Origin of the sequence: Erwinia sp. 9145 (assembly GCF_000745075.1) — a bacterium.
GTDB lineage: Bacteria > Pseudomonadota > Gammaproteobacteria > Enterobacterales > Enterobacteriaceae > Erwinia > Erwinia oleae.
Window position 1 is genome coordinate 3,217,148 of record NZ_JQNE01000001.1, and the last position, 115,343, is coordinate 3,332,490.

Annotated in this window: 103 protein-coding genes, 3 pseudogenes and 1 riboswitch (2 of these 107 running past the window's edge); of the genes and pseudogenes, 53 read left to right on the forward strand and 53 right to left on the reverse strand. The window is 53.6% G+C overall.

From position 1 onward, the window contains the following. The 5 genes in view from mdcE to mdcA are tightly spaced (at most 9 nt apart) and all read right to left on the reverse strand, a layout consistent with a single transcriptional unit that may run on beyond the window. Positions 1-446 carry the 5' portion of a biotin-independent malonate decarboxylase subunit gamma gene (gene mdcE, locus FA91_RS15225; protein ID WP_034916970.1) on the reverse strand. Its footprint begins 355 nt before the window's first position, so 446 of the gene's 801 nt are visible here — the first part of the coding sequence; the start codon lies at positions 444-446; its stop codon lies beyond the left edge, outside the window. After that, positions 446-1,279, reverse strand: coding sequence for a biotin-independent malonate decarboxylase subunit beta (locus FA91_RS15230; protein ID WP_034916971.1), 834 nt, complete (start codon positions 1,277-1,279; stop codon positions 446-448). The genes mdcE and FA91_RS15230 overlap by 1 nt, the downstream gene beginning before the upstream one ends. Beyond that, positions 1,269-1,571, reverse strand: coding sequence for a malonate decarboxylase acyl carrier protein (gene mdcC / locus FA91_RS15235; protein WP_034916973.1), 303 nt, complete (start codon positions 1,569-1,571; stop codon positions 1,269-1,271). The genes FA91_RS15230 and mdcC overlap by 11 nt, the downstream gene beginning before the upstream one ends. Before the next feature lie 9 nt (positions 1,572-1,580). Beyond that, the gene (locus tag FA91_RS15240) at positions 1,581-2,432 is read right to left on the reverse strand and encodes a triphosphoribosyl-dephospho-CoA synthase (RefSeq protein ID WP_034916975.1); all 852 of its coding nucleotides are present in this window, start codon (positions 2,430-2,432) and stop codon (positions 1,581-1,583) included. After that, entirely contained in the window at positions 2,432-4,087 is a 1,656-nt protein-coding gene (gene mdcA / locus FA91_RS15245) for a malonate decarboxylase subunit alpha (RefSeq protein WP_034916977.1), read from the reverse strand. Before mdcA ends, FA91_RS15240 begins: the two co-directional genes overlap by 1 nt. Before the next feature lie 279 nt (positions 4,088-4,366). Here mdcA and FA91_RS15255 point away from each other — a divergent pair, with 279 nt between their 5' ends. The 3 genes from FA91_RS15255 (at position 4,367) to FA91_RS15265 (ending at position 7,453) form a co-directional block, all read left to right on the forward strand. After that, on the forward strand, positions 4,367-5,581 hold the full coding sequence (locus tag FA91_RS15255; RefSeq protein ID WP_072032311.1) for a fatty acid desaturase: 1,215 nt from the start codon (positions 4,367-4,369) through the stop codon (positions 5,579-5,581). Further along, positions 5,502-6,053: a PhnD/SsuA/transferrin family substrate-binding protein gene (locus FA91_RS15260; RefSeq protein WP_082212597.1), complete on the forward strand. Its 552-nt coding sequence runs from the start codon at positions 5,502-5,504 to the stop codon at positions 6,051-6,053. Before FA91_RS15255 ends, FA91_RS15260 begins: the two co-directional genes overlap by 80 nt. Positions 6,054-6,238: 185 nt before the next feature. Next, the gene (locus FA91_RS15265; protein ID WP_034916980.1) at positions 6,239-7,453 is read left to right on the forward strand and encodes a serine hydrolase domain-containing protein; all 1,215 of its coding nucleotides are present in this window, start codon (positions 6,239-6,241) and stop codon (positions 7,451-7,453) included. Here the strand turns inward: FA91_RS15265 and FA91_RS15270 are convergent. Next, a complete protein-coding gene (locus FA91_RS15270; RefSeq protein WP_034916982.1) occupies positions 7,450-8,037 on the reverse strand; it encodes a cupin domain-containing protein in 588 nt (195 codons plus the stop codon). The two genes, FA91_RS15265 and FA91_RS15270, sit on opposite strands and share 4 nt — an antisense overlap. A gap of 256 nt (positions 8,038-8,293) precedes the next feature. Further along, positions 8,294-9,043: an OmpA family protein gene (locus tag FA91_RS15275; RefSeq protein ID WP_051937450.1), complete on the reverse strand. Its 750-nt coding sequence runs from the start codon at positions 9,041-9,043 to the stop codon at positions 8,294-8,296. On the opposite strand from FA91_RS15275, the gene FA91_RS15280 reads away from it, so the two are divergent. Beyond that, the gene (locus tag FA91_RS15280) at positions 9,006-10,715 is read left to right on the forward strand and encodes an FHIPEP family type III secretion protein (RefSeq protein ID WP_231566811.1); all 1,710 of its coding nucleotides are present in this window, start codon (positions 9,006-9,008) and stop codon (positions 10,713-10,715) included. The genes FA91_RS15275 and FA91_RS15280 overlap by 38 nt on opposite strands. Before the next feature lie 37 nt (positions 10,716-10,752). Here FA91_RS15280 and FA91_RS15285 read toward each other — a convergent pair whose 3' ends face one another. Next, entirely contained in the window at positions 10,753-10,965 is a 213-nt protein-coding gene (locus FA91_RS15285; RefSeq protein ID WP_034916987.1) for a 4-oxalocrotonate tautomerase family protein, read from the reverse strand. 56 nt (positions 10,966-11,021) lie between these two features. Next, positions 11,022-11,762 (reverse strand): SDR family oxidoreductase, encoded by a 741-nt coding sequence (locus FA91_RS15290; RefSeq protein WP_034916989.1) that lies wholly within the window; start codon positions 11,760-11,762, stop codon positions 11,022-11,024. A gap of 97 nt (positions 11,763-11,859) precedes the next feature. Here FA91_RS15290 and FA91_RS15295 point away from each other — a divergent pair, with 97 nt between their 5' ends. Continuing rightward, positions 11,860-12,747: a LysR family transcriptional regulator gene (locus FA91_RS15295; protein WP_034916992.1), complete on the forward strand. Its 888-nt coding sequence runs from the start codon at positions 11,860-11,862 to the stop codon at positions 12,745-12,747. A gap of 1 nt (position 12,748) precedes the next feature. On the opposite strand, the gene FA91_RS15300 is transcribed toward FA91_RS15295, so the two are convergent. Next, on the reverse strand, positions 12,749-13,780 hold the full coding sequence (locus FA91_RS15300; protein WP_051937222.1) for a hypothetical protein: 1,032 nt from the start codon (positions 13,778-13,780) through the stop codon (positions 12,749-12,751). A 152-nt stretch (positions 13,781-13,932) separates the two neighbouring features. Here FA91_RS15300 and FA91_RS15305 point away from each other — a divergent pair. Beyond that, positions 13,933-14,412: pseudogene (locus FA91_RS15305) on the forward strand (YlaC family protein); the annotation flags it as partial. Here FA91_RS15305 and FA91_RS15310 read toward each other — a convergent pair. From FA91_RS15310 to exbB, 5 genes are all read right to left on the reverse strand, one after another. Beyond that, positions 14,412-15,824, reverse strand: coding sequence for a PLP-dependent aminotransferase family protein (locus tag FA91_RS15310; protein WP_034916994.1), 1,413 nt, complete (start codon positions 15,822-15,824; stop codon positions 14,412-14,414). The pseudogene FA91_RS15305 and the gene FA91_RS15310 overlap by 1 nt on opposite strands. A 56-nt stretch (positions 15,825-15,880) precedes the next feature. After that, complete coding sequence (locus FA91_RS15315) at positions 15,881-18,004, reverse strand: bifunctional diguanylate cyclase/phosphodiesterase (RefSeq protein ID WP_034916997.1); 2,124 nt, start codon at positions 18,002-18,004, stop codon at positions 15,881-15,883. 195 nt (positions 18,005-18,199) lie between these two features. Further along, complete coding sequence (locus FA91_RS15320) at positions 18,200-18,841, reverse strand: ZinT/AdcA family metal-binding protein (protein WP_034916998.1); 642 nt, start codon at positions 18,839-18,841, stop codon at positions 18,200-18,202. 147 nt (positions 18,842-18,988) lie between these two features. Further along, on the reverse strand, positions 18,989-19,411 hold the full coding sequence (gene exbD, locus FA91_RS15325) for a TonB system transport protein ExbD (RefSeq protein WP_034916999.1): 423 nt from the start codon (positions 19,409-19,411) through the stop codon (positions 18,989-18,991). 5 nt (positions 19,412-19,416) lie between these two features. Then, positions 19,417-20,142 carry a tol-pal system-associated acyl-CoA thioesterase gene (exbB, locus tag FA91_RS15330; protein ID WP_072016820.1) on the reverse strand — a complete coding sequence of 242 codons (726 nt, stop codon included), beginning with the start codon at positions 20,140-20,142 and terminating at the stop codon, positions 19,417-19,419. Between the two features lie 254 nt (positions 20,143-20,396). Between exbB and metC the strand changes: the two genes are divergently transcribed. Together metC and FA91_RS15345 are read left to right on the forward strand one after the other, a co-directional pair. Beyond that, positions 20,397-21,596: a cystathionine beta-lyase gene (gene metC / locus FA91_RS15340; protein WP_034917004.1), complete on the forward strand. Its 1,200-nt coding sequence runs from the start codon at positions 20,397-20,399 to the stop codon at positions 21,594-21,596. 94 nt (positions 21,597-21,690) lie between these two features. Beyond that, positions 21,691-22,356, forward strand: coding sequence for a DedA family protein (locus FA91_RS15345; protein ID WP_034917006.1), 666 nt, complete (start codon positions 21,691-21,693; stop codon positions 22,354-22,356). A 5-nt stretch (positions 22,357-22,361) separates the two neighbouring features. Here the strand turns inward: FA91_RS15345 and FA91_RS15350 are convergent, their stop codons facing one another. Further along, positions 22,362-23,249 carry an AraC family transcriptional regulator gene (locus FA91_RS15350; RefSeq protein ID WP_034917008.1) on the reverse strand — a complete coding sequence of 296 codons (888 nt, stop codon included), beginning with the start codon at positions 23,247-23,249 and terminating at the stop codon, positions 22,362-22,364. Positions 23,250-23,477: 228 nt separating this feature from the next. Here FA91_RS15350 and dkgA point away from each other — a divergent pair, with 228 nt between their 5' ends. After that, positions 23,478-24,302 carry a 2,5-didehydrogluconate reductase DkgA gene (gene dkgA, locus FA91_RS15355; protein WP_034917010.1) on the forward strand — a complete coding sequence of 275 codons (825 nt, stop codon included), beginning with the start codon at positions 23,478-23,480 and terminating at the stop codon, positions 24,300-24,302. A gap of 13 nt (positions 24,303-24,315) precedes the next feature. Here the strand turns inward: dkgA and ftsP are convergent, their stop codons facing one another. From ftsP to FA91_RS15375, 4 genes are all read right to left on the reverse strand, one after another. After that, positions 24,316-25,731, reverse strand: coding sequence for a cell division protein FtsP (gene ftsP / locus FA91_RS15360; protein ID WP_034917011.1), 1,416 nt, complete (start codon positions 25,729-25,731; stop codon positions 24,316-24,318). Positions 25,732-25,808: 77 nt separating this feature from the next. Further along, positions 25,809-26,552, reverse strand: coding sequence for a 1-acylglycerol-3-phosphate O-acyltransferase (locus FA91_RS15365; RefSeq protein ID WP_034917013.1), 744 nt, complete (start codon positions 26,550-26,552; stop codon positions 25,809-25,811). A 112-nt stretch (positions 26,553-26,664) separates the two neighbouring features. Continuing rightward, a complete protein-coding gene (gene parC, locus FA91_RS15370; protein ID WP_034917014.1) occupies positions 26,665-28,938 on the reverse strand; it encodes a DNA topoisomerase IV subunit A in 2,274 nt (757 codons plus the stop codon). 207 nt (positions 28,939-29,145) lie between these two features. Beyond that, positions 29,146-29,922 carry a transporter substrate-binding domain-containing protein gene (locus FA91_RS15375; RefSeq protein WP_051937224.1) on the reverse strand — a complete coding sequence of 259 codons (777 nt, stop codon included), beginning with the start codon at positions 29,920-29,922 and terminating at the stop codon, positions 29,146-29,148. 156 nt (positions 29,923-30,078) lie between these two features. On the opposite strand from FA91_RS15375, the gene FA91_RS15380 reads away from it, so the two are divergent. Both FA91_RS15380 and FA91_RS15385 read left to right on the forward strand, forming a co-directional pair. Then, entirely contained in the window at positions 30,079-30,660 is a 582-nt protein-coding gene (locus FA91_RS15380) for an NAD(P)H-dependent oxidoreductase (RefSeq protein ID WP_034917019.1), read from the forward strand. 35 nt (positions 30,661-30,695) lie between these two features. Beyond that, positions 30,696-31,004, forward strand: a complete 309-nt coding sequence (locus FA91_RS15385) for a putative quinol monooxygenase (protein WP_034917020.1) — start codon at positions 30,696-30,698, stop codon at positions 31,002-31,004. A gap of 36 nt (positions 31,005-31,040) precedes the next feature. Here the strand turns inward: FA91_RS15385 and FA91_RS15390 are convergent, their stop codons facing one another. Genes FA91_RS15390 through nudF form a run of 6 tightly spaced genes read right to left on the reverse strand, consistent with a single transcriptional unit; the run spans position 31,041 to position 36,441 of the window. Beyond that, complete coding sequence (locus tag FA91_RS15390) at positions 31,041-31,934, reverse strand: LysR family transcriptional regulator (protein ID WP_034917023.1); 894 nt, start codon at positions 31,932-31,934, stop codon at positions 31,041-31,043. A 53-nt stretch (positions 31,935-31,987) separates the two neighbouring features. Next, positions 31,988-33,883, reverse strand: a complete 1,896-nt coding sequence (gene parE, locus FA91_RS15395) for a DNA topoisomerase IV subunit B (protein ID WP_034917024.1) — start codon at positions 33,881-33,883, stop codon at positions 31,988-31,990. Between the two features lie 45 nt (positions 33,884-33,928). Then, positions 33,929-34,510: an esterase YqiA gene (yqiA, locus tag FA91_RS15400; RefSeq protein WP_034917026.1), complete on the reverse strand. Its 582-nt coding sequence runs from the start codon at positions 34,508-34,510 to the stop codon at positions 33,929-33,931. Position 34,511: 1 nt separating this feature from the next. After that, positions 34,512-35,339 carry a 3',5'-cyclic-AMP phosphodiesterase gene (gene cpdA, locus FA91_RS15405; RefSeq protein WP_034917029.1) on the reverse strand — a complete coding sequence of 276 codons (828 nt, stop codon included), beginning with the start codon at positions 35,337-35,339 and terminating at the stop codon, positions 34,512-34,514. Between the two features lie 38 nt (positions 35,340-35,377). Then, positions 35,378-35,809: a DUF1249 family protein gene (locus tag FA91_RS15410; RefSeq protein ID WP_034917031.1), complete on the reverse strand. Its 432-nt coding sequence runs from the start codon at positions 35,807-35,809 to the stop codon at positions 35,378-35,380. Beyond that, complete coding sequence (gene nudF / locus FA91_RS15415) at positions 35,806-36,441, reverse strand: ADP-ribose diphosphatase (protein WP_034917033.1); 636 nt, start codon at positions 36,439-36,441, stop codon at positions 35,806-35,808. Before nudF ends, FA91_RS15410 begins: the two co-directional genes overlap by 4 nt. A 212-nt stretch (positions 36,442-36,653) precedes the next feature. Here nudF and tolC point away from each other — a divergent pair, with 212 nt between their 5' ends. The 17 genes from tolC (at position 36,654) to FA91_RS15500 (ending at position 54,726) form a co-directional block, all read left to right on the forward strand. After that, entirely contained in the window at positions 36,654-38,150 is a 1,497-nt protein-coding gene (gene tolC, locus FA91_RS15420) for an outer membrane channel protein TolC (RefSeq protein ID WP_034917036.1), read from the forward strand. A gap of 655 nt (positions 38,151-38,805) precedes the next feature. Next, a complete protein-coding gene (acpS, locus tag FA91_RS15425; RefSeq protein ID WP_231566812.1) occupies positions 38,806-39,168 on the forward strand; it encodes a holo-ACP synthase in 363 nt (120 codons plus the stop codon). Positions 39,169-39,182: 14 nt separating this feature from the next. Beyond that, positions 39,183-39,938, forward strand: a complete 756-nt coding sequence (locus FA91_RS15430) for an SDR family NAD(P)-dependent oxidoreductase (RefSeq protein ID WP_034917039.1) — start codon at positions 39,183-39,185, stop codon at positions 39,936-39,938. A gap of 19 nt (positions 39,939-39,957) precedes the next feature. Further along, positions 39,958-40,545, forward strand: a complete 588-nt coding sequence (locus FA91_RS15435) for a beta-hydroxyacyl-ACP dehydratase (RefSeq protein ID WP_034917041.1) — start codon at positions 39,958-39,960, stop codon at positions 40,543-40,545. A gap of 20 nt (positions 40,546-40,565) precedes the next feature. Then, positions 40,566-40,910: a phosphopantetheine-binding protein gene (locus tag FA91_RS15440; RefSeq protein WP_034917043.1), complete on the forward strand. Its 345-nt coding sequence runs from the start codon at positions 40,566-40,568 to the stop codon at positions 40,908-40,910. A 1-nt stretch (position 40,911) separates the two neighbouring features. Continuing rightward, a complete protein-coding gene (locus FA91_RS15445) occupies positions 40,912-42,138 on the forward strand; it encodes an aminomethyltransferase family protein (protein WP_051937229.1) in 1,227 nt (408 codons plus the stop codon). 38 nt (positions 42,139-42,176) lie between these two features. Next, entirely contained in the window at positions 42,177-44,738 is a 2,562-nt protein-coding gene (locus FA91_RS15450; RefSeq protein WP_034917046.1) for a beta-ketoacyl-[acyl-carrier-protein] synthase family protein, read from the forward strand. Next, complete coding sequence (locus FA91_RS15455; protein ID WP_034917048.1) at positions 44,735-45,985, forward strand: beta-ketoacyl synthase N-terminal-like domain-containing protein; 1,251 nt, start codon at positions 44,735-44,737, stop codon at positions 45,983-45,985. Before FA91_RS15450 ends, FA91_RS15455 begins: the two co-directional genes overlap by 4 nt. Then, positions 45,982-47,034: a hypothetical protein gene (locus FA91_RS15460; RefSeq protein ID WP_156103092.1), complete on the forward strand. Its 1,053-nt coding sequence runs from the start codon at positions 45,982-45,984 to the stop codon at positions 47,032-47,034. The genes FA91_RS15455 and FA91_RS15460 overlap by 4 nt, the downstream gene beginning before the upstream one ends. Continuing rightward, positions 47,031-47,741, forward strand: a complete 711-nt coding sequence (locus FA91_RS15465; protein ID WP_034917052.1) for an ABC transporter ATP-binding protein — start codon at positions 47,031-47,033, stop codon at positions 47,739-47,741. The genes FA91_RS15460 and FA91_RS15465 overlap by 4 nt, the downstream gene beginning before the upstream one ends. After that, the gene (locus tag FA91_RS20140) at positions 47,734-48,432 is read left to right on the forward strand and encodes a hypothetical protein (RefSeq protein WP_051937231.1); all 699 of its coding nucleotides are present in this window, start codon (positions 47,734-47,736) and stop codon (positions 48,430-48,432) included. The genes FA91_RS15465 and FA91_RS20140 overlap by 8 nt, the downstream gene beginning before the upstream one ends. Continuing rightward, the gene (locus tag FA91_RS15475; RefSeq protein WP_034917055.1) at positions 48,429-49,754 is read left to right on the forward strand and encodes an FtsX-like permease family protein; all 1,326 of its coding nucleotides are present in this window, start codon (positions 48,429-48,431) and stop codon (positions 49,752-49,754) included. Before FA91_RS20140 ends, FA91_RS15475 begins: the two co-directional genes overlap by 4 nt. Before the next feature lie 36 nt (positions 49,755-49,790). Continuing rightward, entirely contained in the window at positions 49,791-50,552 is a 762-nt protein-coding gene (locus tag FA91_RS15480; protein WP_034917056.1) for an SDR family oxidoreductase, read from the forward strand. A 9-nt stretch (positions 50,553-50,561) separates the two neighbouring features. After that, positions 50,562-51,383, forward strand: coding sequence for an outer membrane lipoprotein-sorting protein (locus FA91_RS15485; protein ID WP_082212599.1), 822 nt, complete (start codon positions 50,562-50,564; stop codon positions 51,381-51,383). Positions 51,384-51,475: 92 nt separating this feature from the next. Beyond that, complete coding sequence (locus tag FA91_RS15490; RefSeq protein ID WP_156103094.1) at positions 51,476-52,768, forward strand: hypothetical protein; 1,293 nt, start codon at positions 51,476-51,478, stop codon at positions 52,766-52,768. Beyond that, positions 52,743-53,693 carry an ACP S-malonyltransferase gene (locus FA91_RS15495; RefSeq protein ID WP_051937233.1) on the forward strand — a complete coding sequence of 317 codons (951 nt, stop codon included), beginning with the start codon at positions 52,743-52,745 and terminating at the stop codon, positions 53,691-53,693. Before FA91_RS15490 ends, FA91_RS15495 begins: the two co-directional genes overlap by 26 nt. 13 nt (positions 53,694-53,706) lie before the next feature. Continuing rightward, entirely contained in the window at positions 53,707-54,726 is a 1,020-nt protein-coding gene (locus FA91_RS15500; RefSeq protein WP_034917061.1) for a hypothetical protein, read from the forward strand. Positions 54,727-54,776: 50 nt separating this feature from the next. Here FA91_RS15500 and FA91_RS15505 read toward each other — a convergent pair whose 3' ends face one another. Together FA91_RS15505 and FA91_RS15510 are read right to left on the reverse strand one after the other, a co-directional pair. Then, positions 54,777-55,085, reverse strand: coding sequence for a hypothetical protein (locus tag FA91_RS15505; RefSeq protein WP_034917063.1), 309 nt, complete (start codon positions 55,083-55,085; stop codon positions 54,777-54,779). Between the two features lie 100 nt (positions 55,086-55,185). After that, positions 55,186-55,401 (reverse strand): hypothetical protein, encoded by a 216-nt coding sequence (locus tag FA91_RS15510; RefSeq protein ID WP_034917064.1) that lies wholly within the window; start codon positions 55,399-55,401, stop codon positions 55,186-55,188. A gap of 322 nt (positions 55,402-55,723) precedes the next feature. Between FA91_RS15510 and FA91_RS15515 the strand changes: the two genes are divergently transcribed. The 3 genes from FA91_RS15515 to FA91_RS15525 all read left to right on the forward strand — a co-directional run bounded on the left by FA91_RS15515 (position 55,724) and on the right by FA91_RS15525 (position 59,925). After that, positions 55,724-57,922 (forward strand): filamentous hemagglutinin N-terminal domain-containing protein, encoded by a 2,199-nt coding sequence (locus FA91_RS15515; RefSeq protein WP_034917065.1) that lies wholly within the window; start codon positions 55,724-55,726, stop codon positions 57,920-57,922. A 173-nt stretch (positions 57,923-58,095) separates the two neighbouring features. Next, positions 58,096-58,761 carry a DUF1190 family protein gene (locus FA91_RS15520; RefSeq protein WP_034917068.1) on the forward strand — a complete coding sequence of 222 codons (666 nt, stop codon included), beginning with the start codon at positions 58,096-58,098 and terminating at the stop codon, positions 58,759-58,761. A gap of 3 nt (positions 58,762-58,764) precedes the next feature. Further along, positions 58,765-59,925: a glutathionylspermidine synthase family protein gene (locus FA91_RS15525; RefSeq protein WP_034917070.1), complete on the forward strand. Its 1,161-nt coding sequence runs from the start codon at positions 58,765-58,767 to the stop codon at positions 59,923-59,925. 32 nt (positions 59,926-59,957) lie between these two features. On the opposite strand, the gene ygiD is transcribed toward FA91_RS15525, so the two are convergent. Next, positions 59,958-60,743, reverse strand: a complete 786-nt coding sequence (gene ygiD, locus FA91_RS15530; protein WP_034917072.1) for a 4,5-DOPA dioxygenase extradiol — start codon at positions 60,741-60,743, stop codon at positions 59,958-59,960. A gap of 193 nt (positions 60,744-60,936) precedes the next feature. Between ygiD and zupT the strand changes: the two genes are divergently transcribed. Continuing rightward, the gene (gene zupT, locus FA91_RS15535) at positions 60,937-61,704 is read left to right on the forward strand and encodes a zinc transporter ZupT (protein ID WP_034917075.1); all 768 of its coding nucleotides are present in this window, start codon (positions 60,937-60,939) and stop codon (positions 61,702-61,704) included. Between the two features lie 47 nt (positions 61,705-61,751). Here the strand turns inward: zupT and ribB are convergent, their stop codons facing one another. Next, positions 61,752-62,408, reverse strand: a complete 657-nt coding sequence (gene ribB / locus FA91_RS15540; protein WP_034917076.1) for a 3,4-dihydroxy-2-butanone-4-phosphate synthase — start codon at positions 62,406-62,408, stop codon at positions 61,752-61,754. Positions 62,409-62,515: 107 nt separating this feature from the next. Then, positions 62,516-62,667: riboswitch (FMN riboswitch) on the reverse strand. Between the two features lie 146 nt (positions 62,668-62,813). Between ribB and FA91_RS15550 the strand changes: the two genes are divergently transcribed. Continuing rightward, positions 62,814-63,110: an accessory factor UbiK family protein gene (locus tag FA91_RS15550; protein ID WP_034917079.1), complete on the forward strand. Its 297-nt coding sequence runs from the start codon at positions 62,814-62,816 to the stop codon at positions 63,108-63,110. A gap of 43 nt (positions 63,111-63,153) precedes the next feature. Here the strand turns inward: FA91_RS15550 and hldE are convergent, their stop codons facing one another. The 3 genes from hldE to FA91_RS15565 form a co-directional block, all read right to left on the reverse strand. Further along, a complete protein-coding gene (gene hldE, locus FA91_RS15555; protein ID WP_034917082.1) occupies positions 63,154-64,581 on the reverse strand; it encodes a bifunctional D-glycero-beta-D-manno-heptose-7-phosphate kinase/D-glycero-beta-D-manno-heptose 1-phosphate adenylyltransferase HldE in 1,428 nt (475 codons plus the stop codon). Between the two features lie 115 nt (positions 64,582-64,696). Next, on the reverse strand, positions 64,697-67,531 hold the full coding sequence (gene glnE, locus FA91_RS15560) for a bifunctional [glutamate--ammonia ligase]-adenylyl-L-tyrosine phosphorylase/[glutamate--ammonia-ligase] adenylyltransferase (protein WP_034917085.1): 2,835 nt from the start codon (positions 67,529-67,531) through the stop codon (positions 64,697-64,699). 40 nt (positions 67,532-67,571) lie between these two features. After that, a complete protein-coding gene (locus FA91_RS15565) occupies positions 67,572-68,876 on the reverse strand; it encodes an inorganic triphosphatase (RefSeq protein WP_034917087.1) in 1,305 nt (434 codons plus the stop codon). Between the two features lie 300 nt (positions 68,877-69,176). On the opposite strand from FA91_RS15565, the gene FA91_RS15570 reads away from it, so the two are divergent. Next, positions 69,177-69,797, forward strand: a complete 621-nt coding sequence (locus tag FA91_RS15570) for a TIGR04211 family SH3 domain-containing protein (RefSeq protein WP_034917089.1) — start codon at positions 69,177-69,179, stop codon at positions 69,795-69,797. A gap of 135 nt (positions 69,798-69,932) precedes the next feature. After that, entirely contained in the window at positions 69,933-71,156 is a 1,224-nt protein-coding gene (locus FA91_RS15575) for a multifunctional CCA addition/repair protein (protein WP_034917090.1), read from the forward strand. 30 nt (positions 71,157-71,186) lie between these two features. Here FA91_RS15575 and bacA read toward each other — a convergent pair whose 3' ends face one another. Beyond that, the gene (bacA, locus tag FA91_RS15580) at positions 71,187-72,005 is read right to left on the reverse strand and encodes an undecaprenyl-diphosphate phosphatase (protein WP_034917092.1); all 819 of its coding nucleotides are present in this window, start codon (positions 72,003-72,005) and stop codon (positions 71,187-71,189) included. Positions 72,006-72,145: 140 nt separating this feature from the next. After that, a complete protein-coding gene (folB, locus tag FA91_RS15585; RefSeq protein ID WP_034917094.1) occupies positions 72,146-72,505 on the reverse strand; it encodes a bifunctional dihydroneopterin aldolase/7,8-dihydroneopterin epimerase in 360 nt (119 codons plus the stop codon). Positions 72,506-72,612: 107 nt separating this feature from the next. Between folB and plsY the strand changes: the two genes are divergently transcribed. Further along, positions 72,613-73,224, forward strand: a complete 612-nt coding sequence (plsY, locus tag FA91_RS15590; protein WP_034917096.1) for a glycerol-3-phosphate 1-O-acyltransferase PlsY — start codon at positions 72,613-72,615, stop codon at positions 73,222-73,224. A 120-nt stretch (positions 73,225-73,344) separates the two neighbouring features. Then, complete coding sequence (locus tag FA91_RS15595) at positions 73,345-73,644, forward strand: hypothetical protein (protein WP_034917098.1); 300 nt, start codon at positions 73,345-73,347, stop codon at positions 73,642-73,644. A gap of 54 nt (positions 73,645-73,698) precedes the next feature. On the opposite strand, the gene tsaD is transcribed toward FA91_RS15595, so the two are convergent. Continuing rightward, positions 73,699-74,715: a tRNA (adenosine(37)-N6)-threonylcarbamoyltransferase complex transferase subunit TsaD gene (gene tsaD / locus FA91_RS15600; protein WP_034917101.1), complete on the reverse strand. Its 1,017-nt coding sequence runs from the start codon at positions 74,713-74,715 to the stop codon at positions 73,699-73,701. Between the two features lie 297 nt (positions 74,716-75,012). On the opposite strand from tsaD, the gene rpsU reads away from it, so the two are divergent. From rpsU to rpoD, 3 genes are all read left to right on the forward strand, one after another. After that, positions 75,013-75,228: a 30S ribosomal protein S21 gene (rpsU, locus tag FA91_RS15610; protein ID WP_001144069.1), complete on the forward strand. Its 216-nt coding sequence runs from the start codon at positions 75,013-75,015 to the stop codon at positions 75,226-75,228. Between the two features lie 466 nt (positions 75,229-75,694). Further along, positions 75,695-77,440: a DNA primase gene (gene dnaG / locus FA91_RS15615; protein WP_034917105.1), complete on the forward strand. Its 1,746-nt coding sequence runs from the start codon at positions 75,695-75,697 to the stop codon at positions 77,438-77,440. A 282-nt stretch (positions 77,441-77,722) separates the two neighbouring features. Further along, entirely contained in the window at positions 77,723-79,561 is a 1,839-nt protein-coding gene (rpoD, locus tag FA91_RS15620; RefSeq protein ID WP_034917108.1) for an RNA polymerase sigma factor RpoD, read from the forward strand. Between the two features lie 50 nt (positions 79,562-79,611). Here the strand turns inward: rpoD and mug are convergent, their stop codons facing one another. Next, positions 79,612-80,130 (reverse strand): G/U mismatch-specific DNA glycosylase, encoded by a 519-nt coding sequence (gene mug, locus FA91_RS15625; protein WP_034917110.1) that lies wholly within the window; start codon positions 80,128-80,130, stop codon positions 79,612-79,614. 373 nt (positions 80,131-80,503) lie between these two features. Here mug and opgB point away from each other — a divergent pair, with 373 nt between their 5' ends. Both opgB and ampH read left to right on the forward strand, forming a co-directional pair. Next, on the forward strand, positions 80,504-82,801 hold the full coding sequence (gene opgB, locus FA91_RS15630; protein WP_034917113.1) for a phosphatidylglycerol--membrane-oligosaccharide glycerophosphotransferase: 2,298 nt from the start codon (positions 80,504-80,506) through the stop codon (positions 82,799-82,801). Positions 82,802-82,943: 142 nt separating this feature from the next. Then, positions 82,944-84,122, forward strand: coding sequence for a D-alanyl-D-alanine-carboxypeptidase/endopeptidase AmpH (gene ampH / locus FA91_RS15635; protein ID WP_082212601.1), 1,179 nt, complete (start codon positions 82,944-82,946; stop codon positions 84,120-84,122). A gap of 157 nt (positions 84,123-84,279) precedes the next feature. Here ampH and FA91_RS15640 read toward each other — a convergent pair whose 3' ends face one another. Continuing rightward, the gene (locus FA91_RS15640; protein ID WP_034917115.1) at positions 84,280-85,212 is read right to left on the reverse strand and encodes a LysR family transcriptional regulator; all 933 of its coding nucleotides are present in this window, start codon (positions 85,210-85,212) and stop codon (positions 84,280-84,282) included. A 75-nt stretch (positions 85,213-85,287) separates the two neighbouring features. On the opposite strand from FA91_RS15640, the gene FA91_RS15645 reads away from it, so the two are divergent. The 3 genes from FA91_RS15645 to FA91_RS15655 all read left to right on the forward strand — a co-directional run bounded on the left by FA91_RS15645 (position 85,288) and on the right by FA91_RS15655 (position 89,393). Beyond that, positions 85,288-86,211: an alpha/beta hydrolase gene (locus FA91_RS15645; protein ID WP_034917117.1), complete on the forward strand. Its 924-nt coding sequence runs from the start codon at positions 85,288-85,290 to the stop codon at positions 86,209-86,211. 437 nt (positions 86,212-86,648) lie between these two features. Further along, complete coding sequence (locus tag FA91_RS15650) at positions 86,649-88,505, forward strand: sensor domain-containing phosphodiesterase (RefSeq protein WP_072032315.1); 1,857 nt, start codon at positions 86,649-86,651, stop codon at positions 88,503-88,505. A 147-nt stretch (positions 88,506-88,652) separates the two neighbouring features. Then, positions 88,653-89,393 (forward strand): nitroreductase family protein, encoded by a 741-nt coding sequence (locus tag FA91_RS15655; protein WP_034917119.1) that lies wholly within the window; start codon positions 88,653-88,655, stop codon positions 89,391-89,393. A 289-nt stretch (positions 89,394-89,682) separates the two neighbouring features. Here FA91_RS15655 and FA91_RS20810 read toward each other — a convergent pair whose 3' ends face one another. Beyond that, positions 89,683-89,889: a DUF1493 family protein gene (locus tag FA91_RS20810; protein WP_231566813.1), complete on the reverse strand. Its 207-nt coding sequence runs from the start codon at positions 89,887-89,889 to the stop codon at positions 89,683-89,685. A gap of 393 nt (positions 89,890-90,282) precedes the next feature. Between FA91_RS20810 and FA91_RS15665 the strand changes: the two genes are divergently transcribed. After that, the gene (locus FA91_RS15665) at positions 90,283-93,639 is read left to right on the forward strand and encodes an ATP-binding protein (RefSeq protein ID WP_034917121.1); all 3,357 of its coding nucleotides are present in this window, start codon (positions 90,283-90,285) and stop codon (positions 93,637-93,639) included. On the opposite strand, the pseudogene FA91_RS20605 reads toward FA91_RS15665, so the two are convergent. From FA91_RS20605 to FA91_RS15720, 12 genes and pseudogenes are all read right to left on the reverse strand, one after another. Then, positions 93,629-93,769, reverse strand: a pseudogene (locus tag FA91_RS20605) (Arm DNA-binding domain-containing protein); the annotation flags it as partial. The gene FA91_RS15665 and the pseudogene FA91_RS20605 overlap by 11 nt on opposite strands. A 378-nt stretch (positions 93,770-94,147) precedes the next feature. Further along, positions 94,148-95,155, reverse strand: a complete 1,008-nt coding sequence (locus tag FA91_RS15670; RefSeq protein ID WP_034917125.1) for a restriction endonuclease — start codon at positions 95,153-95,155, stop codon at positions 94,148-94,150. 76 nt (positions 95,156-95,231) lie between these two features. Beyond that, positions 95,232-96,062 carry a DUF4942 domain-containing protein gene (locus FA91_RS15675; RefSeq protein WP_034917127.1) on the reverse strand — a complete coding sequence of 277 codons (831 nt, stop codon included), beginning with the start codon at positions 96,060-96,062 and terminating at the stop codon, positions 95,232-95,234. Between the two features lie 113 nt (positions 96,063-96,175). Continuing rightward, on the reverse strand, positions 96,176-96,496 hold the full coding sequence (locus FA91_RS15680; protein WP_034917128.1) for a TA system toxin CbtA family protein: 321 nt from the start codon (positions 96,494-96,496) through the stop codon (positions 96,176-96,178). Positions 96,497-96,532: 36 nt separating this feature from the next. Next, complete coding sequence (locus tag FA91_RS15685; protein ID WP_034917130.1) at positions 96,533-96,856, reverse strand: type IV toxin-antitoxin system YeeU family antitoxin; 324 nt, start codon at positions 96,854-96,856, stop codon at positions 96,533-96,535. Positions 96,857-96,868: 12 nt separating this feature from the next. Next, positions 96,869-97,339: a DNA repair protein RadC gene (radC, locus tag FA91_RS15690; RefSeq protein ID WP_034917132.1), complete on the reverse strand. Its 471-nt coding sequence runs from the start codon at positions 97,337-97,339 to the stop codon at positions 96,869-96,871. A 70-nt stretch (positions 97,340-97,409) separates the two neighbouring features. After that, complete coding sequence (locus FA91_RS15695; RefSeq protein WP_034917133.1) at positions 97,410-98,231, reverse strand: DUF932 domain-containing protein; 822 nt, start codon at positions 98,229-98,231, stop codon at positions 97,410-97,412. 96 nt (positions 98,232-98,327) lie between these two features. Continuing rightward, a pseudogene (locus FA91_RS15700) lies at positions 98,328-98,794 on the reverse strand (hypothetical protein). A 44-nt stretch (positions 98,795-98,838) separates the two neighbouring features. Then, positions 98,839-99,339 carry a hypothetical protein gene (locus FA91_RS15705; protein WP_231566778.1) on the reverse strand — a complete coding sequence of 167 codons (501 nt, stop codon included), beginning with the start codon at positions 99,337-99,339 and terminating at the stop codon, positions 98,839-98,841. A gap of 23 nt (positions 99,340-99,362) precedes the next feature. Further along, a complete protein-coding gene (locus FA91_RS15710; protein WP_034917134.1) occupies positions 99,363-100,052 on the reverse strand; it encodes a WYL domain-containing protein in 690 nt (229 codons plus the stop codon). A 212-nt stretch (positions 100,053-100,264) separates the two neighbouring features. Continuing rightward, a complete protein-coding gene (locus FA91_RS20610; RefSeq protein WP_072032316.1) occupies positions 100,265-101,140 on the reverse strand; it encodes a GTPase family protein in 876 nt (291 codons plus the stop codon). A gap of 94 nt (positions 101,141-101,234) precedes the next feature. Then, entirely contained in the window at positions 101,235-102,083 is an 849-nt protein-coding gene (locus tag FA91_RS15720; protein ID WP_156103095.1) for a hypothetical protein, read from the reverse strand. A gap of 600 nt (positions 102,084-102,683) precedes the next feature. Here FA91_RS15720 and FA91_RS15725 point away from each other — a divergent pair. From FA91_RS15725 to FA91_RS15755, 7 genes are all read left to right on the forward strand, one after another. Continuing rightward, entirely contained in the window at positions 102,684-103,262 is a 579-nt protein-coding gene (locus tag FA91_RS15725; protein WP_051937241.1) for an inovirus-type Gp2 protein, read from the forward strand. A gap of 109 nt (positions 103,263-103,371) precedes the next feature. Next, positions 103,372-103,578 (forward strand): AlpA family transcriptional regulator, encoded by a 207-nt coding sequence (locus tag FA91_RS15730; RefSeq protein WP_021807839.1) that lies wholly within the window; start codon positions 103,372-103,374, stop codon positions 103,576-103,578. An 85-nt stretch (positions 103,579-103,663) separates the two neighbouring features. Beyond that, positions 103,664-104,239 (forward strand): hypothetical protein, encoded by a 576-nt coding sequence (locus tag FA91_RS15735; protein WP_034917139.1) that lies wholly within the window; start codon positions 103,664-103,666, stop codon positions 104,237-104,239. Positions 104,240-104,606: 367 nt separating this feature from the next. Beyond that, positions 104,607-106,163, forward strand: coding sequence for a class I SAM-dependent DNA methyltransferase (locus tag FA91_RS15740; RefSeq protein WP_034917141.1), 1,557 nt, complete (start codon positions 104,607-104,609; stop codon positions 106,161-106,163). After that, on the forward strand, positions 106,153-107,493 hold the full coding sequence (locus tag FA91_RS15745) for a restriction endonuclease subunit S (RefSeq protein WP_034917143.1): 1,341 nt from the start codon (positions 106,153-106,155) through the stop codon (positions 107,491-107,493). Before FA91_RS15740 ends, FA91_RS15745 begins: the two co-directional genes overlap by 11 nt. 4 nt (positions 107,494-107,497) lie before the next feature. Next, positions 107,498-108,544: a hypothetical protein gene (locus FA91_RS15750; RefSeq protein WP_034917146.1), complete on the forward strand. Its 1,047-nt coding sequence runs from the start codon at positions 107,498-107,500 to the stop codon at positions 108,542-108,544. 34 nt (positions 108,545-108,578) lie between these two features. After that, on the forward strand, positions 108,579-111,734 hold the full coding sequence (locus FA91_RS15755; protein WP_034917148.1) for a type I restriction endonuclease subunit R: 3,156 nt from the start codon (positions 108,579-108,581) through the stop codon (positions 111,732-111,734). Between the two features lie 103 nt (positions 111,735-111,837). Here FA91_RS15755 and FA91_RS15760 read toward each other — a convergent pair whose 3' ends face one another. Together FA91_RS15760 and FA91_RS15765 are read right to left on the reverse strand one after the other, a co-directional pair. Continuing rightward, positions 111,838-114,441: a S8 family peptidase gene (locus tag FA91_RS15760; RefSeq protein ID WP_034917151.1), complete on the reverse strand. Its 2,604-nt coding sequence runs from the start codon at positions 114,439-114,441 to the stop codon at positions 111,838-111,840. Positions 114,442-114,462: 21 nt separating this feature from the next. After that, a protein-coding gene (locus tag FA91_RS15765) for an ATP-binding protein (RefSeq protein ID WP_034917152.1) crosses the window boundary here: on the reverse strand, positions 114,463-115,343 show its 3' portion. The gene runs 91 nt beyond the window's last position; the window shows 881 of its 972 coding nt (coding positions 92-972); its start codon lies off the right edge, out of view; the stop codon is at positions 114,463-114,465.

The following is a 115,343-nucleotide window of genomic DNA, read 5'->3' on the forward strand; positions in this document are numbered from 1 at the left end:
TAGCCATGCGCCAGAAACGCGCCGGACATGGCTTTGCCGACAATCAGACCAATCACCGGATGACCGGCCAGCCGCGCGTTGGCGTAAGCGCCCGCCGCCCCCGCCAGCGCCTGGTGGATGCCGAATGCTTCTTCACGGCGACCATAGGCCTGGCTGGCAACGTCAATCACCGCGACAATGGGACGTTTGGTTTCGTTGTTCGCATCGGCGGCGATAACCTCGCTGACCACCTTCGCCAGCGTCCAGCCTTCAAGCAGCCCCACTTCCCCTTTGACCGCACGCGGGTAGTGGTTGTTGGCATCCGGGATCACCGCTACAAAGCGCGCCGGTTCATTGCCGAGCGTGGCGTCGGCCACCTGTACGGAGGGGCAAAGCCCGCTCATGCGCGGCGCGTTATCGGTAAGACGGGCAAGCCACGTCTCGCCACGGCTGATAGCGTTACTCATTATTCTTCTCCCCTGGCAAACAGCTGGTTAATTTGCTCAGCGTCGGCCTGTTTCGCGGTATCGAAGCGGCTCAGACGCGGCAGGAAATAGTCATAGTTATCGGAGCGATGTTGCGCGGGCACGCCTTTGGCGATGGCGTCGAGCATGGCTTTTTTCACCGTCTCTTCGCCGTCTTCCACCAGCGCGTCCACCAGGCCGCTGCGGAAACGGGTTTCGCCGCCGGTCATGCTCCAGATAAACGGACGATCGCGCGAATCGTATTCATCAATGCCTGCTTCCTGCTCGATAACCTGTGGGCCGTTCAGCCCCAGACGCGCTTCGCGGGTGACGATCAGATAACTACAGAGCGCGGCGGCAATCGACATACCGCCGAAGCAGCCTACCGTGCCGGCGATGATGCCGATGACCGGCGTGTAGCGACGCAGATCGACAATTGCCGCGTGAATATCGGCAATCGCCGCCAGGCCCAGGTTGGCTTCCTGAAGCCGCACGCCGCCGGTTTCCAGACAGAGTACCGCCTGGGTTGGGATGCCGTTGCGATTGTCTTCTGCCGCCAGCTCCAGCGCGGCCGCCATTTTTGCGCCGGACACTTCGCCCATGCTGCCGCCCTGGAAGGCGCCTTCAATGGCCACCACCACGGCGGACTGGCCGTTGATAGTGCCTTTTGCTACCACCATGCCGTCGTCGGCCTGGGTGACAATGCCCTGCGGCCCAAGCCAGGGCGACATGATGCCCTCGAACGGATCCAGCAGCTCGCGGTAGCTGCCCTCATCCAGCAGAAGATGTGCACGCTGGCGTGCCTTCAGCTCGATAAAGCTGCGTTCATTGCGCATCGCTCACCTCCTCAAAAACCTGCTCAATGCGGATACGCGCCACGCCCGGCGTGGCGCCAAAATCGTGAATTGTCATCTGACCCGACGGCAGGATGCCAAACGCGCTGAGGCGGTCGAACAGCGCCTGCCAGCGTTTGTTGCTGTTGTCCACCGAGGTGGTCAGGTTGACGGTAAGCTGTTGGCCGTTGTCGGCCACAAACAGCACTTCCATATCGCCGGAACCCACCACGCCTGACAGCGCTTTACCGCTGAGCTGGCGCGTGGCCGGAAGGGAAAAAGTGATCTGTTCCATAACGTCCTCTTAAAAAGGGAGATCGACCAGGCGATCTAAAAACAGCGTGGCGGCCAGCAGATCGGCGGCGCCACCCGGCGAGGCATTAAGCGCGAGCATCTGCGCATCAAGCGCGGCGAGCTTCTGTCGGCCCTGCGGCTGCATGACGCCACCGGCCTCCAGCACCGCCCGCGCGCCCTGCTGCATTGACGCCAGCCCGGCTGAACCGGCGCGGGAAAGCACGCAGGTATCGCTCAGCGACGACATAATCGCCATCAGCGCGTCGAGCTGCGCCTGTGCTTCGGAAGCCCCGGCAAGGCGGCTGCGCGCAAGCTGCGGCAGCGCCAGCGTGATAATGTGCGGAAAACCCTGCTGCGCCTCTTCGCGCGCGCCCGGCACCCGGTAACGTTGCGTGGCGCGCAGCCCTTTACTGAACAGCTTCGGCGCGGCGTCATCGCGGATGGCGGCCAGCGCGGCGGCGGTTTCCGCCAGCGCTTCAGGGCGGGTTTCGCCCTGCCGCATGGCGCAGGCGCTGACCAGCAGCCCTAGCGCCCAGATGGCTCCGCGATGGGTGTTAACGCCGCCCGTCGCCTGCATCATCTGCCGTTCGCCTTCGCGGCCCAGACGCCCTACTTCCTGACGCAGCGCCACGTCGGCCGGACGATGCCAGCTGTGCAGCGCCAGCGCACGGAAGGTTGGCATCAGGCTGTGTGCCGAACGCTCCATCAGCGCCAGCGTCAGATCCTGATGTGCGCCGCTGCCGCGGCTGTCCACCAGGCCCGGTTTCGGGCTGAGGCGCGCTTCGTCGATCAGGCAGCGGGTTGCCAGTTCCGCCATCTGCGTTGCGGGCAGCTCAATCTGTTGCAGTAAGGGCTGTTTCATTACCAGCTCCGGAATTTGGCCGGTGGGTTATAGAGACCGCCTGACCATTCAACCAGTTCGGCCACGCTGCCCGCCGCCAGCAGAGAGCGGCTGGCTTCCGTACGTTTGATCCCCAGATCTTCCGGGAAGGCCACTTTGCCTTCGCGGCGAAGATCGGCAACGCGTTTGGCGTCCACGCCGAGGCCGATATCGGTGATCCCGGCTACCGCCGCCACCATCGCGCGACGTTCCTCCAGCGTTTTTGCACGATAGAGGTAGGCAATCCCCTCTTCGGTCAGCACGTGGGTGACGTCATCGCCGTAAATCATTACCGGCGCCAGCGGCATTTTCGCGGCTTTCGCCACGTCCACCGCCTCAAGGCTTTCAACAAAGGTCGGCTTGCCGCCCGCCTGGAAGGTTTCCACCATCTGCACCACCAGCTTGCGGCCGCGCGCCAGCGGGTCCGGCTCGTTGATCATCGCCAGCCACGCCGGTGTTGCATGGCGTCGACCGTGCGGATCGTGACCCATATTCGGCGCGCCGCCGAAGCCGGAGAGGCGGCTGCGGGTGACCGTTGAGGAGTTGGCCAGGCCGTCAACCTGAAGGGTGGAGCCGATAAACATATCCACCGCGTACTGTCCGGCCATCTGGCAGAAGGCGCGGTTGGAACGCATGGAACCGTCGGCGCCGGTGAAGAAGACGTCCGGACGCGCCGCCACGTAGTTCTCCATGCCCATTTCGCCGCCGAAGCAGTGCACGCTGTCAACCCAGCCGCTTTCAATGGCCGGGATCAGCGTCGGATGCGGGTTCAGGGTCCAGTGCTTACAGATTTTGCCCTTCAGGCCGAGGCTTTCACCGTATGTCGGCAGCAACAGTTCAATGGCGGCGGTATTAAAACCGATGCCATGATTGAGCGACTGCACCTGATGTTCTGCGTAGATGCCTTTGATCGCCAGCATCGCCATCAGGATGTGTTCCTGCTTGATCAGGCGCGGATCGCGGGTAAACAGCGGCTCGATAAAGAACGGCTTGTCCGCCACCACCACGAAATCGATCCACGAACCGGGGATATCAACGCGCGGCAGATCGCACTCGTCATCCACCAGTTCATTCACCTGCGCGATCACGATGCCGTCATGAAAAGCGGCGGCTTCAACCAGCGCAGGCGTGTCTTCGGTGCTTGGGCCGGTGTAGAGATTGCCTTTACGGTCGGCCTTGTAACCAGCAATCAGCGCCACGTTTGGCGCAAGGTCAACGTAGAGACGAGAATAGAGTTCGATGTAGGTATGAATGGCGCCGATTTCGAGCTGTCCATCTTCCAGTAATTGAGAGATGCGCAGGCTCTGCGGGCCGGAAAATGAGAAATCGAGTTTACGGGCAATGCCCTTTTCGAATATATCAAGGTGTTCACTGCGTCCCACGCTCGGCATAATCATATGCAGATCGTGGACAATGGCAGGGTTCACCTCAGCCAGTGAGCGAGAAAGGAAATCAGCCTGTTTTTGGTTGTTTCCTTCAAGTACCACGCGATCGCCGGGCGCGATCAGTTTTTGCAGCATGCCAACCAGATCATCGGTTGGCAGCACTTTGCCGCTGACGCCAAGTGCCTCAATACGCCGTTTTTTTTCGGTACGGCGTGTATCCCAGGCGCGAGCGGACGTTTGTCCAGGCAACATATCACCTCCAGTAGATCTTACACGGGATTAGTAACTGGCTTAGAGTGTGTGCCTGTCGAATCGATTCATCAATTAAGCCCGTCGTGTAATCATTAGCCTGAAAGTAATGAATAGTAATAACTGTCTTATAACAGTTGTTTAAACGGGCACTTACTTTAAATGGCTCACAAAAAGCGGCTGCGGCTATTGCCATAAAACGCATGACCTCATCTGCTTTTGCTATTTCAGGCGCTTTGAACAGCGCGGCATACTGCATGCTCTGGTTACAGGAGTGTCGCAATGGCCTATTACCTTCATCAACAGCAGCGGATGGCAATTAAACAGCGCGCAGCAGGCTGGCTGGGACGCAGCGAGTTGCCCACCTGGGGCATTATTTTCTGCGTTTACGGCGGCTGGTTTAGCGTCACGGCCTGCTGGCAAACGCTGGGCCCGCTGCTGGCGACGCCGCTGCTGATCCTCCTCACCACCTGGTATATGTCGCTTCAGCACGAGCTGATCCACGGTCATCCCACGCGTCGGGATGGGTTTAATCAGCTTTTTGGCCTGCTGCCGCTGGCGGTATGGTTTCCCTGGCGGCTTTATCGTGATTCGCATCTTCAACACCATCGCGATGAAGAGCTCACCCTGCCCGGCTTCGATCCCGAAACCTACTACTACAGTCAGGAACAGTGGCGGCGCTGGCCGCGCCTTTTTCCCCTGCTTGCCGCCGTAAGGAATACGCTGGCCGGACGCGTGGCGTTGGGGCCGCTCATCGATATCGTCGGCACGCTGAAAAACGGGCTGCATAAAATAGCAGCAGGCGACGGGGCCGAACTGCGCATGTGGATCGGGCATCTGTTAATGCTGGCGGGCGTGTTCTGGTGGCTGGATCTGCACGGCATTGCCACGTTCTGGTATCTTGCCGCGGTGAGCTACCCGGCGCTGGGCTTGACCAAAATCCGCTCCTTTTACGAACATCGCGCGGAAGAAAATCCCGCTGCGCGCTCGGTGCTGAACGAGGCGGGGCCGCTGTGGCGCCTGCTTTTTCTCAATCTGAACTATCATTTGGTGCATCACGATCTGCCCGGTCTGCCGTGGTATGAACTGCGCCGCGTCTGGCTGGCGGACAGGGAGGCTTACCGCCAGCGCAGCGAAAACTTTGTGGTGAACGGTTACAGCGCCTGGTTTGAGGCGCATCTGTTGTCGCCGGTTGCCGTTAACGTTCACCCTTTTTCCTCTTCCGACAGGCGCGCCAATGATTGCTTCACTGCCGATGTATCCCTTCAAGCCGCAGCAGGTGGAATCGCTGTGGCAGGCGTTGAAGACCGCCATGCCCGGACACATGCTGCCCGCCAGCCTGAGCTGGCCCGATCCCCTGCTGCCGCACTGGCGGCAGCGCGATCTGCTACTGAGCCAGACCTGCGGCTATCCGCTGATGACCGCGCTGCCGACGGTGCAGGTGGTGGGCGCTTTTCATTACGACGCGCCGGGCTGCGACGGCGCGCACTATCGTAGCTGGATTGTGGCGCGCGAGACGGAAAGCGGCGATTCGCTGGCGGCTTTTCGCCAGCGTCGACTCGCCTGTAACAGTGAGGACTCGCAGTCCGGTTACCGTGCGCTGATGAAACTGACCGACGGGCCGGGTTTTTTCGCCGCCACAGAAATGTCCGGCAGCCACCGCCGTTCGCTGGCGCTGCTGCGCGAGAACCGGGCGGACGTTGCCGCCATCGACTGCGTAAGTTGGGCGCTGATCGGCATGCATTTTCCACAGGAGACGCGCGGGCTGAAGATCATCGGCCAGACCGCCAGCGTGCCGGGTCTGCCGCTGATCACCTCGGCCGATACGCCGCCCACGACCCTGGCGGCGCTGCGCAGCGGCTTACGAGACGTGGTCAGCGCGCCGCAGAATAAAACGCTGCTGGCAGCGCTGTTGATTAAGGATTTTTCCGTTTTGCCGCGCGAGGCATGGCGCGTGGTGCTTCCCTGACGCCTTGCGGTTAAAGCGTGTCCAGGCTACACTACCTTCGTAACATAACCTGTTATTTTTAATAACTTTTATCGCCTATTTTAATTGTTGGCATTAAGCGAAACCCGCAGCATAACATCACGCCGGTAGCCTGTTGATGACGTTAAAAGAATGCGGCAGTCCAACTCATCAACACAGCCTTTTGTATGAACAAACTGACTTCACTGCTGCTCCCCATTTGCCTGCTGGCAGGCGGCTGCGCGTCGCTCTCCCGCAACAGCGTTGATATTACGCCGCAGGCCAGCCTGCTGGCGAGCTGCCATATCCCGATCGGACAACAGATCGACGCGCTGGCGCAACCGCTGGTCGACCGTGGCCGCACGCCGGGCATGGTGGTCGCGCTGCTTCAGGCCGACGGCCAGCGGCAAATCTTCAGCTATGGCTTTACGGACAGCGATCGGCGTATTCCCGTTACCGGCGATACGCTCTTTGCTGTTGGTTCCATTACCAAAGGGTTTACCGCCGAGAGCGCGGCGCTGCTGGTGGATGAGGGGAAACTACGCTGGAACACCACGCTCGGCGAGCTGGCCGATAATCCACAGGCGCTGAGCGCCGATGCCAGACAGATAACGCTGGAGCAACTGGCGACCCACACCGCGGGCCTGCCGCGTCAGATAACCAGCCTGCATATGCTGCGCGGTCTGACGACTTATCTGTTTACCGGCGCCCCTTTTTACGACGAGCTGGATCGCGGCGACTTTCGTGACTACCTCCGTGACTTCCAACGCCCGACGCCACGCCGCGTGGTTTATTCCAATCTCGGCTACTCAATCCTTGATTACGCCATTGCCACAGGCGCGCAGGCCTCACCGCAGCAGATCGCCACGCAGCGGATCATTGCGCCCCTTGGCATGCACCACACCGGCTATCAGCCTTCGGCCCTGCCGGGTTATATGTTGCGAGCCAGAGGCCATGCGGGCGATCAGCCCACGTTCGTTCGTCGCGGCGAAACGGTGCCGGACTGGCAGTTTTCGGGTTATATGGTGGGCGCCGCTTCGCTATGGTCAAGCGCCAGCGATCTGTTGCGCTATCTGGATGCACACCTGAACGGCAGCGGACGTAACGATCTTGACCGCGCCTTTGCCGGGGCAATCATTCCACGCTTTCGTGCGCCTGAACGCGACTCAGCCGGGCTGGCGTGGTTAGTCAATGAGGTTAACGGGCAGAAAATCGTTTATCAGTCCGGGTTTATCGGCGGCTATGCCAGCTATATCGGCATGGATGTGAAGCACAAAACAGCGATTGTGGTGCTGCAAAACAGTTTCAACTGGGATAACGCTGTCGGTCACCGGATGCTGCTGAGGCTGGCGGCGGCGTCAGAGCATCGCTGTGAAAGCACGACGCCGCCTGCCACCCGCTAACGATGCACCAGCGGATGCCAGATCTCCGTCACCGCGCCCTCTCCGCCCGTGATCGGATCATGCTGCGGCATCGGCACGCGGTCGATGGCCTCAAGTGACTGCGTCATCAGCGACGGCTCGTCGCGGCATGTTTCAGGCTGCATCCCACGCGGGTAGGCTCCTACTGCAAAGAAGTCATCGCTGGCCGCCAGTTGCTGATGGCCAACGCCCGCCGGGATCAGCACCGCATCGCCCGTGTGCACCGTCACCGCCCGCCCGGTTTCACCGCCAAAGAGAATCTGTGCCGAGCCCGCGCTGATACCCAGCAGCTCATGGGTGTTGGGATGGTAGTGCGTATAGGGATAGACAGGATAGCGCCAGCGCGGCAGCCAAAGATGGCGGGCGAAGAGATCTTCAAACCAGCTGGCGATATCCTCCACATCGTCCGGCACCACCTGCGGATAGATAATCAGCGGCAGCGGGTTATTCGGCACGCCAGCGGTGCGCTGTAGCGTCATAAACTGTGGGTTGCCCGATGCGCCAGCGGAAAACGTCCCGGCAGCAAAAGACATCATGGCAAGCAGACTTCCTGATGGCAGCAACATACGACATCTCCTGTTGACAGGCGTAGGTTAATTTCTTGTGTCATTTTAGCATGACATAAAACTAAATATGTGCGCGCGTGAGCAGTTAAGTTATTAATTTTAAATACTTAACTCAAATCATCTTGCGTCACTGAAAACAATTGCATGGGAAGCGTAACAGAGAGGTAACACCAAAACGGCGTGCGGGCAGGAAAAGAAAAAACCGGTGGCAAAACGCCACCGGCTGAGCAATAAAACACTCAATGGCACTGACAGGTTACTGTAAACGGTCGGCTATCGGCTTAACGACGTTGACGCCATGCGGACCATAAAATTGATAAAGCGTATCGGCGGCAGCTTTGGTGAGCACCATGATTTCGATGCGCCGGTTGCTGGCAGCGTAAGGGTCGTTGGGGTCCAGTAGCATGCGATCGGCCATCGCGTTAACCTGCATGATGCGATCCTGCTGAATTCCCCCTTTCTCCAGTACGCGCCTTGCCGCCAGCGCGCGGTCACCGGAAAGATTCCAGTTGTTGTAGTTTTTAGCATCGCGGTAGTGCGCGGCATCGGTATGACCGGTGATCATGATCTGGTTATCGAGCCGGTTAAACACCGGCGCCAGTTCCGAGAGCAGGCGCTGAAAGAAAGGCGTCATGGTGACGCTGCCGCGCGTAAACATCATGCGGTTGCTGTCGTCCTTAAGCAGAATGCGCAGACCCTGCGGCACTTTTTCCAGCGACAGGTTGCCCTGCGCGTGGTTGGCCGCGGTGATGTCATTAATGGTATTGCTCAGCGTCTCCAGTTCGCGATCGGATCGGGAAATCACCTCCTCCAACTTCTCGGGTTCCGGCTTCGCCGCATCGCCGATCATCGCCGCACCTTTTCCACCCGCGTTAGTGATGGGCGCAAACCGTGATTCACTGAAAATGGATTCGCCGTTAAGGTGCGCCACAATCTCTTTACGCTCATCCTGCGTCACTGAACTGACAATTAACTTTGTGGTGGTGACGAAAGGGGCTGAACGTATTTCTGAAGTCTCCGCGCGCTTTACGCTGGATGCGCTACCCGGCAAGCAGATGGCGATTGACGCCGATCTTAATGCCGGACTGATCAATCAGGAGCAGGCGAGAACGCGTCGTAAAGACGTGGCGAACGAAGCGGATTTCTACGGTGCGATGGACGGCGCGTCGAAGTTCGTGCGCGGCGACGCCATCGCCGGGATCATGATCCTGGCGATCAACATCGTCGGCGGTATCCTGATTGGTATCTTCAGATACAACCTGGACGCCGGACAGGCTTTCGAACAGTATGTGCTGCTCTCCATCGGCGACGGTCTGGTGGCGCAGATCCCGTCGCTGTTGCTGGCGACGGCCGCCGCCATTATCGTCACGCGCATCAGCGATGATGACAGCGTTGGCATCTCTGACGACATCAAAACCCAGCTTCTGGCGAAACCGGCCACGCTCTGCACCGCTGCCTTTGTGATGTTTGTGTTGGCAATCGTGCCGGGTATGCCGCACGTGGTCTTTCTGGTCTTTACCGCCCTGCTGCTGTTTACCGCCTGGCGTCAACATCAGAACGCGGCAAAACCGCAGCAGAACGCGCAAGAGATGCAGGCCATCAGCAACGTGCTTGAGGATAATGACGTCGCCGTCAGCTGGCAGAGCATTCCGCTGATTGAGCCGCTGGGGCTGAACCTTGGCTACAAGCTGGTGACGCTGGTGGATAAATCGAAAGGCAATCCGCTGACGCAACGCGTGCGCGGCGTGCGCCAGGTCGTTTCGGAAACCAGCGGCATTCTGCTGCCTGAAGTTTCGATTCGGGAAGATTTCCGCCTCAAGCCCACGCAGTATGCGATTAAGGTGAACGGCGTGCGCACCGCCATTGGCGAAGTGCATGCCGAACGCCTGATGGCCATCCCCACCGCCGAGCAGTATGGCGAAGTGGACGGCATTCTGGATAACGATCCGGCCTATGGCCTGGCGATTACCTGGATTACGCCGGAAACCAAGCCCAGGGCGCTGAACCTGGGTTATCAGGTGGTGGACTGCGCCAGCGTTATCGCCACGCACCTTAATAAGATCGCCCGCGAACATCTGCCGGAATTGTTCAATTATGATGACATTACCCACCTTCACCAGCGCCTTGCCGAGATTGCGCCGCGGCTGGCGGACGATCTGCAAAATGCGCTCAACTACAGCCTTCAGCTAAAGGTTTTTCGCCTGTTGCTCAACGATCAGGTTTCACTGAAGGACGTTATCACTATTGCCACCACGCTGGTGGAGAGCGCGCCCATCACCAAAGATCCGATCCTGCTGGCTTCAGACGTGCGCTACGCGCTGCGTCGGGCAATGGTGGCGGCTATCGCACCGGACAACAGGCCGCTCTCGGCCTGGACGCTGGATAACGCGCTGGAGAATCTGTTGCTCGGTTCGCTGAATCAGGCGCAGCAGGCGGGCAAGGTGAGCCTGGACAGCTTTCCGGTCGACCCCAATATTCTGACTCAGCTTCAGTCAACGCTGCCGGTGGTGCTGGAGCAGTTGAAAGCACAAAACCTGACCACCGTACTGCTGGTGACGCCACAGCTACGACCGCTGATTGCCCGCTACGCGCGGCTGTTCGCTGCCGGGCTGCACGTGCTTTCTTATAACGAGGTGCCGGACGATGTGGACTTGCGGATTGTCGGGAACGTCAACTGACAGGTTGCGGGGCATTCGGCCCCGCTCACAAAGCATATTATCCTTTTGCCCGATAGTCCTGTGGAATCGTAAACGGCCGATCCGCGCGATAGTAGCCGCCATCCTTCACTTCTTCGATCAGCACCATGGTATGAGCACGCGCCGCCTCGCTGAAATATTCAACCAGCAGTTCGGTCACCCGGTGGCCGATCTCTTCTTTCTGCGCCACGCTCAGCGCGGCTTCAGGCGTTTTGATATTAACGAATGGCATAGTGGTTTCCTTCAGTTTACAGAGAGTGACCGTGGTAGCGTAAGCAGGACTGGCCGTTACACCACGCCGCCGTTAGCACGAATAATTTGACCGTTAATCCATCCGCTCTCTTCGCTCGCCAGGAAGCGAACGATGCGGGCGATGTCATTTGCCTCGCCCAACCTGCCGAATGGGTTCATTCCTTTGATTTTGTCGATGAGCGCGTCGCTTTTGCCTTCCAGAAACAGCTCGGTGGCGACCGGCCCCGGCGCTACCGCATTGACGGTGATGGCGCGCGGACCCAGCTCTTTCGCCAGAATTTTTGTCATGGCTTCCACGCCAGCCTTGGTGGCGGCGTAAGCGGCATAGCCGGGCTGATAAAGGCCCACCACGCTTGAGGAGAAGTTGATGATGCGTCCGCCGTCGTTCAGCCGGACGGCCGCCTCGCGCATGGTGCGAAACGATCCGCTGAGGTTCAGGGCCAGCATCTGCTCAAAGGCCTCGTCGGTCATCTCCGCCAGCGGAGAAAGCGCCATGCTGCCGGCGTTATTAATGAGAATATCGACACGACCAAACGCCTTTTCCGCGACGTCAAACAGCACGCGGGCGCCCGCTGGCTCAGCGAGGCTGGCCTTGAGGGCTATCGCACTGCCGCCCCGCGCGTTAATCTCCCGGACGACGTCTTCCGCTTTTTCCGGGCTATGGGCATAGTTGACCACTACCCTGATGCCCGCTTCCGCCAGGTTTTTTGCCAGTTCCGCGCCGATGCCCCGCGACGCGCCGGTAACGATTGCGACTTTATGTTGTGCTGTGTTCATAGTGACCTCCATTGGTTAATAAGAAGCCTATATGATCCCCGCCGGATAACAATGCCCTATACTTCGACATCATAATTCACCCGGAGAGAACAATCCGATGGATCGCATCAGCCAGATGACGCTGTTTGTCCGCATTGTGGAAAGCGGCAGTTTTATACGGGCGGCGCAGGAACTGCGGATTGGGCGTTCAACCGCCACCGCGACCATTCAGCAACTGGAGAAGGCGCTGTCGGTCAGACTACTGAGTCGTACCACGCGGCACGTTTCGCCCACGCCGGAGGGAGAAGCGTTCTACCAGCGCGCCAGCGCCGTGCTGGCCGAACTGGATGAAGCCTGGGGCGCATTTCGCGAAGAGACGGCGCGCGGACATCTGCGCATTGAGGCGCCCGGCATCCTGACGCGCAACTTTCTGATCCCGCAGTTGCCTGCTTTTCTGAAGCGCAACCCAGAGCTGACAATACAGTTCGGCCAGACCGATCGGCTGGTTGATCTGGTGCGTGAAGGTTTCGATTGTGCGATTCGCGTCGGCGAGTTAAGCGACAGCAGCCTGTTTTACCGCAAACTGGGCGAGCTGCATGAAGTCACCTGCGCCAGCCGCGCCTATTTTGACGCACATGGCATACCCGCCAGCATCGACGATCTGGACGGGCACGTGATGGTCGGTTTTATCTCTTCCCGGACGGGCAGAGTTATGCCGCTGGAGTTTGTGCGCGACGGGAAAGTGGAGACGCGGCCAATCCCCGCGTCGGTGGCGGCAGACAGTTCGGATACCTGCGCCGACCTCGCCCGCCAGGGGTTTGGCCTTATCCAGGCGCCGCGTTATCGTTTCAGTAACGAACTGGCCAGCGGCAGTCTGGTGGAGGTATTTGCTGACACGCTGTCGCCACCGATGCCGATCAACGTGGTTTTTCCGCATAAACAGCAGATGTCTCGCCGCCTGGCGGTTTTTCTCGACTGGCTGAAAGAGGTGCCGTGGCCGGTGTGAATCAGCCGGCTTTGCCGCCTGCGTCCTGTGCGCTGACCATTTCACTGCCCGGAAAGAACGCCGTCCAGCTCAGCAGCGTTTTGGGCATCTGGCCGCTTTTTTCCGTGGTGAAATAGTGCAGTTTCAGCCTGTTTTGTTTATCCGGTGCGACGCGCATCGCCCAGATTTTCCCTTCGGTGGTGTACATCACGATAGCGGATTTGCGGTTTGCCATGCCTTTTACCGACAGATTAAGCACCGCCGCACCAAAGTTGTCGATATCCTGCCCGTACAATACGCTGTTGGCGGTGCTGACGTACTCCGCATACTCCGCGCCCGCCAGCGCGCGAAAGCGATCGTCCATCTCTTTATCGGGAAGAATGCCCAGCGACAGCAGGGTCGGCGCGGGACGCGGATCGCTGTTCGCCCTGACGTACAGGCCGTCAATCGCGATGCCGCCCGGCATCAGCAACCGGCAGCTATTGCGCGTATCGCTGCTGACCTCTACTTTGCCATCCGGGCGCGGCATCAGCAAAATGGCGCAGTTTCCGCCCCAGGCGATTTTGTCCATAAAGCCGATGCCGTAAAATTTACGCACGTCGCCGTTAAAGCTGGATTTGAACGCGCCGCCCCAGAAGGTGGCGTCCAGCCGGAAGCCCCAGTCGGCGGTGCTCTGGATCATAATGCGTCCGCCGCTGCCGTTGATGGCGGTGCTGTTCCACCATTCGCCCTTCCAGTCGAATGGGCGGCTGGCATTGTAAATGTCACTCAGCCCGTGAAAGTAGGCACGTCGCAGACAGCCGTTACTGGCGCAGGCGTCGCGCGATTTACGCCATTGCGCCATCCGGCCATTAATGGCAACCGGATCGGCCATAACCTGATTGCGATAGTTGTCGTTGAGCACGCTGTCCATCCATACCAGCTGCGGTGAGGAACAGATGGTGTTCTCCACCACCGTTTCCGAACGCGCGCAGTCAATCGCCAGCGCCGGTGCGCTGAGGGCGAAAAGAAATAAAAACGTCAACAGATGCCGCTTAAGGCGGAAGATATTCATGTGGCTGGCCCTGTTTTCGGAAACAGTTAAACAGAAAGTCTATCCTGGATTGCGTAACCGGAAACTGTTATAGCTCAAATGAACATAACTGTGTCTGCCAGAAGTTGACGCGCTGTGGTTTACTGATGACGCTGACGTAATGAGGTGAATGAGTGAACGAGATAAAACAGATCCTGCTGCGTGAAATTGACACGCTGAATCGTGAAGAGCAGCGTGATAATAAACCGCGCCTCAGCCTGACGTTTCTGAAAGAGCATCCCGGCCTGTGGATCTCAATGTATGTCTGTTATGCGCTGACGGTGGCGCTGATTTTCACCACCGAGTTTCTCGGCTGGCCTGCCTTCTGGGGCGCAACGCTGTTCGTGGCGCTGATGAGCCTGCTGATGCTGATGGACATCAATCCACGCTATCGCTTTGAGGATATTGATACGCTCGATCTGCGCGTCTGCTATAACGGCGAGTGGTACTACGTGCGCGCGCTGTCTGACAGCGCCATCGCGGAGATCCTCAACAGCGCGCAAACGCCGGGTCACGTTAAGCAGGGCATCGAAAAACTGCTGGCGCTGAAGGGCGAAGTTGATTTCTACGACGTTTATCATCTCACCTGGGGGCAACGCCGCGCGTCCGGCGTTCAGGTCAGCGCCTCAGCGATCAGCTCGCCCAGCAGCGAAACGGCCAGTTCCTGCGCATCTCCCCACGCCCATGACGTATTGAAGCGGAAGTAGTTTTGATACTGATCGCCCGATGAGAACATCTTACCGGGCGCAATGCTGATGTTGTGCGCCAGCGCGCGATAGTAAAGTTCGGTAGTGTTCACCTGCTTTGGCAACGCAATCCATAAAAAGTAGCCGCCGGGCGAATCGTTGATTTTTGCCTCCGCGGGCAGATGGCGTTTCAGCGACTGCCGCGCCAGGTTTTTTCGCTGCGCCAGCGTCTGGCGCAGCCGCCGCAGATGGCTGTCGTAGCTGCGCGTGCTGAGGTAGTTCGCCAGCGCAAGCTGCATCGGCGCGCTGGTGGCCAGGGTGCTCATCAGTTGCAGATGCTGTATTTTTCTGGCGTGTTGACCCGCCGCCACCCAGCCAACGCGAAATCCCGCCACCAGATTTTTCGAAAAAGAGCCGCAGTGCAGCACGGTGTCGTGCCTGTCGAACGCCTTCGCGGGCAGCGGTTTCTCTCCGCCCACGTAAAGCTCGCCGTAAACGTCATCCTCAATCAGCGTCACCTGATGCAACGCCAGTAGCGCCACCAGCGCCGCTTTTTTTTCGCTGCTCAGCGTGCAACCAAGCGGATTTTGCTGACTGGTCATCATCCAGCACGCCTTGATCGGCCAGCGTGCCAGCGCCCTCGCCAGCTCGTCCAGATCCATTCCATGCTGCGGATCGCTGGCGATGGCGACGGCCCTCAGCTTCAGCCGCTCAATCACCTGAAGCGCACCGTAGAAACAGGGATTTTCAATGACCACCCAGTCGCCGGGTTCGGTGACCGCCTGCATGCTCAGATTCAACGCCTCCATTGCGCCGTTGGTAATGACGATCTCCTCGGGCGACACCTGAATGCCCTGCAATGCGTAACGCTGCGCCAGCGTTTTGCGCAGCGATTCATTACCGGGCGGCAGATTGTTCAGTGCATCCATGGGCGTCAGCGAGTGCGAAACGGCGTTCAGTGAACGCATCAGCTGCCGCTGCGGGAAGAGTTCGGGATCGGGAAAGGCCGAGCCAAACGGCAGAATGGCAGGATCGCGGCAGGCGTTCAGCACTTCAAATATAAACGCGTTGATATCCACGGATTCCGCCAGTTGCACCTTCTGGTGGCTGGCGGGTTGCGTCAGGAATTCGGCGCGGGGAGAAACAAAATAGCCGGACTGCGGCCGGGACTGGATCCAGCCCTGACTCTCCAGCACCTGATAGGCATGCATCACCGTCATCAGGCTCATGCCGCTGAGCGTCACCTGTTCACGCAATGAAGGAAGCTTCTCACCGGGCAGCCAGATCTCCGCCGCAATTTGCTGTTGGATCGTTGCTATGAGATGTTGATATTTTGCCAAAACTGTTACATGTCAGTTTGAGAAATTTAAAAACTATTATAGGTGCGGGAACACCATTACGCACGATGCGGCATGACATCAGGAATGTTTTTCAGCATCGGCAGCGGTTGCTTCTCTTGATTCTCTGCATGGTGGTATCGCCCGGCGATGGCGCTGCCGGGTAAAGGCTCGCCAAACAGGTAGCCCTGAAGCGCATTGCAGCCGGACTCACTCAGCAGACGCTGCTGTTGCGGCGTCTCAACGCCTTTTGCCACTACCGGCAGTTTTAACGCGCGTGCCAGCGCCACAATAGCCGCGATCACCGTCGATTCCTGGCCGGAACCATCCAGTTCGCTGACCAGCCTGCGGTCAATTTTTAGCTGGCTGAACGGGAGACGATGCAGATTGAAAAGGCTGGAGTAGCCGGTGCCAAAATCATCGAGGCCAACACGTATGCCCAGCGCGGTCAGCCGTTTCAGCACCTGCTCGCTTTCGTCCGGATTGCGCATCGCAATCGCCTCCGTCACCTCCAGCGTCAGGCGGGCCGGAGGAATATGATGCGTCGCCAGCGCGTCAGAAACGGTTTCAGCCAGCTCCGGCAGCACAAACTGCATGGCGGAAAGATTGAGCGTAATCGACCAGTGCGGATCGGCCTGAAGGTGCCATGCGCGCAGCTGTCGGCAGGCTTGATTGATTATCCAGTGGGTAAGGGGAACGCCCAGCCCCGCCTTTTCCGCCAGCGGCAGGACGCGATCCGGCGTCAGCAGTCCGTGCTGCGGATGCTGCCAGCGCAGCAGCGCCTCAAAGCCCTGCACCGCGCCCTGCGGGACGCTGAAGATCGGTTGCCAGACCAGGCAAAACTCATTGCGTTCCAGCGCCACGAACAGATCGCGTGTAAGCTGAAGCTGATTCTGCGCCTGTTCATTCATCGAAGGCTGAAAGAAACTGTAGCCGTTGCGACCGCTGTTTTTGGTGTGATACATCGCCGTGTCGGCGTTGAACATCAGCTCACGCTCGCTGTTGCCGTCGCCGGGAAAGACGGCGATGCCGATACTGAGCGATACCGACAGCTCATAGCGGGATAGCCAGAACGGCGCATCAACGGCATTCACCAGCTTGTCGGCCAGCGCCGCTGCATCGTTCGGTTCGTCACCCTCCAGCAGCAGCACAAACTCATCGCCTCCCAGGCGCGCCAGCGTGTGATACTCCTTTAACAATGTCTTCATGCGGTCGGCAACCGCCACCAGCAGGGTATCGCCCACGTGATGACCAAAAGCGTCGTTGACCGCTTTAAAGCCATCCAGATCCATAAACATCAGCGCAAAAGAGGTGGATTCACGTACCGCTTTATTCATCGCCTGCTCCAGGCGATCCTCCAGCAGGATGCGGTTCGGCAGACGGGTTAAATTGTCATGCAGGGCCAGCTGCGCCAGCTCGCGGTTGGCTTCAACCAGCGAAGAGGTGAGTAAAACCGCCCGTTTTTGCAGGCGCGCATCCATCGTCGACACCAGCAGCGTGATCCCCAGAATGGAGAGCGTCACCACGGTAACCAGCACCGCCAGCCAGTTGCTGTCAACGCCCGTTTCACTGGCGTGGCTGCTCATCGGAAAATGGGCGGCGGCCATGCCCGTATAGTGCATACCGGCGATCGCCATGCCCATCACCGTCGCCGCGCCAGCGCGCAGCAGGGCGATACGTGCGCCGCCGCGACGTAGCCTGAAGGCCAGCCCTAGCGCAATAAATGACGCCAGCAGCGCAATTCCGACCGATAACGCTATCCACCGCCCGTCCCAGATAATACCCGGTTCAAATATCAGCGCCGCCATGCCGATATAGTGCATTGCGATGGCCCCGGTGCCGAGAACCAGCGCGGCGAGAATCAGACGCCCCGGTGGCAAAACATCATGGCAGACAAACCACAGCGCGCCCGTCGAGGTGGCAATGGCCACCGCCATCGACATCACGGTGAGAACAGGATCGTAGCTCATCACCATTTCAAGGCTCATCGCCAGCATGCCGATAAAGTGCATCGCCCAGATGCCGATGCCCAGCGCCACGCCGCCGCCAATCAGCCACGCACGGGCCGCATCACGCGATGAAATGGCTGCTCTGCCGGCCATTTCCAGCGCCGTGTACGACGCCAGAAAAGCAACAAAAACTGAAACGGTCACCAGCAGGGGATGGTAAGAACTCATCAGCATTGACGTATCTCAGGGGGCGGCGCTGTTGCACAGTCGTCACAGGTGAACTGACCAGCGAAGCCAGGAATGGTGCTGATAATATCGGCTAAAGCGTGCGTGACTTTATTCCGGGGGCGTGAAGAAAATGCGATCTGCGTTGCAAAGGGCTGATAAAATTAATGAAAAGGGCGCAGCGGATACGCCCTTCGACTGCATTTATTCGTGCATCAGATCGCCGGCAACGTCAGCGCCGGTCATGCCTGCCGGGAAGAACGTCGGCCAGTTGACCAGCTCTTTCTCAAGCTGTTCATGGCTGCTGTCGCCAAAGAAGAGATGAAAGTGCGCCGCGTGGATTGGGCCGATTTCATGATCGCTGAACTGCACAAACCTCGGTGCCTGCGCGTCGCCGCCGCTGCGCGTAAACAAATAGCGCACGCCTTTTTTGCCGGAGGGATAGTTGAGGATTTTATATCCGCTGTAGTCGTACCTGCCCGTTACGGCTTTTACGCCGCGCTCAAAGGTCATGCTGTCTGCGGTAATTTTCAGGCCGGTAACATCGCTGGCGTAGCCTTTATCGTAATACGCTTTGTACGCCCCGGCGCTTTTTTGCGGGTCGTGCTCCGCTTTGTGGCGGAATACCGCATCCAGGCTACCGTCTTTCAGGAAGGGATAGATGGATTGCCAGCTTCCCTGCCAGTCGGTCAGCGCCCTGTCATGCACGTCAACATCGCTGAATGTGCCCTGCTGTATCGTGCTGTTGTGGCTGTGATGATGATCGTGCGAGTGTGCCAGCGCGGCGCCGGAGAAACTCGTGGAAGCGAGCGCAATAAGCAAGGCGGCCTTGTTGAGGTGTGTCATTGTTGCTCCTTAATATGAAAACAGTTGCCGGAAAAAAACGATAAAATGTTATGTTATATCGTAACATTTAGCAAGGCAGCTTTTCAGGAGCAGAGGGCATAAAAATGCCGGTCAGTTGACCGGCACAGGAAGCGTGGGAAAGAGAGGTTATCTGGCGACGGTTTCCATACCCATCAGGCCTATCTTCAGATAGCCAGCCTGACGCAGCTTGTCCATGACGGTCATCAGCGTTTCATAATCCACCGACTTATCCGCCTGGAAGAAAATGGTGGTTTCTTTATTTCCTTCCGTCTGGGCGTTCAGCGCGTTGATCATCGTTTCCCCGGTGACCGCATCGTTGCCGATGTAGAGCTGCTTATCGGCCTTGATGGAGAGATAGATCGGTTTTTCAGGACGCGGCTGCGGCGTGCTGGTGGAAGCCGGAAGGTTAACGCGCACGTCAACGGTGGCAAGCGGCGCGGCGACCATAAAGATAATCAGCAATACCAGCATCACGTCGATAAACGGCGTCACGTTGATTTCATGCATTTCGCCGTTATTGTCGAGATCTTCGTTTAATCGCATGGCCATAATGCTCAGCCCACCCGCAGTTTCTGCGTTGTGCGCGGGCTGCCGCTGGCGGCAAGATCGAGATCGCGGCTTTGCAACAGCATAATCTGCGCGGCAATGTCGCCCATAGACGCTTTGTAACTGGCAATCGTGCGGGCAAAGACGTTATAGATGACCACGGCAGGGATCGCCGCAATCAGGCCGATTGCCGTCGCCAGCAGCGCTTCCGCAATACCGGGCGCGACCACGGCGAGGTTAGTGGTTTGCGTCTGCGCAATGCCGATAAAGCTGTTCATAATGCCCCAAACGGTGCCGAACAGGCCGACAAACGGCGCGATTGCGCCAATCGTGGCGAGAAAACCGTTACCGCGCCCCGCATGGCGGCTGAAGAAGGCCACGCGGCGCTCCAGACGGAAAGCGGTACGTTCTTTAATGCCATCGTTGTCATCTGAACCGGCAGATAGCATCAGCTCATCTTCCGCTTCTTTTAACAGGCGGCTGGTCAGGCTGTTAGCATGAAAGCTGGCGCTGGTGGCTGATGCTTCATTCAGCGAGCGCGCATTTGCCAGCGCCTGCTGTTCGCGCTTCAGGCGACGTTTGGCCGAACCGAGTTCCACGCTTTTACTGAAGAAAATCGCCCAGGTAACGACCGACGCCAGCAGCAGGCCAATCATTACTACTTTAACCACGATGTCCGCATGCTGATACATGCCCCAGACGGAGAGATCCGTCTGCATCAAATTGTTCGTCACGCTATCTCCCCAGGCTCATTCAAACATAAGCAAAAAAAACCAGTGCGGATCATACCAAAAAAGCGGGGAATTGATAGTGGTTATCATTACTATTTACCGCTTCGCTGGCGTTTTTTTAGCGACTTTTTTGTTCCACCGCATTTACAGGCGCTGTTTGCTGAAACTTCCTCACTTAACGGGATGCTGAATTTCACGCCGACGCCCGGCGTGGTAACGTTAAGCCATTGACGATTTCCACAAACAGAGCAGATCTGATGACCCGTAAAAAAATTGAAACGGCGCTGATTGCCGCCGGACGCAGCAAACGCTTCACCCAGGGCGCCGTTAACAGCGTTATTCAGCGCGCGTCTTCACTGGTTTTTAACAGCGTGGCGGACAAAAAACGCGCCACCGCCGGCCGTGCTGACGGCGAACTGTTTTACGGTCGTCGCGGGACCCTGACCCACTTTTCGCTTCAGGACGCCATGACCGAGCTGGAAGGCGGCGCGGGCTGCGCGCTCTATCCCTGCGGCGCGGCGGCGGTGGCAAACGCCATTCTTTCTTTTGTTTCCGCAGGCGATAACATACTGATGGCCGGTTCTGTTTATGAACCCACCCAGGACTTCTGCACCAAAATCCTCAGTAAAATGAACGTCACCACCACCTGGTACGATCATACTACGGGCGACGCGATTGCCGATCTGGTGCAGCCCAACACGCGCGTGGTGTTTCTGGAGTCGCCCGCTTCAATCACCATGGAGGTGCAGGACGTGCCGGCGATTGTGGCTGCCGTTCGTCGTCGGGCGCCCGAGGCGGTGATTATGATCGATAATACCTGGGCGGCGGGCATTCTGTTTCGCGCGCTTGATTTCGGCGTGGACATCTCTATTCAGGCCGGCACCAAGTATCTGATTGGTCATTCGGATGCGATGATCGGCACCGCCGTTGCTAATCAGCGCTGCTGGGCGCAGCTGCGGGAAAACTCCTATCTGATGGGACAGATGGTGGATGCGGATACCGCCTATATGGCTAGCCGGGGTTTGCGAACGCTGGCGGTACGGCTGCGTCAGCATGAAGAGAGCGCGCTGCGCGTGGCGACCTGGCTTATGACGCGCCCGGAAGTCGCCGCCGTTAATCATCCGGCACTGCCGCAGAGTAAAGGCCATGCGGTCTGGCAGCGCGACTTTACCGGCAGCAGCGGCCTGTTCTCCTTCGTCCTGAAGGCGCGCCTCGACGATCGCCAACTGGCCGACTATCTCGACCATTTTGAACATTTCAGCATGGCCTACTCATGGGGCGGCTTTGAGTCGCTGATCCTCGCGAATCAGCCGGAAGAGCTGGCGGCGATCCGCCCGACAGGCGGCGTGGATTTCAGCGGCACGCTGGTCAGGCTGCATATCGGCCTGGAAAACGTTGAGGATCTGATCGCCGATCTGGCCGAGGGCTTTGCCCGCCTCACAAAAATGGAGAAATAAACGCGCCGCATTGCCCGGTCAGCGCCCTTGATCAAGGTATAAATGAGAGTTTGCAGGTACAATTGTTATCTCAACGCGGCAAACGGGATATGAAATGGGTGTACTACATGAGATTGTGCAGGCGCTGTGGCATCAGGATTTCGCCGCGCTCGCCAATCCGGTTGTGATTTGGATCGTCTACGGGATAATGTTTGTCACCCTGCTGCTGGAAAACGGCCTGCTACCCGCCTCCTTTTTGCCCGGCGACAGCCTGTTGCTGCTGGCAGGCGCGATGATTGCAAAAGGCGTGATGGGTTTTGTGCCGACGCTGCTGATCCTCACCCTGGCCGCCAGCCTGGGCTGCTGGCTCAGCTATCTTCAGGGAAAGTGGCTGGGAAACACACGGCTGGTGAAAGGCTGGCTGATGCATCTGCCCGCGCAATATCACCAGCGCGCCTGGTCGCTCTTTCACCGCCACGGCCTGATGGCGCTGCTGATTGGTCGTTTTCTGGCCTTTGTGCGCACCATTTTACCCACAATGGCGGGCATTTCCGGCCTGAAAAACGCGCGCTTTCAGCTTTTCAACTGGCTGAGCGGCCTGCTGTGGGTCGGTATTCTGATCTCCGCAGGCTATGCGATAAGTCAGGTTCCTTTTATTAAAAGGCATGAGGATCAGGTGATGGCGATCCTGATGATCCTGCCGCTGGCGCTGCTCTGCATTGGCCTGATCGGCAGCATTACGCTGCTGGTGAAGCGTAAGAAAGCTGCCGACAGCGAGTAGCCGACTCAGCCCGCCTGGCGCGCGCGGGTCAGCTCCTCACCCGGCGTCACGCCAAAATAGCGTTTAAATTCACGTGAGAACTGGGAAGCGCTTTCATAACCCACCCGCATCGCCGCCGCGCTGACCTTGACGCCTTCCTGAATCATCATGGCGCGTGCCTGGTGCAGACGATAGTTTTTAAGGTATTGCAGCGGCGAAGTGCTGGTCACCGCCTTAAAGTTATGGTGAAACGCCGAGACGCTCATGTTCACCTCTGCCGCCAGCTTCTCAACGCTCAGGCTGTCGGTGTAGTGGTGCTCAATACGTCGCACCGCGCGGGCAATCTGGCTGAACTGCGTCTGTCGGCTGACCATCGCCAGCAGCGCGCCGCCGCAGGGACCAAGCAGCACATAATAGAGGATCTCACGCACCAGCTGCGGCCCCAGCACGCGGGCGTCACGCGCGTTTTCCATGACAGCCAGCAGCCGCTCCGCCGCGCAGAGCATCTCTTCCGTCAGCAGCGCGGTATGAACGCCGCGCGTCTGCGAAACCGGCTGGAAGCTGTCGTCATCGCCGATATCAATCAGCAAATCCTGTAGACGCGCCGTATCCACATCAAACAACAGCCCGACCAGCGGCTCCTCCTTCGTGGCGAAAGTTTCGCACTCAAACGGCATGGTTACCGTCAGCATCAGATACTTGGTGGCGTCGTAATGGAAAATATGGTTACCGAGATAGCCGGTTTTCTGCCCCTGAAACAGAATGATGATGCCGGACGAATACATGACCGGCGTACGGCCGCTGGGCCGATCGGCGAAAAGCAGGCGAATGCCGGGCACGGGCGCCAGCAGCGGCGAGTGTTGAAGCGCGGTGACCCGTTGCGCCAGCCGTGCGCAGAGTGCATTACGATCCATAATTGATTCTCTTCCAAAAGCGGTTGCGTCTTATCATGCCTGATTCGCGGTGATTCCTCTACGGCTGTGGAGAATCAGGCAAGCGTTAAGCAGGATCGGGCAGACTACGGCAAAGCCTCCTTCTCGTCATCCGGATACCGCGTCATGAAGATTTCGCATGACCGCCCTAATCTCAACTAGACTTACTTCTCTAACCGGTTCAGGGCGACACACTGCAAAGGAGCTAATATGGCAGAGCAACCGATAATTAAACTTCACGATGGCAACATGATGCCGCAGTTGGGCCTTGGCGTCTGGCAGGCCAGCATTGAGGATGCGCGCAACGCGGCGTTAAAAGCGTTGCAGGTGGGCTACCGCTCCATTGATACTGCCGCCATCTATAAAAATGAGGAAGGCATCGGGCAGGCGCTTCAGGAAACGGAGATCGCGCGCGATGACATTTTTGTCACCACCAAACTGTGGAATGACGATCAGCTTAACGCTGAGCAGGCTATGGAAACCAGCCTGAAGAAGCTTCAACTGGAGAGCGTTGACCTCTACCTGATGCACTGGCCCTGTCCGGAAAAAGACAATTTCGTTGAGGCCTGGAAAGGCATGATTGCGCTGCAAAAGCAGGGCCTGACCAAAAGTATCGGCGTCTGTAACTTTCACGAACCGCATTTAAAGCGCCTGCTTGATGAGACCGGCGTCAGTCCGGTAGTGAATCAGATTGAGCTGCACCCGATGCTGCAACAGCGCACGCTTCATGCATGGAACGCCATGCATCAGATTCAGACAGAGTCGTGGAGTCCGCTGGCGCAGGGCGGAAAAGGCGTGTTTGATCAGCAGATCATCAAAACCCTGGCGAAGAAATATGGCAAAACGCCGGCGCAGATCGTGATCCGCTGGCATCTGGACAGCGGCCTGGTGGTAATCCCGAAATCAGTCACGCCGTCGCGTATCGAAGAAAACTTTAAGGTGTTTGATTTCCGCCTGGAGAAGCCGGAAATCAGCGAAATTGCCTCGCTGGATAAGGGCAATCGCCTGGGCCCGAATCCCGACGAAATGAATTAACCCTTTCTTAATGTTACGCGGCGGGCTGCACCAGTAGCTGTCCCGCCGTACCGCGATCCGCCATCTCCAGCGTCTGGCTGTAGTAGGTAAACGGAAAGTGGTCGGAAGACGCCTGGGTAAATGAGACAAACAGTTCAAGGGTGCCGTCGATCCAGACGGTATCTTTCCATCCGCGATCTTCCGCCATTGGCTGTGCGCCATTGACGTTTTTGATTAAAAACATCACGCCCTGAATATGAAATGCCTGCGGCTGATCGGCGTGGATTATCCAGCGCTCACAGCTCCCCTGCTGCGCCGTAACGTCAATACGATTCATATCCCACAGCGCGCCGTTGATACCTGCGATGCTGTCGCCGAGGTTGAATTCACGCGTGCGGCTGATGCTCTGCTCAATGATTTGATCCGCCAACAGACGCATTGGCAGATTGTCAGTCACCAGCGGCAACAGGCCGGTCGGACGCAGCGTCAGCACCAGCGTTGAGGTCAGAATACTGGACGGCTCAAACAGCCCGCGCAGACGCTCGACCAGCCCGGCCGCCGTGCCGGCGGTAATGGAAACCTCATCTCCCTGGCTCATATCCACCAGCACTTCGCGCCGTTCGCCCGGCGCCAGCGAAAGCTGTTGTACGGCCACCGGAGCGGGCAGGAAACCCTGATCGCTGGCGATGACGTTAAACGGGCGGTTGTCGCTCATCTGTAGCAGATAGCGGCGGGCGTTTGAGGCATTCAGCAGGCGCAGACGCACCCAGCCGCGCGATACCTCCACCGACGGATTTTGTACGCCGTTTACCAGCAGCGTGTCGCCCACGAAGCCGCCGCCTGACGGCGGATCGTAGGTCGGCGCGCCAAAGTTATCCAGCCGTTTGTCCTGAATAATCAACGGAAAATCATCCACGCCGTAGTGATTGGGGATCGGTAAAGACTTGCTGATGTCATCCTCAACAATCCACATTCCGGCGAGACCGTTATAGACATGCGGCGCCATGCGGTCAGGCGTGTTTGCGTGATACCAGAGGGTGGCGGCGCTCTGGCGCACCGGGAGCACCGGCGACCAGTCCACGCCCGGCGACATCAGCCGCGGCGCGCCGCCAACCAGCGCGCCCGGCACCTGTAGCCCGCTGATGGTCATGGCGACCGGCTCCAACAGACGATTGGTATAGATCAGTTTGACGTCGTCACCGTTCCAGACGCGCACCGTCGGCCCCAGATACATGCCGTTGACGCCCCACACCTGCGCCTTGCTGCCGCCGGTAAAAGACCAGTGGCTGCGTTGCAGAGTAAGGAAGACCGGCTGTCCGCGCCGCGACTCAACGAGCGGCGGTACCGGCAGCGGCGTATCCACGCCGGCGGCGCGCGCGCGAACCGGCAGTGCGCCAGCGCACATCGCCAGGCCCGTTGCCTGAACAAACTGTCGTCTGGTTAGAGACATACAAACCTCGCCATCAAAACGCGGCCGTCAGACCGCGCTCTTTTATTATGATTATTATTAACGCTGTGTGGTGATGATTATTTCTTGTTCCGGGCGGCGGCTTCGCGTTCGGCAACCTCTGCATCCAGCGCTTCCAGCTTCGCCGTCATCAGTTCGCGACAGTGCGTTGCCAACTGACGGACGGAGCGATCGGCAAATTCCGACGGCGCAATCGGCGGCAGCATTTCAACGATCACCAGTCCGTTTTTCAGTCGGTTGAGCTTGATCTTGCCGTGCGTGGTGGAGACCACAATAGGAATGATCGGCACGCCAGCCGCAATCGCCGCATGAAACGCGCCGGTTTTAAACGGCAGCAGGCCACGCCCGCGGCTGCGCGTCCCTTCCGGGAACATCCAGAAGGAGATTCTTTTCTTTTTAAACTGATCGACCACCTGACCAATAGTGCCGTGCGCTTTGGCGCGGTTATCGCGATCGATAAGCAGGTTGCCGGTCAGCCAGTAAAGCAGCCCGAAGAACGGGATCCACAGCAAACTCTTCTTGCCGACGGTCACCGTGGAAGGCTGAACAATCTTCGCTGCGGTGATCATATCGTAGTTGTTCTGGTGATTAGCGATGTAGATCGCGTTGGGATAGTGTTCCGCGCCCGGCGGTCTGCGCAGTTCAACGTCGATGCCAAACACGCCAGAAAGGCGCCCGAACAGGTGGCCGAAGGTGGCAACGTGCCGCGGGTTGCGCGGGCTGAACAGACACCAGATACAGCCAAACAGACAAACCAGTATCGAATAGATAACCATGATAATGATACGTAAAATTGCGAGCATCGCATCCTCATTATTGCTTTTAAACTCTGACCTGTGCCCAATCGCAGACCGGAACGCGTCCGGCCTGACAATCGCAGAGTATATCCTTAAACGTCAAAATACGCCGCTGGCGTTATGCTTCGTCACGGGTCTCTTCAGGACGCGGCGGCGCGTCGATCTCCACCCGGTCGATACGCTGAAGGCCACGCGGCAGCAGCGTGCCGCGACGTCCGCGTTCGGCGCGGAATTTTTGCAGCTCCTCCGGTCGCAGCGTAAGCTTGCGTTTGCCGACGAACAGCGTCACCGACGCCTGCGGGCTGAACAGCAGCAGCCAGACCAGCCGGTCTTCGCCCGACGCCGCCTGAGCGGAAGGGATTGAGATAATCTTGTTGCCCTTGCCCTTCGACAACTGCGGCAGATCGCCAACCGGGAACAGCAGCATTCTGCCTGCGGCGGTGATCGCCAGCAGCAGATCGTCCTCGTGATGGATCGCCATCGGCGTCAGCACGCTGGCGTTTTGCGGCAGCGTCAGCAGCGCCTTGCCTGCGCGGTTGCGGGAAACCAGATCGCTGAAGGTACAGACGAAGCCGTAACCGGCGTCCGACGCCATCAGCAGCCGTTGTTCATCCGCCTCCATCAGCACCTGCTCAACCACCGCGCCCGGCGGCGGCGTCAGCTTGCCGGTAAGCGGTTCGCCTTGTCCGCGCGCGGAAGGCAGCGTGGTAGGGTCCAGCGTGTAGCTGCGACCGGTGGAATCGATAAACGCCACCGGCTGGTTGCTTTTGCCGCGCGCGGCGGCGCGGTAGCTGTCGCCTGCTTTGTAGCTCAGACCGCCGGGATCGATATCGTGCCCTTTGGCGCTGCGTACCCAGCCCATCTGCGACAACACAATGGTAACCGGTTCAGAAGGCACCAGTTCGTTTTCGCTGATCGCCTTCGCCTCTTCGCGCTCGCGCAGCGGCGAACGGCGGTCGTCGCCGTAGGCGTCGCTGTCGGCCTGAAGCTCTTTTTTCAACAGCGTGTTCATTTTGCGTTCGGAGGCAAGAATGCTCTCCAGCCGATCGCGCTCTTTCGCCAGCTCATCCTGTTCGCCGCGAATTTTCATCTCTTCCAGCTTCGCCAGGTGACGCAGCTTCAGTTCGAGGATCGCTTCCGCCTGGGTTTCGCTGATGCCAAAGCGCGCCACCAGCGCCGGTTTAGGTTCATCTTCCGTGCGAATGATATGAATAACGTCGTCGATATTAAGAAAGGCGATCAGCAAGCCTTCCAGAATGTGCAGACGCCTGAGCACTTTTTCCAGGCGATGGTTGAGACGACGGCGCACGGTATCGCGACGGAAAACCAGCCACTCGCTGATAATCTCCAGCAGGTTTTTCACCGCCGGCCGATTATCCAGCCCGATCATATTGAGGTTAACGCGATAGCTTTTTTCCAGATCGGTGGTGGCGAACAGGTGATTCATCACCTGATCCATATCGACACGATTGGAGCGCGGTACAATAACCAGACGCGTCGGGTTTTCGTGATCGGACTCGTCGCGCAGATCTTCCACCATCGGCAGCTTTTTATTGCGCATCTGCAAAGCGATCTGCTCCAGCACGCGCGCGCCGGACACCTGATGCGGCAGTGCGGTGATCACCGCGTCGCCGTCCTCAATTTTCCATACCGCGCGCATCCGCACCGAGCCGCGACCGGTCTGGTAAATCTTGCGGATCTCATTGCGCGGCGTGATGATCTCCGCCTCGGTGGGATAGTCCGGCCCCTGCACAATATCCAACAGGTCGTCGAGAGTGGTTTTCGGCGCGTCGATCAGTTTCATCGCCGCCTGCGCCACTTCACGCAGGTTATGCGGCGGAATGTCCGTCGCCATGCCAACCGCAATGCCCGTCGTGCCGTTCAGCAGGATATTCGGCAGCCGCGCAGGCAGGATGGATGGCTCCTGGAGCGTACCATCAAAGTTGGGCACGTAGTCAACGGTGCCCTGCCCCAGTTCGCCCAGCAGCAGCTCGGCGTACTTCGACAGGCGCGATTCGGTGTAGCGCATTGCCGCGAAGGATTTCGGATCGTCCGGCGCACCCCAGTTTCCCTGCCCGTCCACCAGCGGATAGCGATAGGAGAACGGCTGCGCCATCAGTACCATCGCTTCATAGCAGGCGCTGTCGCCGTGCGGATGGTATTTACCCAGCACGTCGCCCACGGTACGGGCAGATTTTTTGAATTTCGCGCTGTTGTTCAGTCCCAGTTCAGACATGGCGTAAATAATACGTCGCTGAACCGGCTTCAGACCGTCGCCGATATAGGGAAGCGCCCGGTCCATAATGACGTACATGGAGTAGTTGAGGTACGCATTTTCCGTAAATTTATGCAGGGCAAGACGCTCTGCACCATCCTGCGTCAGTTCACTCATTATTCTTTGTTCCTCACGTCGCGCCGCACCCGGATCGTTTGGCGTGGATAGTACCCTATCCGGGCCACATCTGTCACAGAGTTCGAACAGGCACAGCCGGCGTCAGGCGCTAAAGCAGAGGCGGAATAAGGGAAGCGTAAACGGCACGCAGCGCGGCAGTGCGATCGTGACGCTGCCTGCGCTGCCGATGCCGCAGCGCGGATCGAATTAATAAGCCTGTTTGGCCTGCGCCAGCCAGCGACCGAGGATCTGCTGGTATTCGCCGGTCGCTGTGCTCAGGTGCAACCACTGATCGACATACAGTTTCCAGCTGATGTCGTCGCGCGGCAGCATGTACGCTTTTTCGCCGTACTGCATCGGCTTTTCAGGGTTAACCGCGCAGAGCGTCGGGAAGTATTTCTGCTGGAATAGCGCTTCTGAGGCATCGGTGATCATCACGTCGGCTTTGTTGTCCACCAGCTGCTGGAAGATGGTGACGTTATCGTGAAACAGCGTCAGGCTGGCCTTCGGCAAGTGGCTGTGCACGAAGGCTTCATTGGTGCCGCCCGCGGGTTCCACCAGCCGCACGTCCGGCTGATTAAGCTGCGCCAGGGTCTGGTATTTCTTTTTATCGGCACAGCGCACCAGCGGAATTTTACCGTCAACCCCTAACGGCGTGGCAAACCACGCGATCTGCTGGCGCTTCAGGGTGACGGAAACGCCGCCGAGCGCGATGTCGCACTGCTTCGCTAAAAAGTCTGGCGACAGCGTTTTCCAGGTAGTGGGCACCCACTTCACCTGCGCGCCAAGACTCTGCGCCAGCGACTGCGCCATATCCACATCAATACCCTCATACTGACCGTCGCCGCGCAGAAAGGTGTAAGGCTTGTAGTCGCCGGTGGTGCAAACGGTCAGCGTTTTACTCTGCGCGATGCGATCGAGATGCGATTGCGCCTGCGCGCCGCCCGCGACCAATAGCAGCGCGGCAATAGCTGTTTTTATCATTATCGTCTTGTTCTGTCCGGGTTGGGGAAGGTGAATCCTACCCTGCCAGGCGGCATTATTGCGTAAAAAGCAAAAGTGTTGTGATCAATGCCACATTTTTTTCCCTGCCGTTCGCGCGTAAACTGACCGCAATGTCATGAACCGGAGAGAGTAAACATGAGCAAAATTCTGATTGTGGACGCGGGCAAAGCCTTCGCCCATTCCAAAGGCGAACTGAACCACACGCTGGCGAACGCCGCCGCCTCTTTCCTGCGCGATGCGGGCCATGAAGTGGACCTGACCGTGGTTGATGATGGCTACGTTGTCGCCGAAGAAGTTGAGAAGTACCGCACGGCCGACACGGTAGTTTATCAAATGCCTGGCTGGTGGATGGGCGAGCCCTGGATCCTGAAAAAGTACATTGATGAGGTCTTTACCGAAGGCCACGGCGTGCTCTACGCCAGCGATGGCCGCACCCGCGCCGACGCCGCGAAAAAATACGGTTCAGGCGGCCTGCTTCAGGGTAAAAAATACATGCTGTCGCTCACCTGGAACGCGCCGCTTGAAGCCTTTACCGATCCGCAGCAGTTCTTCGAAGGCGTCGGTGTGGATGGGTTATATCTGCATTTTCATAAAGCGAACCAGTTCCTTGGCATGGAAGGGCTGCCGACCTTTATCTGTAACGACGTGATAAAGCAGCCGGACATTCCACACGATCTTGAGCGCTATCGGACTCATCTGAGCGAGATCTTTGCTTAACTTACCGGACACGACGTCAGTTTAAGGAAATGACCATGCTCACCGTAATTGCTGAAATATGCGTTAAGCCAGGCCGTCGAACCGCGGTAATGCAGGCCATTAAAAAGCTCATCCCTGCCGTGCTGGCCGAAGAGGGCTGCGGCCGCTATCAGGCGATGATTGATCATAAAGCGCAGGTGCCGTGGAAGCAGCACTCGCCGGACTCCATTTTTATGGTGGAACAGTGGGATTCGCTGCGTCATCTGGAGCAGCACCAGCAGGCAGAGCATATGGAAGCACACCGCGGCCTGATCAAAGATGACGTGCTGGAGGTGAAGATCTTTGTGCTGGAACCGGCGAGCTGAATCATTACTGACGGAGCGACTTCTCGCTCCGTTTTTTTATAGCAGCGCCTGGCTGGTAAATTTTTCGCGAAGAAAATCGATAAAGCACTGGATCCGTACCGACGGCGTACGGTAGTAAACCGCGTGGATGGGATGATGCATCTCGCGCGTCTCCTCCTCAAGCACCGGCACCAGCCTTCCGTTATTTCTGTCACAGTGGCTGAGAAAGTCCGAAATGCGCACAATCCCCTGCCCGTACACCGCCAGCTGCCGCAGCGTTTCGCCGCTTGAGGCAGAAACAGTGGGTGCGATCGGTAAAAATGTACCGTCGGGCTGGCAGACCGGCCACACATTCAGTTGGTCAAGCTGGCTGAAGCCGAGCAGCCGGTGATGGCTTAAGTCGGCGACGCTGGTGGGCGTGCCATGCTTCTCCAGATAGGCCGGACTGGCCATCAGTCTGATTTTGCTGACGCCAAGAAAACGGGCGTGAATGGTGGAATCGCGCAGTTCGCCAATGCGAATGGCAATATCCGTTTTCTGCTCAAGCAGATCGATAAAGATGTCGTCGGTGTTCAGCTCAAGCTGGATCAGCGGATAGCGGGCGGTAAATTCATCCAGCAGTGGTACGATCACGTGCAGCATAAACGGCGTGGCGGCGTTAACCCGCAGACGACCGGACGGCACTTCACGGCGGTGAGCGATCTGCTCTTCCGCTCGTTCAACGGATTGCAGTATCTCTCTGGCATGCTCAAGAAACAGCTGTCCCTCTTCGGTCAGCGCAATTCGCCGCGTGGTGCGGTGCAGCAGCGTGGTTTGCAGCTTTTTCTCCAGCCGGCTCAGCGCGCGGCTGATGGCGGAGGTGGTCTGGCTGAGCTGGCTGGCGGCGGCGGTGATTGAACCGCTGTCCACCACCGCCACCCAGGCGCGAAGCTCTTCAAGGGTGATTTTCACGGCGTGTCGATCCTGAAAAAAAGGCGGCCGTTACGGGCCGCCTTTGCTGAAACTTACACTTCAATTTCGGCGGTGTCGCCTTTTTCCTGAAGCCAGTTACGACGATCTTCCGCGCGTTTCTTCGCCAGCATCATGTCCATTACCGCGAGGGTCTGCTCGTAATTCTCATCATCTACCGTCAGCTGCACCAGGCGACGCGTATTGGGATCGAGCGTGGTTTCGCGTAGCTGAAGCGGGTTCATCTCGCCCAGCCCTTTAAAACGCTGCACGTTCGGCTTGCCCTTTTTACGCTTCAACTGCTCAAGAATGCCCGCTTTTTCTTCCTCATCCAGCGCATAGTAAACCTCTTTGCCGAGATCGATACGGTAGAGCGGCGGCATGGCAACGTAAACGTGACCGTTTTTCACCAGCGTGCGGAAGTGGCGGACAAACAGCGCGCAAAGCAGCGTGGCGATGTGCAGACCGTCCGAATCCGCATCCGCCAGAATACAGACTTTGCCGTAGCGCAGTTGGGACATGTCTTCGCTGTCGGGATCGATGCCGATCGCCACGGAAATATCGTGCACCTCCTGCGACGCCAACACCTCGTCGGAAGAGACTTCCCAGGTATTCAGGATCTTGCCTTTCAGCGGCATAATCGCCTGAAACTCGCGGTCGCGCGCCTGCTTGGCCGATCCGCCTGCTGAATCCCCTTCCACCAGAAAGAGTTCGGTACGATTAAGATCCTGCGCGCTACAGTCCGCCAGCTTGCCGGGCAGCGCCGGGCCGCTGGTGAGCTTTTTACGGACGACCTTTTTCGCGGCGCGCATGCGGCGCTGGGCGCTGGAGATCGCCAGCTCCGCCAGCTGTTCGGCTTCCTGCACGTTCTGATTCAGCCAGAGGGTGAAGGCATCCTTCACCACGCCGGAAACGAACGCGGCGCACTGGCGCGAAGAAAGACGTTCTTTGGTCTGACCGGCAAACTGCGGATCCTGCATCTTGACCGACAGCACATAGGCGCAGCGATCCCAAATGTCTTCTGCCGACAGCTTTACGCCGCGTGGCAGAATGTTACGGTATTCGCAAAACTCGCGCATGGCGTCGAGCAATCCCTGGCGCAGGCCGTTCACGTGCGTGCCGCCCTGCATGGTCGGGATCAGGTTAACGTAGCTTTCGGTCAGCAGTTCGCCACCTTCCGGCAGCCACAGCAACGCCCAGTCTACCGCTTCGACATCGCCCGCAAAGGCGCCGACAAAGGGCTTCTCAGGCAGCACCGGCAGGCCATTCACCGTTTCGTTCAGGTAATCAGTCAGGCCGTCGGCATAGCACCAGCTCTGTTCGGTGTTGTTTACTTTATCTTTAAAGATGATTTCAACGCCGGGGCAAAGCACCGCTTTCGCCTTCAGCAGATGGCTGAGGCGCGACACCGAGAAACGCGGGCTGTCAAAGAAGCTGACGTCGGGCCAGAAGCGGACGCGCGTACCGGTATTGCGCTTGCCGACCGTACCGGTAACGTGCAAATCTTCAACTTTGTCGCCGTTTTCAAACGCCATCTCATATACTTCGGCGTTGCGGCGGACCGTGACTTCGACGCGTTTGGACAGCGCATTCACCACCGAAATGCCCACGCCGTGCAGGCCGCCAGAGAACTGGTAGTTTTTATTGGAAAATTTACCGCCGGCGTGCAGACGACAGAAGATCAGCTCAACGGCTGGCACGCCCTCTTCCGGGTGGATATCGACCGGCATGCCGCGCCCGTCGTCAATCACCTCCAGCGACTGATCGGCATGCAGGATCACTTCAACGCGGCTGGCGTGGCCCGCCAGCGCTTCGTCGACGCTGTTATCAATCACTTCCTGCCCGAGGTGATTCGGGCGAGAGGTGTCGGTGTACATTCCCGGACGACGACGAACGGGTTCAAGGCCGCTGAGTACCTCAATGGAGTCAGCGTTATAGCTGGATTGAGTCATCGTTAACATCTGTTGATGGATAAAATGGGCCTTCCCGCAACCCCTTCAGGCGGACGTTAAGCCCAAAAAGCTGAGGATTGAGGAGAAATGGCGTTCGAATCCGATAAAAGCGTGATTGCCGCCCTCTTCCACCGTCTGGCGACAGGCGCTGTAGTAGTCCAGAGCCTGACGGTAGTCGAGCACTTCATCGCCTTTTTGTTGAATCAGCCACAATAAATCGGGCGAGGCGAGCGGTTCAATCTGCATCACTTTCAGATCGTAAATGTGGCGAGACTCTAACACATATTGCTGGCCGGTGTAGGGGTTCTCGTTTTCGCCCAGATAATCGGTCAGCAGCTCGAAGGGCCGCACGGCGGGGTTCACCACCACCGCAGGCAGACCGAAGCACTGCGACAGCCAGGTCGCGTAATAGCCACCCAGCGAGGAACCTACGATGCCCAGCGTTTCTCCGGCGGCGCTCATGACTTTCTCTTCCAGCAGCGCGGCAGCGTCGGCAGGGAACGCCGGAAGCTGCGGTACGTCAATGCGCACCGCCGGATAATGCGCCGCCAGCCACTGCGTAAACTGCGTGGCCTTGGCCGAGTCCGGGGAGCTGTTGAAACCGTGAAGATAGAGCAGCGTCGCCATATCAATATCCTTCTGAATCAAGATCCGGGCTGAAGGCGCGCGTTTGCAAGCGCTCCACCTCCGTTTCAACCCGACCGTCGTCAAAAAGTTCCAGCCAGCGCCAGCCCGGCGCCTCGGTATCAATAGTGAAATTCGTGCAGTGCGGCCTGAACTGAACGCAGGTTGACGGCGTGGCAAGCAGGCGCCGACCATTCCAGTCCAGATCCAAATCCTGATGAATATGTCCGCAGACCAGCGTGGTGACCTGCGGATAGCGCTGCAACACGGCGTCGAGCATATGTGAATTACGCAGGCCGTGCTGATCGAGCCAGGTGCAGCCGGAAGGCAAAGGATGATGATGCAAAAATACCAGCGCATGACGCTGCGGAAAGCGGTCCAGCGCCTTCTCCAGCCACTCCAACTGATAGTCGCTGAGTTCACCGTGCGGCACGCCGGAAACCTGGCTGTCCAGTAAAATAACCTGCCAGTTATCGCCCACTAAAACCTGCTTTTCATGACCAATTTTTGCGTCGGCAAGCGTGCTGAACATCACAGGCTGAAAATCGTGATTACCCGGCAGCCAGACGCACGGACCCGACAGGCGGGAGATACCCTCAGCGAAATGCTGATAGGCGGCAACGGTATGATCCTGCGCTAAATCACCGCTGGCGACGATCAGATCGTAAGGCCGCTGGCTGGCCGAAATCGCCTGAAGCACCGCCTCGAAACTGGCCCAGGTTTTTATACCGAGCAGCGTTTCGTGTTTACCGGCAAAAAGGTGGGTGTCCGTTATTTGTAAAATCCTGATTTTCGACCCACTTGCTACAGGAAGTTTTAACAGGCTATCCAATCACAGTCCTTAAGGTTGACCTCTCTCAGATGATGTCGTCAGGCATTCAGTACCGGAAGCGCCATCGCGCCGTGCGCCAGACAGTAGCGCAGCCAGTCGGCCAGGAATTGGTTTATCTGATGCTTTTCATCGCGCTGATGCAGCTTTTTGTTGGGATAATCATAGCGTGCTTTGAAGCGAAAAATCTGCTGCGTTGAACACACTTCTGCGACCATGGCATCATGATAGAGCCGGACGGACATCGCGGGCAGGCTCCAGTAGCTCACGGCTGGCGCAACCTGTTTAATTTCCACCAGCGTGGTATAACGCGTGGCTTCCTGGACAGTCACCGTGTAGCGTGCGCCGCTCACCTGATAGGTCACTGACTCGCCTGCCGCATCCTCTTTCGGCAACAGGCGGCGCAACTGAGCGAAATTGGTTTCGCAGAGGCGCATCATTTCAGGAAAATCAGGTACATAGCGCTTAATCATTCAGGTTTCCACTCTTCTCGTAATCTTTTATGATGCAGTTCAAGCCATTGCAATGCGATGACCGAGGCCGCGTTATCAATTTTCCCCTCTTCCACCCACTGGTAAGCCTGCTGTCGGCTGACCACGTGAACAAGAATATCCTCATTCTCTTCCTCCAGACCGTGGTTTCCTTGTGCCACGCTGGCATCCACTTCACCCACCAGAACCGCCAGACGCTCGCTGGTGCCGCCGGGGCTGGCAAGATAGTTGACGATCGGCTTAACGCGATGCGGGGCGATGCCCGCCTCTTCAACGGCTTCGCGCCGCACGACATCTTCAGGCGTTTCGCCCGGCTCGACAATGCCGGCCACTAATTCTAACAGCCAGGGCGTCGGGCTGCTGTCAAAAGCCGGAATACGGATCTGCTCAATCAGTACCACCTCGTCACGCAGCGGATCGTAAGGCAGCAGCACAGCCGCATGACCCCGCTCGAACACTTCACGTGTTACTTCACCGCTCATTTTTCCATTAAACAGGCGATGACGGAAACGATAGCGCGTAAGGGAGAAAAAACCGTTATAAAGTGTTTCGCGCGCAATAATTTCTACATCGTTTTTTGTAAAAATCACGGGAGAATTGCTGCCGGTTTCCATCGGGATCGCTCCTGTTGTGATATGGGCAAAAACGGAAAAAGCAATGCCGGATTTGCATAGAGTCTGGTTCTTAATGAACTATTTGAGTAAATTAAGGCAAGATGGCACGTTCAGCCAACTTATCTCATTCTTCTACTCGTTAGAATCAGCGATTATTTTTTGGCTTACGTCAGCGCTACCATACCAATATTGCTGCACTACAAGGAATGCAAATGAAGAAACTGCTCCCTCTATTTATCGGCCTGAGCCTGGGCGGCTTCAGCGTCGGCAGTCAGGCAGAGAACCTGCTTCAGGTCTATCAGCAGGCCAGACTGTCAAACCCGGATCTACGCAGTTCTGCAGCCGATCGCGATGCCGCGTTCGAAAAAATCAATGAGGCACGGAGTCCGCTGCTTCCTCAGTTAGGTCTGGGTGCAGATTATACCTATAACAGCGGTTACCGCGACAGCAGTGGTATTCATTCCAATACCACCAGCGGCTCGCTCCAACTGACGCAAACCATTTTTGACATGTCAAAATGGCGTGCCTTAACGCTTCAGGAAAAGCAGGCGGGCATTCAGGATGTCTCCTATCAGGCTTCCCAGCAGACGCTGATTCTGAACACGGCCACCGCCTACTTCAACGTGCTCAACGCCATCGACACGCTCTCTTACATTGAAGCACAGAAGCAGTCGATTTATCGTCAGCTTGATCAGACCACGCAGCGGTTTAATGTGGGCCTGGTGGCGATTACCGACGTGCAAAACGCCCGTTCGCAGTATGATACCGTATTGGCTAACGAAGTGACGGCGCGCAACAATCTTGACAATAATCTTGAAACGCTGCGTCAGGTAACCGGCAACTACTACCTGAGCCTGGCGTCGCTAAACGTCGACAGCTTTAAACCGGTGAAGCCAAAGCCGGTCAATGCGCTGTTGAAAGAGGCGGAAAGCCGTAACCTCAACGTGCTGACCGCGCGTTTATCGCAGGATCTGGCGCGCGAGCAGATCCGCGTTTCCGAAAGCGGTCATCTACCTACGGTGGATCTGACGGCTTCAACCGGCCTGTCGAACAGCAAATACGGCGGCAGCCGGGCTAATCAGACCGCCTCAACCGCCGACAGCATTTCGGGTTCGAATCAGGTCGGGCTGAGCTTCTCGCTTCCGCTCTACAGCGGCGGCGCGGTATCATCGCAGGTGAAGCAGTCGCAGTATGCCTACGTTTCCGCCAGCGAACAGCTTGAGAGCGCGCACCGCACCGCCGTGCAAACCGTGCGCTCTTCGTTTAACAACGTAAACGCTTCGATCAGCAGCATCGACGCCTACAAGCAGGCCGTGGTTTCCGCACAAAGCTCACTTGACGCGATGGAAGCAGGCTATCAGGTGGGGACGCGCACCATTGTCGACGTGCTGGACGCCACATCGACCCTGTTTAACGCGAAACAGCAACTCTCCGATGCGCGTTATAACTATATGATTAACGAGCTGAATATCAAGTCTGCGCTGGGCACGCTTAACGAGCAGGATCTCGCCGATCTGAACAGCCGTCTGGGTAAAGATGTCCCGACGTCGCCGGAAGCGGTGGCACCTGAAACGCCGCAGCAGAACGCTTCCGCTGATAACGGCGCTCAGGCTGGATCGGCTGAGCAGACGCCCGAACCGCGTGCAAACTCATCGGCTGCACCTGCTGTTAAAGCCGCTGATACCCGTCGCAATCCCTTCAGCCATTAACGTATTCCGGGGCAGCATCATGCTGCCCTTATTGGTTTCCAAAACACCTTATAAATGACTCTCTTAAAATAGCCACGGGGATATTTTCGTTTTTTTACGATTTCCCTTTTGTAAGCTATATGTTGCAATGCATCAATTACAGCTATCGGACTGGCAGCGTTATCATTTTGAGGAGCGCCATTACGATTAACCCCCGACGTCAATCTCAGGCTGGCTATTTTCAGATTTAAAAAATAAATTTTATTATCCTCAGGCAGGAAGATCGTTATCCTTTGCAAAATATAAGCGTGTTAGTACAATTTTCAGAGGAATAATTTCTGGAATTAATGCGTTATGACACTGACTTACATAATTTCTGGATAACGAAACCCTCCGGCAAAGAACCCGGATAGATTAAGTCAGCATGAAAAACACAATAAACCCATTAAAATCAACAGAAAAAATTTATCGCCATTAATTATAATAACATACTGAAAGCTGCATAATTCTTTCCAGAAAAAAACCCATAATAAAAAAGCGTTATGGAAAAAACCGGAAAAATTAAAAGATATAAAGAGAATAAATTAAAATTTATAACCGTTATGCTTGCAGAACATAAACTATCAACAGCAATTAACCATCATCAGCGATAAAAAGGCCAGTTATAACGATGAAAATGGGTGTGGATATTATTAGCGTCGATCGCATTGCGCGAGCGTTATCAAAAAGCGGTGACGACTTTTTCAGGCGCGTATTAACGCCTGGTGAACAGCGCTATCTTCATCCGATTGGGGAAAATGCAGAACGTTTTGCGGGCTACTGGGCAGCAAAAGAGGCGGCGGTAAAAGCGCTTGGCACTGGCTTTAGGCACGGCATTACTTTTCATGATATTGAAATTGATCATGATGCTTTTGGTTGCCCCGAATACCAGTTCAGCGGTGCGTTTTTAAAAATAATGAGTGAAAAAAAGATTCATTCTGTAACGTTGAGCATTTCACATTGCAGCACTCATGCCGTGGCCGTGGCCGCCTTTAGTTAAGTAACGGAGAAAGTATGGCAGTTTATTCAGATTTAGCGGATAAAAATGTATTAATTACGGGTTCGAGTGGCGATATTGGTCTCGCGCTATGTAAACAGTATCTTGAACAACAGTGTAAAGTCTACGCGGTCTATCACCATAATTCTGCTGAACTTGAAGCGCTTAAACAGGCACATCCGGCAGGGGAAAATCTTTTCCTGCTTCGCTGTGATATCACGCAGCGGGAAGACGTTGCCCGGCTGGCTGGACAATTAGAAGCTGAAATAAGCGCGCTGCACGTATTAGTTAATAATGCCGGCCTTTGCAAAGATACGCTTTTCTCAGAAATGAACTGGGAGATGTTTGATTCTGTGGTGCAAACCAATCTTTATGGCACATTTAACGTCTGTAAGTCATTTTTCCGCCTGCTCACGCTTGCCGATGCTGCGGCCATCGTTAACGTCTCTTCAATAGCAGGCGTAACCTCCAGTTTTGGTCAGACAAACTATAGCGCAGCTAAAGCAGGCGTCATTGGTTTTACGCGCACGCTTGCCGCTGAGTATGCCGCGCGTGGGATCAGAGTCAATGCGATTGCGCCAGGCGTCATTGATTCTCGCATGGTAAAGAAAGTTCCTCGTCAAATTATGCGGGCCATCATGACAGCTATTCCACTTCGTCGTCAGGGAAATGTCGATGAAGTTGCCAACGTAGCGACCTTCCTGAGTTCATCTTCCGCCAGCTATATTGTCGGACAAACGCTGATCGTCGACGGCGGCCTGATCATGCGTTAACGTAAAAGGAACGATAAGATTGAAAACAACGAAAAGCTTAGTCCCTCCACAACTTTTATTAAAGATGGGCGCATGGCGCTCACCTGTATTTATGGTTGACAGGATTATCGATTTTAAGCCAGGTGATGACGGTAGCATCACCGTAATTAAACATGTGGGTTTTAATGAGCCGTATATTCCGGGACATTTTCCGGATAATCCGGTAATGCCAGGCGTCATGGTTGCCGAAATATTTGGGCAGGCCAGCGAATATCTTAGTTTGCTAAATGATTACTGTCACGCACATGAAAAAGAATACGGTAATGCATTGAAGAAGTTTGATGATATCTCTCGCGCACTGCAAACACCGGACGGAACCGAACGCGTTCTCGCAGAGCGACATCGTATTGTTGGCTTTCTGGCCGCACAGGATCTCAAATTTAAGCACGTTGTTGTGCCTGGCGATACCATTGAGGTGACCAGTAAATTGAGCATGACAGACAGTCATGGTTTTTATCATTATGACGTCAGTGCCAGAGTCGGAAGACACATTGCCAGCCAGGGCAAAATTATTAATTTTCGAATAGAACGAACTCGTGCCGAAAGCCGGGGCGCATTAATTAATTAATACAGGGATATGTCAGTATCATGGAGAGAACAGCTTTACAGGTGGAAATAGATGAGCGTAGAGAAACGCTTATCAACGTTAAAAATGGCCTTATTGAGCGGCTGAATCTTTACCAGACACCAGAGCAAATTGATGATGATACACCGCTGTTTGGCAGTGGTTTAAAACTGGATTCAGTCGATGCAACTGAACTCCTTGTTCTTCTCGACAAAAACTTTGGTATTCGTGTTGGCGAAGGCGACGATCCATCCTATATGCGCAGTGTAAATACTTTGGTCTCTTTCATTATTGATAAAAAAAGAAAAAACGCTGAGCTGGCGTCCCAGGAAGAGCAGCAGAACACAGCGGTTGCAGGGAGCAATTAACATGACGAATCCTTTGATGCAGCATCATCAACAGCATGGTGTTGCGATGATTGAACGTAATGGCGTGGCTGTACCTGCACGTTACACCACGTCGGAAAAAGAGCATCTGGCAGTACGTAAAAATATTCTCCTTACCGATTATTCACATTTCGGTAAGGCAAAAATCAGTGGCGAAAGCGCGTGGGAATTACTCAACTTGCTGGTAAGCGGCGATGTTTCTTCGATTCGCGATGAACAGGCAATGTATACGCTGGTGCTGGATGAGCAGGGTCAGATTATTACCGATCTTTATATTCTTTGTGATGAAGAAGCCTATATCCTGTTTTCAGAATGGCTGACGGGCGACGCGCTATGCGACATGATGCAGCGGCTTCTTTCTGAACACGCCGAAGAATTCGAAGACATTGATGAGATCACCGCTTTAAACGACTGGGGCATGCTGCATATTGAAGGCCCCTACAGCTGGGAATTGCTGGTCGAGCTTTACGGCATGGACATTGCGGGCCTGCCGTTCCAGGAACATATGCATGTTGATGACGATATGCTGTTGCTACGTGCCGGTAAACATGGCGAATTCTCGTATAAACTCGCTGGCGAATATAGCGCCCTGGCCCATGCATGGCAGCAACTGATCGAAGCGGGTGAGAAATTCGATCTTTCACCCGGCGGGCTGGATTATCAGCATCAGGCGCGCCTTGAGAATCCCTGCTGGCAACCCTCCCACATTAGCCGCTGTCCTGTCGAACTCCAACTGCAATGGATGGTTCGTTACGATAAAGAAGCGTTTATCGGCATGGTTCCGCTGAAGGAGCGCCTTGAAGCCGGGCCGCGACGCCGCATCGTTGGCATGGTCATTGACGGCCAGCCGGACATACTGCCGCAAAAAGGCGACGAGATCCTGTTGGACGGCGAAACCATTGGTGAAGTGATTGAGTGCGGCTACTCGGCCGATCTTGAAAAAACCATCGGTCGACTTTTTATCGATAATGCTTACGCCTGGGCCGATCTTACCCACTTTTCTGCGCGCACGGCGGACGGAAAGCTCATCTCACTACAGACTGCCGCTGTGCCTTTTGCCCGCAACTACAGCTTCCTGGTGAATCCTTCGGAACACAGCTATATCGACAGCAGCCGCCCCCGCGATCTTCTTCAGCAACTGGAATGGCAAAAAGAGAGAGAAGAAAAAGAAAAGGCTGAGGCCAACGTGGCGGTAACAGCAGCAGAATAACGCGATTTCAGGGAAGCCTGGTAAGGGAAGACGAGATAATGTTAGTAAAACGTAAGCGGGTAGTCATTACCGGCATGGGGCAGCTTTCCTCCATCGCCAGTAACGTCCCTGAGTTCAAACAGGCGCTGTTAAATAAAACCTGCGGAATACACCCAAGCGAAAAATATCTGGGCCTGTTCAAAGATGCCAATGCCTCGGAAGTCTTACAACCGCTTGATTTTCCGGGACTGAGCGAAGAACAGATCGCCACCCTGGATAACGCTGCCCTGTGGGCTTATAAAGTGGGCCACGAAGCGCTTGAATCGGCACGCCTGGATGAAGCGGATCGGCGCGCAAAAACGGCGCTCATTATCGGCGTCTCCTCTGCGGGCACGGAAGCCTTTATTCCACTTTTCGAAAACCAGCCAGATCGATTCTCACTCAAAAAAGCGATTGTTTGCGGCTGCTTCTCGTCCTGTAGCGCCATCGTGGCATCCCTGCTCGGTCTGAAAGGGGGATTTGAGCTGCTGGCAACGGCCTGTACGGCCAGCACCAACGCCATGGGCATCGGGTTTGACCTGATCCAAAACGGTAAAAACAGTACCGCGCTGGTTATTGGCACAGAACCCATTTACCTGCCAACGTTTGCCGGGTTCTACGCGTTACAGGCGATGAAACCGACGCCAACCAGCCCCTTTTCTGGCACGCCGGGCATGTCCATTGGCGAAGGCGCAGGCGCGCTGTTACTGGAAGAGTATGAGCATGCGGTGGCCCGTGGCGCCACCATTTACGGTGAGATGATCTCCTACGCCACCTCCGGCGATGCCTGCCATGAAACCGCGCCCGATCCTCGTGCCGAAGGCGCCGTACAGGTAATGAATAGCGCCCTGGCAAACGGGAACCTGCAACCCGCTGATATCGATTACATTAACGCGCATGGCACCGGCACCGAGGCCAACGATCGCTGTGAAACGCTGGCGATGAAAAAAGTGTTTCCTCACATCGCCGCAATTCCGGTCAGTTCAACAAAGTCATATATCGGTCACAATATTGGCGCAGCGGGCATCATTGAGATGGTTGCCTGTTTCCTGACACTGGCCGATGACATGATTTTGCCAACGTTGAATTTTGGTTCACCACGCATCAACTGCGATCTCAATTACGTGCCAAATGAGTTCCAGCGCGGCGCTGTCCGGCTGTTTATGAAGAACAATTATGCTTTCGGCGGTAATAACTGCTGCGTGATCGCCAGCCCGCATGTGGGCAGCGCAGCAGAAACAGCTTACAAACCCCGACGCGTAGCCATCGTGGGCCGGGGAATGGTGACGTCGCAGGGGCACGATCTGAGCGCTGTGTTCGATCGTCTCTGGCAGGATACCTCCCCGCAGGGACTGGTTCCTTTGATGTTGGACGAGGAGACCATTCAGCAGTTTGAAGAGATGATCGGCAATTTGCAGGAGAACAGTGAAATGCAAAACTTCCTGTTTGAACGCTATGGCGATGGCAGCGAGTGGCGCAAAAAGCTGCGCGGAAAAACCTGGCAGCATCTGATAAACGGCCTGGAACCACGTAAATATCTCCGCCGTTACGATCCGCGCAAGGCCGATGACGTCGGAACTTACGCTCTGCTGGCGCTGACGCAGTCAATGAAAGAGGCCGGACGTAAAATCAAGCGCGACGGCCATCAGTTGGGCCTGGTGCTTGGCATGTCGCGCGGGCCGCAAAAGCGCGTCGAACGCTATCTGAACAGCCTCTATCCCGATACGGCGAACGTGCGCACCTCCGAATTTCCCGGCTCGCTGATGAATGCTATCTCCACCTTCTGCTCCATCTCTGAAGGCATAAAAGGATACAACACCACGCTCGCAACCGGTATGAACGCCGGGCTGGGTGCGCTCACCTACGGTTATGAACTGGTAAGGCAGGGTCTGCAACCTGAGGCCATCGTGGGCGGCGCAGATGAGGCGATGAATTCATTCTCAGTCTATCTGCAATCGCTCCATCGCAACCTGATGATGAATGAATCGCCGGGCGCATTCCGTGTTTACAGTGACAACCCCGCAGGTTTTTTCACCGGTGAAGGCGCGGGCATGCTGTTCCTTGAGGACGCCGGGCGAGCGACTGAGCGCGGCGCCACCATTCTGGCAGAAATTGCAGGATATGGCCGCGCCAACAGCACCGCTTATTTCGACATCGACACTACAGCGGGAAATGCTGAAGCCCTGGCCTGCGCCATACGCCAGGCGCTTGCCGAAGCGCAGCTTGCGCCTGAAGATATTTCACTCATTTGCGGTTCCAGTATTGGTACGTCGGGCAGCGATCGTGCCGAAGTTAACGCAATACGCGATGTATTTGCTGAAAAAATGGCCTCAACGCCCTTTGTTAACTACAACGCCTGCTTCGGGGTAGTGGAATCCTGTATGGGGATCCTGAATGTGATAATGGTTTCTGAAATCATGCGCCGCAGCGAGATTCTGCCCATTCCACACACCACGTCATTCTGCGAAAAAGAAGTGGATTTCGTTACCGAGCGACGCAAGAAAACGGTGGAAACGGCGCTGGTGCTGGGTTCAACAGAAGGCGGCAACCATTACGCCATCGTACTCAGGAAACCTGCATGACGTCGCGCAATCAGGCGGTGGCGCTGATTGGTCGGGGATCGTATAGCGCCTTTGCCAGCGATGTACCGGCGCTGATTGCCGGACTCACCGCCGGTCGCCACGTTCCTTCGCGCCCGTGGTTCAGCTGTGAGCGCGATCGCAGCATGATGAATATGTTTGTGAATCCGCAACACGCGCCTCTGCCCGTTCAAAAGACGCGTCGCGCGCTCACGCTCAAAGAAACGTTGCGGCTCATAACCGGCGTTATCGATGAAGCGCTGCGCGAGTCGGGCCAGCCGCACTCTTTGCTCAGCGGCGAGCGCGTCAGAGTTTATATAGCCGGCAACGGACTGAGGACAGATATCGCCGAAGTGGCGGGCTACCGCGATCGCAACGACCCGGAAGATCTGCTCTATTTTCCGGCGATCAAAAAATTGCATGCCAACTGTTATGCTCAGGACGCGCTCAGCGAGGCCCTGGCTGCGCACTACGGTTTGACGCGCCCTCCCGCCACATTATACAGCGCCAGCGCATCGTCAATGTCGGCGGTGCACCTTGCGCACGCCGCTCTTCGCAGCGGTCTGGCAGACGTTGCGTTGGTGGTCAGCTGGGTGGATATCCTGACTCAGGATATGATGTTTCTTGCCGCGCAAAACATGCTGGGTGAATCTCCCGCTTGCCCTTTCAATGGACGGGAAAGCAGCGTTTTACTCAGCAACGGCGCCGCAGCGCTACTGATGTGCCGTGATGACCTCGCCCGCACATGTGGGCTTTCGCCAGCGGTCTATCTGGATAGCTGTGTCAGCTATCAACACAGCGGAGCGCGTGATAACGCCTCAACGGGTGATTTCCGCACCATTACGCACTCAATTGAGCAGGCGATGAAGGAAGCCGACGTTGCCGCCGGGTCGATTGGCTGCATATTTCCCCACGGTAACGGCATTCCTGCCAGTGATAACACCGAAGCGATGGCAATTCGTAAACTCTGGGGCGATGAAGGCATTCCGGTCGTGAGCTATAAAGGCCAGACAGGCTACCTCTCCACCTGTAGCGCGCTGGTGGATCTGATTATTGCCTGCGACGCGTTGAAAACACAGCGACTGCTCTCCTGGCACAGTCCGGTGAAGACGACGACCTCCAGCCATCTTCACCTGCATTGCAATACCGCCCCCGTTACGTTAACGGCCCGACATCTGGTCAAAACGGCCCTGGGCATGGAAGGCTCTATCGTCAGCAGCGTCCTTTCGCGCCGGGAGGTGCAGCCTTGAAACCCACATCCGCGCTGGCGACAGGACTGGTTGCCATGGAGATACAGGAACCCACCAGCCTGCCTGTCCGCTTCCAACCCGGCTGGCATAATGTCTGGGAAGCGTCACTTTATAAAAAAGCGTGCAGAAAAACGTTAACCGATGGCTGGATGTTTCGCCGGTTTGGTGGTGACGTGCCGCTTGCGCCGCGTAAAACGGAACTTCGTGACAGCATCGACGCCTTTACCGATACCTGCGAGCGTGCCTTACAGACTCGCGCAGCGCAGAAACGGCTGCGTCAGCGCGGGGCAAAAAACGCCATGATATTTTTCGATTCCTGGGGCGAAACCAGTCTGTTCGAAGATATCGATAACTGGCGTGATTCAATGTTTGTCGACATCCTGCCCAAAAAAATCCTGTGGGATTTTAAGATTCAGGCCTTTAGCGGCAAACTGCGCGGTGAACGCACGGGCTTCTTGCTGGCGCTGGATATGGCGCAGGACTGTCTTCATAGCGGTGTTGCCGATAACGTGGTGATTTGCGGCCAACATCGGCATTTCCCGGTGATGTCTTTATCCGAGACAGAGCGCTGGCCGCGTAGAAAACCGTCGCCACAACGCGGGACGAATGCGCTTTTCGCCGTAGAGCGCAATCTTTGTATGCTGGTAACAAAATGCGCGGAGACCCTGCCCTCCCTCTCGGTTGGCCCGAGGCAGATCCTGCCGACAGCGCACCGCGCCGCCGCAGAGCGGTTGTCAGAATACTGGCGTGATGCCGGCGGTGAACACATTCTCAGCTGTGCTCCCCCGGCGCCTGCTTTGCTTGACATCAACCGCCGAGCCGCAGCCGCGTTCGCCCACCATGTCCCTCTTTATCATCAATACGGAGACAGCGGCAGTCTGAATCCGGCGCTGGGAATTTATCACTGGTTTAGGGCTGAAGCGGCGCGGACGCCGGCCCTGATAAGCAGCCTGCATCCCGACCAACGCCTGTGGCTGGTTAACTGCCTCCCGGCAGCGGCACTGCATCAGGACACTATCGATCTCAGGGAGAAAAACACGTCACTATGAACACTCAGTCTGCCCGACCTCTACCGCTGGCCATTCTGAATCAGGCCAGCAAAAGCTATGGCGATCCGGCTAATCCTGTTCATGCGCTTCATGCCATCACCACCGAGATCCATGATGGTGAGTTTATCGCACTCTGCGGGCCGTCCGGCAGTGGTAAAAGTACCCTGCTTAACCTGCTCGCAGGCATAGATGAACCGACTCACGGAGAAGTGTATCTGCTTGGCAACGATCTCGCGCAGCTCAACGATGGCCAGATGGCGAAGCTGCGTGCTGACGCCATAGGGTTTGTTTTTCAGTTCTTTAACCTTCTGCCGGTGCTCAGCGTTTTCGATAACGTCTACTATCCGCTGATGCTCAACGGATTCAGGCGAAACGACGCCCGCGAGCAGGTTATGCATATTATTGAGAAAGTGGGCTTACTGGATCATTACCGTCGGCCGCCGGGTGAACTTTCCGGCGGTCAACAGCAGCGGGTGGCGATCGCGCGCGCGCTGGTGAAAAAGCCGCGTTTAGTGGTTGCTGATGAACCAACCGGTAACCTGGATACCCGGACGGGTGAAGAGATTATCGATTTATTGTTGGCGATGAACCATGAACTGAAAACCACGTTCATTATCTCCACCCACTCCCCGTTATTACGCGACCGGGCGCGGCGAGTTTTGCAAATTGAAGATGGAAGGATCAAGGATGATTACTGCAATGCATAAGCTGACCCGTCTGGGGCTCGGCTTTTTGCTACTGCTTGCCCTGATGGTATTGGGTTTGCCTTCGTCAGGCTGGGCCGCCGGTTCGCAACTGAAGCAGCGCCTGCAAGCCTTGAGCACCGATAATGTTACCGCGCAGGCTCTGCTGCTGATGCAGGATAAGCGGGATAGCACCGGACTCAACGACGCGACGTTTTTATTAGAAAAACAGCTTGGCGCTCAACCTGACGACCGTACCGTCAGAATGTTTTATGGCTATGGGCAGCTCTTTCAGGCGGGTGATTATCTGCGTAAAAAGAATTACATGCGCGCGGCTGAGCTTTCAAAACTGGGATTTTATGCACTGGATGAAGCCGCAGAGACTGAGCCTGAAAACTGGCGTCTGTTCTGGCTACGTGCGCGTATGGATGCCTTTGTACCTGCCAGTAACGGCCGTTGTGTCGTTGCTATCAAGGATGTGAACACCCTGAATGACGCCGTTCCTGCCTCGCTTAAACCGATGCTGACGCTGATGCGCGCGCGTGCGGCAGAAAGTTGCAACGACGGCAACATGGCCGCCCTGGCATGGAAAACGCTGCATGAGATGGACGCTGACGGCGAAGCCCTGCTGGAAAATAACGCTGGTACGGCACCCGCCTGGACGTCGGAAGAAATTGACGAGGTGATACTCCCGCTTATGGAGGGCAAAGGATGAGCAACGTATTATTCATTATCTCCAATATTCTGATTGCTTATGCGGTCTGCGTGGTGGCCGTTACGCTGGTGCGAAAGCCAACGGATATTCGTTATACCTTTCTTAATCTGTTTCGTCACCGGCGCCGCTCGGCCGTAACACTGATCGCCATTACGCTTGGCGGCGTAGCGGTGTTCATTTTTGGCGGTTTTGTCGATTACTCATTCTATGCCCTGCGCGAACAGACCATCCGCACCAATCTTGGCCATATCCAGATATATCAACAGGGTTATATGGCTAACGGCAACAGTCGCTCACTGCAATACACCATTAAAGATTATACAAAGGTGAAAGCCCTGTTGTTGGCCGACCCCATGATTGCCGAACAGACCAAAACCATCACCGGCCAGTTGGAGTTTTCCGGCATCATTTCGCAGTACGACAAAGGCGTCTCAACGTTTTTTGCCGGCGTAGGCATTGAACCAAAAACCTCGTTACTGCTGGGTGCGCTGGACACCATTATTTCCGGCAGCGATTTATCAGACGTTAAGCCGCTTAATATCACGCTGGGCAGCGGTGTCTCAAACATGCTGAACGCAGGTTACGATGACTGGACCGATCTGCTGGTGGTGAATCCTGAAGGCGGCCAGAACGCAATGTCTGCCCAGGTTCGCGGCGTGTTCCGATCGGGGATTAAAGACTATGACGATACGGCAATTAAAGTGCCGCTTGCAACGGCCCAGCATCTGCTACAGACCGAAGATGTCAGCAAAATTATTATGCTCCTTCAGGACACCAGCCAGACCGAAGCGGTAATGGCTCGGGTTAAGGAGATTGTCGGGGCAAATAATCTTCCTCTTGAGGTTCACGCCTGGGATGAACTGGCCATTTTTTACCATCAGGTGGTCAATCTTTTTGAAGGTATTTTTCTGTTTATCAAGACCATTGTCAGCATTATCGTGGTGTTTATGATCGGCAACACCCTGATGATGAATGTCATTGAGCGCACCCGCGAAATTGCCACGCTAAGAGCGCTGGGGCTGAGCAAATCGTATATTGGCCGACTGTTTATTCTTGAAGGGATCATCATCGGCTTGATAGGTGCCCTGCTGAGCGTCTTCTTTGGACTGATCATTGCCATGCTTATCAATATTAATGGCGTACCCATGCCGCCCTCTCCCGGCTATACACAGGGATACCTGGCGTTTGTGATGTGGGATCAGGATATGCATCTGTTTTGGTTCTCATGTGCGTTACCGCTGGTGACTGCGCTTATTGCGTCGATTATTCCTTCACGCCGCGCAGCCAATCTGGTTATTGCTGAAGCATTTCGTTTTGTTTAGGAATTAATTTAATAAGGTTAAATCAGGGAATGAAAAATGAATAAAAAGGATCAAACCGTTTTTATTACCGGTGCCGGCCGCGGCGTGGGCATGGCCATGGCGCAGGAGTTTGCCGCTCAGGGCTATGATCTTATTTTAAACTATCGAAAAGATCAGGGGAAAAGCGCAGCCGGACTACAACAGTTTCTGGTATCGCCCGCCGCGCAGCAGGTGTCGGTCAGACTGGCGAAGGCTGATATCAGCGAACCGCGTGAAATTGCTGAAATGGTTAAAAAATTGAAGCAGGGCGGCGTGGAGCGAATCGACCATTTAGTCCTTAATGCCGCCAGCGCACCGTTTAAGCCCTTTAGCGAGATGACCCGTAGCGACTGGAAACTGCTGCTGAATGGCAACATCATCGGAAATAATAGCTGCGTTAACGAAATCGTACCGCTGATGCCTGTCGGCGGTTCAATCTGCATCATATCCAGTATGGGCAGCCGTCGTGTATTACCCGATTATCCGCTGGGCATTGTGAAGTCGGCGCTTGAGTCGCTGGTTGGCTATCTTGAGGTGGAACTCTATGCAAAGGGCATCCGCGTCAATGGCCTGTGTGCGGGTATGGTTAACACCGATATGGCGGAATATCTGCAAAAACTCTGGCCAGAGCTGTACGCGCGATATGAACACAGTCCGCGCCGCTGGCTGATTGAGCCGAAAGAAGTCGCGGATATCGCAGCCTTTTTAATCTCTCCTCAGTCCAGCGCTATTCGCGGCACCACGCTTGTTGCCGATCTTGGCATGTCGCTGTCGGCCTGAGGTGGAAAAATGCTGCCATTACTACTCCTGCTCCTGCTGTCAGCCCCTTTGCAGGCGGAAGATCGGCCGCCGGTGCTCTCACTGGATCGCGAGCAGCTGTCGCAAATCACGCAAGAAGACAGCAAAGCCAGAGAGATCATCCGTCGCGCCGACCGTGTTCGTGCTCCGGACAAACCCTTCCGCTATACGCTGACGCTAACGGAGCATAAGAACGGCAGGGATTTGACGGAAAAGCAGCAGGTGCTGGATATCTCTATGCGCTTCTATAAACCGGATGAGCAGCGCGAAAAAGGCGAAGCGCGCGCGCTGGTGCGTTTCGTCTCCCCCGTGAGAGACAAGGGTAAAGTACTGCTCTCCGATCTTGATAAAATGTGGTATTTCGCGCCGGAACTGCGTCGTCCCATTCCCATTTCGCGCCAGCAACGCCTGCTGGGCCAGGTCTCGAATGGCGATGTGGTCGCAGCGGACTTCGACTACTCCTACGTTTCCACCCTGTTGGGCACGGAAGCGTGTAACGAAACCAAATGCTACAAGCTGTCGTTAACCCGCCGGTGGCCGTCAGTCCCCTATCCCGCCATTACTTACTGGGTCGAAGTCGGCACGTATTACCCTCAGCAGATAGATTTCCTTTCTACGGAAGGACGGCTGATTAAGCGCTCTCGCTACCTTAACTATACCGACGCGTTGGGCGTAATGCGTCCGGCAACAATTATCGTAGAAGATGCGCTGCGAAAAGATAACTGGACCACCATGACGTACAGCGATCTGATGCTGGAATCGCTGCCTGAAAGCTATTTTCAGAAAGACTATTTAAGCCGGGGCAGCCAATGAAACAGCCTGGTTTACTCGTGCTCCTTATGCCTTTGGCGGCGCTGGCGGATGTGGGTTGCCAATCTCCCAGAGGGAATGTGGGTCTGGAAGGAGTGCAATTAAGCAGTAGCCGTACACAGTGGAACGATCATGACAACGCATTCAAACATAACACGCTGCTAAACGTTTACAGCTCGGCTTCACTTAACTGTTATGCCGGAGAAGCACTCACTTTTAAAGGCGAAGCCAACGGCGAGTTCATTTGGCACCGTCATCAGCCGGGTTCGCTACAGGATCGCCGGCGTCAGGGAAGAATGTTTTATAACCTGGCGGCGCTCAGTTGGGCCGCTCGTGAAAATCTGTTTCTTGACGCAGGAAAAATACGACGGCGTTACGGTTATCTCTATACCGTATCGCCACTGGATCTTTTGCGTAACCCTCACGGGGCATTTCGCAGCGTTCACGTTAATGCCGCAGGCGATAACTGGCCCGCTTTTTACGATGAAGGATCGTGGGGGATCTCCGCCAGTTTATTGACGGCCTCCGGCAGTTGGGATGCGGTGATCCTGCCCCGGCTGACGCAGGAAAATACGGATATTGATGCTGACTACCACGAGAGCTCGCTTAAAAGAACTAACGCTCAGGATCGCTATCTTTTCAGCTATTCGACCAGTGGGCTGGCGAACAGAACTTCAACGATATCGCTGCTCGCCGGTGCGCAAAAGCGCCTTTCTGCTGGCGTGAACTACATGCTGAACGACAACTGGGTGCTCAATCTTGAAGGGGGACTCGCGAAGGGTCAAACCTGGCGCCATCTTCAAAAAGAGGCCACCCAGGGACTGCACAGTTACGATGCTTCGGCAACAAAAGAGCCGTTTAGTCGACGTTCAGGCGGTGTCACCGGCGATATTGGCGGCGGCATGCGCTATACCAGCAGCGAACAAATTGAATCAGGCGTTGAGTATTATGGCCAGAGTCAGGGTTACTCTCGCAGTGAATGGCGGCAGTTAACGCGGGATGTTGCCTTTGCGAACGGCGGCTATATCAACCCCCGTTATCCCATAACCTCATTGCCCATCGTGCAGGATGGCTTTCGCCTTTATTCACGTTTAATGGCCGCTGAAATTGACCGAACCGGCCGACAGGGCGCGTTGCAAACCAAACACTATCTTATGCTGTTTAACAGCCGAAATCGTAGTGAAACAGGCGCATTGAACTGGCGAACATCAGCGATCGCTAACCTGACGGACGGAAGCGTGTTAACAACTATGCAGGTGAGTAGCCCGGTCAGGGATGACACGGAAATTTATACAGGTGCAACACTCAGTTTTGGGCGTGCTGGCAGCGAATTTAGCTTATTTGGCGAAAAAGGACTTTATTATGCAGGATTACGCTATTTCTGGTAACGGTGAACGACAATGGATGGTGCTGTTTGCTGGCCAGGGTTCGGCACAACCCGGCATGGGTGCCGATATTATCGATCGCTCAGCGGCTACCCGCCAGGTATTTGAATGCGCCAGTGATATAACCGGCATGGATGTTCGCAAACTTTGCCTGAAAGGACCGATGACGCGTTTAACGCAAACGCGATATCAACAAATCGCCATTACCGCGTTTAATGTCGCGGCGGTAACCGCCCTGAAAGAACAAGAAAAACTGCCTGTTACAGCCTGCGCTGGCCACAGCGCTGGCGAATACTCAGCGCTGTGGCTGGCGGGTGTTTTTACGCAGGAAAGCCTGTTCAGGGCGATTGACGGGCGTGCGGCTATCATGCAGCGGCTGGCGACTGAAAATAAAGGCGCCATGTATCACATTCAGGGTTTGTGCAGAAACACGCTGTCGACGCTGATCGGCGAGCTTGGACTACACCCGACTTTGCAGGTAGCGTGCGACAATGCAGCCGATCGCCAGGTGGTTGCGGGCAACATTGGCGCAATGAAAACCCTGGTCAGTGCCCTGCTGTCAAGAGGCATTGCACCCACTAAACTGGCGGTAAACGGTGCATGGCATTGCGAACTGATGGCCGCAGGCGTAGCGGAACTGCGCCAACTTTTGTCATCTCTGCCGCTAAAAGCACCTGAGATTGCTGTTTATATGAATCGCACCGCACAGCCTGAAACCTGTCCGGAGGCGATTATCGACCATCTTGCGCATCATCTGACAGACCCGGTGCGCTGGCGCGAAACGATGGTGCATTGTCAGCAGACTGCGCAGCATAACTTTCTTGAAATCAGCGCAAAAAAATTCCTGTTAACGCTACTGGACGAAAACAGACTTACGCACGGTAAATATCATTACCGTGATTTATTATTACCTCTGAATTCTGTATAAGGCATTGCGAATAATGATCCCGACCTATTTCCGTTTCATCAATCGGCATAATGTATTCTTCGCGATTGGCTGCTTTATTTCTGTCGCAATTTTGATGACTTCTCTGGTCAGGAATACACTTTATGCCACTCCGCAAGAGATGTTTACTGGCCTGACGGCCATTGCGGTATCTTTCGCGTGGACAATGGCCAGAGAAGGACGGGCTTACTGGATGTATACCATCTGTACGATGCGCATGTATGAAAATAAGCAGACTATTGAACAATTAGCAAAAAAACCCATTGGAGATATAACTATCTGGCTTGCAAAGCCTTTATGCAGCGCAGGAATATCGATAGCGACATCCATCGTGCTATATGGCATTAGCATGTTGCTTCCGGATTATTTAATTACCGGCTGGCTGCTTTTTTGTGGAGTAATTATCCTGCCATATGGGATCTTTGTTTTACATAAAAAAACGCTCCATGCTTATATTCAAAAAGTAATTTTACATATTTCAAAGCGAACTTTATTAAAAATAAAAAGAAGGCGCATAACCCATTATCTCGTTGAAGATATCGTCATAGTGCTCATGGTTAATCTTGCACTGGTGCTTCCCCTCTCCAGCAAGCCTGACTTTAGCGTAACGGCAGGTATTGACTCACCAGCTTTTATTATTGCAATGATTATTCTAATGGAGATTGTAACTGGCTTTATGCTGCTGGTCGCGCAGCGAAGCCGACGGTACATTTTCTGCGGAGAAATTATTTCTGAAGCGCTTGTTAACCTGACGTCAAAAAAATATCTGAAAACCGCGATAAAAAGCAGAATAATTTTCTGGATGAGCATAACCCTTGCGTGGACATGCTCTGCCTGCCTGATTTTATCCAGTTTCAGTAACGCTCAATTCTGGGCAGTCTATTTATGTTGCCTGCTGATACCATTAATGATATTTAGTATTGAAAAATATAATGTTCTTAAACGCGACTATCATCAGGCAAAGAAAATCCTGCATGATCTTAGTCAGTTTAAACCTGCCGATGTGGATAATTAAAAAAACCACGTTTCAGGACGTGGTTTAATTAGCTCAGAAATGACAGAATATTATGCGGAAGGCTGACGACGATCCCTGGCTTGCTGAGCAATATCAAGGCCGTTTTGTACCATACCTAAGATACCTTCACGCATGAAGACCAGCGTCATAATAGGTGATAAGCCGATGAGTGCCGCGATCCCCGCACCTAAACTCATGCCAGCACCTCTGAAGTTTGTCTCGAAATTGCCAAACATTGCCAGCGCTTCATCGACGAGTTCACCGACAACAAAACCAATGAAAGCACCAATCGGCGCTGTAATGATACCGAATATTCCACCACTGGTCTGGTGTATTTCTTTAACAGTGAGTTCCCTCATTTTTTACTCCTTCCTTATTAAGTAGAATTAATACTCTTAGAAACAACACACTTACTTTACTACAACGCTTATTCTTTCCAGTAATAAATCAACCGGATGGTCATAAGCCCATTCTTGCTAAAGCTTCATGAAAAATAGCCGTCAGCACGCTGGCGCCGAAGTTAATTAAGTTTGATATAATATCAGGTATGAAGTTAAGCATAGCATTCACCGGCCCGCTAATAAAACCACAAATAGCATCCATGATAAAATCAAAAGCATTTTCACTACCGCTGCCACTTACACAAAGCACTTCATGATGGTTTAAGGTGCGCATTAAGATCCCTCTTATTTCACTATGATGCCCCGAAGATTTTAATCGGGAATTTTACCAGCTGAATTTTATAACAAAACAATAATGATATACAACTTATTTAGTCCTGTCAGAATACCAGAAAAGCGTACTGAATCTTACTTCATAATACTCCAGCTGATTAATTTAATATTCCGTCAAATTTCTCATACATGCAAATAACTTTATTACTATATAAAGTTATTTTTTTCAATGCCAATATATATGGGGAGGATTTCTTATGATCTGAAAATCCTCACTATAAAATTTCCCATAACCCCGACACCATCAAATAAGGAAATATCATATGCGGGATAAAAATCAAAAGAAATCACCGATCTATAGTGCATTTATTGCTACGTTGATCGCATCAGGATACAGCATTCAGAGCTATTCAGCCATAATTCCTGATATGAATCACCCCCAGTCACCAAAAATTATTTCAAGCAATAATGGAACAACAGTTGTAAATATTAATCCTGTTTCTGGGAATGGGCTCTCTCATAATGTTTATTCTAACTTTGATGTAGGCATGAAGGGCGTTGTCTTAAACAACGGAACTCAGGCCAGCAACACGCAACTGGCTGGCAACATAGCTGCCAATGAAAGGCTTGCGGGGCAGTCAGCCTCTATTATTTTGAATGAAGTCACCAGTGGTCTCCCAAGCATTCTCGCCGGTATGGTCGAAGTTGCCGGTGAAAAAGCGCAGGTTATCGTTGCAAACCCCGCAGGTATTACCTGTAGCGGTTGTGGATTCATCAACACACAACGCTCAACCCTGGCGACCGGTAAAGCGCTTATTGACAATGGCGTGCTCAAAAGTTTTGATATTAAAGGCGGGCAAGTTGATATCAAAGGCAAAGGTCTGATCGACCATGATTCATCCTACACCGATATCCTGACGAATATGCTCAAAGTCAGCGCAGCATTAAAAGCCGAAAACCTGCGAATTGTTACCGGAAAGAACGCTGTTGATAATGATACGCTTAACGTGACTAAAACAGGTCAGAATAACAGTTGGTTTGGCAATAAAGTTGCCGTCGATGTGACCGCGCTGGGGGGCATTCAGGCCGATCGTATTACGATGATTGCGACTGAAGAAGGCTTTGGCGTAAAAAACGCAGGTCTGCTTCAGTCAACGCTGAATGATATTACGATCACTACAGCAGGCTATCTGAGCAATAATGGCGTCATTGATGCTGCCAGTGATCTAACCACGACGCTCAAAGGAAATTTAAGCAACAGCGGGCGCATTAAAAGTGGCAGAAATATGATGCTATCAACACAGGGGAACAATTTTGAAAACGCCGGCGAATTGGTTTCCACTGGACACTTAACTATTCAAAGCGGAAAACTGGTTAATAAAACCTCGATAAGGAGTGCGGGCGATCTGGTTATCAATACCGGTAAAGGCGACCTTGAAAACGGCGCAAGCGGTCGCTCTGCGGAACTGGTAAGTCAACGAGCCATAAATATCTCGGCGGCTAATCTGAAAAACGTCACCGATTCTGTCATTTATGCCAGGCAGGAATTTACGCTCGAAACAGATCATATCAATAACGAAACTGGACGGTTGCTCAGCGAAGGGGATATGGAGATAAAGGCAAACTCCCTGTGGAATTATCGCGGCGGTCTGTATGCTACAAATAATATGCTGCTGAACATCGATAAGCTTGATCTGAGTTATAGTGGCATCACAACCGGTCAGGATCTTACCATTAACGCCACTAAAATTGACAATCGGATGGGCGGCATTGAAACAGGTGGAAAAACCACCCTGAACGCGACTGATTCCGTTATAAACGATACTGCCGCCATCGCAACGGGCGAGCTGATCGTTAATACCAACAAGCTCAGCAATACGGGGGGTATCCTGGTTTCAAAAGGCGATATGAAGATTGATGCAAGGTCAGTCGTCAATCGCTATAAGACGCTATATGGCCCGATGTTTGGCGTCTGGCTGGAAAATATCGAAATTGATGTTGAGGGTGGCATCGTTAGCGGAGGCGCGCTTAATCTTAAAACCGAGCGACTGAGTAATCAGCAGAGCCGGATCCTCAGTAATAACGATATGACGATCAATGCAAATTCAGTCGATAACGCGAATGCCGATATTTTAAGCAAACAGAGTGCCATCCTTAACATTAAAGAGATGCGCAATCAAAATGGCAATGTGAAGGCCGGGCAGGATCTGCTTATGACAACGCATGCTATTAACGGAACCTCTGGCTTATTACAGGCCGGAAATGATCTTCAGCTAAAGGTTGACCAGGCTTTTTCAAATTATCAAAATATCTCTGCCGGGAATGATATTACTCTTGATATTGATGGCGGTTTTCATAACTGGAGTACGGTGAAGGCGGGTAATAATATCGATATTACTGCATCACAGCTTGGAAATTATCTGTTTAACCGCATCTATGCGGATAACAAGGTAAATCTGAACGTCGATGGCATCGTTTTTAACATCGGCTCCATTGACTCAGGTAATAAATCGGGTGAGTAGCTGCTGATTTTGTAGATAAGCTCTTCGCGTGCGTCCGCATTGGGTGGACGCACGCAAACGATCTGACGAACGTATAGCTGTGTAAATACCCACCACCATTGCGGCCTTCTCGCTTCATTTTTCAGCGCCATTCCCCTATCCTGTCCCCTTACTCTGGGCTCAGGACAATAATGATGAAACGGACAAAAAATATTAATCATGCCTCCTTTCGCAAAAGCTGGAGCGCACGACACTTAACACCCGTCGCTTTCGCCGTCAGCGCTGTTTTTATGCTTGCCGGTTGTGAGCAGGCGGATGAAACGGTTTCGCTTTATCAGAATGCCGACGACTGCTCAAGCGCCAATCCTGGCAAAAGCGAGCAGTGCACCACCGCATTTAACGACGCGCAAAAAGAGGCGGCCAAAACCGCGCCGAAATACGCCAGCCGCGAAGAGTGTGTGGCAGAGTTTGGCGAAGGCCAGTGCCAGCAGGCACCGGCGCAGGCCGGTGTCGGCAACACCAATGCCGAGTCGCAGCAGAGCGGCAGCTTCTGGATGCCGCTGATGGCCGGTTATATGATGGGTCGCATGATGGGCGGCGGTCGCGTTGCGCCTCAGCCGCTGTTTACTTCTCGTGCGCCAAACAGTCCTGCTAACGGTAAATTCGTTGACGCCGCGGGCAAAAGCTTCGGCAATGCGACCCCGGGCCGCACTATGACCGTACCGAAAACCGCACTGGCGCCAAAACCGGCGACCACCAGTACGGTGACCCGTGGCGGCTTTGGCGAAAGCGTGGCGAAGCAGTCGACTATGCAACGCAGCAGCGCGACCTCAGGTTCACGTCGCTCCTTTGGAGGCTGACGGGTGAAACGTTTACCCATCACGGAACGTCCCGGCTGGCGTGAAAAAGCAACGGAATATGGATTTCGTTTTCATACCATGCACGGTGAACCGTACTGGTGTGAAGACGCTTACTATCAGTTTACGTTGCAACAGGTTGAGACGCTGGAAAACGTGACCAGCGAACTGCATCAGATGTGTTTACAGGTGGTGGAAAAAGTCGTTAACAGTGAAGAACTGTTAACGAAATTTCGCATTCCAAAGCATACCTGGAACTTTGTGCGCGATTCATGGAAATCCAGCCAGCCCTCGCTCTATTCCCGTCTTGACCTTGCATGGGATGGTAAGACGGACGCAAAGCTGTTAGAGAACAACGCCGACACGCCGACGTCCCTCTACGAAGCCGCTTTTTTTCAATGGTTATGGCTTGAGGATCAGCTTAACGCCGGAAATCTGCCCGCGCAGAGCGACCAGTTCAACAGCCTGCAAGAGAAGCTGATCGAGCGCTTTGCTGCGCTGCATCAGCAGCACGGATTTAGCTGGCTGCATTTCGCCTGCTGCCGCGATACGGAAGAAGATCGCGGCACGGTGCAATATCTTCAGGATTGCGCGACGGAAGCCGGTCTGCCCAGTGAATTTCTCTATATTGACGATATTGGCTTAGGCGAAAAAGGTCAGTTCACCGACGTTGACGACCAGGTGATCGGCAATTTATTTAAACTCTATCCGTGGGAGTTTATGCTGCGTGAAACGTTTTCCACCAAGCTGGAAGACGCGGGCGTGCGCTGGCTGGAGCCGGCCTGGAAAAGCATTATTTCGAATAAGGCGCTGCTACCGCTGCTGTGGCAAATGTTCCCCAATCATCCCAATCTGCTTCCCGCCTGGTTTGCAGATGACAATGTTCCGCACCTGGACAAATACGTGATTAAGCCGCTGTTTTCCCGTGAGGGTGCAAATATTCGCATTATCGATAACGGTAAAGAGATTGCCCGCGTCGACGGCCCGTATGGCGAAGAAGGTATGATTGTGCAGCAGTTTCATCCGCTACCGAAATTTGGCGATAGCTACACGTTAATCGGCAGCTGGCTGATAGACGATCAGCCTGCCGGGATCGGCCTGCGGGAAGATCGCGCGCTGATCACCCAGGATCTTTCACGTTTCTATCCGCACGCCTTTATCAGTTAATGCGTTAAATCAGGGCGGAAGTTGACCGCCCTTCAGCCTGCCTGCACTGACAGCATGCTTAACGATCCCATGATAAGACCCTCAACCGGTATCGAAACGGCCTCATCGGGTTCGCGCGCGCCCAGAACATACAGCAACGGCAGATAGTGTTCCGGCGTCGGATTCGACAGCGCTGCGCCGTCGTGTTGCATAAAGTTAACCAGCGGATGCTGTTCTGCCGGCCCTTCCCAGCCAATATTGTCGCGAACGTAGCGATCAAACGACCGGGCCCAGGGATAGGGTTCCGCCTCGCCCTGAAAGCGTGCCGTGCGCAGATTATGCACCACGTTGCCGCTGGCGACGATCATCACGCCCTGTTCGCGTAGCGCTGCCAGCTTGCGACCCAGTTCAAAGTGCCATAACGGCGGCTTTGTGGCGTCCACGCTCAGCTGTACAACCGGAATGTCCGCATCCGGATACATTTTGATCAACACGCCCCATGAGCCGTGATCCAATCCCCACGCCAGATCCTGCTGTACGGCCAGCGGCGAGAGCGCGTCAGCTATCTTACGCGCCAGCGCGGGCGAACCGGGCGCAGGATAGTGCGTATCGAACAGCGCCTGCGGAAAGCCGCCAAAATCGTGGATGGTGCGCGGTTTTTCCATGGCAGTGACGGCGGTACCGTTTGTGTACCAGTGTGCGGAAACGGCGAGGATCGCCTCTGGCCGCGGCAGCGTTTCTCCCAGTCTGCGCCAGGTCTGGGTCCAGGTATTCTCTTCCAGCACGTTCATCGGGCTGCCGTGTCCAAGAAAAAGCGCGGGCATGCGTAACTTACTCATTGTAAATACCCTCTACGAATTACCTTAATGATGGCTACATTACGCGCTTTTTCGTCGTGATAAACGCGGAGAGTCATGATGAAGATTTTCAGGAAATTTGACGAACAGGTAACGTTTCTTTACGAACGGAGTGCTAAATTGTCTGCAATGTATAGCCAAGGCTATACTTTTCATTTTGTGAGGGGAGAAACGCATGTCCGTGCCGCTGTTATTGACCGTGCTCGCCGGTGGCGCCACTTTTATCGGCGCGTTTCTGGGCGTGATCGGGCAGAAACCTTCAAACCGCGTGCTGGCTTTTTCGCTTGGTTTTGCCGCCGGGATCATGCTGCTTATCTCGCTGATGGAGATGCTGCCTGCCGCACTGAATGCGCAGGGCATGTCGCCGGTTCTCGGTTACGGCATGTTTATCGCCGGACTGCTGGGCTATTATGCACTCGATCGCCTGCTGCCTCATCAGCATCCGCAGGATTTGTCCGCATCTCCCGGCACGCCAGCCAGCCTGCGCCGCACTGCTATTTTACTCACGCTCGGCATCAGCCTGCATAATTTTCCTGAGGGCGTGGCCACTTACGTTACCGCCAGCAGCGATATTGAACTCGGCTTTGGCATTGCGCTGGCCGTTGCCATCCATAACATTCCCGAAGGGCTGGCCGTTGCCGGGCCAATGTTTGCCGCAACCGGCTCAAAGCGTAAAGCGCTATTTTGGGCAGGGTTGTCGGGCATGGCGGAAATTGCGGGCGGCGTGATGGCGTTCATGCTGCTCGGCCCGTTGCTGTCGCCAGTGGTAATGGGCGCGGTAATGGCGGCGGTGGCTGGCATTATGGTCGCGCTTTCCGTGGATGAACTGATGCCGCTGGCGCGTGACGTCGATCCACACGGTAATCCGAGCTACGGCGTGCTGTGCGGCATGACGGTAATGGGATTCAGCCTGACGCTGCTACAAAGCAGCGGCGTCGGTTAAGCATAAAAAAACCGGGCCAGGCCCGGTTTTTAACGTGTCGGCTTCGCTCAGCTTGCCTGACGGGTTTCGTGGCTGCGGCGCCACGCCACCAGATCCTCAATCGTCACCACCGGCATAGCATGCTGTTTGGCGAAAACCACCGCTTCCGGCGCGTGAGCCATTGAGCCGTCATCATTGGTCAGTTCGCACAATACGCCTGCCGGTTTGAAACCGGCCAGGGTGACCAGATCGATAGTGGCTTCGGTATGACCGCCGCGGGTCAGCACGCCGCCTTCGCGCGCGCGAAGCGGGAAAACATGACCGGGGCGATTCAGATCGCCGGGCTTCGCGTCATCCGCAATGGCAGCGCGAATGGTGGTGATCCGGTCTTTCGCCGATACGCCGGTCGTCACGCCTTTTGCTGCTTCGATGGTAACGGTAAAACCGGTGCCGTAGGCGCTGGTGTTATCTTCAACCATCATCGGCAGCTCAAGCTGGCGGCGGCGATCTTCGGTCAGACAGAGGCAAACGATGCCGCTGCCGTGACGAATGGTCAGCGCCATCTGCTCAACGGTCATGGTTTCGGCGGCAAAGATCATGTCGCCTTCATTTTCGCGATCTTCATCATCCAGCACCATTACGCCGCGACCGTCGCGCAGTGCGGCAATGGCTCGTTCCACACGCTGTTCAGGCGTGCCAAATTCAGAAAGTAGCGTCTGATTCATGGTAATAAAACCTTATAAAATTTATGGGTTACCAGAACCAGGGCGTGCTTAGGAGTGTCAAACGGTGACAAAAAATAACGGCAAGGCGGGCACAGGCCCGACAGATGCGTTACCCTCTCCCATCCGGACTTTAACCGTCGGCCCCGGAATCACACCGGATCTGCTGACCTTCAGGCCAGGAAGCCTGAAGCGCTCGCGGGCTTTCAGCGTGAGCTGATTTACCGCCGGTGGGGAATTTCGCCCCGCCCTGAGAATAAGCACGATTACTATAACCCTGAAAAAACAACAGGGCAATGTACAAAATGTGCCTGTCGTTATCCATTTTCCGGCTTTGGCTTTTTCGGGTTTATCCTTTCAGGTTATGGCATTACACTTAATAAAATTTGCCGCTATCAGGAAGCCGCCATGATCGACCCTAAAAAAATTGAACAGCTCGCACGTCAGGTCCATGAATCCATGCCGAAAGGCATTCGCGAGTTTGGCGACGACGTCGAGAAAAGGATCCGTCAAACGCTTCAGTCACAGCTGACCCGTCTGGATCTGGTAAATCGTGAAGAGTTTGATGTGCAGACGCAGGTGCTGCTGCGCACGCGTGAGAAACTGGCGGCGCTGGAACAGCGTATTGCCGATCTTGAAAGCCGCGGCGCGGTGCCGCAAAGTGCAGCCCCCGTTGCCGGGGTGCTCAAAACGGAAGATTTATAAGCGAAAAAGGGCGCCATATGCGCCCTTTTTACTTATTATCCCCTCACTTTTGCGAACGGATGGTTTTGATGATGTTACTGGTTGAGATACCGTCTTCGAAATTCAGCACGCGCACGTCGCCGCCGTTGGCCCAAACCTCTTTACTGCCCGCAATCTCTTCCGGCTTGTAATCTCCGCCTTTCACCAGCAGATCCGGCAGCACGTCGGCAATCAGCCGCTGCGGCGTGTCTTCCTCGAAAGCGACCACCCAGTCGACCGCCTCCAGCGCGCCCAGCACAATCATACGGTTAACCAGTGGATTAACCGGACGGCTCTCGCCCTTGAGACGTTTGGTTGATGCATCGCTGTTGACCGCCACGATCAGCCGATCGCCCAGCTTACGCGCGTTAGCCAGATAGGAGACATGCCCGGCGTGCAGAATGTCGAAACAGCCGTTGGTCATTACCACCTTTTCGCCGCGCTGACGCGCCAGCGCCACCGCGTCTTTAAGCTGCTCTTCGTTCATCACGCCAAAGCCCGACTCAGGACGGGCGCGGATCGCATTTTCCAGTTCAACGGTGGAAACGGTAGAAGTACCCAGTTTGCCGACCACCACGCCCGCCGCCGCGTTAGCGAGGAAGCAGCTCTCTTCCAGCGTGTTGCCTGCCGCCAGCGCCGCCGCCAGCACACCAATCACCGTATCGCCTGCCCCGGTGACGTCATAAACTTCCTGCGCCTGGGTCGGCAGGTGGAACGGCGCCTTGCCCGGCTGGAGCAGCGTCATACCATTTTCTGAACGCGTCACCAGTAGCGCAGAGAGTTCGAACTGCTGCATCAGCGCCATACCGCGCGACACGATCTCTTCTTCACTGGCGCATTTGCCCGCGACGGCTTCAAATTCCGACAGATTCGGCGTCAGAATAGTGGCGCCGCGATAGCGCTCAAAGTCCGTGCCTTTCGGGTCGACCAGTACCGGCACCTTCGCGTCGCGCGCGATGCGGATAATCGTTTCGACGCTGGCCAGCGCGCCCTTGGCGTAATCAGAGAGCACCAGTGCGCCTGCATCAGACAGCGACTGACGAATACGCTGATGCAAAGGTTCAGGATCGATCCCCTCAAAGCCCTCTTCAAAATCAAGCCGGATAAGCTGCTGGTTGCGCGAAAGCACGCGCAGTTTGGTAATGGTCGGGTGGGTGGAAACGGCCACAAAATCACACTGTACGTTCACGCCGGTGAGCGTGCTGTTCAGCGCCCGGGCTGCATCGTCGGTGCCGGTCAGGCCCACCAGCCGGGAGGACGCGCCAAGCGACGCGATATTCATAGCCACGTTTGCTGCACCGCCGGGACGCTCTTCCACGCTATCCACTTTCACCACCGGAACCGGCGCTTCCGGCGAGATGCGGCTGGTTGGGCCGTACCAGTAGCGATCCAGCATCACGTCGCCAACTACCAGAACACCCGCACGCTTAAAATTGGGCAGCGTAATTTTCATTCCAGATACTCCAGGCCGAAGTCAAAAATAGTGCGCGCGATAATATCACAAGCTGATTATCCCGCCCATTTTAGCCATCATCTTTCAGGGCGCCGCCGCATGGATACACGGAACGCTACGCTTCGAACCAGCGTTGCCAGCTGGCGTTGACCGTCGCCTGCTCAGCGCTGAAGGTTTCCGGCGGCACATGCCCCGGCTGCTCCTGTAGCGCCAGGTGATGCAGCTCATCACGCAGCGTCACATAGGCTTTTGTCAGCGCGCGCGCTTCTTCATCGTCAATCAGTCCGTGGTTGGCCAGCAGTTCAAGCACGCGCACGTTATCCGACCAGCGGGTCAGTTCCGGCGCCTCAGCCGCATACCGCAGCACCAGATACTGCGTAATAAATTCAATGTCGGTAATGCCGCCGCGATCCGCTTTGATATCCCAGCGGCCTTTGTGCTTATTACCCAGATGCGCGCGCATTTTTTCACGCATTTCGCGCACCTCGGTTTTGAGTTTCTCTGGTTCGCGGGGCAGGCACAGGACACCACGTCGGATATCGTCAAAGCGCTGGCTCAACGCCGGTTCGCCGAACACGATGCGCGCACGCGACAGCGCCTGATGTTCCCACGTCCAGGCTTCCTGCCGCTGATACTCATCAAAGGCGGCAAACGTGCTGACCAGCATTCCCGCCGCCCCGGAAGGCCGCAGGCGCGCATCCACCTCATAGAGAATGCCCGATGACGTCCGGGTGCTGAACAGGTGCATCACCCGCTGCGCCAGCCGCAGGTAGAACTGTCGGCTATCGATGCTACGCTCGCCGGAGGTAACAGAATCGGCCGGGCAGTCATGCAGGAAAACAAGGTCAAGATCGGAACTGTAACCCAGTTCCCAACCGCCAAGTTTGCCATAGCCAATCACCGCAAACCCACGCGTCTGCGCGTTTTCAAGGTGCTGCGGACGACCAAAGCGCTGCACCATCATTTGCCAGGCCTGCTGCACGACCTGTTCAATTATCGCTTCCGCCAGCCAGGTAAGGTGATCGCTCACTTTCATCACCGGCAGCGTTCCGGCGATATCGGCAGCCGCAATACGCAACTGCTGCGCCTGCTTAAACTGCCGCAACGCCTCCAGTTGCTGCTCCTCATCCTCTTCGGGAATGCGCAACAGGTACTGGCGCAGCTCATCGCGATAGGCATCCGTGGCGGTTGGCTGATAAAGCGTGGCCGGATCGAGCAGTTCATCGAGCAGCAGCGGATAGCGTGCAAGCTGGCTGGCTACCATCGGCGACGCGGCACAGAGATGAACCAGATGCTTCAGCGCGGCAGGATATTCGGTAAGCAACTCCAGGTAGGTGGTACGCGTCAACACGCCCAGCAGAAGCGGGATCAGTCGCTCCAGCACGACGGCCGCGTCGTCGCGCGGGCACACCTCGCAAAGCAAACGCGGCATCAACTGATCCAGCGCCTGACGACCGCGCGGGCCGACGGTGCGTTTATCCACATCGCGATGAAAATCGTTTATCGCCCGCAGCAGACGCTGACGCGTCTGTGCGTCCAGGTGCGGGACTAAAGGCGTCAGTTCGGCCTCTTCCAGCCGATCCTGCCAGAGCGTACCAAACTCCTCCGCCTCTTTGTTGCTGCCCGCGTCGGGCGTATCATCGCCAATCAGTTCGTCGAAGATCGCCCGCACCGACTGCATATGCTGATTAAGCTGCTGATAAAGCGCGCTCCAGTCGGCAAACCCCATCGCCCACGCCAGTCGCGCGCGGTTAAGCTCATCGGCGGGCAGCGTCTGCGTTTGCTCATCGTTGAGGCTTTGCAACAAATTTTCCAGGCGACGCAGGAACAGCCATACCGTCTGCAACAGGGTCGCCTGCGCGGCAGGCAACAGATTAAGACTGGCAATAGCCCCCAGCGCCGCTGGCAGCGAACGAAGCTGAAGCGTTCTTTCACGACCGCCGCGGATCAGCTGAAAGACCTGCACGATAAATTCAATCTCACGAATGCCGCCCGCGCCAAGCTTGATGTTATCGGTCAGGCCGCGTCGTCGCACCTCGCGAGCGATCATGCTTTTCATGTTGCGCAGCGACTGGATCACGCTGAAGTCGATGTAGCGACGATAGACAAACGGTCGCAGCATCTGCTGAAGCTCCTGGCTCCAGCGGTCATTGCGATCGCCCATTACCCGCGCTTTTACCATCGCATAACGCTCCCAGTCGCGGCCCTGCTCCTGATAGTAATCTTCCAACGCAGCAAAGCTGAGCACCAGCGGTCCGCTGTCGCCAAAGGGCCGCAGGCGCATATCGACGCGGTAAACAAAGCCCTCCGCCGTGGGTTGATCCAGCACCTTAATCAGTCGCTGACCAAGGCGGGTAAAAAACTGCGCGTTGTCCAGTTCCCGTCTGCCGCCCCGGGTTGTGCCATTCTCTGGCCAGGTGAAAATCAGATCGATATCGGAAGAGAAGTTCAGTTCGCCGCCGCCCAGCTTGCCCATACCTAAAATCAGCAGCGGCTGCGGCTCACCCTGCGCATTCATCGGCGTGCCAAACTCGTGGCAGCAGGCGTGCCATAGCCAGTCGCGCGCGGCGACGATCAGCACTTCGGCCAGTTCGCTGAGCTGCTTCAGCGATGCCCCGGTTGTGCTGCTCGCCAGCGCCTGCATCCAGGCGATACGCGTCAGCATATGACGCCGGAACAGACGCAGCTCGCGCATCAGCGCGTTTTCATCCCCCACTTCGGCCAGCCTTTCCGCCAGCCAGCTTTCGTAGTGCTGCCATTCATCGGGCCGTGGCGGCTGCGCGTTCAGCCGCTGCCACCATTCGGGATGACGGGTGAGGTTCTCACGAATGAAATCGCTGAAGGCCAGCACGGCACGCTGCGGGCCGGTTGGCTCATCAGGTAGATCCAGCGTACGGCTGGCCGCCTCCGCCAGCAGCGGCGGCAGTTCCGGCGAAGGGGATGAAGACATAAATACTCCCTTTATGTATGGCGTTCGTCAGGCAGCGTGGTCAGAGGCTGCCATTTTTCCAGAAAGCAGGCGTTCTCAGTACGTCATGACCTGCGTTCTCAAGCCAGCTACGATCGTGGGTTTCAATCGCCAACGCAAGCCGCTCCCAGCCGCTAAGCCAACCGTAGACCGCCGATGGCTCATACGCTCCCGCCAGAAGCCGCACCGCCAGTAGCTGATGGTTCAGTCGCGGCAGCTTGTCCTGATACTCATTGATGTGACGAATTTTATCAAACGTGCTTTTGAGATCGGCGGCAATGCGGCCTAACATGATATCGCTGAAGCGCTTAAAAGAAGCCTGAAGTTTGACATCCGCTTCGGCGCTGACAAAGTCCCGCCATCCCTGCGTGGCTATCCAGTTGGTAAGTGCTAACTGGGCCAGTAGAGAATCTGCTGCAAAGCAGAGTGTTTCCGCATGCAGATCGTCTGCTTTCAGCGTCTCTTCCAGCACGGCCAGCCGCTGGCGTAGATCGCTGCTCGCCTTACGCGGCACCAGTGAACCGAAGAGTGTGAATGCCTGACGAAGCGTCTCCAGCGCCTGGCGTATTTCCTGTAACGCGTCGTGATTACCGCTCAGCCAGAGCTCCTCATGATATTGCCACTGTGCCAGACCCAGTGCGAACGCGCTCTGCATACCTTCTTCGATGGTCGCTTTTGGTTTCGCTTTTAATATCGGTAAGGGCCGCCGCTCGCGTGCAGGATTTCCCTGCGCCAGCGCGTAGCCGCGCGCGGCTTTACTCAGACTGCCCAGACGCAGTCCGCCCATACCGGCCAGTTCGGCGGCAAATGCCAGCAGTTCCTTTTGATGACCTGATTTCAGTTCAAGCTCGATTTCATTGATCGCTTCCGTTAGCTCACCGGAACGAACCTCACCGCGGTCAAACGCGACTTCAATCACGCTTTCACGGTAAGTAACCACCCACTTCTCACGCAGAAAATGGGTGCTGAACAGCGGTGTTAACTGTGCCTGAAGCGCGGAGAGATCCGTTCCGGCAGGCCAGACCGCCTGCGGAAGTTTTTCAATCGCCAGGTCGGGCTGCGTCAGCGGAATATTATATTCCTGCCGCTGATGCAGGCCGCCAACGCTCTGCCCTGCCGTTTTCAGTGTCATTTCATAGCTGTCGCCAAAGCCACGAATACGCAGGCCCATATCCCAGCGCCGCAGTTGCGCATCTTTGGTTTCGTAATAGATATTGGTCAGCTTTTCGGCAGCCGAGTGTTCGTGAGGCCACGCTGTGAGCTGAGTCGGCAATTCTGATGCCGCATCGGGGGTTGCAATGAACTTTATTTCAATCTCAATGGTCATATCTTCTTGATTTAATGATTACCGGTACGGTTTTTGGGTTTCTGGCGCGTTGTGGCGTTCTCTTTTTTGCTTTTTTCGGGGAAAACTACCGATAAAAGAGCGTCTGATGGGATGCACTACCCGCCATTCATAGCGTGAAGAGTAATGCAGAATTACCGTAGCTGTCTCGGCTTTCTTCCTCTTTTGCGCAACGGCCCGGCCAGAAATGAGAACAGGATAGTTCTCATTCAGCTTTGTGCGAGGCGGTTCCAGACTGTGCCATTACTTTTTTAACCAGGACTGATATAAAAAAGACATCGAATGAATAAAAGACACGTTATTGGCCTTACTTTACTTACGTTTAGCGTCGCTGCCTCCGTTCACGCTGAAGAAAAACGCTATATCTCCGATGAGCTCTCCACCTGGGTGCGCAGTGGCCCCAGCAATGATTATCGCCTGGTCGGCACGCTGAACGCCGGTGAAGAAGTGACGCTGCTGCAAACCAACAGCGCCACGAATTATGCGCAAATTCGTGACCAAACCGGACGAACCACCTGGATCCCGCTGGCGCAGCTCAGCGAGCAACCCAGCCTGCGTACGCGCGTGCCGGAACTGGAAAAGCAGGTTAAAGAACTGACCGACAAGCTGACGAATATTGACGGCAGCTGGAATCAGCGCACCGCAGAGATGCAGAAAAAAGTGGCAGGCAGCGACGGCGCAATTAATCAGTTAAAAGATGAAAACCAGAAGCTGAAAAACGAGTTGGTGGTCGCGCAGAAAAAAGTTAATGCTGCCAACGTGCAGCTTGATGACAAGCAGCGCGCGATTATCATGCAGTGGTTTATGTACGGCGGCGGCGTTGCTGGCGTCGGTCTGCTGCTGGGCCTGCTGCTGCCGCACATGATCCCCAGCAGGAAGAAGAAAGATCGCTGGATGAACTGAGTTTTTCAGTCTTTAGCAGGGCATCCGTTGATGCCCTTTTTGTCGTGGCGCGCCCAAGGATTTTCCTGGTAAATTTGGGGCCTGCCGCTAACATCGCGTATGCTGATTGAAATGACGGATTCAGGAGCTGTGTTAGTGAAGACTTACCTTGTCGGAGGGGCAGTACGTGACGCGCTGCTCGACCTGCCGGTCACAGATAAAGATTGGGTGGTGGTCGGGGCCTCGCCGCAGGAGATGCTGGATAAAGGCTATGCGCAGGTTGGTCGCGATTTCCCGGTGTTTCTCCACCCGAAAACGCATGAAGAGTATGCGCTGGCCAGAACGGAGCGCAAAAACGGCACCGGCTATACCGGCTTTAGCTGCTACGCTGCGCCAGACGTCACTCTCGAACAGGATTTGCAGCGCCGCGATCTGACCATCAATGCCATCGCGCAGGACGAAAGCGGCAGCTTTTATGATCCCTACCATGGCCGACAGGATATTACTCAGCGGCAGCTACGTCATGTTTCCAACGCCTTCAGCGAAGATCCGCTGCGCGTGCTGCGCGTGGCGCGTTTTGCTGCACGCTTTGCGCATCTCGATTTTACCATCGCGCCGGAAACGCTGACGTTAATGCAGTCGATGGCCGCCAGCGGTGAACTGAGCGCGCTGACGGCTGAGCGTGTGTGGAAGGAGACGGAAAAGGCATTGCAGACGCCCTCTCCCCAGGTCTATTTTCAGGTGCTGCGAGACTGTGGCGCGCTGGCCGTGCTGTTTCCCGAACTCGATAACCTCTATGGCGTTCCCGCACCTGCGAAGTGGCACCCGGAAATTGACACCGGCGTGCATACGTTGATGACGCTGGCGATTGTGGCGCAGCTCAGCGATGAGACCGACGTCCGCTTCGCCACGCTGTTTCATGACGTTGGCAAGGCGCTGACGCCGCGCGAGAAATGGCCGAGCCATCCCGGTCATGGCCCGGCTGGCGTACCGCTGGTAGAAAATCTCTGTCAACGGCTGCGCGTGCCCAACGCTGTTCGCGACCTGGCGCTACTGGTGACCGAATTTCATGACGTGGTACATACCATTGAGCGACAAACGCCAGAGGCGCTGGTGGCGCTGTTTGATCGCGTGGACGCCTGGCGCAAGCCGCAGCGCATTGAGCAGATCGCGCTGACCAGCGAAGCAGACGCGCGCGGGCGCACCGGCTTCGAAAATAATCCCTATCCGCAGGGCGACTATTTGCGCCAGGCCTTTGCTGTAGCACGCGCTGTCTCCACCAAAGCGGTGGTTGAGGCCGGTTTTAAGGGCAGCGAAGTGCGGGAAGAGTTAACGGGAAGACGTATTTCAGCGCTGAGCGAATGGAAAGAGCAGGCGTGAACGCGGGCCTGACGGCCCGCATCATCTTGCTTACATGAAGACCATATAAACTGCTGCCGCGACAATAAAGCGGTAGATGGCAAAAGGAACAAAGGAGATGTTCTGGATCAGGCGCAGGAATACTTTAATGGCAATCAGCGCCACCACAAAGGCGGTGAGAAAGCCCACAGCAAACATCGGCAAATCATCCATTTTCAGGAAGCCGATGCTTTTATAAAGATCGAGCACCGTGGCGCCCATCATCATCGGCACGGCCAGAATGAATGAGAACTCAGAAGCCGCGTAGCGACTCACGCCCATCAGCATCCCGCCAGAGATGGTTGCACCCGAACGGGAAAAACCAGGCCACAGCGCCAGACACTGGAAGCAGCCAATCACAAACGCCTGACGATAGGTCATATCGTCAATGCCCACCGCTTTTGGCTGTTTAGGTTTCAGGTACTCCGCCGCCAGCAGCAGGACACCGCCCACGACCAGCGCGTACATTACATTAATAGGGTTAAACAACGTTTTGATGGCATCGTGGAAAATCAGCCCTGTTACCACCGCCGGGATCATACCGAGCAGGATATGGATCAGGGAAAGATGACCTTTTCCCGTGCCTTCGTGCGGCACCTTACCAAAATGGATGCCGATCAAACCGAACAAACGGCGCCAGAACATCACCACAACGGCCAGTATCGAGCCTAACTGGATGACGACCTCAAACGTTTCAGCCGTATCGCCCTCAAACCCCAACAGATGACCGACAATGATCATATGCCCGGTGGAGGAGACGGGAAGAAACTCCGTCAGGCCCTCAACAATGCCAAGGATCGCCGCCACCCAAAGCTGATGAATATCTGCCATCAATTCTACCTCTATCCGTATCAAAAACATTAAAAAGGCGGTGGCTCAACGCTACCGCCAAATAGTGCTCGCGCAAAACAGCAAGCCTATGACAGACAATAATGTGGTTTGGTTTCATCGTGATGGCAATCACAATAGTTTTATTTCGGATTAGTCCCGCGCTCAATGATGACACCCACCTGCTTTGCCTGCGCCACCGCGCCGGGTTTGCACACTTTGATACGCACCCAGGGCGTAGGGAATCGATTTAGCAGCAGCGTCGCCACCTCTTCGGCCACCCGCTCCACCAGCGCGAATCTCCCGCCTGCCACATGCGCGATAATGGCTTCGGAAACGTCAGCGTAGCTCAGGCAGTCATTCACGTCGTCGCTGGCGGCAGCTTTACGGTTGTCCCAGGCCATTTCGACATCGAACACCAGCTTCTGCTGAATAGTTTGTTCCCACTCCCAAACGCCGATAGTCGTGATCACTGAAAGCTGCTCGATAAATACAATATCCATGATAACCGTCTCTGTTTTTAAGGCTGCCGGATACCACTTCCGGCGGTTTATGCGTATTATCCACGGATGAAGAGAATAAAACGACCCCTACAGGACGGAGTGGAGTTATGAGCGTATTCGCGCTTGCAATGATCGTTTTCGCCTATCTGTGCGGCTCTGTTTCCAGCGCAATTCTGGTTTGTCGGCTGTTCAGATTACCCGATCCCCGCCTTCACGGCTCCGGCAATCCCGGCACGACTAACGTGCTGCGCATTGGCGGCAAAATTCCGGCAGTTTCAGTACTGATTTTCGACGTACTGAAAGGGATGTTGCCGGTCTGGCTGGCATGGCATTACGGCGTTTCGCCTCTTTACCTCGGCCTGACCGCCATTGCGGCATGCCTGGGTCATATTTACCCGATCTTCTTCAACTTCAAAGGCGGCAAAGGCGTCGCCACCGCCTTTGGTGCCATCGCGCCCATTGGCTGGGATTTGACCGGTCTGATGACCGGCACCTGGCTGCTGACGGTATTGCTGAGCGGCTACTCGTCGCTGGGCGCCATTATCAGCGCGCTGATCGCGCCTTTTTACGTCTGGTGGTTTAAGCCGCAGTTTACCTTCCCCGTCGCCATGCTTTCTTGCCTGGTTTTACTGCGTCATCACGATAATATTCAGCGCCTGTGGCGCGGTCAGGAAAATAAGATCTGGAAGAGAAAGAAAGAAAAAACGAGTAATGAATAGTGACAGCATAAAAAATCGAAAAATTACGATAGCCGCTTGCTCATTAAATGATTAGATTCTTTTAAGTTTAATGAACCTGTCTTACGTCAGGTCTGAATCTGATTTTATAAGGACATAGCAATGAAAATCTTAAATCACGAGCAAATAGTTATGGTGAGCGGCGGCGGTATCATTGAAAATGTTTGCGGCGGCGTTGGCGGTATTATTGGCGGTGGGCTATATGGCATCGTGGGGGGTGTATTTGGCGGCATACAAATCGACCTGCCGATAATAGGTTCAATTAATATTAACGATCTCATGCCTGAACTTGGCAAAGACGTTGGTAGCACCATAGGCGGTAGTATTGGGGGCACAGTTGAAGGCGTAATTGGAAGCATTCCCATTATCGGCGGTATACTATCGAAAATATTAGGTAACTAATGTACCGCTACGGGTTTATTTCAGCCAGGGCAGGCTCCTATAAACCCGTATTGTCTATTTTAATGCAGGCAGTTCCGCTAATGGCCAGCGCGGACGAACGGTAATGCTCAGTTCGCCTCGCGTTCCACCTTTCAAACGCACCATGCCGGCACAGGCAATCATCGCGCCGTTATCGGTACAGAATTCAGGACGCGCATAAAACGCTTCGCCACCGCGTGCTTTCATCACTTCCGCCATTTTCTCCCGCAGCGTGCGATTGGCGCTGACGCCGCCCGCAATCACCAGACGTTGAAAGCCCGTTTGCTCCAGCGCACGCTTGCATTTGATGGCCAGCGTGTCAACGACCGCATCCTCAAAGGCGCGGGCGATGTCGGCGCGCGTTTGCTCATCGTCATTATTATTGCGAATGGTGTTTGCCGCGAAGGTTTTTAACCCGGAAAAACTGAAATCCAGCCCCGGTCGGTCGGTCATCGGGCGCGGGAAAATAAACCGCTTTTCAACGCCTTTCTGCGCCATTTTCGACAGTAACGGACCGCCCGGGTAATCCAGGCCCAGCAGCTTGGCGGTTTTGTCGAACGCTTCGCCAGCCGCGTCGTCGATGGATTCACCCAGCAGGCTGTACTCACCGATGCCGGTCACGCTGATAAGCTGGGTATGACCGCCGGAAACCAGCAGTGCCACAAAGGGAAAGTCGGGCGGCGTCTCTTCCAGCATCGGCGCCAGCAGGTGCCCTTCCATATGATGCACCGGAACCGCTGGAACATTCCAGGCGAAGGCCAGCGCCCGGCCAACCGTAGCGCCAACCAGTAGCGCGCCAACCAGTCCAGGCCCGGCGGTATACGCGACCGCGTCAATCTCTTTCGACGTCAGCCCCGCCTCTTTCAACGCGGCCTGAATCAGCGGCACGGTTTTCCGCACGTGGTCGCGCGATGCCAGCTCCGGCACCACGCCGCCGTAGTCGGCATGCAGCTTTACCTGACTGTAAAGCTGGTTGGCGAGAAGCCCGGCCGCATCATCGTAGATGGCGATCCCGGTTTCATCGCAGGATGTTTCGATTCCTAGCACTCGCATGACGTTTACCCTCATTCTGGCGGCGCGCAGTGTACCACGAAGAGCCCGTGGCGCGGCAATTTTCAGCATGCGTCGGGCCGTCGGGCCGATCAAAAAGGAAAAGTATTTCGCTTCCGTTCAGGTGAGCGTATATAATAAGCGCCCTGAAAATACCGGCAGCGGCACGGGCGCACTGTTGGTAAGTTAATGCTATGGTGCTTTACAACGCAGCCTGTGTTGGAGTAAGATTCCGCACCATTTTGAAATGAGCTGGCTTTAAGCCCAGCAGCAAACCGAATTTATCGAGGTGAGAGTTACATGCCGGTAATTAAAGTACGTGAAAACGAGCCATTCGACGTAGCACTGCGTCGTTTCAAGCGTTCATGCGAAAAAGCAGGCGTTCTGGCTGAAGTTCGTCGTCGTGAGTTTTACGAAAAACCAACGACCGAACGCAAGCGCGCTAAAGCGTCAGCAGTTAAACGCCACGCGAAGAAACTGGCTCGCGAAAACGCACGCCGCACTCGTCTGTATTAATAGTTGAGGGTTTGCCCTCACCTCTCACAGACAAGTAAGTAGTTATCAAGGCCGTGCTTTCCGAAAGGAATGCGCGGCTTGTTGCCGTTTATGGCCCTGAACTAACGTTAAGGCGGCAACAGAGCGAGTCTCCCTGAACTTACATCAGTAAGTGATGGGAGTGAGCGAAGACAGCCAACGCAGCCAGAGGCTGAAAGATGAAGGGTAATCAATCCCCGAAAGATTTCAGTTGCTGGCAAGGCGGCAACAGAGCGAGTCTCCCTGAACTTACATCAGTAAGTGACGGGAGTGAGCGAAGACAGCCAACGCAGCCAGAGGCTGAAAGATGAAGGGTAATCAATCCCCGAAAGATTTCAGTTGCTGGCAAGGCGGCAACAGAGCGAGTCTCCCTGAGCTTACATCAGTAAGTGATGGGAGTGAGCGAAGACAGCCAACGCAGCCAGAGGCTGAAAGATGAAGGGGATTTATGGCTGGACGCATTCCGCGTGTATTTATCAACGACCTGCTGGCGCGCACGGACATCGTGGATCTTATCGATGCCCGCGTGAAGCTCAAAAAGCAGGGCAAAAATTATCACGCCTGCTGTCCTTTCCATAATGAAAAAACGCCCTCTTTCACCGTTAACGGCGAAAAACAGTTTTATCACTGCTTTGGCTGCGGCGCACACGGCAACGCTGTCGATTTCCTGATGAACTACGATCGTCTTGAGTTCGTGGAAAGCATTGAAGAACTGGCGACGCTGCACGGGCTGGAAATTCCCTACGAAAGCGGCAGCGGCCCCAGCCAGCTTGAGCGGCATCAGCGGCAGAGCCTTTATCAGTTAATGACCGGCCTGAGCGAGTTTTATCAGCAGGCCCTGACGCAAAGCCAGGCCGCCGGCGCGCGCGATTACCTTGCGCAGCGCGGCCTGAGTAAAGAGGTTATTCAGCATTTTTCCATCGGCTTTGCGCCTGCCGGTTGGGATAACGCCCTGAAGCGCTTTGGCAGTAATCCAGAAGATCGCCAGTCGCTGATTGACGCGGGCATGCTGGTCACCAATGAGCAGGGCCGCAGCTACGATCGTTTCCGTGAACGGGTGATGTTTCCGATTCATGATAAGCGCGGGCGGGTAATTGGATTTGGCGGGCGCGTACTTGGCGATGCAGTGCCGAAATACCTGAACTCGCCGGAAACCGATATTTTTCACAAGGGCCGTCAGCTTTATGGCCTTTATGAAGCGCAGAAAAAGCAGCCTGAACCTCCGAAGCTGTTAGTCGTCGAAGGGTATATGGACGTGGTCGCGCTGGCGCAGTTTGGTATCGATTATGCGGTTGCATCGCTCGGTACCTCCACTACGCCTGAGCATATTCAACTTCTTTTTCGCTCGACCGATAACGTTATATGTTGTTATGACGGCGACAGAGCAGGAAGAGAAGCCGCCTGGCGCGCGCTGGAAACCGCATTACCTTACATGAATGATGGTCGTCAGCTACGCTTTATGTTCTTGCCGGACGGCGAAGACCCGGACACGCTGGTGCGAAAAGAAGGTAAGGAAACTTTTGAAGCGCGGATGGAAAAGGCGATGCCGCTCTCCGCGTTTCTCTACGACACGCTTTTGCCGCAGGTAGACTTAAGTACGCCGGACGGCCGTGCGCAGTTGACCACGCTGGCATTGCCACTGATAAGTCAGGTGCCGGGCGAAACATTACGCATTTACCTTCGTCAGGTTTTAGGCGACAAACTGGGCATTCCCGACCACGTTCAGTTGGAGAAACTACTGCCGCAGCAGTCTGAAAAAGCGAAACGGGTTCAGCCGCCTCAGCTAAAACGCACAACCATGCGTATACTGATTGGACTGCTGGTGCAAAATCCGAAGCTGGCGACCATGGTTCCCTCTCTGGCCGGACTGGAGAGTTCCGAGCTTCCCGGCTTCGCTCTGTTTGTAGAGTTAGTGAGCACTTGCGTAGAGCATCCTGGCCTGACCACCGGACAGCTACTAGAATTGTATCGTGGAACAAAATTTAGCCAGCACCTTGAAACCCTGGCCACCTGGAACCACATGATCGTAGATGATGAAGTGGAAACCATGTTTAAAGATTCGCTGGCCAGTATGTATGACACCGCGCTGGAGCGCAGGCTGGAAGAGCTGATTGCGCGTGATCGCACGCATGTGTTGAATGCCGAAGAGCGCCGCGAATTTTGGGCGCTGAGCCAGGCATTAAAAAAGCAGTAGCGCTGGCTATGTGCATCATCAGCGCGTTCAAAATACGTTTAACGCAGAATTCAGGGACGTTATCGGCAGGCTTTTTTTAGTGCGCTCATCGCAAGCTAAAAAATGGCAAGCAGGATAGCCCCGAACAAAGATCAAAGCGGCTTAAGTGCCGTATACCTGCCAGGTCGAACCTGGAAGCCGCTATGATGGGCAGCGGCAATAATCAAATGCTCTCACTGTTATTGTTGGCTGTGTGTAGCCGACCGACACCAATCTAATTAACAGAAGTGTGGATACCGTCTTATGGAGCAAAACCCGCAGTCACAGCTTAAGCTGCTTGTCACCCGTGGTAAGGAGCAAGGCTATCTGACCTATGCCGAGGTCAATGACCATCTGCCGGAAGATATCGTCGACTCCGACCAGATCGAAGACATTATTCAGATGATCAACGATATGGGTATTCAGGTTGTTGAAGAAGCGCCTGATGCTGACGATCTTATGCTGAATGAAAACAGCTCCGATACCGACGAAGATGCTGCCGAAGCGGCTGCCCAGGTACTTTCCAGCGTTGAATCCGAAATCGGACGCACCACCGATCCGGTGCGCATGTATATGCGCGAAATGGGTACCGTTGAACTGCTGACCCGCGAAGGCGAAATCGACATCGCGAAGCGCATCGAAGACGGCATCAATCAGGTACAGTGCTCGGTGGCCGAATACCCTGAGGCTATCACTTATCTGCTTGAGCAGTACGATCGCGTCGAGGCAGGAGAAGCACGCCTGTCAGATATGATCACCGGCTTTGTCGATCCGAACGCCGAAGAGGATATTGCCGCGCCAACGGCGACGCATGTCGGTTCTGAGCTTTCTCAGGAAGAACGCGAAGACGACGAGGAAGAAGACGAGGACGACGACAGTGAGGACGATAACAGCATCGATCCTGAACTGGCGCGTGAAAAATTCAACGATCTGCGCGTACAGTATGAAAAAGCCCGTACGGTGATCAAAGCGAAAGGCCGCAGTCACGCCGATGCCGTCGCTGAAATTCAGAATCTTTCTGACGTCTTCAAACAGTTCCGCCTGGTGCCGAAGCAGTTCGACTACCTGGTAAACAACATGCGCAAGATGATGGATCGCGTTCGTACCCAGGAACGTTTGATCATGAAGCTGTGCGTTGAAATGTGTAAGATGCCCAAGAAGAACTTCATTACCCTGTTCACCGGCAACGAAACCAGCGAGACCTGGTTCAAAGCCGCACGGGCGATGAACAAACCGTGGTCAGAAAAACTTAACGACGTCGCTGACGACGTGCAGCGCGGCCTTCAGAGACTCGGACAAATTGAAGAAGAGACCGGGCTGACCATCGAACAGGTTAAAGACATTAACCGTCGTATGTCTATCGGTGAAGCGAAAGCCCGCCGTGCGAAGAAAGAGATGGTGGAAGCAAACCTGCGTCTGGTTATTTCAATCGCCAAAAAATACACCAACCGCGGATTGCAGTTCCTCGATCTCATTCAGGAAGGCAACATCGGCCTGATGAAAGCGGTAGATAAGTTTGAATATCGCCGTGGTTATAAGTTCTCTACCTATGCTACCTGGTGGATCCGTCAGGCGATCACTCGCTCTATTGCCGATCAGGCGCGCACCATCCGTATTCCGGTGCATATGATTGAAACCATTAACAAACTCAATCGTATTTCCCGCCAGATGTTGCAGGAGATGGGACGCGAACCGACGCCGGAAGAGCTGGCCGAGCGCATGCTGATGCCGGAAGACAAAATCCGCAAGGTGTTGAAAATCGCCAAAGAGCCCATCTCCATGGAGACGCCAATTGGTGATGATGAAGATTCGCATCTGGGCGATTTTATCGAAGACACCACGCTGGAACTGCCGCTGGACTCCGCGACCTCTGAAAGCCTGCGCTCTGCAACGCACGACGTTCTGGCCGGTCTGACGGCACGTGAAGCCAAGGTGCTGCGTATGCGTTTCGGTATTGATATGAATACCGACCACACGCTGGAAGAAGTGGGCAAGCAGTTTGACGTTACCCGTGAGCGTATTCGTCAGATTGAAGCGAAGGCGCTGCGTAAGCTGCGCCATCCAAGCCGTTCTGAAGTCCTGCGCAGCTTCCTGGACGACTAAATCCCCTGCGCCGATTAAAAAGCCTCCGCTCGCGGGGGCTTTTTTTATGGTCAAATATCGAGCGCCTTGTTCAGTGCCTGATAGGCCGCAACCAGTTCCTCCTGTGAGGCGCGATTCAGGCCGCTGGGATTCGGCAGCACCCAGACTTCCGTCACGCCCAGCGTTTGCGGCTGCCTGCCCCAGTCCACTTTGCTGATGCCAAACGCCTGCCGGTATGCCTGTTTACCAAGCACCGCCAGCGATGCGGGCTGATAGCGTGCGATTTTCTCCCTCAGCGCCTCACCGCCCGCGCGCAGCTCTTGCGAAGAGAGTTCGGTGGCCTCTTTCGTCGGTCTTTCAACCAGCATGGTGATGCCGCAACCGGTCTCCAGTAGCTGCTGCTCCTCTTCCGGTTTAAGCAATCTTTTAGTAAAACCGGCCTGCCAGATAGTTTTCCAGAAACGATTGCCGCCGTGGGCAAAATGAAAGCCTTTATGCGCCGACGACTTTCCCGGATTGATACCGCAGAACAGCACCCGAAGATCGGGCGCGATAATATCGGTAATGGTATGTGATGCACTTTCACGCATTAATAGTGAACCTTCCTCTGAGAGCATGTGATCCGGCTCGGAGTTTACGGATCTTTTCACAAGAAATGTACGAAGAACAATACATTAGAAATGTTACATAGCATTATGGATTTTTATCGTTAAATCGTTCCTTTTCGCCACCATTAGCCGGAATTTAGCGCCTGACGGAAGAAAATTCATTAATTCTTGCAATACATGCGCCCTGCGAAATTAAACAGATCGTAAACAGACTATAATATAGTCGTCATCCGGGTCCTTTCTGCTGTCCGCCAGCCGTATTGCCAGCCATAATCCGCCACGTTAAATTGTTCAGTTAGCGCTCACCGCAGCGCATTAATCGCCTGCGACGGGCATCTGAGGATACACGCCACACATGGGTTCAGAACTACTTTCGCTGATATTGTTTATTGCCTCTGTGTCGCTTTACACCTGGAAAGCAGGCAGAAATAAGCTGTGGTTCACGGCGATCCTGCTGTTTCTCGGCCTCTATATTATTCTCAACGCGTCGCTGCTCGCCAGTAACTACTTTACCGGTGAAGGCATTAACGATGCGGTGCTCTATACCATCACCAGCAGCCTCAGCGGCGCGGGCGTGAGCAAATATATCCTGCCCGCTATCGGCCTGATCGTCGCGCTGGTGGCGCTGTTCGTTTTCCTGTCGTGGATCCTGCGACTGCGCAAGGGCCATCGCGCCAGCCAGATCTACAGCCTGCTGGCAGTGATCCTGGCGCTGGCCTCAATCAAAACCACGCCCGCTTATCAACAGGTCAGCAGCCTGATTAAATCGCAGATTGGCCGCGGCAACTCCGATTTCTCAGCACACTATAAGGTTCCCGGCACGCAAATGCGCGGCTCTAAACCTAATCTGGTTTACATCTATGCCGAAAGCCTTGAGCGCACTTATTTCGATGAAAAAGCCTTTCCTGACCTGGCGCCTGAACTGAATAACATCAGGAAAAAAAGCACGGACTTCAGCAATACCATGCAGCTTCCCGGCACCGAATATACCATTGCCGGCATGGTCGCCTCGCAGTGCGGCATTCCCCTGTTTGCGCCTTTTGATGGGAATGCCTCCAGCTCGCTCTCTACCTTTTATCCGCAGAATGTCTGCCTGGGCGACATTCTGAAAGCGTCCGGTTACCAGAACTATTTTTATCAGGGCGCCAGCCTGAGCTTCGCCGGTAAGGATCTCTTTCTCTCCTCGCACGGTTTTGATCATCTGTACGGCTTTAACGAGCTGAAAAGAGTGGTGAAAGATCCCAACTACCGCAACGACTGGGGATGGTATGACGATACGCTGCTCGACGTGGTATTCGATAAATATGTTGAGCTGGCGAAGCAGAACCAGCCTTTTTCGCTGTTTGCCCTGACGGTAGATACGCACCATCCGGACGGGTTTATTTCGCGTAGCTGCCAGCGCAAGACCTATCCGTATCAGGGCAAGCCAAATAAATCCTTCGCAGCCGTTGCCTGTAGTCAGGAGCATATTGCGAAACTGATTGAGCGCATCCGGGCCACGCCGTGGTTTAAAAACACTATTATTGTGGTCAGTTCCGATCACCTGGCGATGAACAACACCGCCTTCCAGTACCTTAATCAGCACGACCGCAACGACCTGTTTTTTATGGTGCGCGGCGATCAAACCGACGGCAAAACGATCCCGGTGAAGCGCAGTACGCTCGATAACGGCGCGACGGTGCTGGACGCAATGGGCGGCGATAACTTTATCGGCCTGGGGCGCAGCAGCCTGTCATCCACTTCGCTGGCAACAACCTATTTGAACATTAAAGATAAAATCAACGAGTGGAAGCCGGACGTAATTAAGCTCTGGAACTTTCCGAAAGCAATTTCCGACTACACCATTGATACGGATAAGAACACCTTCAGCTTCTCCGGCGTGCCTTTCAAGCTGCCGCTGCTGTTATCGGTAAAGCCGAACAAAATTGAGCCAAAATTTGATGTGTATCTTGCCGCGCCACTAAAAGAACAACTGGCGAAGTTCGAGCCGGATGAGAAGTTTGTCTGGATTGACCGCTGTTACAAAATGGGCGCAGTGTGGGATGACACGCTGGAGCTGAATCCGAACCTTTGCGTGGCGGACGGCACGCTCAACGCCACGCCGGAAATTGTTCAGGTGAAGCCCGGCGTGACCCGGGGCGAGGTGAAATTCCGCCGCGTTGGCGGCAACAGCGACGAACGTTACCAGCAGGCGGTGACGCGCCTGCGCGTGGTGGATGATGACCTGAAATACACTTCGGACACGCTTCTGTTTGGCCTGCCAGGACTGCCGAAACAGGTACTGAAAGTGACGGGCCTGTCGTATATCGAACCCTGGGGCGGGCGCTGGTCTGACGCGAACCTGCTGCCTGCGGTAAATATTGAGTATCTGGCGCCGCTGCCCGCCGAATTTGACCTGGTGCTGACCGCTCGCGCCTTTGCCGCCAACAGCCAGCGTCCGTTTACTATTAAGGTGGGGAGCGAGGCGCAGCAGGTGGCGCTGAGCGAGCACGACAGCGAGGTGAAGGTACATTTCGCCAACCCTTCGCGCGCGCGCGTCATCACCCTCCTGCCGCCTTCCCCCATCGAAACCACCGAGGGCGCGATTGATGGCTTTGCCGCACGTCGGCTCGGCATTGGGCTGGTCAGTCTGAAGGTCATCACGCCACAATAACCGCGCGCCCCGGTCGATAAAACCGGGGCGTTTTTGCCTGTTACGCCGTTGCGTAATAAAAAACGCCAGACGGCTTTTTCTGCCTGCTGAAAACAGATTACTATAGGTTTTTTACTGGCTCATTCTGACAGGTACCAATACCTTGAAATCCCTGGTTCACCGTTTGCTGGCTCTGGCTGTCGCCGCGCTTCCGCTTTGCGGTCAGGCGGCAAAAAAGTCTCCCGATCCGCTGCTGGCTTCTCAAATCGTCGATCGCTACGCCGAGAATATCTTCTATAACACCAGGGCGACCGGCATGGCGATTGTGGCGATTGACGCAAACCAGCGTGTTTTTGCCAGTAAAGGCGCGATCCGCCCCGGCAGCGGCGTGCGACCGCAGAAAGATTCGTTAATCCGTATTGCCTCGCTCACCAAGCTGATGACCAGCGAGCTGCTGGTGAAACTTTCTGAACAGGGCGTGGTGCGGCTGGACGATCCCCTGAGTAAATACGCGCCTGCGGGCAGCAGCGTGCCGTCGCGCGACGGCCAGCCGGTGCGTCTGGTTAATCTTGCCACCCATACCAGCGGCCTGCCGCGCGAGCAGCCCGGCGGCAAGGCCAACCGTCCGGTATTTGTCTGGCCAACCTACAGCCAGCGCTGGCGCTGGATGGATAACGCCCAGTTGAAGTCCATTCCCGGCACGCAGGCCGCCTACTCCAACCTGGCTTATGACCTGCTGGGCGATGCGCTGTCGCGCGCATCGGGGTTGTCCTATCCTGCCCTGCTGCAACGCGAAATCACCCGTCCGCTGGGAATGAAAGATACCACCTTCACGCCATCGCCTGAGCAGTGCGGCAGGCTGATGGTGGCGGCAAAAGGCGCCAGTCCGTGCATGAATACGCTGGCGGCCATCGGCAGCGGTGGCGTCTATTCAACGCCGGACGACATGGGCCGCTGGATGCAGCAGTTCCTCTCTTCCGACGTCAGCACCCGCACCGCACAGGCGGATCGCCTGCAAACGATGATTTACCAGCGTGGCCAGCTCACCCGCGTGGACGGCATGGATGTACCAGGCAAGGCCACCGCGCTGGGCCTCGGCTGGGTGTATATGGCACCGCAGGGATCGCGTCCCGGCATTATTCAGAAGACCGGCGGCGGCGGCGGCTTTATTACCTATATAGCGATGGTGCCACAGTACAGCGTTGGCGTGTTTATTGTGGTGACCCGCTCGCCGCAAACGCACTTCACCGCCATGAGCGATGGCGTAAATAACCTGCTAACCGAGTTGATTGGTAACACGCCGGACAGCGCAGCGCTGGCGGCAAGTATTATGTCAGACTGAGTGGCCAGGGCGCAGAAGGAATCTGCGCCTGAAACAGCCTGCTGTGCTTTTAAATAAACAACCCTCACCGCAGCAGTGATGTAAGGCAAATTTACGTTTACCTGTTTTCCCGGTAAATTCCTGTCATCGGATGCGGATGGTTTTCAGATCGGCTCTCTCAACCCTCAAAATGCGTCGTCAGCATATCAATGAAAAGTCGGACTTTAGCCGCAAGGTGTCTTCGGCTGGGATATAGGGCATTAATGGGCGTTTCTTTACCTGAAAAGGTTGGAAATAATTTCACGAGGCGCTTTTTATGCAGGTCTCCGTCCGCCAAAAAAGAAGGCAGAAAGGCAATTCCCATTCCCTCTACCGCCGCATCTTTAATAGCTTCCCCACTATCAAAACGCAGGCGGCGATTTCCCGTCACAAAAACTTCTTCACCGTCATTATTCTTCAGTTGCCAAATACCTGAGCCCGAATGAAACCCATATATCAGTCTCTGATGCGCGCCAACGTCAGAAATGTTTTCAGGCATGCCGTTGTTATGAAGATAGTCTGGAGAAGCATATATAAAGGGGCGACACCGGGTAATCGGGCGAGCAATCATCATCGAATCGTAAGGCAGTTCACCCAACCTGATACCAATGTCAAATCCCTCTTCTACCAGGTCAACCAGCCTGTCGGTAAAACTTATTTCAGCATCCAGATCCGGCCATTTCTGCAAAAACGCATTCAGCAAGGGCAGGATGACGATCCTTCCGAACGCTGATGTAACCGTGATCCGTAACGTACCTTTTGGCTGCGGGTTATCCTGCCTGATGCTGCTTTCTGCCTCATGAATATCGGTCAGAATCTGTACACATCGCTCATAAAAATAGTGCCCATCGGCAGTCAGTGACACTGTGCGAGTGGTGCGATGAAGTAACCGCGTACACAAATGTGCTTCCAGCCGGGCAAGGGATTTTCCCGCTGCGGAACGTGTTAACCCCATCGCTTTGCCGCCAGCAATGATGCTGCCTGTCTCAGCAATCGCCACAAATGCACGCATGGTATTAAGGTCGATTTCTCCACTCAGATAGTGACCTGTGACGAATTTTTGGATGCTCACTGTAGAACCTTTTTCCCGAAATTATGATTTACATTAAAAGCGTAGAAAATAATTCAACGCAAGGACAATCCGATTATGTTAACTGCTCATGCTCAAAAAACTTTTGATGGCTGGAAAAAGGTAGCCATGCCCGTAGTACGAAAAATAACCGGGGAGGAGGTACAAAGCTGGGCTGAAGCCCGTGCAGATTATGACAACGGGCTTTATGGTCTTTTCCCGGTGCCGGAAGGGGTGACCTTTACCCACGTTAATTCAGGCGACATCCCGATGATGGTGGTAACGCCTGACAATCTGACAGAGGGCCGCACTCTCTTTTATATACACGGCGGCGGCTATGTTCATGGAGGCGTGAACGGCTATCGCAGCCTGGCAGGAAATTATGCCAAACGTCTTCGCGCGCGTGTTTACCTTCCTGATTACCGACAGGCACCTGAGCACCCCTTTCCCATTCCTGTTGAAGATACTTTCACCGCTTATCGATCCTTGCTGGAAAGCGGTGTTGATCCGCGATCACTTGCCCTTTCCGGTGATTCCGCTGGCGGAGCCATGGTAGTGACCATTATGCGCAAAGCGCGGGATGCGGGTCTCCCACTCCCTGCCGCAGCCGTTGCCTTCTCTCCCTGGGCAGACCTGACGCACAGTGGTGAGTCAGCGAGGATCAGAAATGGTATCGACCCCTTATGCAGTACTGAGTTTCTGACCCAACTGGCCGCTATTTTCCTGGCAGGGGAATTGCCAACCCATCCGGATGCCTCACCGGTATTTGCCGATGTAAGAGGTCTTGCGCCAACGCTTATCCAGATTGGTGAAAACGAGGTCATGCTGAGCGGCGCCATGCAGCTGGCATCCCACCTTGGAGAGAATCGGGTAAGGACATCCCTTGAGATATGGCCTGGCATGTTCCACGTCTGGCATCTGTTTACCGGACTCCTTCCTGAAGCGGATCACGCTTTACGCAATGCCGTGAGATTTCTGGATGATGCGCTGCCTCCTGAATGAGAGGAAAATGCTGACGTTTTTTAACAGTGAGTCAGGCCCGTTGCAGCACGGGCCTGACTTATGCAACCCATGAGCGCGATATAAATGCTCAAAACCCTCCCGCCCCCTCAACACCCGCCCTGAGGCATAAAGGCAGCCTCATATAAAAACACCAAGGGAATAAGTTGGTTAAGCAGGATCGGTCGCAGATTGCTTATTCAGGCATAAAATTATCAAGCCGCTGACCGATAACCTTTTCAATAACAGAAAAAACCGGCCGCGTTGATGTCAGGAGCGTATGGTCGCAACGATGGCAGAACACAGGAACCCTGCGGTGACCGGCTCTGCCTTATCCGGCAACGTTAAACTGTTTCTGAACATCCTTCCTTGTGGATCAGTACAGCACTTGCTTTTTCGCTTCGCAGCCCGATTGCCCTGATCACAGGCTGGATCAATGTATGCTGATAAACCTCCGTGGAAACGCAACGCAGCGGCAGAACGCCACTGATGCGCTTAAAATGCCCGATGAGAATCGGGATGATGTTCTGAAGCAGTTCGTCTGGCTGGCCAGCGAGTCACTGGGGATCCCTGGCGGCTTTATTTCTGTTATTGATGACAGCCATCAGTTCATCCGCGCTGCCCACAATATCGCGCTTTGTCAGACGACGCGGGAAGACGCTTTCTGCCGTTACGTTGTGGATAGCGGCGAAGTGATGGTGGTGACTGACACCCTGCTTGACCCTCGATTCACCACCCATCCGCTGGTGGTGGGGCCGCCCCGCATTCGTTTTTATGCCGGCGCCCCGCTGAAAAACCGGGAAGGCGTTATTCTTGGTACGCTGTGCGTGACGGATCGTGTGCCGCACCGGTTTCCCCGTAAGAAAATCAGGATGCTGGAAACGCTCGCCCGCCTGGCGATGACCTTCCTGGAAACCTGGCATTCGGCGGGCTTTACGGATGTAGCCACCGGGTTGCCAAACCGTCAACGGTTAATCCGTCACCTTCGGTTGCTTTCCACCGCCGAACAACGCGCCCCACTCCGGCTGACCTTAATTGACTGCATTGATATGCCGCGAGCTTACGAACTGGCCCGCGCGCTGGGTATGGCGCCGGTTGAAGCGCTGCTGCGCGATATTGGTGGTCTGCTGCGCGAGCGGCTGGAACTGGCGCCGGAGGATATTCTCTATACGGTGGCGACAGGCCGCTACGCCATCCTGGCATCGGCGGAAGGGCGATTTTCCGCGCAGAATGTTGTTGATAAACTGCGTTACGTCAGCGCCCGCCCCGAGGATGGCGTGGCGATGGATTTATCCATCCATGCTGGCGAGGTTTGCTTCGATCCCACAGAACTTCCGGCCCAGGAAGCGTTGCGCCGCGCCGTCAGCGCACTTCATGAGGCCATCAACCTGCACGTGGGCGCGCGGAGTTTTAACGAGCTTAGCGATGCCCGGCGCAACGGCGATTTCCGACTGATGAACGATCTGGCGGCCGCGCTTCAGACCGGCACAGGCGGTCTTTATCTGGTATACCAGCCCAAAGTTTCTCTCCCATCCGGCCGACCTGTCGGACTTGAAGCGTTAATTCGTTGGCGACATCCTGAACACGGAGAGTTATCCCCCGCCGGCTTTCTGCCCGTTGCACAGTTCACTAACCTGATGAACAGCCTGACAGATTGGGTGGTTGGCGAAACAATCCGTCAGTTGAAAATATGGTCCGATACGCCCTGCCTGCTGCCGGTATCAGTGAACGTCAGCGTCAGCGACCTGTCGCGGAGCGACTTTACCGATACCCTTGAGGCCAGAATGGCCCAGGCGGGTCTGTCCACTTCGCTGCTGGGCATTGAGTGCCTGGAAACGGAGAAAGCCACGGAAAACCCGGCGGCGCTGGCGAACATGGAGGGATTAAGGCAGCAGGGTTTTCGCATCTCGCTGGATGATTTTGGCGCCGGCTACAGCAACATTGGCTATCTTCGGCAAATGCCGATTGATGTGATCAAGCTGGATCGCGCGCTCGTCTCGGGTCTGACAATCGATCCCGGCAGCCGGATTATTGCCGCCAGCGTTATCCGTATGCTGAAAGATCTGAACTATGTGGTGGTGGCTGAAGGGGTGGAGGACAGGGAAACGCTGATGGTGCTGGAAGCATACGGATGCGATCAGGTACAGGGTTTTTACTTCTCAAGGCCGTTGCCGCCGGCAGAGCTTGAAAAATGGTTACAGCAGCAGCCACAGTCTGCCGATCCGGACATTTTGCCCCTGACAGGTAACAATCTCACCCTGTCTGACGACGCTCACGATCCCGGCTTATATAACTGAACCGTCATGCTCAACGATGGTGTTTGTAAGGGGTCAGGCGTTGTTATCAGCATACTACGTGTCGGAAATAGTGGTCGCACGGCATTTCCGGGTAAAGGCGCATTAAGAAGCGTTTGTACACTTACTCCACTTTGATGCGGAGGTTCTATGAGTACAGTTATTGATAATTTTACGCGCCACAAAAGCGAACGCAGTTTTACCGATCAACCGATTGATGACGCACTGCTTGAACGCATTATCAGCACCGCCTGGCGTGCGCCAACCTCCGTGAATTCACAGCAGGTCTCCGTGATTGTATCGCGCAGCGCTGAGAACCGGCAAAAAATAGCTCAGCTGGCAGGCGGCCAGCCGTGGATTGCCAAAGCGCCGATATTTTTAACTTTTGTGTTAGATATGTACAAAAGCGAGCGGGCAATGGCGTTAATTAATGAAGAACAGATTGCCCATCAGAGCGTTGAAAGCATTGTCTCCGGTGCCACGGATGTCGGGATCGCTCTGGCGTCGGTCATGGCTTCTGCCCGTTCTGAAGGGTTGGGCGTGGTGCCGATTGGCGGTATACGCCGCTCGCCGCTGGAAATGGTGGCGTTATTGCAATTGCCAAAACACACCTTTCCGCTGGCGGGCGTCGCGATGGGCTATGTCGATGTGCCTGCACATCAGAAACCACGCCTGCCGTTTGAGACCTTTCGTCATAATGAAACCTATCAGACCGCCGGACTTGAGGAGAACATCGCGCAATATAATCAGCAGATCGGTGAGCACTGGCAGACGACCGGACGCACAGATGGCGAGAGCTGGAGTGAAAGCGTGGCAGGTTATTATCGCCACATCTACTTCCCCGATGTGCTGGACGGGTTGCTGAAACAGGGCTTCGGCATCGACAAATAGCGCGTAAACACTGATGGCGAAGGAGAGCAGGAGCTGGCTGCTGCATCGGTTTCAACGCGCTGATGCACACAGTTAGCAGCGCTACTGATACGCCGCAGCCTTAGTGCAGTAGCTAAATGAGTCATTCATCCCGTCATGGAAATATTCATATGACGGGAAATAAGAAAGTACTGACTGAGAGAGTAAAACTGAGAATACGCGCATGCATCCATAACCTGACGTGGGAAGTGTGCAGGGTGCCGAATTCAGGCATCGGGTTCACAAAAAACAGGCGAGGCGAGACTGTAATTTAAATTGTGTATCTGCCTGTTTTTGCTGATTGCACAAACATTTCTGTCGTTAATGCTGTGTTACCATAACCTTCAGGATCGCTTCTGGTAAACCATTTACAAAAGAACCCTTCAGTTTTCCAGGGGAAATCATTTTCAATATCAAAACCTGACCTGTAAACCTTAAATAACTCCCTGAACTTTTTTAATTGCCTTAATAATCTCATCACATTCTGCATCATCCTGGAGTACCGTATCAACACTCAAAGGAACCGCTTTAACAGTTATTGAAGCCAGCGTTGATAGTGTTTCCCGGAGAAAGGCCAATACGTTCTCGTCGGTTTTATATCTTATCGTCGCCGCGTGCCATTCGAATGTATTCATCCATAGTGTAAAAGCTTATCCGTGTTGCATCATTAGCTAAAATAACCCAGCCGATAACAGGCACAACTCTCCCGACAAAGACGCCATTATTATTTACCCTGCTGAAGGTTAATTGCTTTGCCGGACTGTAGCTGTTAGCTGTTCCCCTGCGGTCTCAGGGAATGCGCCTACCCAACAGACAACAGTTGCGATATCATCACTCCCATTAATGAAATGTGATAATTAACTAAGCCTGGATGGCCGTGACCTCTCTAACCATTGATATCTTAAAAGCCTGGCAGCGCATAGAATTTTTTCAGCCCTACTCTGTTGAAAAAAAAGAGAAAACCCTGCTTATCTCCCCTTCCGCCCTGCGGCAATCCGGTGATAACGCGCTGCCCTGGCTTTCGGCCGATCTACGGCAGAAATATGAGATCCCACATAAAGCTTCGTACTGCATCCACATCGGTTTGTTTGATAAATCTGTCGCCAGTCGCCTCAGCCAGGAGATATTCGGCGCGGAGCAAAACATTGCCGTCCGGGAAGAGATCGAACAACGACTGGATCAGGAAGGAACAACCTGTTTCGCCAAGGTACTGTTAAATGCTGATGGTGCCCCTGCCATAGATAAACTCTCCGTCAGCTCGCTTCCCTGGGCGCTGGGCCATTTGCAAAAGAGACGTTTTCAGTATTTAAGCGCAGCAATTTTCACTGAACATTGCAGGCACCTTGCCGATACGTTGGCTGAATTTGCCTTAACGCTGACACCTTCACATGAGAAAAGCGGAGGCGTGTTACGCGCGGCCGATATTTTAACATTATCAGAGACGCACCTGAGAGACTGGGCGGACTTTGCACCTGAGTGGCAATATGTTTTACAAATAGAGTGGTTCGAAAGCAACGGTGAACGTGATGAATCGGCCGGCGAAGAAATTAGCGAGCAGGATGAGGAGGCCAGCGACAACGATAAAGCTCTGGCATTGCCTATTCTCAATAGCTTTTTCTTTGAAGATCTTGAAAACGTAATCAGGGCCCTGGAGCAAAAAGAAACGGGTAAAGCGCTTGGCGCTTACCTTTCTGGTAGCGATCGGAGAAATGTCGATCTCTATTCCCAGGACGGGCTTGCCGCCATCATTGATAAACTTCATCCGGCAAATATGCCCTCAGGCCGCTGGCCATCTGAGCCAGAACATGCCATGTCACTGATGCAGCAGTTCGCCATTAATACGGCGGTTGAGGAGCTGGCAGACGGTGGATTACTTTCCGTCAATGGCCCGCCGGGCACCGGGAAAACCACTCTGCTACGCGATCTGGTTGCCCATAACGTTGTGGAGCGCGCGACACAACTTTCTCGCTTTGAGAAAGTCGAGGATACGCTGGATCAGGACGGTTTTATTGTTCCGGCGCTGACCGGCTTCGAGATGGTCGTCGCCTCATCCAATAATGCAGCGGTGGAGAATATTTCCAAAGAGCTGCCGCAAAAAAAATCTCTCGCAAAGGAATTTCGCGCACTTGATTATCTGGCCGCAACGGCCAATCAGTTGGCTGCTGAATATGGCCCGAAACGCCAGCGTAAGAAATATATCAATGGCAAAGGGAGGGCGTGTCACTATCACCTGTTTCGCCCGCTGGAAGAGGAAAAACAGTGCTGGGGAATCATTTCTGCCGCGCTGGGTAAGAAATCAAATCGCAATAAATTCACCCAGCGCCTGTTCTTTGATGAGCATTTTCAAAGGGATACTCCTGAGGAAACCTCACGGCCAGAGACTGAAAATTTCCTGAGCCTGTGGCGTTGGAAAACGCACCACAACGCGCCATCCTTCACATCAGCGAAAAAGCGCTTTATTGCGTGCCGACAGCAGACCAAAAAAACGTTCAGCCAGTTAACAGATTATGCCAATTTATTGAAAAAAGTGGCGGCTCACTCGCCGGATAATTTATTACCCGTGCTCCGCCAAATTGAAATGCAGTGCGAAGCGATTCTGCGGGATCTGAAACTGGCGGAAGCCAAAAAGAGCGTCATGGATCAACAGGTTCAACATCTGCACCAACAGCAGAAAGTCCTTGAAAACCAGGCGCCGGGATGGCTGAGCCGTTTAATAAAGCGCCGTAAATTACAGGAATACAGAGATAATTTTCACGCGCTTTCAAGCCAGCTAAAAGAGAGGCTCGCGCAGCAGATAGAGCATGCACAAAATATTGCTGCACATCAAACCAGGCTGAATCAAAGCGAAACGTTGAAAGATGAAATAGTGCAGCGCATTGAGCAGCAAGCGCGTCAGCAGCGCGAAGATCGGCATGCTTTACAGGCTTTGCAGCAGCAATTTCCGACTCTCACAACGCCCGATCTTACCCTGCCGGTAAATGATGCAACATTACAGCGCGTTGCCTTGTGGCAAAATGAAGAGATTAATCGACAGCGTTCATTACTTTTTATAGCAGCAATCGAGCTGCATCAGGCGTGGCTTTACGAAGCACTGGATAAAAAACGGCTCACGCCGGTGATATCAAAATTCAGTAACTTTTTGGACAAGCCGCATCTGAATGGTGATCCTTTGCGCTGGTGGCAAACGCTGTTTATGGTTGTTCCGGTTGTTTCCACCACCTTTGCGTCAGTAGGACGCATGTTTCATGGCGTTAAAGGTGAAAATCTGGGCTGGCTGATGATTGACGAAGCGGGCCAGGCCTCGCCGCAGCAGGCGGTAGGCGCCATATGGCGAGCGAAACGCGTGGTCGTGGTTGGCGATCCTTTACAGATTGAGCCTGTATTCACCACCTCTCCGGCGCTGGTCAAGCACCTGTGCGAGGATACCCTGCATGACCGCGCGAAGGAGTGGAATCCTGCACATTTTTCTGTCCAGCAAATAGCCGACCGCGCCAATCCGTGGGGATGTGAATTAGAGGTGATGAACCAGCCTTTGTGGATTGGTATTCCTCTTTGGGTTCACCGTCGCTGCATTGAGCCCATGTTCAGCCTGGCAAATAAAATGGCTTACGATAACCGAATGATTCACGGGCTTAATCAAGACGAGATTGGCAGCCAGTTGGTTAATAACGTAATTGAGAATCACTGGGTGATTTCATCAGGCGGACAGGGCGAAAAGCAGTATCGCGACAGCCACGGTGAAAATTTAATTGAACTGCTGGATCATTTGCTCACGCAGAAAGTTGCGTTGCAAAAAATCTACATCATTACGCCGTTTAAAGCCGTTAAAAAGGCAATTATCGAGTTGTTGGATCAGCGAGATATCAGTACCTGGAGAAAATATTCACCGCTGTTAGATACTAAAGAGGTGAATGAGTGGCAAAAGCAGAGCGTCGGCACGGTGCATACTTTTCAGGGGAAAGAGAACGACATTGTTATTTTTGTGCTGGGATGCGATGAACATGATGATGGAGGCGCAAAATGGGCCGCCAGCAAACCCAACCTGCTTAACGTTGCGCTCACTCGCGCCAAAAAGCATATCTTTATTATTGGTGATCCAAAGGTGTGGCATCAATTGCCATGGTTCAGCGACGTTGCTGGGGTGCTCCCGTCTTTTAGTACTGAATCGCATCGGCTAACGAAGTTTCAGGGTAAACCCCAAACGCCATCAGATGTTATTTACCGCTAAAGCGAAAGCGGAGTCGCCAGTATTTTGAACCGTTGGGATGAATAAGCAAAAACATGCCATCGCCATCGACGAGCGAGTATTCCTTTGCTTCAGGTTTTGCCGAACGCACCTTGGTATCAGTCAGGGCCATGATGGTATACCTTCCATATGCTGCCGTGAGTATATAATCATTATCGAACCAGCATATAAACTCGGTTCTATACTCTGCATGTTGATGTGGGGTAACTCAGATTGACGTTGGTTGACTGAAAAGCGAGAAAAGCCTTGCGGGGACTGGATTTCAGGCATAAAAAAAGACCTCAGTTGAGGTCTATTTACATACTATTTGGGGCGAAGGCCGGACTCGTCAATATAATACAACCTACTGATATCAATATTATTTATTTTTAACACTAAGAGCTTGTACCCGCACTTGTACCCACAAACAAAAATCCGTACAAAAATCAGACACTGCCAGCGGGTACAAAGCCATATCAGTACAACACCAATATGGCAGCCAAGACAAGGGCTAAGCAGGTAAGAATGTTTTCTTAAGAGGAACCAAAAGTTTGGTCTCAATATCAACTTGCTCGTAGTTCTCAATAAGCGTCCGGACAAGGTCATCAAGCGTCCAGAGAGTCAGAGGTATTGTCGAACGATCGGCCTCATAACGAGAATCTTTGGTAAACCCACCTGTACTGACGTAGAGCCCACGATCGTCTTTATGGCGACCACCAATGAAGCTGCGAATCTGCTGACTCCCCATCTGTCCTTTACGATGTTTTACTTCAACGACAATACGTGGATTCTCAAACCCAAAACCATCAGGTGAAGCGATAATATCTTTCCCACGATCAGGCCCCACAGGAGAGACCTGCGTTTTATATCCCATACTGCGTAAAACGCCAGCAACAAGATGCTCCATTTCCTTCGGATCGAGTGCATTGACTCTATCCTTGATACCTTCACGCGCCTGCGTTTCTATATCACGGAGTGGATCAGAAATAGCTTCATCTTCATCCATTGTGGTTGGATTCTGAGTAACAACGTCAATGGAGGGTTTCTTATCCAGTAAAAGCTCTTCTAAAGCATACTCAGGAAGTTGGAAAACAGTTAACGTGGAGCCCAATGTATTTTTGGTAGCAGCAGACAATCTGTCACGGTCAATTTCTTCACCGTTCCATTTTACCTGACGAGCAATCCCCATCCCTTCTTCAACCCATTCAGGATGGTACTGGAATTCAGATATGACTTTACCTAATAGGTAAGTACGGTTCGCAGGGGAATAAGTAATTACCCAGTCATTCTTCTGGATCTCATTCACAAAACGCCAGACTTGAGATGCGCCCGAACGGGCAGTCCCCAGCTTGGATAACGGATCGACTTCCTGATATAACGCGAGTAGCTGCGCTCGGGACAGACCAGGTTTAACCAAAGGAGCCAGCTGCGACCAACCAATACCTACAATTTGTCTATCGCGAAAGTCATCATAGAGCTTGCCGCCATCGCCGCGAATCATCCACATTCTGTTACCCATACTCGTCCCTTCAAGAAGAAAAGAAATTAAGCCGGATCATATGCTTGTTATCCAAGGGCGTCAAAACTCTCCGCAACTATTGCGCTAGCATTCCCGGATAGTGTTTAGCAATGATGTCGTTCATCCTCTCAACCAACTCCTGGCGTTTGAAGGTCAAGTGCGCCGTCCCCTTCTGAAAGTAACGGATACTAAAGAACTCATCTTCGTAAACTTCCTTCGCAGGGTTATCACGAATATGCTCCATCAACCGGATAGAGATATCGCCACGATTGTCAGGGATAGGTTTACCATCCAGCAGAAACAGCATTCTCTCCAGGTCAGCCAGTTGATCCCGCCGCCAGCCCCAGTTAAGACTGAATCCCCAGCGGTTATGCGTCACCAAATTGTTAATGATGATCCTCTTACCGAAGCTGCAGGGACTATTAGTTTTATAATTCCACGGCAATCCTTTGAAAATATTGATAATTTCATGCTCAAATACATCCATTTTGTTCAGATGTAGCTGCTCAAAAGTACTGAGGATATTCGCCTCGCTGATGGCAGGAAGATCACCCTCCTCCAGGTTCTTATGCCACTGGTCGCGAGCCTGCGCATCCATCAAGGCCATCATGCCAGACTTCAACATCAAATCACGCCAGATACTTCGGTCAATATTGCGGATGATCGTAGGCATCGCTTTGTCCACCTTTTCAGTCAGCCAACTGTCGTAACGATGTCCAGCTTTCATCGCCCAGTCTTGCGCCGTACCACCGCCGATTTCTGAAGTTAACCGAGAAATGGTATCAAGCTGCTCAATGAGTTGTTCAATCTGTTTAAGTGCGGTATCGCGTCCAGTGACTACACGTTCGATACTGGTCGAAAGGATCAGTTCATTATGTTCCGTCAACACGTCGGGTTCTGTTTGCATCGTTAATCGTCCATAAAAGCAAACACGCCTGCCGGGAGTGGCAGGCGCATTATGCGATGAATAAAAAAGGTGGGAAGTTCAGAGGTCAAAATCAGGAATGAGGCTCGAAGAATTCAGGTATTTATTAATCCGGTAGCTCGCCTGGCTCGGAGAATATCGGTAGCGGTCAGGAATGGCGTCTGCTCCTGCCATGTAAATCCTTTGCGGTCGATGCGTACCAGCTCATAACGTTCCACCAGGAAATTCACCGCATCGGCGAGCGTGATTCCCGCGTCGATATGCTCCTCAATGGCCGTATCGTCATGGAATGGCGTGTCGTTTAGTGTGAGGCCGTAATGGTGCTCCAGCAGATACGTTAACAGTTGCTGCCAGACCTGTACGGGCGACAGACGTGACGAAACCGGCACCGTGGCCGGTACAGATGAAATGTGCATGGATAGAATCCTGAGAAAAGAAGAAGAGAGAAGGTGTTACGGGGTTGGATAAATAGAAATGTAAACGTAACCGCAGCTACCACGGGTGTCAGCTATGCAGGTTAAACCCGTAAGATGAATGTTCACCTGATGTTGCTGCTGTGGATTTAACTCACCGAACCGCAGCATTGCTTCCAATTGACCTATAAACAGCGGGAAAGTCTGGTCCAGTTTCTGCAGTTGCTCCGGGCTAAAGCTCCCCGTCAAACCAGCCCTGTCAGCCAGGTAATGCAGACGCTTGCCTTCCTGAACTAATCTCGCGCCAAATCGTGGGGTGATATCGCTTTGTAGACCCCATTCATGAGGTGGTGTGAATGGCATGAAAACCTCCGCTTAAAGCAAACCCTGCTCAGTAAAAGACACCACTTCGTTCCCAACAACCAAATGATCCAGCACTCGCACTTCTACCAGTGCTAACGCTTTCACTATTCGCTGAGTGATGTGTTTGTCCTGCTGACTGATCTCTGTCGTACCTGACGGATGGTTATGCGCCAGAATTACCGCAGCGGCATTGTGTTTCAGAGCCAATTTAACCACTTCGCGGGGATGAACTTCGGTATGGCTGAGTGTGCCGGTAAATAGCGTTTCGCATCCCAGTAGGCAATGCTGATTGTCGAGATACATCACGATAAAAACTTCACGCTCCTGATGAGCCATCTGTAATTGCAGCCAGGTCTTAGTGAAGCTGGTGGAGGTAAATGGCTCACTCGGTTGACGCTGATATTTCTCCAGCAGGCGTAATGCCCGACGAATGACGCGTTGCTCGTTTGCAGGAAATACCGGGGATAAATTAAATACAGACATATTTGTTCCTTAAAACAAAAAGCCTCGCCGGTTTATTGGCAAGGCCTGAGGGAAGGGATAATAAAAAGGTTCATGAGGCAAGCTGCAGCATACTCTCAGCCATCACCCACAGAGCACGGTTAAGCTTCACATCCCCGTCGATACCTCTTACAGCACGAGTATGGGCACGTTTGCCTTTGGTGGTTCGTCCAGACAGACCGCCTTTAATCAGGTTTTCCTGAATGCGCTGATAAGTGGTCCACAGGTCGTTACTTTCATCCTGCCAGCGGCGTGGGGATAGGATTTGTGATTCCGTCACCGGCTGATGCTCTTCACCAAAGCGATAGGTTAATGCTGCTTTCGCCATCGCCTGCTGTGCTGGTGGCGGTAACATTAGCGACTGCATGGCATCGCGCTTCTCTTCCACCCGGTCAAAAATCCCGAGCACTTCGTAAGCCCCTTCAATGACTTTCTCTACCACGTTGCCTTTATGTGGCACACGCACCTCACCAAAACTTTCACCGCAAATCAGCCCATTTTGACAAACCGATCTGAATAACCCCGGTAGCATCTGGTATGAGCTGGAGCCGTCGTGACTGTTGAGCAGAATAATTTCCGGCACCTGCTTGCCGGTGATTTGCCCTTCACGGCGCAGGCGGAGCATGTGTTTGGTGTGTTCGCGCTTGCTCTGGTCTCGGAATTTAGTCTGGCACGCAAAGAATGGCTGGAAGCCCTCACGCTGCAGGTTATCAAGCAGCGTTATCGTTGGGATGTAAGTGTATCGGTCGCTGCGGGATTGATGCTTTTCTTCGCTGAATACACTAGGCACATAGTGGGCCAGTTCATCGCGGGTTAACGGGCGGTCGCGGCGTACAAGATTGACAGCACCAAAGCGGCTGGCTAAACGGGTCATAGTTGTTTCCTTATTGGAAAATTAAAAACAAAAAGGCCATGCTTCCCGAAGGAGGCATGGCCTGTAAGATGATGGTAAGACTGTTAAGAAAGAATGTTAACCAGTGGTATTCCTGCAGCCGCTGAGGTCATCCAGCTCTTTTGCCGTATTCTTAATACCAGGAGTAAAACTTCCTACTTTTTTATCATTAACATAAACATCGAACGTTGCGGCGTGACCAAGGGCATCAATAAACTGAATCCAGCGTTGTCTCCATTTCGCCAGCCCAGCGATGCAGGTAATGGGAACTGTCGATCATCGGTCACAACCGTTATTGTTGTTTTGTCATCGCGTGAGTCCACGCGAGTACCGTCAGGTAGATCGATGAGTACATTGTGCTGTAGGGTATTCTGCTCATCCGGGGTCATGGTGCAGTTAAGGTTAAAAACGACATTTTTCGGGTTGGTGATTAGATATTCTGTTATGCCCTGACCAAATCCACTGGACCACATATTCGGTATTGCCTGAGCCGTTGTTGCGGATGTCAGAATTGATATCATCAGAATTCCGTAAAATAATCGCATAATTTTCTCCTTAAATGAATTTCCTGAGCTATTTGGGAGGGATTCTATTTTGTAGCGTATTTCAATGAGTCAACAGGCTGGTTATTGAAATACACCACAATCTTAGCCAGAACATTTGGATTGCTGGTTTTAACAAAACCGACCTTAAAGTTACCGCGACAATACTGCTCAAACGTCACATTATTGTGATCGTCGGGCACAATGGTTCTGGCGATGCCTGATTCACGGTCAACGATACCCCAAATCCCGTTGGGGCAGTTCGCTTCAGGCTTAGGCTGGTTTACTATCGCAACGCGTTTGCCTGGTGAGATGTCAACGATACGACAAGCTTTTGTAAGTACCATCCGTTGATTGCACCAGAAAAGCTTACCGGAACTGGACTCGCGAGTGATAGTCGGGATACCTCCTTGAATAGAGCCCGACCAGCCATTCTCGATATTCGCATGAGCCTGATTCGCCATAAAACTTGAAGTGAAAGCTATTAGAGCGGATGCGCAATATATGGCACGGCACAAATTCGTATTAATATTTTGAAGGTAACTCATCTTTAATCTCTTGAAAGTTATGGTCAATGTAGTTCGGCTCTGAAGGTTGATATCACGTCATTGATGAACCGAAAGTGAGGTAATGCCTGAAGAAAATCTGGACAGGAGAGGATGTCGCGCACGGCGGTATCAAGGGTAAAGCTATCGTTGTGGAGCGTGACAGCTCGGATTTCCGCGAGCGGAAATACTGCTATCCGGGCCTGATGCTCGCCTGTCAGGTACCACTCACCATCACGCAAAACCAGACGGTAGGGAGCAAGATCCGTACAGCGACAACTGTTTCCCAGTAGCGTTACTTTCCTGTGTTCAGACACCGCATTCACCAGTTGGACGAACACGCCAGAATCTGGGGATGGCACCTGCGCAACTCCCGGCCAAATAAGGCAAGGAGCTTCCACTGGCCCGCTCAAAAGAGAACTGGCCAGATGGTTGTCCATATCAGGGAACAGCGCTTCAACCCCCGACTGGCGAGCAAACGTCATCACCGCCAACTCTCTCTGTCGACCTCCGGACAGCAAGCGACACTGACCTTTGCGATACTCCAGATCCAGATACATCAGACGTTCCCGAAAGTCCCTGCGCAGGGTACGAACCGACACACCGAATTCAGTTGCCAGCTTTCGCAAATCCAGAGTTTCACCCGCCACCAGGCGGCTGATTATTAACGACAGCCTGACGGCAAGCCGGTCATGACGGCGTTCAGCCTGAGTCATGGAACAGGTTCTCCAGTGAGATAATTAGCTGAAAAATAGAAAGTTATTTTAACGAGGGGGGAGGACAGGGAGTGGACACAAGAAGACGTATTTTTTACTGTTGCTGAAATCAATCGTGACGGGGCGTAAAGGGAAAACTGTCGAAATTCAGCGGATTATAAAACATCTGAACGGACAGGGTATGTCCCAAAGATAATGGCAGGTAAGCCAGCTCAGAAGAAAATCCAATCCCAAACGGCACGGGCAACGGATACTACGGCATCGCGGACAGTACGAATAACCGCTTTTAATGGCGCAGGAACAAACGATGCTGCTTCAGCAGAATCAAACACCTCTCTTACTGCGTTGCCAAAGCCCTCACGAGCCTGCTTTTTTACCGGTTCATCGCATAACCTCCCGTGCAGTTGTGTCGCCAATGGGCTGGTGGCTCGGTCTGGCAGGCAGCGCATCATCGTTTCTAACATTGATGGCAGATTCCATTCTGTTCTCGCTGAGACGACACATACCGGATGATGCGGTGAAAACAGCTGGCGAATGGACTCCAGTCTGGCCTCGATATTCACCAACTGATGCGGGGATGGTGCATTGCTGGTGACATACCATTCATGGCATGGCTCGATTTTATCAGCCTGGTTAACGACAAAAAGCACCCGCTGGTGGTGGTCAGACATAATCCGACGGTAGAAACGCTCATCCACGGAAAACGCACGATCATCAGCTTTAATAACCCACAGAATGAGATCCAAGTCAGGAAGGGCTTTGCGATACAGAGATTCATATTCGCTATCCCGTTGCTCACTCTCGCCTACACCGGGCAGGTCTACCAGTATCAGGCTATGTTCACCTCTTCTCAGGCGAAATCGCAGTACGTCACGGGTGCAGGCGTTGACATCACTGACGGGGGTAACCTCACTCTGGAACAGCGCATTACAGAGCGACGATTTTCCTGCACCTGTTTTGCCCATGATGCCAATGACCGGTTCGTAGTGAGTGAGCTTTTGAATATGGTCAAGAATATGTTTTCTAATGGCATAGGGGAGCGATGCCAGCGGTTTTTCGATGGCCTGCAAACCTTCTGATTTTTTCATGAAATGACCTCAGACATAATAACAAAACCCCCGAGCCAGAATGGCTTCGAGGGTGATTCACGGTAATAATATCTGCCTGAAATAATTTTGAATGTTATTGTTTTTTTACGTTTTTATTTTCGTATGCAGCCTTAATTGCATGTTCAACTACTTTATCGTTCGATATACATTCGTCCAAAGCCAATGTCCTTAACATCCGATGAATATCTTCAGAGATGTAGATATTAAGTGGCTTTAGTTTTTTAGTTACTTTGTTTTTCAATCTATTTTTTTGTGTCGCCCATGCACTTTTGAACTTAATTTTAAATAAGCTCACAGTATCAGGTGACTCTGAGTTTTTCTTTTTCCATTCGAAGTATAGGGCGTAGCACCATGCAAGAGTTTCGTCTCTGGTATTACCACAAACGCGCACACCTAAAGACGGAATATGTTTCTCTAGATAACCTTTTAACCAGCCAGAAACATCATTTTCTTGGGAGGAAAAATCTCTGAAAAGATCTTCGCGCTTAATTAATCTAGCCCATTCTATTGCTTTAGATTTTATAAACTCCGTAGGTGTTCCTCTAAGTGGCCAGCTTTGAATTACTTTCCTGATATTCTGTATTCTGACAAGGTGATCGGGCTGTAAAGAGTCTGGAGACAAAATACTAACAACTCCCACTCCCAACGTCATTCCTTGCGTTTCAGAATATAATTCACATGCCAACCACAGGCTCGCACGAGCATCACTTTTAAACCATCCAAGATCAACTTCCGAAGGGAAGGAAAATGATTGATAGCGTTCCACCCCAGCGAAGAAGTTATCTAACTCCTGCTCCTCATGACCAAGAGACTGGCAGTGTTTTCTGACGCGTTCGAGATAGACGCGATAATTCTTATCACCTGCATGTGATGGGCAATTAATATTGTATCGCTGTAGCGCATTTTCCAGGGTTTTTATCATTTCACCATCATTACGTATTACCCGGACCATTTTCAATCTCTCCAAACGATTTAATCACTTAGTGATTTACTGAGATTTAACGTTGCATATCTATTTGTTTTACAGATAATCCATCTTGATTTCAAGTGAATAAATTTAACGACAAAATGGCTTAATGATACGTAGGCACTGGACGAAGTGGTATCTGACTGGTGATTTTATTACAAAACCTTAGCGACAGAAACGCCTATCCGGGTGGGAAAGTTCAAGGATAAAGCAGTCATATCCACAAATTCGGGGTAGCTCAAAAGTTAGTGAGAGCAAAACTGCGGTACTGTTACTTTTTGATGGCATATCCGGTCTATGATTTGGTCGCCAATTCGTACCCTCCGTCGAGCATGATTTTCCATCATCCTCGATTATCACCTCAAAAAAGGGGTTATGCTGTAAGCAGCCATGATAGGGAATTAAGGTTAATTAATATTATTAAAAGAAGTACATATACCTATCACATCCCATATGCCTAAAAGATGATAAGCATGTACTGGATAAACCTATCGACTTATCCAAGTAAAAATTACAGGACTACCTCTTCCTTTGAATCACTACTGAGGAAGAAAAATGAAAAGACCATATAACGCCAACCCAAAGTATGAAATGGATGATCTATTGCTGACTGATATTAATATGCATATGGAGGCGATGTTCCAGCGTTTTGCAAAATTACTACCTTTCAGGATCGACTTTGCGTATAAAAAGAGCTCAGCAAGCTTTGGTCATGCCTGCAAACATTCAATGTATAACGAAGTCCTAATATTGATTAAAGAGTTCGGAAAACACCTTCCGATTGTGGGCTATTACTGGGTGATAGAGTACACGAAGAGAAAAGGACTGCACGTCCATTTTGTTTGCTATCTAAATGGGCAGTTTCAGAACTGTCATTATCCTATATCCCGAGCGATGGGGGATATTTGGAAACAAGTAACAGATAATGATGGATGTCATCACCTTTGCGTCCCTAAAGATATTTACGAAGTCAAAATTGGCAAGGTTATCCGACATTTTGATACGGACGAGATCGATGATTTGCGTTATGTGATTAGCTATCTGGCTAAATGTGAGCAAAAGGAAAATGGCATCATCGCGGGTAAAAGCGAGATACCGGTAAAAAGCAACCGAGGTAGACCACGCATACGCTGAACAACCTTCACTGACTTTTTACAGATCCCCCGGTTGGTATGTTGGAGCTGGCATGAGTAATCATCAACCACGACTCCGGCTAACCCAAATGCTACCGGAGAACTCAATCATGACCATCAAACCTTCCTTACTTGAAGACCAATTTGTCGATATGGCATTTATCACCAGTCTTACCGGCTTAACCGATAAGTGGTTCTATAAGCTCATTAAAGATGGTGTCTTTCCGAAACCCATCAAGTTGGGGCGCAGTTCCCGCTGGCTACAAAGCGAAATAGAGTCCTGGTTGCAGGAGCGTATCAGCCAGTCTCGTCAGTAATCACCTTTCTGAAAACCATCAGCGTCATCTCCCCAAAGCGCAGTATGACGCTAGTTTGAACACAACACATACGGATAATTCCCCCATGCAAGATACAATCGCTCGCTATGATTTTTTACTCAAAACTTACCAAAGCTGGCTTACTGACTTGACCAAACTGACTGTCAGGCATGGAATATGCCATCAGAATATTTATCCCAGCCATTACCTTACGCTGTCCACACTTTACTTCCCGGATACCGGCCCTGTACCTGGGATCGTGCCACAGTGCTTGTACCGAATGATCTATAACAAAGCCAAACCAGAGCCGCTGAGTATTCAAAATGATTTACGTCTTAGCCTGGAGACTGACGGGCAGTTACTTTTTACTCACGGGGGCCTGGAAGGCGTATTGCTTAGCGAGTGCGTCAGACTCAAACAACGCTCACTTGCCAACAAACTGATAAGTCTGCTTCAGCAGTTCAATAACTTGGAATATCGCCATAAGCTTGTTTGGCTTTTCTGGTATGACCGTATGCTCGGAGCGTCTCTTGATGACTGGCTGGAGAACCTTAAGAAAATGAATGACGAAGAGTTTTGCTTTTGGCTGTTGCAGCGTCAGGAAGAAAACCCAGAGTTAACCCATTTGATGGATGAGTATGTGAACTTCACATACGACTAATATCGGCTCGAGTCCTCTTCCTGGACTTGCGCAATGAGCCACACCAATAAATGACGCATAACCCATTGTTAAAATGGATAAAAGTATCATAACAGCCCAAATTGATGTGCCTTAAGAGATGTCGGACTTACGCGGATAAGCAAACCAAATGAGCAGCAGATTCAAAGCCAATACAGTGATATTCTTAGGCAAAACACCCACCACATCATGATAAAACTGACATAATAGGGATATCCTGATTCCCCGGTTCAGGGCGATAATTTTGCAGTCTGTATAGACGGCGACTTCCTCCGAATTTTATGTGAGTTGAAGAATCCCGGGATCTCTAGCCCCGCGGTAAAAGCATTAAGTAAAAGGAACAAACAAGATGGTACTGAATGGTTCAAAGAATAATACTAAAGGCGGAGACCTTGGCTTCGAGGCTGAACTCTTCAAGACAGCCGATAAACTTCGCGGCAACATGGAGCCATCGGACTACAAACACGTCGCACTTGGACTCATCTTCCTGAAATACATTTCTGATGCTTTCGAGGCTAAGCACAAGGCGCTGCTGGAAGAAGATGCACAGGCAGCCGAGGACAAAGATGAATACCTTGCTGACAATGTATTCTGGGTACCGAAGGAAGCGCGCTGGTCCCATTTGCAAGCCAACGCCAAGTTACCCACCATCGGTACCTTAATCGACGACGCGATGCGTGCAATCGAAAAGGACAACGAGTCTCTCAAAGGCGTATTGTCCAAGGATTATGCCCGTCCAGCGCTTAACAAAGTTATGTTAGGTGAGCTGATAGATCTGATCTCCGACATTACACTCAACGAGGAAGGCGACCGTTCCAAGGACATCCTCGGACGCGTGTACGAGTATTTTCTTGGTCAATTCGCTGGAGCCGAGGGCAAGCGTGGTGGCGAGTTCTACACCCCGCGTTCTGTCGTGCGCGTCCTGGTCGAAATGCTCGAACCTTACTCAGGCCGCGTCTACGACCCATGCTGCGGCTCGGGCGGTATGTTTGTGCAATCCGAGAAATTCGTACAGAAGCACGGTGGCCGCATCGGCGACATTGCGATTTACGGCCAGGAGTCGAACTACACAACATGGCGATTGGCCAAGATGAACTTGGCTGTGCGCGGCATTGACTCAGATATCCGCTGGAACAATGAAGGCAGCTTCCACAAGGACGAACTGCGCGACCTCAAGGCCGATTTCATCCTCGCCAACCCGCCATTCAATATTTCCGACTGGGGAGGTGACCGTCTGCGCGAGGACGTGCGTTGGAAGTACGGTGCGCCGCCCGTGGGCAATGCCAACTTCGCCTGGCTCCAGCACATCTACCACCACCTTGCGCCAAACGGTACAGCTGGCGTAGTGCTGGCTAACGGTTCAATAAGCTCCAACCAGTCTGGCGAGGGCGACATCCGGAAGGCAATGATTGAGGCCGATACGGTGGATTGCATGGTGTCGCTGCCGGGACAGCTCTTTTACTCCACACAGATTCCCGCCTGCCTTTGGTTCTTGGCCCGCAACAAGAACCCCGGCAATGGCCTACGTGACAGGCGTGGACAAATGTTGTTCATCGACGCCCGCAAGTTGGGTGTGCTGGTGGATCGCACCCGGCGTGAACTGACCGATGAAGATATTCAAAAGATCGCTGGCACTTATCACGCTTGGCGTGGGGAAGAAGGTGCGGGCGAGTACGCAGACGTGTCCGGCTTTTGCAAGTCAGCCCTGCTGGAAGAAATCCAAAAGCACGGCCATGTACTAACACCTGGACGCTACGTGGGCGCAGTGGAACAGGAAGACGACAGCGAGCCCTTTGAGGAAAAAATGCTTAGGCTTTCCGTGCAGTGGCGCGAACAGCGGGCTGCAGCGGACAAACTGGATGTAGTAATTGAGGCCAACCTAAAGGAGCTTGGGTATGGCGAGTGAATGGCAAGACACGACCCTTGGTGGACTATTCAAGGTCATACACGGGTTCGCTTTCAAAGGCGAATACTTCACCGAAGAACCGCAGAAGACCATTCTGGTTACACCTGGCAACTTTGCGATTGGTGGAGGTTTTCAAGACGAAAAGCGTAAATACTATAACGGCCCAGTACCTGAGAATTACGTTCTGAAACCAGGGCAAATAGTCGTTACAATGACGGACCTCAGCAAAGAATCTGACACACTTGGAAACGCTGCGAGAATTCCGAATGACTCAAATATCTGGCTGCACAATCAACGTGTTGGTCTCCTCAAATTTAAACCCGAGATACCTACGTCGCCACGATTCATTGAGTATCTATTGCGCACTCATGAATATCGCTCATGGATTGTCGGTTCCGCCACAGGAACAACCGTAAAGCACACTTCTCCGGGTAGGATCGAGAATTTTGCTACCCGCATTCCACCGATCGAAGAACAACGTTCCATCGCCCACATCCTCGGCACGTTAGACGACAAGATTGAGCTCAACCGGCGCTCGAACGAAACGCTAGAGGGGATGGTCAGCGCCTTGTTCAAAGCGTGGTTTGTGGATTTTGAACCGGTGCGTGCCAAAATGGAAGGTCGCTGGCAACGCGGCCTATCGCTACCCAACCTACCTGCGTATCTCTACGATCTCTTTCCCGACCGGCTCGTGGATTCTGAGTTGGGGCAAATTCCGGAGGGCTGGACGATCGGGAGTTTTTCTGATGTTGTTGAAATTATAGGCGGTGGTACACCGAAAACTTCGGTTAGCGAATACTGGGATGGTGACATTCCATGGTTTTCAGTCGTGGATACGCCTGCATCAAGCGATGTGTTTGTTGTTAAAACAGGAAAGTCGATTACTCAAACAGGTTTGAATGAAAGTTCGGCGCGGCTAATTAACAAAGGCACAACCATTATTTCTGCGCGCGGCACCGTTGGCAATTTGGCTATCGCCGGGTGCGATATGACATTCAACCAATCGTGCTACGCGTTGCGTGGCAAGAATGGTTCAGGCAATTACTTCGTATTTTTGTCTACAAAACGCATGGTTGAGCAGCTAAAAGCAATGTCACACGGCTCTGTGTTCTCGACTATCACTCGGCAAACATTCGACGCAGTGCTATCAGTTGTTCCACCTGAATCGTTGCTTCAACAATTCGAGCGAAACGCTGCAGGTTTGTTCGATGCAATTCTAGGCAACGTAAGTGATTCCCGCACTCTTGCCCAACTCCGCGACACCTTGCTGCCCAAACTTATCTCCGGCGAGTTACGCGTATCGGATACTGAGCACATCGTCGGAGCTTGACTAGATGAATCTTCAGCTTGATCCAAATAATTATGAGGCTTGCCCATCGTACAACGAATGGTTAGATGAGCAGTACTCAGAACAGTCGGGTGGAACACTCGACATTCTAGGCTATCAACCACGACCAAGTTTTGTTCTTTTCACAATGAGTCCAGATACTTATGAAGCGGCATTTTCGGACTTTACACAACAGCGCGAAGAAGTAATAAAAGAATCTGTATGCAATCAATTTCCCTCTCCGATTGCTTACTATTTCTACCGATTTGAAAATGGTTATGAGAATGAGCTGCAACGTTTACACTTTCTTCGGGATACCTGGGAGTCGGTAATCGATATCCTCCATGCGTTAGCCGTGGCTGAATGTCGTCATAGAAATATTCCTGTCGCAGATCCGCTGAAGTTTAAGGATTTGTTCACTGATAGTGTCGCAAAAAGGCTTGAGAACATAGAGAGGATTACTAACCAGTTGAGTGCTGCGGGTGTTTCTCCCTCTGTTACAAAAATCTCGCCGACGACAACACTTGCTGCAATGAAGGTACTCAACCAGTCTAGAAATGCCTTCTCTCATAGCGCGGCACAATCTGAAGCACAGGCGCGTAGTTGGATCAACGATGCTTATGTAGATGTAGTGGAAGTTCTTGCTGATCTTGACGGCCTCGAAGGCCTCCAAATTGTTCGATATTTAAGTCAGGTTGATGGAACAACTCTACGATGTGAAATTTTCAAAGGACATAGTTCAACAAGAACAATCCAGAACATTCAAATTAGTCATCAGCAAATGCTGGACTCAGCAAAATATTTTCGGCAAGGACAGATGCTTGTGATTGCTGACGGACTTATTTTCGGCCTTCGCCCGATGATTTGTTTTCGCGAGGACGGTGTCGGCCATACGACTCGTCTTTGTATTTTCAGAAAGACGCGAGGTGAAGCTCCCGATAGACGTCTTGAATTCGAAATTATTGGCGAAGCCATACGTCACGAAGAAGACCGAAATAACTTCGCAACAGAATTAAACGAGCTGCGTAGTCTGTTTGGGTTAGGAGTGGAATAGACATGAATAAGCCCAAAATGGCAGGAGAATAACAATGGCGTTTCTATCTGAGGCCGCCGTGGAGCAAGCGCTACTGGATCAGATGCGCACGCTCAATTACAGTATCGAACGAGAGGATGATATCGGCCCTGATGGACGCCGGCCGGAACGCGAGAGTCACGATGAGGTAGTCCTCAAGAAACGGTTTGAGGATGCCGTAACACGCCTGAACCCTAACCTACCATCGGATGCATGCCAAGATGCAGTGCGCCGTGTGATGCAGTCCGAACTACCCTCTCTGCTTGAGGAGAACCGCCGAATCCACAAGTTGATGACGGAAGGTGTGGACGTTGAGTACTACGCATACGATGGCACACTGATGGTAGGAAAGGTCACACTTATCGACTTCGAATACCCGGAACGAAACGATTGGTTGGCAGTGAGCCAGTTCGTGGTGATCAACGGTCAGAACAAGCGGCGACCCGATGTTGTGGTATTCGTGAACGGCTTACCGCTGGGTGTGATCGAATTGAAAGCACCGGGTTGCGCCGGAGCGCATCTATTGGGTGCGTTCAACCAACTGCAGACCTACAAGCAGAAAATCCCAACTCTATTCCACACCAATGCACTACTGGTAACGTCGGACGGAATTACGGCCCGAGTAGGATCTCTATCGGCGGACCTTGAACGCTTCATGCCTTGGCGTACCACCGACGGCAAGGATATTGCGCCGAAGGGCTCGCCGGAGCTATCGACATTGATCGAGGGGGTGTTCGAATATCGACGACTGTTGGCCTTGCTGCGCGATTTCACTGTCTTTGGCGAGACGGGCTCAGGACTTGCCAAGATCATCGCAGGATATCACCAGTTCCACGCAGTACAACACGCGGTCAACAGCACGGTGAATGCGTCCTCGCCAGATGGTAATCAGCGAGCTGGCGTAATCTGGCATACCCAAGGCTCCGGCAAAAGCCTGCTAATGGCGTTTTATGCCGGGCAGCTCGTCAGACACCCGGCAATGGCTAACCCCACACTGGTGGTTTTGACCGACCGCAACGATCTCGATGACCAGCTCTTCTCGACTTTCTCTATGTGCCGCGATCTTATCCGGCAGACGCCGGTGCAAGCCGAGAGCCGCGAAGACCTGCAGAAGGTCTTGAGTCGGGCATCGGGTGGCGTGATCTTCACAACCTTACAAAAGTTCGGCGAGATTTCAGAACCGTTCACTACACGCCGAAACGTGGTCGTCATTGCGGATGAAGCACACCGTAGTCAATATGGATTCAAGGCCAAGGTGGACGCGAAGACCGGTGAAATATCTTATGGCTTTGCCAAGTACATGCGCGATGCCCTGCCAAACGCATCATTCATTGGTTTTACTGGAACACCCATCGAAGAAGACGATGTCAATACACCGATGGTATTCGGCAACTACATCGATATCTACGACATTAGCCGTGCGGTTGAGGATGGCGCGACCGTCCCGATTTACTATGAGTCACGGTTGGCCCGCATCGAACTTAATGAGGATGAGAAGCCGAAAATCGACGCCGAGGTCAACGAGTTGACCGAGGACGAATCCGAGGCAGACCAGGAGCGCTTAAAGAAAAAGTGGTCAACGGTCGAAGCCTTGGTTGGCAGCGAAAAACGCCTTGCTTTGGTAGCTAAAGACATGATCGCTCACTTCGAAGATCGTTTGGCTGCACTCGACGGCAAGGCTATGGTGGTGTGCATGAGCCGTCGTATCTGTGTCAAGCTCTACGACGAGATCGTCAAACTGCGTCCAAATTGGCACAGCACCGATGACAACGCGGGCGCGGTCAAGATTGTTATGACGGGCGCGGCGAGCGATCCGCAGGAATGGCAACAGCACATAGGCAATAAAGCCCGACGAGATCTGTTAGCCAAGCGTGCCCGAGATCCAAAAGACCAACTCAAGCTAGTGATCGTACGGGATATGTGGCTAACTGGCTTTGACACACCGAGCATGCATACGATGTACGTGGATAAGCAAATGCAAGGCCACGGATTGATGCAGGCAATTGCGCGCGTGAACCGTGTATTCCGCGACAAGCCTGCAGGACTGATCGTCGATTACATCGGCATCGCGCAAAACTTGAAGTCAGCCCTGCAACAATATTCCCAAAACGATCAGGAAAACACCGGTATTGACGAAGCGCAGGCCATCGCAGTGATGATGGAGAAGTACGAGGTCGTACGGGACATGTACTATGGTTACGACTACGTCTCTGCAATGGCAGGCACTCCGCAAGAACGCCTTGCAATGATGGCAGGAGCCATAGAATGGATTCTGGACCTGCAACAAAAGTTGGCAGCGAAAGAGAATAGCAAAGAGGGTAAGAAGAACGCGCACCGTCGATACCAGGACGCCGTGCTAGCCCTGTCAAAAGCGTTCGCTCTGGCATCAGCATCCGACGAGGCCCGCAAGATCCGGGAAGAAGTAGGCTTCTTCCAGGCAATACGTGCTGCGCTAACCAAGAGTAGCACCGGTTCCGGTGTGACACAGCAAGAGCGTGAATTGGCGATCCAGCAGATCGTCAGCCGAGCTGTAGTCTCGACAGAGATCGTGGACATCCTAGCTGCTGCGGGTATTAAAAGTCCGGATATCTCCATTCTCTCCGACGAGTTCCTCGCCGAAGTGCTACAAATGGAGAAAAAAAACCTCGCATTAGAAGCCCTACGTAAGCTGCTCAACGACGGCATTCGTTCGCGTAGCAAGGCCAATGTGGTGCAAACAAAGGTCTTCTCGGAGAGACTTGAAGATGCTGTAGCACGTTACCACGCCAATGCTATCACCACTGCAGAAGTGCTGCAGGAGCTAATCCGACTGGCCAAAGACATCCGTGCGTCACGTCAACGTGGTGAAGAACAAGGTTTATCTGAGGATGAGATCGCCTTCTATGACGCGTTGTCCGAAAACGAGGATGCCATTCAAGTTATGGGTGACGATAAGCTGAAACTTATTGCTCATGAATTGTTAATGAGCCTGCGTGAAAATGTTTCCGTTGACTGGGCACATCGCGAATCTGCACGAGCTCGGATGCGGGTGCTGGTGAAGCGTATTCTGCGCAAATACGGTTATCCACCGGATCTCCAGGACATCGCGGTGCAAACAGTTTTACAGCAGGCCGAGGCTCTGTCGTCTAGCTGGTCTATGGGGGAGTCTGGTAGGGCCAGAAGCACAACTTAACCGAATGCCAAAATAATATTTCTTATTGGTAAAATATTGGCAAGATAATTAGCACTCCTTCTCGAACTTGCGAAGGAGTGCTAATACATATCATTAAAGAGCATCAGGCATTCTGTTTCGCCATAATACGTAGCGCCTCTCGTACTTCCTCATAAACTGGCAACGCCATACTAGGTGTATCTAGTGTGGCAATGACCACATAGGGAACCTTGAGCTTTTTAATGCCAGCTCGTCCGTAACAATTAACTCTGATGGCCAGCCTATCTCCTTTGGTAAAGGCTGAAGCACGATTTCCCTTACGGACGTCATGAAACACCGTGCCATTTTTCAGATGTGAAGGGTAATAATCAAATTCTTCAAGATTGATATCACCATAAGCCGGGCTTGCCCAGAGTTGAGCACCACGGTAATCCTTGTGCCCATGATTGACTGGCGAGAACCAAGCTACTGTAACTACCAGACGGCGATTAACGGTCTTCGCGGCAAGACTTGGTGGAAGCGGGAAAAAATAGTCTTGGGCAGTCTCAGCTTCAATGACATTTGAATAAATCAGTGTTGCCTGATTGTCTGCACAAAAGTGAATTCGGCTTTCATTTACCCGACCAAACCCTAGATACTGATTAAGATCGGATTTGAACGTTCGGCTGCCGTTAACATCTAGATGGCGACTAATTAGTCTGCTTGAAAGGGTATTATGTTCAGCACCGTGGATCATCATTGCCTTTAGGATGAGGGCATCTGACGCTTTTGAAAGCGCCTCCTGATAGCCAAATGCCTTCATTTCACAGAGCGTGTCATGCAGCATCGCGAGTCTCCTGGTTGCGAGTGCCGCTGCATTACTTGTACCAGCAGTGAAGCTATACTGATTAAGTACCCCCTCCGCACCAGGCATGGCCGATTTCAGCCCCGGCCCAAAACGTACTGTTTTTGATACATCAAGCCTAACCGGATCGTGCGATGTGTTCGTCTTATTCACGTAGGTTTGACGCCCTCCAGGCATATGGATCTCTGGTTTGACCGACTTTCGCCTTCCTAACGCAACGGTATTAATCGGTGAAAACATTCCCTGAGTTGAGAACACATCAACATGCCTTGGTGGAATATTGCCGGTAAAACCATCATGATGGGCTGCACCTACGGTCAGAGCATTTATTGATTCAGCAGGTGAGAGGAGACGGCGCAGCGGACGCTGTGCCGCAATAGCTTTCAGAGCATGTTCTTCCAATTCTTTAGGGGTAAGACTTGAAAAATCATCACCAGCTACATTATCCAGAATTAAAGGCATGCCCGAGTTTCCTGCGCTAACAACAAACAACACTTGATACTCAACAGATAACCAATCCAGCATTCGCGCCCATGGACTCATCTGGGCATCGTACATACGGCAAGGATCGCCGACAGATAGATTAATAATGGAGACGTCAGGAGCTGTGGGTGGCAGGCCGTTTTCACCTTTTTTCATTCTGACAACGGCACGATGGATTAGATCAGCAGGAAGATACTGGGTGGGAATCTGCTCTCTGACACTACCGTCGAAGCTGATGTTACCGGGAATCATGATTGGTCTTACGTACACACGCCTGGAAAGGGGTGGTTCGATCTGATTCGAAAGATCACCATGCACAATCAGAGATGCCATTGACGTACCATGATTCTGATGGGAAGGCGAGATGTAAAGGGACTCGAAGTCATCCGGATCATCAATTTCAAGCCTTCCTCTTAGAGCCGAGTGATTCTCAAGTGGCAGGCCATCGAGTAAAGCGACAATCGGACTAGCATAGGAATCTGGAAGGTTCTGACCATCCAGTGTCAGTGCCTCAACACCAGCTTCATAGTTTTCTTCTATGACGGGAAAAGCACACTGGCCCAGCGGCCTAAAAAACATCACATCATCACAACGCATCAGCTCAAGAATTTCTCCCCCCTGCGCCAGAACCTCTTGGACCTTACTGACAGGAAGAGTACCGATAAGCGCATGATAGCTTATACCTTTATAATTGCATCCCCCTGTAATGCTACCACCTGCGCGTGATATCAACCCTCTTATGCGAGACTCCGCTTTAAACTGAGCCTCAGGAGATGACCGATACCAAAGTTCAATTTCGAAAGGTACGGGCTCATCATACCCCACTGCTGCATCCTCAACACGCCCCTGCCAGTCCTCCAAAACGAAAGTAGCGGCCAGTCTATCTCGAGTATCCCAGAAACGAATATCAGTAAGCCGATCGAATACAGCCTTCAGTGCACCAAATCCCCTGTCTACTTTCTTGTTTTTCTGATATTCACGCCACAGTGCAAGGAGACGGCTGAGTCCGGCTTGACTGCTCATAGTCAAATAAGCATTTCTGGAAGCAGGCCTACGGGTTCCATTGCTTAACGCGTAATAGTCTTCGCTATCAAAAGATTTTTCGAGTAATGCAGAGGAAAGATATTCAAAACCTTTAACTCGGATAAGTGCGGTGGCGAGGCCTTCTATCTCACCGACAACTTCAAGCACGAGTACTTTTTCAGGAAGGAAACCGTCAGCTGTTTCAGCAAGTTCGATGTATTCTGCGAAGTTATGTTCAAGTCTTTCGAGCTTTGGAAATACCCGCGCAGCTTGGATATCTATGTTCGGGAACTGAATCGATGAACGATTAGGCGTCAGGCCATCCCTCTCTATAACTGGTTTTGGCGGGGTAAATATCAAGAGAGGGTTCTGCGCCATTTCACTTTCCTTATTTGTGAATTAGTCTTCTTGCCGGTATCGCTGCGACCAGTGCTTAAGGCATTGAGCTGAAATATCTTTCAGTTTTGTTTCGCTTGCAGGGAGGCCAAGTACGTATTTACGTTGCACATCGAGAGCAAATTCTTCTAGCTCAGCGAAACTAAGACCAGATAGCTTTCTGGCGAGTGTAGAAGGTGCAAGACCAAGAGAATGACCCACACGCTCCTCAAACTCTTCAAACCATTTAGCCGCCATGTGCTGTGTTGGAGAAGGCAGAGTTATCTGTAACTGAAATCTGCGCCAGATAGCCTTATCGAGCATTGATTCATGGTTCGTGGCCCCTACAAACACAACATGGCTGGGTAACAAATCAATCTGTTTAAGCAGAGAATTCACTACACGCTTCATTTCACCGTTGTCATTGGCATCTTCGCGCTCTTTTCCTATGGCGTCAAATTCATCAAAGAAAAGAACACAACGTTGAGTTTTAACAAATTCAAATAACTTGTCTATTTGCTGCGCCGTCTCTCCAAGATATCGATTAATTATTCCTTCATATTTAACCGTAAAGAAAGGCAGAGAGAGATGATTGGCAAGTGCTTCGGCAATTGAGGTTTTGCCGTTCCCTGGTGGTCCAGACAACAACAGTTTATGACGTGGCTCCAGATTATATGAGCGCAGTAGATCACGACGCGCATGCTCTTCTATCAACTCCATAAACTGCGTTGTCACTGCATCAGGAATGATCAAATCATCTAGAATTTTACGCGGCTGAATTTCATAAAAAGCATTCTGTAGATCATTATCGTAGGTATAACGACGTACCTCACCAGAGCCTGTACTGGTAAGTATATTTTTCAGCTTATCGGCAAGCTGATATTGATGGCGTGCTGTTGCTTCCG

What these genes read in the sequence shown, in the direction of transcription:
- FA91_RS15500 (WP_034917061.1), top strand. Translation starts at nt 53,707, where the DNA reads ATGATCCCGACCTATTTCCGTTTCATCAATCGGCATAATGTATTCTTC.
- FA91_RS15255 (WP_072032311.1), top strand. Translation starts at nt 4,367, where the DNA reads ATGGCCTATTACCTTCATCAACAGCAGCGGATGGCAATTAAACAGCGC.
- FA91_RS15410 (WP_034917031.1), bottom strand. Translation starts at nt 35,809, where the DNA reads ATGATTAAGCGCTATGTACCTGATTTTCCTGAAATGATGCGCCTCTGC.
- FA91_RS15480 (WP_034917056.1), top strand. Translation starts at nt 49,791, where the DNA reads ATGAATAAAAAGGATCAAACCGTTTTTATTACCGGTGCCGGCCGCGGC.
- FA91_RS15675 (WP_034917127.1), bottom strand. Translation starts at nt 96,062, where the DNA reads ATGCAAACAGAACCCGACGTGTTGACGGAACATAATGAACTGATCCTT.
- FA91_RS15755 (WP_034917148.1), top strand. Translation starts at nt 108,579, where the DNA reads ATGGCGTTTCTATCTGAGGCCGCCGTGGAGCAAGCGCTACTGGATCAG.
- FA91_RS15665 (WP_034917121.1), top strand. Translation starts at nt 90,283, where the DNA reads ATGGCCGTGACCTCTCTAACCATTGATATCTTAAAAGCCTGGCAGCGC.
- FA91_RS15285 (WP_034916987.1), bottom strand. Translation starts at nt 10,965, where the DNA reads ATGCCATTCGTTAATATCAAAACGCCTGAAGCCGCGCTGAGCGTGGCG.
- ygiD (WP_034917072.1), bottom strand. Translation starts at nt 60,743, where the DNA reads ATGAGTAAGTTACGCATGCCCGCGCTTTTTCTTGGACACGGCAGCCCG.
- FA91_RS15465 (WP_034917052.1), top strand. Translation starts at nt 47,031, where the DNA reads ATGAACACTCAGTCTGCCCGACCTCTACCGCTGGCCATTCTGAATCAG.
- FA91_RS15240 (WP_034916975.1), bottom strand. Translation starts at nt 2,432, where the DNA reads ATGAAACAGCCCTTACTGCAACAGATTGAGCTGCCCGCAACGCAGATG.
- FA91_RS15685 (WP_034917130.1), bottom strand. Translation starts at nt 96,856, where the DNA reads ATGCCATTCACACCACCTCATGAATGGGGTCTACAAAGCGATATCACC.
- FA91_RS15760 (WP_034917151.1), bottom strand. Translation starts at nt 114,441, where the DNA reads ATGGCGCAGAACCCTCTCTTGATATTTACCCCGCCAAAACCAGTTATA.
- acpS (WP_231566812.1), top strand. Translation starts at nt 38,806, where the DNA reads ATGGGTGTGGATATTATTAGCGTCGATCGCATTGCGCGAGCGTTATCA.
- FA91_RS15720 (WP_156103095.1), bottom strand. Translation starts at nt 102,083, where the DNA reads ATGATAAAAACCCTGGAAAATGCGCTACAGCGATACAATATTAATTGC.
- FA91_RS15505 (WP_034917063.1), bottom strand. Translation starts at nt 55,085, where the DNA reads ATGAGGGAACTCACTGTTAAAGAAATACACCAGACCAGTGGTGGAATA.
- FA91_RS15725 (WP_051937241.1), top strand. Translation starts at nt 102,684, where the DNA reads ATGAAAAGACCATATAACGCCAACCCAAAGTATGAAATGGATGATCTA.
- rpsU (WP_001144069.1), top strand. Translation starts at nt 75,013, where the DNA reads ATGCCGGTAATTAAAGTACGTGAAAACGAGCCATTCGACGTAGCACTG.
- FA91_RS15270 (WP_034916982.1), bottom strand. Translation starts at nt 8,037, where the DNA reads ATGTTGCTGCCATCAGGAAGTCTGCTTGCCATGATGTCTTTTGCTGCC.
- FA91_RS15570 (WP_034917089.1), top strand. Translation starts at nt 69,177, where the DNA reads ATGAATAAAAGACACGTTATTGGCCTTACTTTACTTACGTTTAGCGTC.
- rpoD (WP_034917108.1), top strand. Translation starts at nt 77,723, where the DNA reads ATGGAGCAAAACCCGCAGTCACAGCTTAAGCTGCTTGTCACCCGTGGT.
- folB (WP_034917094.1), bottom strand. Translation starts at nt 72,505, where the DNA reads ATGGATATTGTATTTATCGAGCAGCTTTCAGTGATCACGACTATCGGC.
- mug (WP_034917110.1), bottom strand. Translation starts at nt 80,130, where the DNA reads ATGCGTGAAAGTGCATCACATACCATTACCGATATTATCGCGCCCGAT.
- FA91_RS15520 (WP_034917068.1), top strand. Translation starts at nt 58,096, where the DNA reads ATGAAACGGACAAAAAATATTAATCATGCCTCCTTTCGCAAAAGCTGG.
- mdcC (WP_034916973.1), bottom strand. Translation starts at nt 1,571, where the DNA reads ATGGAACAGATCACTTTTTCCCTTCCGGCCACGCGCCAGCTCAGCGGT.
- dnaG (WP_034917105.1), top strand. Translation starts at nt 75,695, where the DNA reads ATGGCTGGACGCATTCCGCGTGTATTTATCAACGACCTGCTGGCGCGC.
- FA91_RS15740 (WP_034917141.1), top strand. Translation starts at nt 104,607, where the DNA reads ATGGTACTGAATGGTTCAAAGAATAATACTAAAGGCGGAGACCTTGGC.
- FA91_RS15265 (WP_034916980.1), top strand. Translation starts at nt 6,239, where the DNA reads ATGAACAAACTGACTTCACTGCTGCTCCCCATTTGCCTGCTGGCAGGC.
- FA91_RS15510 (WP_034917064.1), bottom strand. Translation starts at nt 55,401, where the DNA reads ATGCGCACCTTAAACCATCATGAAGTGCTTTGTGTAAGTGGCAGCGGT.
- FA91_RS15735 (WP_034917139.1), top strand. Translation starts at nt 103,664, where the DNA reads ATGCAAGATACAATCGCTCGCTATGATTTTTTACTCAAAACTTACCAA.
- radC (WP_034917132.1), bottom strand. Translation starts at nt 97,339, where the DNA reads ATGTCTGTATTTAATTTATCCCCGGTATTTCCTGCAAACGAGCAACGC.
- FA91_RS15295 (WP_034916992.1), top strand. Translation starts at nt 11,860, where the DNA reads ATGGATCGCATCAGCCAGATGACGCTGTTTGTCCGCATTGTGGAAAGC.
- FA91_RS20610 (WP_072032316.1), bottom strand. Translation starts at nt 101,140, where the DNA reads ATGAAAAAATCAGAAGGTTTGCAGGCCATCGAAAAACCGCTGGCATCG.
- FA91_RS15440 (WP_034917043.1), top strand. Translation starts at nt 40,566, where the DNA reads ATGGAGAGAACAGCTTTACAGGTGGAAATAGATGAGCGTAGAGAAACG.
- FA91_RS15745 (WP_034917143.1), top strand. Translation starts at nt 106,153, where the DNA reads ATGGCGAGTGAATGGCAAGACACGACCCTTGGTGGACTATTCAAGGTC.
- FA91_RS15750 (WP_034917146.1), top strand. Translation starts at nt 107,498, where the DNA reads ATGAATCTTCAGCTTGATCCAAATAATTATGAGGCTTGCCCATCGTAC.
- FA91_RS15345 (WP_034917006.1), top strand. Translation starts at nt 21,691, where the DNA reads ATGGGTGTACTACATGAGATTGTGCAGGCGCTGTGGCATCAGGATTTC.
- zupT (WP_034917075.1), top strand. Translation starts at nt 60,937, where the DNA reads ATGTCCGTGCCGCTGTTATTGACCGTGCTCGCCGGTGGCGCCACTTTT.
- dkgA (WP_034917010.1), top strand. Translation starts at nt 23,478, where the DNA reads ATGGCAGAGCAACCGATAATTAAACTTCACGATGGCAACATGATGCCG.
- FA91_RS15730 (WP_021807839.1), top strand. Translation starts at nt 103,372, where the DNA reads ATGACCATCAAACCTTCCTTACTTGAAGACCAATTTGTCGATATGGCA.
- FA91_RS15680 (WP_034917128.1), bottom strand. Translation starts at nt 96,496, where the DNA reads ATGCACATTTCATCTGTACCGGCCACGGTGCCGGTTTCGTCACGTCTG.
- plsY (WP_034917096.1), top strand. Translation starts at nt 72,613, where the DNA reads ATGAGCGTATTCGCGCTTGCAATGATCGTTTTCGCCTATCTGTGCGGC.
- FA91_RS15515 (WP_034917065.1), top strand. Translation starts at nt 55,724, where the DNA reads ATGCGGGATAAAAATCAAAAGAAATCACCGATCTATAGTGCATTTATT.
- FA91_RS15565 (WP_034917087.1), bottom strand. Translation starts at nt 68,876, where the DNA reads ATGACCATTGAGATTGAAATAAAGTTCATTGCAACCCCCGATGCGGCA.
- FA91_RS15495 (WP_051937233.1), top strand. Translation starts at nt 52,743, where the DNA reads ATGCAGGATTACGCTATTTCTGGTAACGGTGAACGACAATGGATGGTG.
- FA91_RS15650 (WP_072032315.1), top strand. Translation starts at nt 86,649, where the DNA reads ATGCTGATAAACCTCCGTGGAAACGCAACGCAGCGGCAGAACGCCACT.
- FA91_RS15375 (WP_051937224.1), bottom strand. Translation starts at nt 29,922, where the DNA reads ATGATAAAAACAGCTATTGCCGCGCTGCTATTGGTCGCGGGCGGCGCG.
- FA91_RS15645 (WP_034917117.1), top strand. Translation starts at nt 85,288, where the DNA reads ATGTTAACTGCTCATGCTCAAAAAACTTTTGATGGCTGGAAAAAGGTA.
- FA91_RS15260 (WP_082212597.1), top strand. Translation starts at nt 5,502, where the DNA reads ATGACCGCGCTGCCGACGGTGCAGGTGGTGGGCGCTTTTCATTACGAC.
- FA91_RS15475 (WP_034917055.1), top strand. Translation starts at nt 48,429, where the DNA reads ATGAGCAACGTATTATTCATTATCTCCAATATTCTGATTGCTTATGCG.
- FA91_RS15695 (WP_034917133.1), bottom strand. Translation starts at nt 98,231, where the DNA reads ATGACCCGTTTAGCCAGCCGCTTTGGTGCTGTCAATCTTGTACGCCGC.
- FA91_RS15430 (WP_034917039.1), top strand. Translation starts at nt 39,183, where the DNA reads ATGGCAGTTTATTCAGATTTAGCGGATAAAAATGTATTAATTACGGGT.
- hldE (WP_034917082.1), bottom strand. Translation starts at nt 64,581, where the DNA reads ATGAAAATTACGCTGCCCAATTTTAAGCGTGCGGGTGTTCTGGTAGTT.
- FA91_RS15230 (WP_034916971.1), bottom strand. Translation starts at nt 1,279, where the DNA reads ATGCGCAATGAACGCAGCTTTATCGAGCTGAAGGCACGCCAGCGTGCA.
- FA91_RS15670 (WP_034917125.1), bottom strand. Translation starts at nt 95,155, where the DNA reads ATGGGTAACAGAATGTGGATGATTCGCGGCGATGGCGGCAAGCTCTAT.
- FA91_RS15455 (WP_034917048.1), top strand. Translation starts at nt 44,735, where the DNA reads ATGACGTCGCGCAATCAGGCGGTGGCGCTGATTGGTCGGGGATCGTAT.
- FA91_RS15710 (WP_034917134.1), bottom strand. Translation starts at nt 100,052, where the DNA reads ATGACTCAGGCTGAACGCCGTCATGACCGGCTTGCCGTCAGGCTGTCG.
- FA91_RS20810 (WP_231566813.1), bottom strand. Translation starts at nt 89,889, where the DNA reads ATGAGATTATTAAGGCAATTAAAAAAGTTCAGGGAGTTATTTAAGGTT.
- FA91_RS20140 (WP_051937231.1), top strand. Translation starts at nt 47,734, where the DNA reads ATGCATAAGCTGACCCGTCTGGGGCTCGGCTTTTTGCTACTGCTTGCC.
- FA91_RS15550 (WP_034917079.1), top strand. Translation starts at nt 62,814, where the DNA reads ATGATCGACCCTAAAAAAATTGAACAGCTCGCACGTCAGGTCCATGAA.
- FA91_RS15450 (WP_034917046.1), top strand. Translation starts at nt 42,177, where the DNA reads ATGTTAGTAAAACGTAAGCGGGTAGTCATTACCGGCATGGGGCAGCTT.
- FA91_RS15315 (WP_034916997.1), bottom strand. Translation starts at nt 18,004, where the DNA reads ATGCTGATGAGTTCTTACCATCCCCTGCTGGTGACCGTTTCAGTTTTT.
- FA91_RS15300 (WP_051937222.1), bottom strand. Translation starts at nt 13,780, where the DNA reads ATGAATATCTTCCGCCTTAAGCGGCATCTGTTGACGTTTTTATTTCTT.
- FA91_RS15350 (WP_034917008.1), bottom strand. Translation starts at nt 23,249, where the DNA reads ATGGATCGTAATGCACTCTGCGCACGGCTGGCGCAACGGGTCACCGCG.
- FA91_RS15365 (WP_034917013.1), bottom strand. Translation starts at nt 26,552, where the DNA reads ATGCTCGCAATTTTACGTATCATTATCATGGTTATCTATTCGATACTG.
- FA91_RS15655 (WP_034917119.1), top strand. Translation starts at nt 88,653, where the DNA reads ATGAGTACAGTTATTGATAATTTTACGCGCCACAAAAGCGAACGCAGT.
- yqiA (WP_034917026.1), bottom strand. Translation starts at nt 34,510, where the DNA reads ATGGCGACGCTGCTCTATCTTCACGGTTTCAACAGCTCCCCGGACTCG.
- FA91_RS15385 (WP_034917020.1), top strand. Translation starts at nt 30,696, where the DNA reads ATGCTCACCGTAATTGCTGAAATATGCGTTAAGCCAGGCCGTCGAACC.
- FA91_RS15320 (WP_034916998.1), bottom strand. Translation starts at nt 18,841, where the DNA reads ATGACACACCTCAACAAGGCCGCCTTGCTTATTGCGCTCGCTTCCACG.
- FA91_RS15380 (WP_034917019.1), top strand. Translation starts at nt 30,079, where the DNA reads ATGAGCAAAATTCTGATTGTGGACGCGGGCAAAGCCTTCGCCCATTCC.
- FA91_RS15445 (WP_051937229.1), top strand. Translation starts at nt 40,912, where the DNA reads ATGACGAATCCTTTGATGCAGCATCATCAACAGCATGGTGTTGCGATG.
- metC (WP_034917004.1), top strand. Translation starts at nt 20,397, where the DNA reads ATGACCCGTAAAAAAATTGAAACGGCGCTGATTGCCGCCGGACGCAGC.
- parC (WP_034917014.1), bottom strand. Translation starts at nt 28,938, where the DNA reads ATGAGTGAACTGACGCAGGATGGTGCAGAGCGTCTTGCCCTGCATAAA.
- nudF (WP_034917033.1), bottom strand. Translation starts at nt 36,441, where the DNA reads ATGGAAACCGGCAGCAATTCTCCCGTGATTTTTACAAAAAACGATGTA.
- FA91_RS15705 (WP_231566778.1), bottom strand. Translation starts at nt 99,339, where the DNA reads ATGAGTTACCTTCAAAATATTAATACGAATTTGTGCCGTGCCATATAT.
- FA91_RS15595 (WP_034917098.1), top strand. Translation starts at nt 73,345, where the DNA reads ATGAAAATCTTAAATCACGAGCAAATAGTTATGGTGAGCGGCGGCGGT.
- ftsP (WP_034917011.1), bottom strand. Translation starts at nt 25,731, where the DNA reads ATGTCTCTAACCAGACGACAGTTTGTTCAGGCAACGGGCCTGGCGATG.
- parE (WP_034917024.1), bottom strand. Translation starts at nt 33,883, where the DNA reads ATGACTCAATCCAGCTATAACGCTGACTCCATTGAGGTACTCAGCGGC.
- glnE (WP_034917085.1), bottom strand. Translation starts at nt 67,531, where the DNA reads ATGTCTTCATCCCCTTCGCCGGAACTGCCGCCGCTGCTGGCGGAGGCG.
- FA91_RS15485 (WP_082212599.1), top strand. Translation starts at nt 50,562, where the DNA reads ATGCTGCCATTACTACTCCTGCTCCTGCTGTCAGCCCCTTTGCAGGCG.
- mdcA (WP_034916977.1), bottom strand. Translation starts at nt 4,087, where the DNA reads ATGTTGCCTGGACAAACGTCCGCTCGCGCCTGGGATACACGCCGTACC.
- exbD (WP_034916999.1), bottom strand. Translation starts at nt 19,411, where the DNA reads ATGGCCATGCGATTAAACGAAGATCTCGACAATAACGGCGAAATGCAT.
- ribB (WP_034917076.1), bottom strand. Translation starts at nt 62,408, where the DNA reads ATGAATCAGACGCTACTTTCTGAATTTGGCACGCCTGAACAGCGTGTG.
- bacA (WP_034917092.1), bottom strand. Translation starts at nt 72,005, where the DNA reads ATGGCAGATATTCATCAGCTTTGGGTGGCGGCGATCCTTGGCATTGTT.
- tolC (WP_034917036.1), top strand. Translation starts at nt 36,654, where the DNA reads ATGAAGAAACTGCTCCCTCTATTTATCGGCCTGAGCCTGGGCGGCTTC.
- FA91_RS15290 (WP_034916989.1), bottom strand. Translation starts at nt 11,762, where the DNA reads ATGAACACAGCACAACATAAAGTCGCAATCGTTACCGGCGCGTCGCGG.
- tsaD (WP_034917101.1), bottom strand. Translation starts at nt 74,715, where the DNA reads ATGCGAGTGCTAGGAATCGAAACATCCTGCGATGAAACCGGGATCGCC.
- opgB (WP_034917113.1), top strand. Translation starts at nt 80,504, where the DNA reads ATGGGTTCAGAACTACTTTCGCTGATATTGTTTATTGCCTCTGTGTCG.